This window comes from Clostridium sp. AM28-20LB (assembly GCF_003480665.1).
Taxonomy (GTDB): Bacteria; Bacillota; Clostridia; order Lachnospirales; family Lachnospiraceae; genus Otoolea; species Otoolea fessa.
On record NZ_QUJN01000005.1, the window covers coordinates 115,344 to 220,722 of the forward strand.

The 105,379-nt window shown below is 46.6% G+C and carries 78 protein-coding genes, 3 pseudogenes and 1 other annotated feature; of the genes and pseudogenes, 32 read left to right on the forward strand and 49 right to left on the reverse strand.

The genetic code is table 11. From position 1 onward, the window contains the following. Positions 1 to 471 precede the first annotated feature (471 nt). The 21 genes from DW739_RS11110 to DW739_RS11210 all read left to right on the forward strand — a co-directional run bounded on the left by DW739_RS11110 (position 472) and on the right by DW739_RS11210 (position 25,986). Positions 472 to 1,425, forward strand: coding sequence for a hypothetical protein (locus DW739_RS11110; protein ID WP_118743071.1), 954 nt, complete (start codon positions 472 to 474; stop codon positions 1,423 to 1,425). 116 nt (positions 1,426 to 1,541) lie between these two features. Further along, entirely contained in the window at positions 1,542 to 1,829 is a 288-nt protein-coding gene (locus DW739_RS11115; RefSeq protein ID WP_243098996.1) for a hypothetical protein, read from the forward strand. Positions 1,830 to 1,849: 20 nt separating this feature from the next. Beyond that, positions 1,850 to 2,032 carry a DUF4250 domain-containing protein gene (locus DW739_RS11120; RefSeq protein WP_022360303.1) on the forward strand — a complete coding sequence of 61 codons (183 nt, stop codon included), beginning with the start codon at positions 1,850 to 1,852 and terminating at the stop codon, positions 2,030 to 2,032. Next, positions 2,004 to 2,447 (forward strand): type II secretion system protein, encoded by a 444-nt coding sequence (locus DW739_RS11125; RefSeq protein WP_182427983.1) that lies wholly within the window; start codon positions 2,004 to 2,006, stop codon positions 2,445 to 2,447. Before DW739_RS11120 ends, DW739_RS11125 begins: the two co-directional genes overlap by 29 nt. A gap of 296 nt (positions 2,448 to 2,743) precedes the next feature. Next, complete coding sequence (locus DW739_RS11130) at positions 2,744 to 3,487, forward strand: lysophospholipid acyltransferase family protein (protein WP_118538551.1); 744 nt, start codon at positions 2,744 to 2,746, stop codon at positions 3,485 to 3,487. A gap of 3 nt (positions 3,488 to 3,490) precedes the next feature. Then, entirely contained in the window at positions 3,491 to 4,615 is a 1,125-nt protein-coding gene (locus DW739_RS11135) for a bifunctional chorismate mutase/prephenate dehydratase (protein ID WP_118652026.1), read from the forward strand. Between the two features lie 106 nt (positions 4,616 to 4,721). Further along, positions 4,722 to 6,020 (forward strand): ATP-binding protein, encoded by a 1,299-nt coding sequence (locus tag DW739_RS11140; protein WP_182427984.1) that lies wholly within the window; start codon positions 4,722 to 4,724, stop codon positions 6,018 to 6,020. 1 nt (position 6,021) lies between these two features. Next, entirely contained in the window at positions 6,022 to 7,587 is a 1,566-nt protein-coding gene (locus tag DW739_RS11145) for an HD domain-containing protein (protein WP_118743072.1), read from the forward strand. 2 nt (positions 7,588 to 7,589) lie between these two features. Beyond that, positions 7,590 to 9,719 carry an RNA degradosome polyphosphate kinase gene (locus DW739_RS11150; RefSeq protein WP_118652024.1) on the forward strand — a complete coding sequence of 710 codons (2,130 nt, stop codon included), beginning with the start codon at positions 7,590 to 7,592 and terminating at the stop codon, positions 9,717 to 9,719. A 158-nt stretch (positions 9,720 to 9,877) separates the two neighbouring features. Further along, a complete protein-coding gene (locus DW739_RS11155) occupies positions 9,878 to 10,582 on the forward strand; it encodes a response regulator transcription factor (RefSeq protein WP_118492379.1) in 705 nt (234 codons plus the stop codon). Next, a complete protein-coding gene (locus DW739_RS11160) occupies positions 10,572 to 11,711 on the forward strand; it encodes a HAMP domain-containing sensor histidine kinase (protein ID WP_333490916.1) in 1,140 nt (379 codons plus the stop codon). The genes DW739_RS11155 and DW739_RS11160 overlap by 11 nt, the downstream gene beginning before the upstream one ends. 195 nt (positions 11,712 to 11,906) lie before the next feature. Further along, positions 11,907 to 14,363: a hypothetical protein gene (locus DW739_RS11165; RefSeq protein ID WP_118652020.1), complete on the forward strand. Its 2,457-nt coding sequence runs from the start codon at positions 11,907 to 11,909 to the stop codon at positions 14,361 to 14,363. After that, entirely contained in the window at positions 14,363 to 15,325 is a 963-nt protein-coding gene (locus DW739_RS11170) for an ABC transporter ATP-binding protein (protein WP_118570288.1), read from the forward strand. The genes DW739_RS11165 and DW739_RS11170 overlap by 1 nt, the downstream gene beginning before the upstream one ends. A gap of 7 nt (positions 15,326 to 15,332) precedes the next feature. After that, positions 15,333 to 16,226, forward strand: a complete 894-nt coding sequence (locus tag DW739_RS11175; RefSeq protein ID WP_243023767.1) for an ABC transporter permease subunit — start codon at positions 15,333 to 15,335, stop codon at positions 16,224 to 16,226. 55 nt (positions 16,227 to 16,281) lie between these two features. Next, positions 16,282 to 17,592: an SPFH domain-containing protein gene (locus DW739_RS11180; RefSeq protein ID WP_118481937.1), complete on the forward strand. Its 1,311-nt coding sequence runs from the start codon at positions 16,282 to 16,284 to the stop codon at positions 17,590 to 17,592. Positions 17,593 to 17,597: 5 nt separating this feature from the next. Continuing rightward, positions 17,598 to 18,683: an ATP-binding protein gene (locus DW739_RS11185; RefSeq protein WP_107001436.1), complete on the forward strand. Its 1,086-nt coding sequence runs from the start codon at positions 17,598 to 17,600 to the stop codon at positions 18,681 to 18,683. Further along, positions 18,680 to 19,561, forward strand: coding sequence for a TPM domain-containing protein (locus DW739_RS11190; protein WP_118743073.1), 882 nt, complete (start codon positions 18,680 to 18,682; stop codon positions 19,559 to 19,561). Before DW739_RS11185 ends, DW739_RS11190 begins: the two co-directional genes overlap by 4 nt. Before the next feature lie 37 nt (positions 19,562 to 19,598). Continuing rightward, a complete protein-coding gene (locus tag DW739_RS11195) occupies positions 19,599 to 21,110 on the forward strand; it encodes an SEL1-like repeat protein (protein WP_243023768.1) in 1,512 nt (503 codons plus the stop codon). Positions 21,111 to 21,298: 188 nt separating this feature from the next. After that, on the forward strand, positions 21,299 to 22,783 hold the full coding sequence (thrC, locus tag DW739_RS11200) for a threonine synthase (RefSeq protein WP_118472626.1): 1,485 nt from the start codon (positions 21,299 to 21,301) through the stop codon (positions 22,781 to 22,783). A 118-nt stretch (positions 22,784 to 22,901) separates the two neighbouring features. Next, positions 22,902 to 23,765, forward strand: a complete 864-nt coding sequence (gene fba, locus DW739_RS11205) for a class II fructose-1,6-bisphosphate aldolase (protein WP_022360285.1) — start codon at positions 22,902 to 22,904, stop codon at positions 23,763 to 23,765. 103 nt (positions 23,766 to 23,868) lie between these two features. Next, positions 23,869 to 25,986, forward strand: coding sequence for a glutamine synthetase III (locus DW739_RS11210; RefSeq protein ID WP_118472619.1), 2,118 nt, complete (start codon positions 23,869 to 23,871; stop codon positions 25,984 to 25,986). Positions 25,987 to 26,099: 113 nt separating this feature from the next. Here DW739_RS11210 and DW739_RS11215 read toward each other — a convergent pair whose 3' ends face one another. Both DW739_RS11215 and DW739_RS11220 read right to left on the reverse strand, forming a co-directional pair. Then, entirely contained in the window at positions 26,100 to 27,470 is a 1,371-nt protein-coding gene (locus tag DW739_RS11215) for an N-acetylmuramoyl-L-alanine amidase family protein (RefSeq protein ID WP_118743074.1), read from the reverse strand. A 324-nt stretch (positions 27,471 to 27,794) separates the two neighbouring features. Beyond that, positions 27,795 to 29,582, reverse strand: coding sequence for a phosphotransferase (locus tag DW739_RS11220; RefSeq protein WP_107001440.1), 1,788 nt, complete (start codon positions 29,580 to 29,582; stop codon positions 27,795 to 27,797). Positions 29,583 to 30,211: 629 nt separating this feature from the next. On the opposite strand from DW739_RS11220, the gene DW739_RS11225 reads away from it, so the two are divergent. Then, positions 30,212 to 31,810 (forward strand): glucan-binding protein, encoded by a 1,599-nt coding sequence (locus DW739_RS11225; protein WP_118472622.1) that lies wholly within the window; start codon positions 30,212 to 30,214, stop codon positions 31,808 to 31,810. A gap of 361 nt (positions 31,811 to 32,171) precedes the next feature. Further along, positions 32,172 to 33,743 (forward strand): AAA family ATPase, encoded by a 1,572-nt coding sequence (locus DW739_RS11230; protein ID WP_107001442.1) that lies wholly within the window; start codon positions 32,172 to 32,174, stop codon positions 33,741 to 33,743. A 203-nt stretch (positions 33,744 to 33,946) separates the two neighbouring features. On the opposite strand, the gene DW739_RS11235 is transcribed toward DW739_RS11230, so the two are convergent. Together DW739_RS11235 and DW739_RS11240 are read right to left on the reverse strand one after the other, a co-directional pair. Further along, a complete protein-coding gene (locus DW739_RS11235) occupies positions 33,947 to 35,623 on the reverse strand; it encodes an AAA family ATPase (RefSeq protein ID WP_107001443.1) in 1,677 nt (558 codons plus the stop codon). 228 nt (positions 35,624 to 35,851) lie between these two features. Next, on the reverse strand, positions 35,852 to 37,399 hold the full coding sequence (locus DW739_RS11240) for a glucan-binding protein (protein WP_107001444.1): 1,548 nt from the start codon (positions 37,397 to 37,399) through the stop codon (positions 35,852 to 35,854). Between the two features lie 106 nt (positions 37,400 to 37,505). Here DW739_RS11240 and DW739_RS11245 point away from each other — a divergent pair, with 106 nt between their 5' ends. Then, complete coding sequence (locus tag DW739_RS11245; protein ID WP_243023769.1) at positions 37,506 to 38,972, forward strand: RNA-binding domain-containing protein; 1,467 nt, start codon at positions 37,506 to 37,508, stop codon at positions 38,970 to 38,972. A gap of 75 nt (positions 38,973 to 39,047) precedes the next feature. Further along, a pseudogene (locus DW739_RS15365) lies at positions 39,048 to 39,262 on the forward strand (type II toxin-antitoxin system YafQ family toxin); the annotation flags it as partial. A gap of 231 nt (positions 39,263 to 39,493) precedes the next feature. Here the strand turns inward: DW739_RS15365 and DW739_RS11255 are convergent. Both DW739_RS11255 and DW739_RS11260 read right to left on the reverse strand, forming a co-directional pair. Beyond that, positions 39,494 to 39,781 carry a hypothetical protein gene (locus tag DW739_RS11255; protein ID WP_107001445.1) on the reverse strand — a complete coding sequence of 96 codons (288 nt, stop codon included), beginning with the start codon at positions 39,779 to 39,781 and terminating at the stop codon, positions 39,494 to 39,496. Positions 39,782 to 39,883: 102 nt separating this feature from the next. Then, complete coding sequence (locus DW739_RS11260) at positions 39,884 to 40,204, reverse strand: AAA family ATPase (protein ID WP_107001446.1); 321 nt, start codon at positions 40,202 to 40,204, stop codon at positions 39,884 to 39,886. A gap of 245 nt (positions 40,205 to 40,449) precedes the next feature. On the opposite strand from DW739_RS11260, the pseudogene DW739_RS11265 reads away from it, so the two are divergent. After that, a pseudogene (locus tag DW739_RS11265) lies at positions 40,450 to 40,919 on the forward strand (glucan-binding protein); the annotation flags it as partial. A gap of 66 nt (positions 40,920 to 40,985) precedes the next feature. On the opposite strand, the pseudogene DW739_RS11270 reads toward DW739_RS11265, so the two are convergent. From DW739_RS11270 to DW739_RS11350, 16 genes and pseudogenes are all read right to left on the reverse strand, one after another. Continuing rightward, a pseudogene (locus tag DW739_RS11270) lies at positions 40,986 to 41,951 on the reverse strand (IS110 family transposase); the annotation flags it as partial. A 194-nt stretch (positions 41,952 to 42,145) separates the two neighbouring features. Then, positions 42,146 to 43,108, reverse strand: coding sequence for an acyltransferase family protein (locus DW739_RS11275; protein WP_118743075.1), 963 nt, complete (start codon positions 43,106 to 43,108; stop codon positions 42,146 to 42,148). Positions 43,109 to 43,133: 25 nt separating this feature from the next. Then, positions 43,134 to 45,782, reverse strand: a complete 2,649-nt coding sequence (locus tag DW739_RS11280) for a polysaccharide pyruvyl transferase family protein (RefSeq protein WP_118743076.1) — start codon at positions 45,780 to 45,782, stop codon at positions 43,134 to 43,136. A 30-nt stretch (positions 45,783 to 45,812) separates the two neighbouring features. Then, the gene (locus DW739_RS11285; protein ID WP_118539143.1) at positions 45,813 to 46,787 is read right to left on the reverse strand and encodes a glycosyltransferase family 2 protein; all 975 of its coding nucleotides are present in this window, start codon (positions 46,785 to 46,787) and stop codon (positions 45,813 to 45,815) included. Between the two features lies 1 nt (position 46,788). Then, complete coding sequence (locus DW739_RS11290) at positions 46,789 to 47,799, reverse strand: glycosyltransferase family A protein (protein WP_118539141.1); 1,011 nt, start codon at positions 47,797 to 47,799, stop codon at positions 46,789 to 46,791. Further along, on the reverse strand, positions 47,796 to 49,637 hold the full coding sequence (locus tag DW739_RS11295; RefSeq protein WP_118743077.1) for a DUF4422 domain-containing protein: 1,842 nt from the start codon (positions 49,635 to 49,637) through the stop codon (positions 47,796 to 47,798). The genes DW739_RS11290 and DW739_RS11295 overlap by 4 nt, the downstream gene beginning before the upstream one ends. Before the next feature lie 26 nt (positions 49,638 to 49,663). Continuing rightward, the gene (locus DW739_RS11300) at positions 49,664 to 50,401 is read right to left on the reverse strand and encodes an ABC transporter ATP-binding protein (protein WP_333490955.1); all 738 of its coding nucleotides are present in this window, start codon (positions 50,399 to 50,401) and stop codon (positions 49,664 to 49,666) included. A 30-nt stretch (positions 50,402 to 50,431) separates the two neighbouring features. Further along, the gene (locus tag DW739_RS11305; protein ID WP_107001635.1) at positions 50,432 to 51,220 is read right to left on the reverse strand and encodes an ABC transporter permease; all 789 of its coding nucleotides are present in this window, start codon (positions 51,218 to 51,220) and stop codon (positions 50,432 to 50,434) included. Positions 51,221 to 51,222: 2 nt separating this feature from the next. Next, a complete protein-coding gene (locus DW739_RS11310) occupies positions 51,223 to 52,383 on the reverse strand; it encodes a glycosyltransferase family 2 protein (RefSeq protein WP_118743078.1) in 1,161 nt (386 codons plus the stop codon). Continuing rightward, entirely contained in the window at positions 52,346 to 53,716 is a 1,371-nt protein-coding gene (locus DW739_RS11315; protein ID WP_107001637.1) for an exopolysaccharide biosynthesis polyprenyl glycosylphosphotransferase, read from the reverse strand. The genes DW739_RS11310 and DW739_RS11315 overlap by 38 nt, the downstream gene beginning before the upstream one ends. A 100-nt stretch (positions 53,717 to 53,816) precedes the next feature. Beyond that, entirely contained in the window at positions 53,817 to 54,812 is a 996-nt protein-coding gene (locus DW739_RS11320; protein WP_182427985.1) for a glycosyltransferase, read from the reverse strand. Further along, positions 54,787 to 55,482 (reverse strand): transcription termination/antitermination NusG family protein, encoded by a 696-nt coding sequence (locus tag DW739_RS11325; RefSeq protein ID WP_117795021.1) that lies wholly within the window; start codon positions 55,480 to 55,482, stop codon positions 54,787 to 54,789. Before DW739_RS11325 ends, DW739_RS11320 begins: the two co-directional genes overlap by 26 nt. A gap of 712 nt (positions 55,483 to 56,194) precedes the next feature. Next, positions 56,195 to 58,606, reverse strand: a complete 2,412-nt coding sequence (gene leuS, locus DW739_RS11335; protein ID WP_022360162.1) for a leucine--tRNA ligase — start codon at positions 58,604 to 58,606, stop codon at positions 56,195 to 56,197. A 195-nt stretch (positions 58,607 to 58,801) separates the two neighbouring features. Further along, positions 58,802 to 59,040 (reverse strand) — a binding site (T-box leader). 128 nt (positions 59,041 to 59,168) lie between these two features. Further along, positions 59,169 to 59,381 (reverse strand): ferrous iron transport protein A, encoded by a 213-nt coding sequence (locus DW739_RS11340; RefSeq protein ID WP_022360163.1) that lies wholly within the window; start codon positions 59,379 to 59,381, stop codon positions 59,169 to 59,171. 233 nt (positions 59,382 to 59,614) lie between these two features. After that, on the reverse strand, positions 59,615 to 60,673 hold the full coding sequence (locus tag DW739_RS11345; protein ID WP_118472426.1) for an MBL fold metallo-hydrolase: 1,059 nt from the start codon (positions 60,671 to 60,673) through the stop codon (positions 59,615 to 59,617). Positions 60,674 to 60,703: 30 nt separating this feature from the next. Further along, positions 60,704 to 62,059, reverse strand: coding sequence for an MATE family efflux transporter (locus DW739_RS11350; RefSeq protein WP_107001641.1), 1,356 nt, complete (start codon positions 62,057 to 62,059; stop codon positions 60,704 to 60,706). 393 nt (positions 62,060 to 62,452) lie between these two features. Between DW739_RS11350 and DW739_RS11355 the strand changes: the two genes are divergently transcribed. Next, positions 62,453 to 63,772 carry an acetyl-CoA hydrolase/transferase C-terminal domain-containing protein gene (locus tag DW739_RS11355; RefSeq protein ID WP_118743080.1) on the forward strand — a complete coding sequence of 440 codons (1,320 nt, stop codon included), beginning with the start codon at positions 62,453 to 62,455 and terminating at the stop codon, positions 63,770 to 63,772. A 158-nt stretch (positions 63,773 to 63,930) separates the two neighbouring features. On the opposite strand, the gene DW739_RS11360 is transcribed toward DW739_RS11355, so the two are convergent. From DW739_RS11360 to DW739_RS11370, 3 genes are all read right to left on the reverse strand, one after another. Continuing rightward, a complete protein-coding gene (locus DW739_RS11360; RefSeq protein WP_118743081.1) occupies positions 63,931 to 64,452 on the reverse strand; it encodes a hypothetical protein in 522 nt (173 codons plus the stop codon). Beyond that, positions 64,449 to 65,576 carry a hypothetical protein gene (locus DW739_RS11365; protein WP_118743082.1) on the reverse strand — a complete coding sequence of 376 codons (1,128 nt, stop codon included), beginning with the start codon at positions 65,574 to 65,576 and terminating at the stop codon, positions 64,449 to 64,451. The genes DW739_RS11360 and DW739_RS11365 overlap by 4 nt, the downstream gene beginning before the upstream one ends. Before the next feature lie 380 nt (positions 65,577 to 65,956). Continuing rightward, entirely contained in the window at positions 65,957 to 68,047 is a 2,091-nt protein-coding gene (locus tag DW739_RS11370; protein WP_118467340.1) for an elongation factor G, read from the reverse strand. A 334-nt stretch (positions 68,048 to 68,381) separates the two neighbouring features. Between DW739_RS11370 and DW739_RS11375 the strand changes: the two genes are divergently transcribed. Together DW739_RS11375 and aroA are read left to right on the forward strand one after the other, a co-directional pair. Further along, positions 68,382 to 69,488 (forward strand): prephenate dehydrogenase, encoded by a 1,107-nt coding sequence (locus DW739_RS11375; protein ID WP_118472423.1) that lies wholly within the window; start codon positions 68,382 to 68,384, stop codon positions 69,486 to 69,488. 66 nt (positions 69,489 to 69,554) lie between these two features. Next, positions 69,555 to 70,832, forward strand: a complete 1,278-nt coding sequence (aroA, locus tag DW739_RS11380) for a 3-phosphoshikimate 1-carboxyvinyltransferase (RefSeq protein ID WP_118472496.1) — start codon at positions 69,555 to 69,557, stop codon at positions 70,830 to 70,832. Positions 70,833 to 70,906: 74 nt separating this feature from the next. On the opposite strand, the gene DW739_RS11385 is transcribed toward aroA, so the two are convergent. The 22 genes from DW739_RS11385 to DW739_RS14955 all read right to left on the reverse strand — a co-directional run bounded on the left by DW739_RS11385 (position 70,907) and on the right by DW739_RS14955 (position 99,312). After that, positions 70,907 to 72,367 carry a penicillin-binding transpeptidase domain-containing protein gene (locus DW739_RS11385; protein WP_118472422.1) on the reverse strand — a complete coding sequence of 487 codons (1,461 nt, stop codon included), beginning with the start codon at positions 72,365 to 72,367 and terminating at the stop codon, positions 70,907 to 70,909. Then, complete coding sequence (locus tag DW739_RS11390; protein ID WP_117795001.1) at positions 72,351 to 73,691, reverse strand: FtsW/RodA/SpoVE family cell cycle protein; 1,341 nt, start codon at positions 73,689 to 73,691, stop codon at positions 72,351 to 72,353. The genes DW739_RS11385 and DW739_RS11390 overlap by 17 nt, the downstream gene beginning before the upstream one ends. 47 nt (positions 73,692 to 73,738) lie before the next feature. Continuing rightward, complete coding sequence (locus DW739_RS11395) at positions 73,739 to 76,123, reverse strand: DUF3656 domain-containing protein (protein ID WP_118743083.1); 2,385 nt, start codon at positions 76,121 to 76,123, stop codon at positions 73,739 to 73,741. Between the two features lie 13 nt (positions 76,124 to 76,136). Further along, a complete protein-coding gene (locus DW739_RS14950; protein ID WP_182427986.1) occupies positions 76,137 to 77,357 on the reverse strand; it encodes a cell division protein ZapA in 1,221 nt (406 codons plus the stop codon). A gap of 88 nt (positions 77,358 to 77,445) precedes the next feature. Next, positions 77,446 to 78,468: a Holliday junction branch migration DNA helicase RuvB gene (gene ruvB, locus DW739_RS11405; protein WP_118743084.1), complete on the reverse strand. Its 1,023-nt coding sequence runs from the start codon at positions 78,466 to 78,468 to the stop codon at positions 77,446 to 77,448. A gap of 158 nt (positions 78,469 to 78,626) precedes the next feature. Then, the gene (gene ruvA, locus DW739_RS11410) at positions 78,627 to 79,250 is read right to left on the reverse strand and encodes a Holliday junction branch migration protein RuvA (protein WP_118743085.1); all 624 of its coding nucleotides are present in this window, start codon (positions 79,248 to 79,250) and stop codon (positions 78,627 to 78,629) included. A gap of 255 nt (positions 79,251 to 79,505) precedes the next feature. Then, on the reverse strand, positions 79,506 to 81,032 hold the full coding sequence (locus DW739_RS11415; RefSeq protein WP_118743086.1) for an FGGY-family carbohydrate kinase: 1,527 nt from the start codon (positions 81,030 to 81,032) through the stop codon (positions 79,506 to 79,508). Between the two features lie 3 nt (positions 81,033 to 81,035). Further along, positions 81,036 to 81,857: a BtpA/SgcQ family protein gene (locus tag DW739_RS11420; RefSeq protein WP_118743087.1), complete on the reverse strand. Its 822-nt coding sequence runs from the start codon at positions 81,855 to 81,857 to the stop codon at positions 81,036 to 81,038. A gap of 14 nt (positions 81,858 to 81,871) precedes the next feature. Then, positions 81,872 to 82,708, reverse strand: a complete 837-nt coding sequence (locus DW739_RS11425) for a sugar phosphate isomerase/epimerase family protein (RefSeq protein WP_107001654.1) — start codon at positions 82,706 to 82,708, stop codon at positions 81,872 to 81,874. A 29-nt stretch (positions 82,709 to 82,737) separates the two neighbouring features. Beyond that, positions 82,738 to 83,574 carry a sugar phosphate isomerase/epimerase family protein gene (locus tag DW739_RS11430; RefSeq protein ID WP_022360182.1) on the reverse strand — a complete coding sequence of 279 codons (837 nt, stop codon included), beginning with the start codon at positions 83,572 to 83,574 and terminating at the stop codon, positions 82,738 to 82,740. Positions 83,575 to 83,682: 108 nt separating this feature from the next. Next, positions 83,683 to 85,050 carry a sodium:glutamate symporter gene (locus DW739_RS11435; RefSeq protein ID WP_107001656.1) on the reverse strand — a complete coding sequence of 456 codons (1,368 nt, stop codon included), beginning with the start codon at positions 85,048 to 85,050 and terminating at the stop codon, positions 83,683 to 83,685. Positions 85,051 to 85,081: 31 nt separating this feature from the next. Next, positions 85,082 to 85,492 carry a hypothetical protein gene (locus DW739_RS11440; RefSeq protein ID WP_022360184.1) on the reverse strand — a complete coding sequence of 137 codons (411 nt, stop codon included), beginning with the start codon at positions 85,490 to 85,492 and terminating at the stop codon, positions 85,082 to 85,084. Positions 85,493 to 85,882: 390 nt separating this feature from the next. Then, entirely contained in the window at positions 85,883 to 86,860 is a 978-nt protein-coding gene (locus DW739_RS11445) for an SIS domain-containing protein (RefSeq protein WP_118523858.1), read from the reverse strand. Positions 86,861 to 86,899: 39 nt separating this feature from the next. Further along, positions 86,900 to 87,757, reverse strand: coding sequence for a fructoselysine 6-kinase (locus tag DW739_RS11450; protein ID WP_107001658.1), 858 nt, complete (start codon positions 87,755 to 87,757; stop codon positions 86,900 to 86,902). Between the two features lie 259 nt (positions 87,758 to 88,016). Then, the gene (locus tag DW739_RS11455; protein ID WP_347560727.1) at positions 88,017 to 88,778 is read right to left on the reverse strand and encodes a GntR family transcriptional regulator; all 762 of its coding nucleotides are present in this window, start codon (positions 88,776 to 88,778) and stop codon (positions 88,017 to 88,019) included. A 379-nt stretch (positions 88,779 to 89,157) separates the two neighbouring features. Continuing rightward, positions 89,158 to 90,465: an AMP-binding protein gene (locus tag DW739_RS11460; protein ID WP_118685119.1), complete on the reverse strand. Its 1,308-nt coding sequence runs from the start codon at positions 90,463 to 90,465 to the stop codon at positions 89,158 to 89,160. Between the two features lie 104 nt (positions 90,466 to 90,569). Continuing rightward, positions 90,570 to 91,715 carry an acetyl-CoA C-acyltransferase gene (locus tag DW739_RS11465; RefSeq protein WP_107001661.1) on the reverse strand — a complete coding sequence of 382 codons (1,146 nt, stop codon included), beginning with the start codon at positions 91,713 to 91,715 and terminating at the stop codon, positions 90,570 to 90,572. 135 nt (positions 91,716 to 91,850) lie between these two features. Next, positions 91,851 to 92,420, reverse strand: coding sequence for a biotin transporter BioY (locus tag DW739_RS11470; RefSeq protein WP_022360190.1), 570 nt, complete (start codon positions 92,418 to 92,420; stop codon positions 91,851 to 91,853). A gap of 182 nt (positions 92,421 to 92,602) precedes the next feature. Continuing rightward, positions 92,603 to 93,244 (reverse strand): hypothetical protein, encoded by a 642-nt coding sequence (locus tag DW739_RS11475; RefSeq protein ID WP_118696022.1) that lies wholly within the window; start codon positions 93,242 to 93,244, stop codon positions 92,603 to 92,605. 84 nt (positions 93,245 to 93,328) lie between these two features. After that, a complete protein-coding gene (locus tag DW739_RS11480) occupies positions 93,329 to 94,465 on the reverse strand; it encodes an FAD:protein FMN transferase (RefSeq protein WP_243023770.1) in 1,137 nt (378 codons plus the stop codon). 3 nt (positions 94,466 to 94,468) lie between these two features. Beyond that, positions 94,469 to 98,911: a hemoblobin-interacting domain-containing protein gene (locus DW739_RS11485; RefSeq protein ID WP_118743090.1), complete on the reverse strand. Its 4,443-nt coding sequence runs from the start codon at positions 98,909 to 98,911 to the stop codon at positions 94,469 to 94,471. Positions 98,912 to 99,156: 245 nt separating this feature from the next. Then, complete coding sequence (locus DW739_RS14955; RefSeq protein ID WP_182427987.1) at positions 99,157 to 99,312, reverse strand: hypothetical protein; 156 nt, start codon at positions 99,310 to 99,312, stop codon at positions 99,157 to 99,159. A 53-nt stretch (positions 99,313 to 99,365) separates the two neighbouring features. Between DW739_RS14955 and DW739_RS11490 the strand changes: the two genes are divergently transcribed. After that, positions 99,366 to 100,781: a spore germination protein gene (locus DW739_RS11490; RefSeq protein WP_022360194.1), complete on the forward strand. Its 1,416-nt coding sequence runs from the start codon at positions 99,366 to 99,368 to the stop codon at positions 100,779 to 100,781. 97 nt (positions 100,782 to 100,878) lie between these two features. Here the strand turns inward: DW739_RS11490 and DW739_RS11495 are convergent, their stop codons facing one another. Beyond that, the gene (locus DW739_RS11495) at positions 100,879 to 102,381 is read right to left on the reverse strand and encodes a PLP-dependent aminotransferase family protein (protein WP_118638040.1); all 1,503 of its coding nucleotides are present in this window, start codon (positions 102,379 to 102,381) and stop codon (positions 100,879 to 100,881) included. A gap of 408 nt (positions 102,382 to 102,789) precedes the next feature. Here DW739_RS11495 and DW739_RS11500 point away from each other — a divergent pair, with 408 nt between their 5' ends. Both DW739_RS11500 and DW739_RS11505 read left to right on the forward strand, forming a co-directional pair. Continuing rightward, positions 102,790 to 103,986 carry an ATP-binding protein gene (locus DW739_RS11500; protein ID WP_118743091.1) on the forward strand — a complete coding sequence of 399 codons (1,197 nt, stop codon included), beginning with the start codon at positions 102,790 to 102,792 and terminating at the stop codon, positions 103,984 to 103,986. Position 103,987: 1 nt separating this feature from the next. Next, positions 103,988 to 104,284, forward strand: a complete 297-nt coding sequence (locus DW739_RS11505) for an RloB domain-containing protein (RefSeq protein WP_107001666.1) — start codon at positions 103,988 to 103,990, stop codon at positions 104,282 to 104,284. Positions 104,285 to 104,776: 492 nt separating this feature from the next. Here DW739_RS11505 and DW739_RS11515 read toward each other — a convergent pair. Beyond that, on the reverse strand, positions 104,777 to 105,379 hold a 603-nt coding region (locus tag DW739_RS11515), incomplete at its 5' end, for an IS200/IS605 family accessory protein TnpB-related protein (protein WP_243023771.1).

Below are 105,379 nucleotides of genomic sequence, written 5' to 3' on the forward strand. Positions count from 1 at the left end.
GATGCAGTTCAAAGTCCGGTTCCGGACGGCATTCGATGATTCTGCCCGCAGGGAGGGCATCTGTGATTCACAGAAATATCCGGGTATTTATGAAATTTCATAATGCATTTTTTGTTTCAGGGGAAACTGCGTCCTATGAAACAAAAAAACAGTCATATGATTTCGTGATGCTGAATATAAGTATCATATCGGCATTTAGAAAACATGGCATCTTATATCTTGAATGATATTTGTGTGTGATGCGGTATTTTATGCTGATTTAAACTCAGCACAGAAAATTTCAGGTTACGGTTCATTTAATGCGAAGCCACGGCAAATTCCGTTACGGGGCACGTATGCGTGAACAATAACAATTTTAGAAAGGATGGAGAAGGTTGAGAGAGGAGTACGGAAATTTAGAACGTGCTTACGAAAGAATGCGGTTCGGCTGGCAGGAGACATTTGCCGGGGAATGGCAGAAAGGGAGAATGTATGGGGAAAAGAGAAGACAGAAGATATGGCGGGAGGCTGGCAGTGCTGACATTTGTGCTGCTGTGCCTGCAGGGCACCGGCGGACAGGCTTACGCACAGGAAGATAAGGCGGGAGAACGGCGGATCCGTTATTCTTCTTCCTATTTGAAAGAGGCTGAGATACCAGAAGCGCCGGAAGAATATCTGGAAGAGGGGGAAATTACCTACCGGCTTGTGGGGACAGAGATAGAGGCGGTGCCGGTGCGCGGCAGAACGCGGGAGGTTTCGGGGGAGATGGTCTATCCATCCGTGACGCGGGAACAGGAGATCCCGGCGAGAGCGCCGATGGAGGTGGAGGATCGGGAGAGCCGGAAGACCGTATCGGTTATGCTGGATCTGAAAAGAACCTCTTATGAGAACGAACACTGGCAAGATGGATTTGAGATTTCGGTCGTATTTCACGAATACGGGGCGGACACATACCGGCTGGGTGGAACTGTCGTGATGCATGATGAAAAAGTACCGCCGTTGGAGGCGTGCAGGGAAGAACTGATTGCAAGTGCAGGGCTATCGGAGGATGAGGTGCAGATTGAGTCGGCAAGCTGGGAGGGAGATGCTTATCAGGATGAGGCTGGCATCTGGTGCCGCAATGCGGCGGTACAGGCAAAACGCCGCGTATGGGACTGCCGGGCAGTGTACGGGGGGACGGTCAGACTTCCGGCATATGAGCGTTACCGGAGGCGGATGGAGTATGAAAAAGCGGAACCGGAGGTGGAAGAGATGACAGAAATAGAAGCGGATCCGGGAACTCTGGTGGAAACAGAGACTGCGCCGGTGGAAAACCTCCCGCTTCCGTTCTGGAGACGGTGGATTCACTACGGACTGACGATCAGTATAAGTCTGCTGCTGCTTTTACTGGCATGGCTTGGATTTCGGCAGCTGCGGCGGATGGCGCGTGAAAAAAATGAACGGTAGGTTATGTGGGCGCAGTTGATAAAAGGAAAAAAGTGCCGTATACTAGAAAACTGGTAAGCTGGCGGTTATGGTTCATGTAAAAAAAAATTTTGAAATCAGAGGCACGGCGTGAGGATATGCCGGCAGCCAGAATCGGGGATCAGACCAGAAAGAAGAGGGAAAACGGCGTGACAAGAGATGTTGTATTTAAAATGGAACGTCCGGGACTGGTAGAAGTCGGACAGACAGTAGAGGTGACGGAGTCGGTGACGCCGTTTAATGTCAATTATATGATTGAACCGGCGGTGGCGATGTCGGGGCTTTTTAAGCTGAATGACCGGATTCCCGCCGATCACGGCGTGGTAAAGGCGATCGAGGAAAATGACCGCGGTTACTATGTGACGGTTACGTTTGAGTATGAATAAAAGGACAGAAAGGGAAAAAGATGGCAGGAAAAATACCGAACGATCCGATTATGTGCCTGAGCTTTGTGAACACACAGCTCAGAGATTTTTACCCGGATTTAGATGAATTATGCAGTGCGTTTGATACAGAACGGTCGGAGCTTGAGAAGAAGCTGCAGGCGGTGGGATATACCTATGACAGAGAAAAGAACCAGTTCCGCTAGGGCACGGTCAGGCTTTACGCTGGCAGAACTGCTGATCGTGACCGGGATTGTGTCGATTCTCGTTGCAGTTTCGATCCCGATCATGTCCGGACAGGTACAGAAAGCGAAGGAAGTGCGGGCGAAAGCCGAGGCGAGGATTCTATGCATGGCGCTCTGGATGTACCTACATGATTTGGATGAGCAGGACATTCATCCGGAAAGCTGGGAGCTGATGATGGATCTGGGTGGTTCTTTCCGGGATCTGGGAGAAAATCCGCTGGAAAACTATCTGGATGGAGAGATTTCTGAGGATGTGTCTATCTACAGCGTGTATTACAGTGATACACTGGAAAGCTATGAGGGAATCTTGTGCGAGATAGGTGGAATCGAGGTGGAAGCGCTGATCAGCGGAAAGACGGAGATTGTGAATCCATAAAAAATAGAGAGGCAGGTTACTGTTCACAGGTAGGCACTTTTGGAACCGAAAGTGCCGTAAGAAAACGTGGTGGCAGCAGGAATTTGCCGTATTTAAATGCGAAGCCACGGCAAATTCCGATACTGGGCACGTATGCGTGAACAGTAACAGAGGCAGGATGTCTTACAAGGAAAGTCTTGTAAAACCCTGCTTCTTTCTATATAATGAGACAGTAAAGCTGTCTGTCTGGAAATGAAAATAGCAGGATAAAAACCAGACGGTTTCGGACAGATACAAGAGAAAAGAGAGGTATCAGTATGTTTCGCGCGATAAAGATAGTAGGAACGATCGTCAGTTTCCTTGTTGGTTCCATCGGCACATTGCACCGTATGGATAAACAGGGACAGGTAGATCCGGTCGCAGTGGAGGAAGAAAGCACCCAGATGGTGCGTAATATTTTTGAAAAACTGCTCAAAATGGCAGGTGTGACGGTAGAGGTGCGCGGATATGAAAATATTCCGCAGGATCGCCCGGTGCTCTATGTGGGAAACCACCGGAGCTATTTTGATATCCTGGTTGGCTATACGACGGTTCCGGGACTGATGGGATTTGTGGCAAAGAAAGAGATGGAGAAGATTCCGCTCTTGTCAAAATGGATGCTCAATGTCAACTGTCTGTTTTTAGATCGGAATAATATAAAAGAAGGTTTAAAAACGATTCTGGCGGGGATCGAGAAGGTGCGCCGCGGCGTTTCTGTCTGGATTTTTCCGGAGGGAACCCGCAATAAAAATGAACAGCTTTCAGATCTACTTCCATTTAAAGAGGGAAGCTTGAAGATTGCAGAGAAATCTGGCTGTCCGGTTGTTCCAGTGGCGATCAAGGGAACAGCGGAGGTCTTTGAGAAGCATATTCCGCTTATTTGTCCAAGCCATGTCGTGATTGAGTTCGGCGAGCCGTTTATCGTGAAAGAGCTGGATCCGGAGAACCGGAAGTTTGTCGGCGCATATACGAGAGAAAAGATCGCAGGGATGCTTTCAGAGATGGAAAAGGAGAACAACTAAGAGATGGATTTGCTGGAGATAAGAGGGCGTCTGGACCAGATTGACACCCAGATAGAAAAGTTATTTGAGGAGAGAATGCGCCTTTGCAGCGAGGTGGCAGAGTATAAGATCGCGACCGGAAAGGCGGTTTACGATGCCGAGCGTGAGAAACAGAAGATCGAGTCAGTTCAGGCGATGGCAGAGGGCGAGTTTAACAAGCAGGCGGTTGCCGAGCTGTTTTTGCAGATGATGACGCTGAGCCGCCGGTATCAGTATCAGACGATCGCAGGGCGCGTCGGCGGTCCGGATCTGGGCTTTCATAAGGTGGAGAAGCTTGAAACCGCCGGAAAACGCGTGGTGTTCCAGGGATTAGAGGGCGCTTACGGTCATGCGGCGGCGCTGCAGTTCTTTGGAAAAGACGCGGATATCCATCATGTACGCCGGTTTGAGGATATGATGGTGGAGATTCAGGAGGGAAAAGCCGATTTTGCGGTGCTTCCGATTGAAAATTCTTCCGCCGGTGCCGTGACGGACAACTATGATCTGCTTTTAAAATACGACAATGTGATCGTGGCGGAGACATTTCTGCCGGTACATCACTACCTGCTTGGCACACCGGACGCGGAACTTTCCGATGTGAAGCGTGTTTTTGCCCATCCGCAGGCGTTGATGCAGAGCAGCGACTTCTTAAACCAGCACGACTGGCAGCAGCTCAGCATGGAAAATAATGCTGTGGCGGCACAGAAGGTACGCGATGAGAAAGATCCGTCACTGGCGGCAGTCGCAGGTGAGGTGGCAGGTGAGATTTACAGGCTCAAAAAGCTGGCAGGTCCGATCAACAACTGTCCGGACAATACGACCCGTTTCCTGATTCTGGCGAAGGATCGCGTCTATCAGGCGGGTGCAGAGAAAATCAGCCTCTGTTTCGAGCTGCCGCACCGCAGCGGTACGCTGTACAGTATGCTCGGCAATTTTATTTTCAATGATGTCAATATGCGGATGATCGAGTCCCGTCCGATCCCGGAGGAGAGTTGGCAGTACCGCTTCTTCGTGGACATCGAGGGAAACCTGGAGGATGCCGGTGTGCAGAATGCACTGTACGGAATCATGCGCGAAGCGAAAAATGTAAAAATATTAGGAAATTACTAGACTCTTTAGCTTAGGACAAGACAGAATGGGTTGCTGTCCACGGGCAGGCATTTTTGAGACTGAAAGTACTGTAAAAAAATGTGATGGTAACCGGAAAGGCAGAATAATGGAAGAAAAAAGAAAAAATACGATGATTTTATACCGCAACCTGCGGTATCAGCAGTTATTTGACGATATGTGCAGCCTCTTAAAACCAGAGGAAGGCGAGGCACGCCCGGATGCATATGCATGCGCGAGTCAGCTCATCGATCTGGCAGTGACCTATGGATTCCGCGGAAACCTGTGGCATTGTTTCCTGGCGTTCTGCATGGCAAACAATGAAAATGCCTACAGCACATCCTGCGAGATCATCGGACCGGTCGGCGGCAGCTTAAGCGAGCTTGCCCGTCACGATTTTGCACAGGTCAGAGAGCTTTTTTCCCTGGATATTGCCCGTCTGGACGAGGCTGAGAACGGCATCTGGTCGGAGATGAAGCATTACGAAAATGCGCTGGAAAACAGCAAGGCGTTCAACCACCGCATCCGCGACCGGATCGTTGAATTATCGGTTTCCCTGGAGAATGCGGAGAGTGATCAGGAATTTCAGGATATCGTGACCGAATTTTATAAAGAATTTGGTGTCGGCAAGTTTGGTCTTAACAAAGCATTCCATATTATCATGGATGACGAGGCAAAGCAGGTCGATATCGAGCCGATCACGCGCGTGGAACATATCGAGCTGAGCGATCTGGTCGGCTATGAGCTGCAGAAAGCCAAGCTGATTGAGAATACCGAGGCATTTATCGAGGGGCGCGCGGCAAACAACTGCCTGCTTTTCGGTGACAGCGGTACTGGTAAATCATCCAGTATCAAGGCGATCTTAAATCAGTATTATGACCGCGGACTCCGCATGATCGAGGTGTACAAGCACCAGTTTCGCGGACTGTCAGATGTCCTGGAGCAGATCAAAGACCGCAACTACAAATTTATCATTTATATGGACGATCTTTCCTTTGAGGAATATGAGCTGGAATATAAATATCTGAAAGCAATCATTGAAGGCGGTCTCGGCATCAAGCCGCAGAATGTCCTGATCTATGCGACATCGAACCGCCGTCACTTAATCCGCGAGAAATTCAGCGATAAGCGCGAGCTGGACGACGATCTGCACTCCAACGATACGGTGCAGGAAAAACTGTCCCTGGTTGCGCGTTTTGGCGTCACGATCTACTACGGCTCACCGGACAAGAAAGAGTTCCAGAACATCGTCCGCGTACTGGCAGATAAATACCACATCCATATGCCGGAGGCAGATCTGCTTCTGGAAGCCAACAAGTGGGAGTTAAGCCACGGCGGGCTGTCCGGACGTACTGCCACCCAGTTTATTGCAAACTTACGCAGCAAGCTGAAAGGAGAGATCAAGTAATATGACCGTTAAAACCTTTGCCGCTATTGATGTGGGTTCCTTCGAACTGGAGCTGGGAATTTTCGAGATTTCTGCTTCCGCCGGAATCCGCGAGATTGATCATGTGCGCCATGCGCTGGCGCTTGGCAAAGACACGTACAATGACGGACGTTTGAGCCACGAGATCGTGGAGGAAATGTGCGAGGTCCTGAATAAGTTCCGGGAAGTGATGAAAACATACCGGGTATCGGATTACCGGGCATTTGCGAGCAGTGCGCTTCGGGAGGCGCGGAACAGCCAGATGGTACTGGACCGGATTCTGGTGCGTACCGGACTCCGGGTCCGCACGATGAACAACTCGGAGCTGCGTTTTAAGAGTTATAAAGCTGTTGCAGCCAGGGAGGAAGAATTCCAGCGCACCGTGAAAAATGGCGCGGCGCTGATGGATGTCGGATTCGGAAGCACCCAGATCTCCCTCTTTGATGAGGAGGTACTGGTATCGACGCAGAACCTTCTGCTCGGCGTGCTGCGCTTAAGTGAAATGTCAGCACACTGGCGCGTCGATTACCGGAAGATCCCGGCGATCATCGATGAGCTGGTAGAAAATGAATTATACACATTTCGGAAGATATTTTTAAAAGAGCATCAGATTGAGACGCTGATTGCGACCGGCGAGACAATGAACTATATGATCAGCCGAGGCATGCATGAAAAAGGCGGGGCGCGGTTCACGGCAAAGGAATTTGGCGTGTTCTGCGAGAAGCTGATTGGAATGTCCTCGGAGGAGATTCAGGAGCGCTATGAGCTGCCGCAGGATTACGCAGAAGTGCTGATTCCAAGTGCGATTCTCTACCGGAAGATATTAGACATGACGGGTGCTTCCTATATCTGGGCACCGGGGACGACACTCTGCGATGGTATCGCAGCAGAGTACGCACAGGAAAACCGTCTGGTCCGCTTCCATCATGATTTTGAGGCAGATATTCTCTCAACGGCGCGCCAGATGGCGAAGCGCTACCGCTGCCACGGCGCACATGTGCGCGAGGTAGAGCGGTCGGCGGAGATGATCTTTGATGCAACGAAAAAATACCATGGTCTGGGAGCGCGGGAACGCCTGCTTTTAAAGATCGCAGCGACCCTGCATGACTGCGGCAAGTTTGTCAGCATCACGCGCGGCTCGGAAAGCTCGTACCAGATCATCATGGATACGGAGATCATCGGAATTTCCCATCTGGAGCGCGAGGTTGTAGCCAATATCGTGCGCTACAACATTCAGGAATATGCCTACGATGAGGTCATCCTGGAGTCGGATCTGTCCCAGTATGCGGGGCTTGGAACCTCCCGGAGAGAGCTGACGATCCTGATTGCGAAGCTGACGGCAATTTTGCGTCTGGCCAATTCGATGGACCGCAGCCACCGCCAGAAGCTGAGCGACAGCCACATCGCTGTGCGGAACGGCAGTCTGGTGATTACGACGGACTGTCCGGAGAGTATCGTGCTGGAGCAGTATTCATTTGACCAGAAGGCAGATTTCTTTGAGGAAGTCTTTGGAATACGGCCTGTACTCAGGCAGAAAAGAGGGGTATAAGGATGTCGGATGCAGTGTTGAAATACGGAGAACCTGAAAATTATGTAAACCGTGAACTGAGCTGGCTGGAATTTAACTACCGGATTCTGGGTGAGGCGCGCGATAAGACGACCCCACTGTTTGAACGCCTGAAATTTTTAAGCATCACGGCGTCGAACCTGGATGAGTTTTTCATGGTCCGCGTGGCATCCCTCAAGGACATGGTTCACGCCAATTATACGAAGCGGGATATTGCGGGTATGACGGCACAGGAACAGCTGGATGCGATTGATGGAAAAACGCATGAGCTGGTCGAGAATCAGTACCGGACCTACAACCGGATGCTCCTGCCGCTCTTAAAACAGCACGGTCTGCGCGTGGTCACCGAGCATGAGAAGCTTACGAAGGAAGAAGCGGTGTACGTTGATCGGTATTTTGAGGAATCGGTCTATCCGGTCCTCACGCCGATGGCGGTTGATTCCTCACGCCCGTTCCCGCTTATTCACAATAAATCGTTAAATATCGCCGCGCTGGTCCGCAAGAAAAAGGGAGACGGCGAGCTGGAATTTGCGATGGTCTGCGTGCCGGGCGGGCTTCCACGCGTGGTGGAGCTGCCGTGCCAGGAGGGCAAATCTATCATTTATCTGGAAGAAGTCATCGAGCGGAACATCGACAAATTGTTCTTAAATTATGATATTATCAGCTGCCATCCGTTCCGTGTCATGCGAAATGCCGATCTGAGCATCGACGAGGATGAGGCGGAGGATCTGCTCAAGGAGATCGAGCAGAAGCTCAAGAAACGCCAGTGGGGCGAGGTTATTCGCCTGGATATCGAGAAAAAGGCGGACAAGCGCCTCTTAGACATCCTCAAAAAGGAGCTGCACGTTGGCGGGCACGCGATCTATGAGATTGACGGGCCGCTTGATCTGACCGTCCTCATGAAGGTGTTCGGTCTGCCGGGCTTTGATGAATTTAAGACACCGCCGTACACGCCGCAGCCGGTTCCGGCGCTGATGAATGGGGATGATATTTTTGCCAATATCCGCAAAGGCGATATATTGCTGACCCACCCGTTTGAGACTTTTGAGCCGGTCGTCAATTTTATCAAGAAAGCTGCCCGCGACCCGGAGGTGCTGGCGATCAAGCAGACACTCTACCGTGTCAGCGGCAACTCCCCGATTATCGCGGCGCTCGCCGAAGCGGCGGACAATGGAAAACAGGTGTCGGTCTTGGTTGAGCTGAAAGCCCGTTTTGACGAGGAAAACAATATTCTCTGGGCGAAGATGCTGGAAAAAGCCGGCTGCCACGTTATCTACGGTCTGCTGGGGCTGAAAACACACAGTAAGATCACGCTGGTAGTGCGCCGCGAGGAAGAGGGCATCCGCCGCTACGTCCATCTGGGAACTGGAAATTACAACGATTCGACGGCAAAACTTTACACCGACTGCGGTCTTTTAACCTGTGATCCGCTGATCGGTGAGGATGCGACTGCAGTCTTTAACATGCTGTCGGGTTATTCGGAGCCGCTTGGCTGGAACAAGCTGTCGCTGGCGCCGCTGTGGCTGCGCGGACGTTTTCTGCGCCTGATCCAGCGGGAAACGCGCAACGCCCGCGAAGGTATTCCAGCGCGGATCGTGGCAAAGATGAACTCCCTGTGCGACCGTGAGATCATTGAGAGTCTTTACGAGGCGTCCAATGCGGGGGTAAAAATACAGCTCATCGTCCGCGGCATCTGCTGTCTGCGCGCCGGGATTCCGGGATTAAGCGAGAATATAACGGTCTGCTCGATCGTTGGAAATTTCCTTGAGCACAGCCGTATTTTCTACTTCGAGAACGACGGTGAACCGCAGATTTTCATGGGAAGTGCCGACTGGATGCCGCGAAACCTCGACCGTCGTGTGGAGATTCTCTTCCCGGTTGAGGATGAGAAGCTGAAAGCACGCATCTGTCACATCTTAGAGGTACAGCTTGCCGACAATGTCAAGGCGCAGTACCTGAGACCGGATGGAACCTACGCTAAACGCAACCGCCGCGGCAAAGAGCCGGTCTGCGCGCAGGATACCTTCTGTGCGGAGGCAGTGCAGGCGGCGAAGGAAGCTGGAAAAAAGCAGGACCCGGCGGCGATGAGGGTGTTTATTCCGCTGGAACAATAAAGAAATTGCAGTTCGCAGATAAGCAAAATTCTCCAAAAATGTAATAAATTTTTAAAGCATAAATCCTCCCCATATGGTAAACTGGAAACAGGTATATTCGTCTGGTATTTCGCATAGAGATACCGGGAACCTGCATTACATATGAGGGAGGTTTTTTTATGTCTGAAATACACGTTCTGGTGGTGGATGATGAGAAAGAGATTGCCGATCTGGTGGAGATTTATCTGGTCAGTGATGGTTATAAAGTATATAAAGCATCCAATGCGTTAGAGGGATTGGAGATTCTGGAGAAGGAGACGATTCATCTGGTGCTTCTCGATATCATGATGCCGGGGATGGATGGTCTGGAGATGTGCCGCAAGATCCGGGAGACGAACAATATCCCGATCATCATGCTGAGCGCGCGCTCAGCGGATCTGGATAAGATTCTGGGACTGGGAACCGGCGCGGATGATTACGTGACGAAACCATTTAACCCGCTGGAGCTGACGGCGCGCGTCAAATCACAGCTTCGCCGCTATACGCAGTTAAATCCGCAGAGCGGTGCAGGAAATCAGGTTAAAAATGAGATCTCGATCAAAGGACTCACGATCAACAAAGATAATCATAAAGTGATGGTGTACGGCGAGGAGATCAAGCTGACGCCGATCGAATTTGACATTCTGTATCTGCTGGCATCCAATCCGGGGCGGGTCTTCAGCACCGATGAAATCTTTGAGAAGGTGTGGAATGAGAAAGTCTACGAGGCAAATAACACGGTTATGGTACATATCAGACGGCTTCGCGGCAAGATGAAGGAGGACACCCGACAGAACAAGATCATTACAACGGTCTGGGGGGTAGGATACAAAATTGAAAAATAAAAAAGATATGAGTCGCCGATTCCGGACACGGATGGTCATGAACATCGTTTACAGCACCGTGGTGGCATGCCTGGTGGAGGTGTTTCTGATTGCCAATGTTTCGATGATCAGCAGCTATCTGCGGGAGACGCGGTACCGGGATTCTTTTTTCCTGCGCCTGACGGAGACAGAGACACTGATGGCATTTGTCTATCTTCTGTCGGGCATCGCGATCTTCTCAGTCACTTTTTTTGCCCTTCAGGAGCGGTCCATGCGCTATATCAGCCGGATCTCGTCCGCGATTCAGAATATTTCCGAGGGCGATTTGAATACGACGATCGAGGTGCGGGGCGATGACGAGTTTACGGCGATGGCGGTTAATTTAAATAAGATGGTCGGGGATATCCGGAATCTGATGGACAAGGAGCGCGAGGCGGAGCGCACGAAGAACGAGCTGATTACCAATGTGGCACACGATCTGCGGACACCGCTGACCTCGATCATCGGCTATCTTGAACTTCTGTCCGGCAAGGTGGAGATTCCTGCAGAAATGCAGAAAAAATATATTGATATTGCCTATGCAAAATCGAAACGTCTGGAAAAACTGATCGAAGATTTGTTTGGTTTTACCAAAATGAATTATGGAAAAGTGGCAATGCACGTGTCGAAGGTGGACATCGTCAAACTGCTCAGCCAGCTGTTGGAGGAATTTTATCCGAGCTTCAAGGACAAAAACCTCTCCTACGAGCTGCAGAGCAATGTCCCGGGCAAGGTTATCACGGCAGACGGAAATCTTCTGGCGCGCCTCTTTGACAACCTGATCAATAACGCGATCAAATACGGTGCAGACGGAAAACGGGTGCTGGTGCAGATTCATGCGGAGGAAGAGGTCGTGACTGTCTCGGTGACGAACTACGGTTACGTGATTCCGGCGGACGAGCTGCCTCTTTTATTTAATAAATTCTACCGCGTGGAACAGTCGCGATCGACCAACACGGGCGGCACAGGGTTAGGTCTGGCGATCGCCAAAAATATCGTCGATATGCACGGCGGCACGATTCAGGTGACGAGCGATCTGAATGGAACGGTGTTTACGGTGCGCCTGCGGACGAATTTTGACATCAACAGGGAAAATTTCCAGATGCCGTAAAGGCGAGTGTGGGAAAGAATCTAATAGACATTTTAATGGATTTTTGGTTACTGTTCACAGGTAGGCACTTTTGGAACCGAAAGTGCCGTAAGAAAACATGGTGGCAGCAGGAATTTGCCGTATTTAATGCGAAGCCACGGCAAATTCCGTTACTGGGCACGTATGCGTGAACAGTTACAGATAGGGAGAGAAAGGATGCAGAAAAAGAGGGGAATACAGTTCTTTTTTGCGATATTGATCGGATGGATGGCACTATTCTGCCTTCCTGCAGGGTACGCATATGCCTCACAGAAGGAAGCAGATGCGCCGCTGTCGATGGATGTTTCCTATGGATTTGACAATACGGCAAAGAGTGACCGTTACCTTCGGGTAACGGTCCTTCTGAATAATGATACAGCGCCGTTTGAGGGAACGCTGGAGTTTCTGACCGCGCAGTCCAGTCTGGAGGCGTACCAGTATTCCTATCCGTTATCGTTGGCAGCGGGGGAGAAGTTTGAACAAGAATATTATATCCCGCTGGGTGTGCGGGCGGATCAGATGTTTGTATCGGTACAGGATGTAAACGGGAAAACGGTCATCCGGAAACGTCTGAAACTTGGTTCTGAGGAGGACGTTGCGGAGAGTTATATCGGAATTTTGACGGATACGCCGGAGGCACTTTCTTATTTAGACGGCGCGGGCATCCGATATGGGACGCTTCGGACGCGGGCGGTTTTTCTGGATGCCGAGCAGGCACCGGATGACCGGCTGGGTTACGATCCGCTGGATCTGGTAATTGTGTCTGGATTTGACCTGGATTCGCTCAGCGATGTCCAGTATGAGGCGCTGCGGCGCTGGGTGGAAGACGGCGGTACGATCCTCTTTGGCGGCGGTGTGGATTGTGCGAGAAATTATGGCAGGTTTGCAGAGAAGGTGCTGGAGCCGCCGTATCTGGATGCGGTAACCGTTCCGGTCAGTCTGGGCGGGGAGACGGCACCGGGCGAGCAGACGGGGGAGATCCAGGCAGAATGCGTCGATGTGAACCTGAAGAACGGCAGCACTCTGCTGGCGGGGGAAGTGTTCCCGCTGTTATCCCATACGAACTGCAAACGGGGGCGGATCGTGGCAGCTGCCTTTTCGATGGATGCGATCAGCGATTTGTGTCTGACCAATCCATCCTCATTTGAAAAGCTGTATACGCTGGTGCTGGGAAGTGATACCGTGGACGAGCTGGCACAGGAGGATTACTACGGTTATTCGGGCTCGTATTTCAGCGTACAGGGGCTGGTCAACACCGGCAATGCGGGGCGGCTTCCGAAGGTTGCGGCGTACACGGCGATCGTGGTGGTCTACCTGCTTTTGATTGGTCCGGGCATCTATTTCTACTTAAAAAAGCGGGGAATTTACCGGTATTATCTGCCGGCGGTGACACTGGGGGCGTTTTTGTTTACCGGCATTATTTATGCGCTGGGCGTAAAGACACGCTTCCGGGAGCCGTTTGTGACGTATGCGTCGATTCTGGATACCTCGGGAGAAGAGGCGGAAGAAGCCACTTATATGAACATCCGAAGCCCTTATAACAAGCCGTATTCAGTGAGCTTAAAGCCGGGCTATGAGGTGCGCCCGATGACGCGCAGTTACTATTACGATGCGGTTTCGGCGGTGCGCTTTACCGGTGAGGAAGAGTATCATACAAACTTTGTTTATCAGCCGGAACGGGTCGAAATTAAAATGCGGGATACGGTCGCATTTTCACCGAATCTGTTTACCCTGCGTCGTGAGCTGGAGAAAACGGACGCGATGGGCGTTCAGGGAAATATTTCCTATTTTGACGGCGTGGTGTCGGGAACGGTAAAAAACTGTTTTGAGGAACCGCTGGAGAATGCGGCTCTGCTCATCAATGGGAAAGCGGTGCTGCTGGGAAGATTAGAGCCTGGGCAGACGGTTTCTCTGGATGGAAAGGAGAGCTGCGATTATCCGGTCAGCTATTCGTATGCGGCAGCACAGATGGTGACCGGGGCGGATCAGTATGAGAAAGCGGAGATTGAGGATCCGGACTATTTAAAGGCGCAGGAGCGGACGAGACTTTTGAGCTTTTATCTGGATTCCGGCGCGGGGCGCAATCCGTCTGAGGCGTGCCTGGTGGCATTTTCAACCCGGAAGCTCCAGGGAGAGGAAGATTTTCTGGCGGATGCGAGGACACTTCGGGAAGGATTTTGCATGGTGACCGAGTCAATCCCGCTGAACCGTGAAAAAGACGGAAAACTTTACCGTTCGGCGCTTGAGGAAGATCCAACGGTGCTCGCCGGAAATTATGAGGCGGCGTACAACACAATGTATAGCGGGGAAACAGCGGAGGCTGCGACGGTCGAATATTCGCTGGGAAGTGACCTTGTCATTGAAAAGCTTACGTTTGAGACTCTGTCACCGCGATTTTCGGAAAATCCGCTCTATCCGTATATGTCATCCTTCTCCGGAAGCATGTATTTCTATAACTATGAGACCGGGCGTAATGACCGGATCGAGCTGAAATCAGAGTATTCGGCAAAGGAGCTTTCGCCGTACCTGTCTCCGTCGAACACATTGACCGTCAAATATGTGCCGGAACAGACGGGAGAGTATGGCTGGGAAAGCCAGCTTCCAAGAATCTATGTCGTAGGGAGGAGAGAGTGATGCTGACGATTAAAAACCTCAGAAAACGATATGGCAATTTTCAAGCGCTGGATGGGCTGAATCTGGAGGTCGCGGACGGGGAACTCTTTGGATTCGTGGGTCCCAATGGGGCAGGCAAGACGACGACGCTCAAGATTCTTGCGGGACTCCTCGTTCCCGATGAGGGCGAGGTGGAGATCGGCGGACTGGATGTTTACTCAGACGGAAAAGAACTCCGGCGGCGGATCGGCTATGTGCCGGATTTCTTCGGAGTATATGATAACCTGAAAGTATCGGAATATATGGAATTTTTTGCATCCTGCTACGGAATTACGGGGCTGCAGGCGCGGACGCGCTGCCATACGCTTCTGGAACAGGTGCGGCTGGAAGATAAAGAGGACTTTTTCGTGGACGGGCTTTCGAGAGGTATGAAGCAGCGCCTCTGTCTGTCGCGGGCGCTCATCCACGATCCGGATCTTCTGATCCTGGATGAACCGGCTTCCGGGCTGGATCCGCGCACCCGGGTGGAGTATACGGCGATTCTGAAAGAACTGCGCGATCAGGGAAAAACGCTGCTCGTCAGCTCCCATATTTTATCGGAATTGTCAGAGCTTTGTACCTCGATCGGCATCATTGAGCAGGGAAGAACGGTTCTGCAGGGCAGCATGGATCAGATTTTTGCGCGGATCAACTCGTCCAATCCGCTTCTGATCTCGATTTTCAGCCAGAAAGAAAAGGCGCTTGCGATCCTGAAAAGCCATCCTTGCGTGCAGACGATCGCGGTGCAGGGGGATGAGATCAAGCTGGGCTTTTTGGGGGATCGGCAGGATGAGGCGCTGCTTTTGCAGCAGCTTATCGATGCGGATGTGATGGTCAGCAGCTTTATGCGCGAGAAGGGAAGCCTGGAATCACTGTTTATGCAGATCACAGGACATGAAGAAGAGAGGGCGGTGCTGAAACATGAGATGGAATCCGGTATTTAGGAGGGAAATGACAGTTGGAAGCCGCAGCATCCGCATGATGGCGATTCTGTTTGTTTTTAACAGTATTCTGGCGGCGGTGGCGCTGTTTAATATGTATTCGGTGGCGGAGCAGGTCAGGACGACGGCGGAGATCCAGTATTCGCAGTTTCTGGATCTCTACACGTTCGTCTCCTCGATCGAATTTATCATGCTGCTTTTCATCATGCCGGCGCTGACTGCCAGCAGTATCAGCGGCGAGCGGGAACGCCAGACGCTGGAACTGATGCTGACGACCACGATGGAGCCGCGTGACATGGTGCTTGGAAAACTGGCGTCCTCGCTGGTGACGATGCTGGTGCTGGCGGTCTCGGCGCTTCCGGTACAGGCGCTCGTATTTGTCTACGGGGGCGTTACGCTGCAGGACATCGGGATGCTGTTCCTGTGCCACGGCGTTGTGGCAATTTTAACGGGCAGTATCGGGATCTTTTATTCATCGGTGCTGCGCCGCTCGACGGTATCGACCGTCTGCTCCTATGTGACGGTGGTGGCGCTGACGGCGGGAACGATGGCGGTCAATCTGTTTGCATACCGGATGGCGCTCCGGGCGGCAGATTCGTATGCATCTAATCTCAATGCATCGGAAATGGCAAGTTCCGGCATTTTACGCTATCTCTTTCTTTTCAATCCGGCTGTCTCGTTTTATAATGTAATTAACGGACAGGCGGGAAGCGGCGACATGAGAAAATGGTTCGAGCCACTGTTTGGCGTATTTCCAGACAATGCGATCACAGCACACTGGACGGCGTACAGCCTGATTTTGCAGTGTATGCTGGCGATGGTGCTGATCGCGGCAGCAGTCTGGGCGATCACGCCGGGAAAATGGAATCGGCATGGGAAAAATAAAGGGAATAATAACCGATAGATAGAAAAAGCAGAAAAACAGAGAAACTATGAATTTGGAGAAGGAGGCAGTGAGTATGGGAATTATCAGAGCAGCGGCACACGCGGTCGGCGGCGGGCTGGCAGATCAGTGGCTGGAAGTGATTGAACCGGAAAATATGGGGGAACAGACCGTATTTTCAGCGGGTGTGCAGACACGCCGCGGGGAGAACCGGAAGAGAACACCGGAAACGGTGTCCAATGGTTCTGTGATCCATGTGTACCCGAATCAGTTTATGATGTTGGTGGACGGCGGTAAGGTCGTTGATTATACAGCGGAAGAGGGTTATTATACAGTGCAGAATTCATCCCTGCCGTCTCTGTTTAACGGACAGTTCGGCGATGCACTGAAAGAATCCTTCAACCGTGTGCGTTATGGCGGACAGACGCCGTATGCACAGAAGGTCTACTATATTAATCTCCAGGAGATCAAGGGAATCAAGTTCGGCACACGGACGCCGATCAACTATTTTGATTTATTCTATAATTCCGAGCTGTTTCTGCGCGCACATGGAACTTACTCCATCAAGATTACGGATCCACTGAAATTTTATGCGGAGGCTATTCCGAAAAATCAGGATCAGGTGGAGATTGATTCCATCAATGAGCAGTATTTAGCGGAGTTTCTGGAAGCGCTGCAGACCTCGATCAACCAGATGTCGGCGGATGGCGTGCGGATTTCCTTTGTAGCCTCCAAAGGCAGGGAACTGGGACGCTATATGGCGGAGACGCTGGATGAGGAGTGGAACCGTCTGCGTGGCATGGAGATCCAGTCAGTCGGTATCGCCAGCATTTCCTATGATGAAGAATCGCAGAAACTCATCAATATGCGGAATCAGGGCGCGATGCTCGGCGACCCGTCGGTGCGCGAGGGGTATGTGCAGGGCGCGATGGCACGCGGCTTTGAGGCAGCCGGTTCCAACGGAAGCGGTGCGATGGCAGGCTTCATGGGAATGGGCGCCGGCATGAACTTCGGCGGCGGATTTATGGGCGCCGCATCGGCGTCCAACCTGCAGCAGATGCAGATGCAGCAGGCGGCGCGGCAGGGATATGCGGCACCGCAGGGCGGCTATGCGCCGGGGCAGGCGAATGGAGCGCCGCAGGGTGGTTATGCACAGCAGCCGGGAGCACCACAGGGCGGCTATGCACAACCGGCAGGACAGAACGCAGCGCCGCAGGGCAGTGCGGCAGCCCCGGCAGAATCCTGGACTTGTGAGTGCGGCAATGTCAACCACGGAAAGTTCTGCTCCGAGTGCGGCAAGCCAAGACCAGCCGGTCCGTGGACCTGCAGCTGCGGAACGGTCAATACAGGTAAGTTTTGTTCCGAATGCGGAAAACCGAGGTCATAGGGCGTATGGAGATACAATCATATAAGTGTCCAAACTGCGGCGGCGGACTGGTGTTTGATCCGAAGACGCAGAAATTTAAATGTGAATACTGCCTCTCAGCGTTTACGGAAGAGACGTTGAAAGAGATGGAAGAGGCAGCCAGAAAGTCAGAGGAAGCTTCGAAGCCGGGGGGAATGCCGGAAGCGGAAAAGATAGAGAGCCAGAAGCAGGCGGAGTCTAAGATGGTTCTCTATACCTGCCCGAGCTGCGGCGCGGAGATCGTGGCACAGGAGACGACAGCGTCCACGTACTGCTGTTACTGTCACAATCCGGTGGTTCTTTCGGGAAGTCTGGACGGTAAATACCGCCCGGACGGTCTGATTCCGTTTGAGATCGACAAGAAAAAGGCAAAAGAAATCTTTAAAAACTGGATTCAGAAGAAAAAGTATGTGCCGGATGATTTCTACTCGCCGCGTCAGATGGAGTATCTGGAAGGAATTTATTATCCATATTGGATGTATAGCTGCCAGGTATCCGGTGAGATGCAGGCGGAGGCGCTGCGGAAACGCGTGACGGTGGCGGGGGAGATCGAGTATATCGAGACGAGCCGTTACCATCTGGAGAAAAAGGCGGAGCTTCCCATCAAGGATGTGGCGCGCAACGCGTTAAAGCAGGCGGACCGCAGCCTTGCCGAGACCGTGCTTCCGTTTGATATGAAGAAGCTGCGCCCGTTTCAGGCAGGCTATTTTCTGGGATTTAGGGCGGAGCGGCGCGACCGGGAAAAGGAAGAATTTGCACAGGAGATTGAGCAGGAGATCAAGCAGTATACGAGAGAATCCCTGCAAAATAGCGTCTCCGGCTACGATCATGTGGATATCCGGAACCACCGGGAGACCATCACGGGGGAAAAATGGAACTATGCCATGCTTCCGGTGTGGATGATGACCTACCCGGATCCGAAGAACGGGCAGATGTACTATTTTGCGATGAATGGGGAAAATGGAAAGGTCTGCGGCGTCCTGCCGGTTGATTCGAAAAAACTGGTGCGCCTGTTTTTGACGATTTTCATTCCTGTGTTTGTACTTTTGCTGCTGGGAGGATACCTGATATGATAGAGAATCAAAATGCGGGAGTCACACAGAAAAAGAAGAAATATGGACGGCTGAAAGATTTTATATGCTTCTTTGTTGCAGCATTTATTTCATTTTCACAGGTCAGCCCTATATGGGCGGCGGAAGGCACGCGCGTCTTCGACGAGGCGGGGCTGTTCAGCGCGGAAGAAGTGCAGGAGCTGGAGACACGGATCGATGAGGTGCGTGACTCACAGGATGCCGATCTGGCGGTACTGACAGTCGAGGACGCACAGGGAGAATCGGCGGAAAGCTATGCCGATGATTTTTACGACAGCCACGGACTGGGCGTCGGGGACGATGCGAGTGGTATTCTGCTTTCGATCGATATGGACAACCGGGAGATATACGTTTCTACCACCGGGTATGCGATGAAAGTGCTGACGGATGCGCGGGTAGAGAAGGTGCTGGATGCGGCATATGACAGCGTGGCGGATGGAAACTATGCGGAAGGCGCGTTGGGGGCGATCGACAGCATCGAAAATTATCTGGAGATGGGCGTTCCGGCGGGACAGTATACGCAGGTGCGCGAGGAGAAAAAACATTCCCTGGAATGGTATGAGGCGCTGTTTGCGGCGGTCGCGGCAGCGATCGTGGCGGCACTCCCGTGCTTTTCGGTGATGCGCCAGTATAAGATGCAGAAAGAACACCGCCAGTCGCTGGGTTTCCATATGGCATACCGGGCGGACAGTGCGCTGCATTTTGTCCAAAATGAGGAGCAGTTTGTAAACCGGTCGGTAGTGACCAGACGGATTCCGAAAAATCCGGGTCCGGGCGCTTCGGGCGGTTCGGCTGGAAGGACGACCATACATCAGGGCAGCAGCGGAAGGATGCACGGCGGCGGAGGCAGAAAGTTTTAATTGATACAATTTCGTGTGGAAGGCGGATGAATGATATATGACAATCCTGATGACAGGCTTATGTGAGAAAGGTGCAGACCAGATCTGGAAACAGTGTAACGATGCGATGTACGCCCAGGGAGTTACCTGGCTGGAAGAGGCGGCATATGCGGGCGATGCGGAAGCATGGTTCTTTTTAGGACACTGTTACAGCTGGGGGGACGGGGCTGTCGGGTTCAATGAGAAAAAAGCGTATGAATGTTACCTGCGGGGGGCTTCGGCGGGAAGTGCCCGGGCAGTGTTAGGAGCGCTGCGCGCCGGTCAGTATGACGAACAGATGAAGCGGTCGGCACGTTATTCCATCGAGGAAAGTTACCGTCAGGTGCGGGATGCCGCTGAGATGGGCGATGTCTATGCCGCGTGGCAGATGGGCGAGGCAGTTGAGTGGGAAGATCTGGCCGATTATATGCCGCAGACTGAGAGCGCCCGTGAGCAGTGCCTCTTCTGGTACGAACGGGCGGCGGACGGCGGCATTATCCCGGCGATGGTTAAGATGGGAAAATGCTGCCAGAATGGTACATACCGGGAAAAAGATGAAAAAGAGGCACTTCGCTGGGCGAATCAGTGCGCCGCCAGCGGGGAGGTCTGGGGACTCTTCCAGATGGGGGAACATTATCGCCAGGAAGAAGACTGGGAAGCTGCATTCCAATATGACTATGCGGCGGCAAAGCAGGGGTCTTCCCGCGCCATGCTGTATCTGGGGCAGATGTACTTAAACGGACAGGGCACAGAGCGCGATATCCAGGCGGCCGTCCAGGCGCTGGAAGGAGCCGCGGCGCGGAACGAGGCGGAGAGCTTTGAAGAACTTGGAAATCTGTTCTATCAGGATGAACTGGTGGAGCGCGATGATGAAAAAGCGTTTTACTGGTATGGAAAAGCATATGCGGCAGGCATCAAAGAGGCGGCGCTTCCGTTAGCCCGCCTGTATCTGCGCCCGTCCGACGAGCAGGACACCGTCCGGGCAGAAAAACTTCTGCGGGAGGCAGCTGGGATCGAGACGGACGGACAGGCAAGTCTGGCGCTTGGAAATATCTATCGGGATGGTCTGAACGGCGAGATTGATATGAAGCAGGCGGTTTCCTGGTACGAAAAAGGCGCTTCGCAGGGAAATCCAGAGTGCATGGAGATTCTTGGATGCCTGTATTTCCAGGGCGAAGAGGGAGTAGACCGCGATTATGCAAAAGCATTTGAGTGGCTGAACCGGTGCGAAGAAGCCGGAAGCCTGCAGTCTGCATCCAAGTTAGGCTATCTCTATATGAAAGGAGAAGGCTGCACCGCCGATGAAAATAAGGCGAAGGAGCTTTTTGAGCGGGCGGCACAGACGGAATGTGACGGATATGCACTCTATGAGCTTGGATTTATCTACGAACGGAAAAATGAATCCCCGGAAGATCTCGAGCGGGCGGCACAGTGCTACCAGAAGGCGATCGAGATGGGAAATGAGAGTGCTTCACGGCGGTTTTCCCATTTTAAGAAGGGATTGTTTGGGCGCTGGAAGATCACGTATTAAGGGGGAATTTTTCTTGCGCTGTGCCATAAAGTATGATAGAATTTTTAACTAAAGTGAGCAGGGGGTCCCGTAACTTTGCGGGAGAACTGCAAAACCACACAGAACACTTACATGGCAGAAAGTTTGACTCCGGCATCCTTTGCAAAGATGGGGACGATGGGGAAAGATAAAAAGAGAGGATGAAAATCATGGCAATCAATTACAGCAGTACCCGTGGCGGTGAAAACAACGTAACGGCTTCGATGGCGATCTTAAAGGGACTGGCAGCAGACGGCGGCCTGTTCATGCCGGATCATATCCCGGTGTTAGATTGCAGCCTGGAAGAATTATCCCATAAAACATATCAGGAAGTAGCTTATGCAGTTATGAAGCAGTTTCTGACTGATTTCACAGAGGAAGAGCTGAAAACCTGTATCGAGCGCGCTTACGACAGTAAGTTTGATACGGAAGAGATTGCGCCGCTTGTCAAAGCAGACGGAGCATATTATCTGGAGCTGTTCCACGGAAGCACGATTGCCTTCAAGGATATGGCGCTCTCGATCCTGCCGCATCTGATGACCGTATCGGCGAAGAAGAACCATGCGGAGAATACGATCGTGATCCTGACCGCAACCTCCGGCGATACCGGAAAAGCAGCGATGGCTGGTTTTGCAGACGTTGAGGGAACCAGAATTATCGTATTTTACCCGAAGGACGGCGTCAGCCGTGTGCAGGAGCTGCAGATGCTGACCCAGAAGGGCGCGAACACAAGCGTTGTCGGTATTTCCGGAAACTTTGATGATGCACAGAGCGGTGTCAAGAAAATCTTTGGTGACAAAGAATTTGCCAAAGAATTAGCAGGCAGAGGCTATCAGCTCTCTTCCGCAAACTCCATCAACATCGGTCGTCTCGTACCACAGGTTGTGTACTATGTATATGCGTATGCAAAGCTGCTTGAAAACGGCGAGATCGAGAACGGTGAGAAGATCAATGTAACCGTTCCGACCGGAAACTTCGGCAATATCTTAGCTGCTTATTTTGCAAAACAGATGGGTGTGCCGATCGACAAGCTGATCTGCGCGTCCAATGACAATAAAGTTCTGTACGACTTCTTTAAGACAGGCGTATATGACAAGAACCGTCCATTCATCCTGACCTCTTCTCCGTCGATGGATATTCTGATTTCCAGCAACCTGGAACGTCTGATTTATCTCTCCACCGGCTGCGATGCGGAGGAGACCAAGAAACGCATGGAAGAGCTTTCGAAAGATGGCAAATATTCGGTTACCGACGAGATGCGTGCGCGTATGGCAGATTTTGTCGGCGGTTATGCTGATCAGGCGGCAAATGCAGCCGAGATCAAGCGTCTCTATGATGAGACCGGTTATATGATCGATACGCATACCGGCGTTGCATCCTGCGTATACCATAACTATGTGAAGGAGACAGGCGATACCAAGAAGACAGTTATCGCATCGACGGCAAGCCCATATAAATTCTCCCGCAGCGTCATGGAGGCAATCTTCGGCAGCGAAGAAGGCAAGGGCGAGTTCGAGCTTATCGACGAGATGGAGAAAGCATCCGGCGTGAAGATCCCGCAGGCGATCGAGGAGATCCGCAAGGCAGAGATCCGTCACAACCGCCAGTGCAAGCCGGAGGAGATGGAGAAGACCGTTTCGGAGATTTTACAGTAAAAGTTACAAAATATTAAAATAATTGCCTGTTATTTTTTTGACAGGCTAGGCAAATACTGAATTATGGTATATAATAGACTCTGGTTAGATCAAAAAGAGACAACGAGGAGGTTTGTATATGTTAGTTAGTGCGAAGGAAATGCTTCAGAAGGCAAGAGATGGCAAATATGCGGTTGGTCAGTTCAACATCAACAATCTTGAATGGACCAAAGCGATTTTACTGACGGCACAGGAGCAGAACTCACCGGTTATCTTAGGCGTTTCAGAGGGCGCAGGCAAGTATATGACTGGCTTTAAGACAGTATCTGCGATGGTAAAAGCGATGATCGAAGAGCTGAACATCACGGTTCCGGTTGCGCTGCATCTGGATCACGGCACCTACGAGGGCTGCTACAAATGTATCGATGCTGGGTTTTCTTCCATCATGTTTGACGGCTCCCATTATCCGATCGCCGAGAACGTAGAGAAAACCAAAGAATTAGTCAAAGTCTGCGCGGAGAAAGGTATTTCCCTGGAGGCTGAGGTTGGTTCCATCGGCGGCGAGGAAGACGGCGTGATCGGCATGGGCGAATGTGCAGATCCGAACGAGTGTAAGGCGATTGCAGACCTCGGAGTTGATATGCTGGCAGCAGGTATCGGCAATATCCACGGCAAATATCCGGCAAACTGGCCAGGCTTAAGCTTTGAGACGCTGGCAGCCGTAAAAGAAAAAGTAGGCGATATGCCGCTGGTTCTTCACGGTGGTACCGGTATTCCGGAAGATATGATCAAGAAAGCCATTTCTTTAGGTGTAGCGAAGATTAATGTAAATACTGAGTGCCAGCTGGCATTTGCAGAGGCAACCCGCCAGTATATCGAGGCTGGTAAGGATCAGCAGGGCAAAGGATTTGACCCGCGTAAACTTCTTGCACCTGGTTTTGAGGCGATCAAAGAGACGGTTAAGACAAAGATGGAACTGTTTGGTTCTATCGGAAAAGCCTGATGAATAAGTAAGGTTCATGACCGGACTGCAGGGATGTACATTTCGCAACGCGGATATACATACCGGCGGTCCGGTCTGTTTTCATATTAATGTGAGGGATTGAATGAGCGAGATTATCAATGTACCGGAAATTTTCGGAAAAAATGTGTTTAATGACAAGGCGATGCAGGAACGCCTTCCGAAAAGTGTTTACAAAAAACTGAAGAAAACCATTGAAGACGGAGCTGAGCTGGATCCGTCCATCGCAGATGTTGTCGCACACGCGATGAAAGACTGGGCGATCGAGCGCGGTGCGACGCATTATTCCCATTGGTTCCAGCCGCTGACCGGCATTACGGCAGAAAAGCATGATGCGTTTATCTCCGTACCGGATTCCAACGGACGCGTTATCATGGAGTTTTCCGGTAAAGAGCTGATTAAGGGCGAGCCGGATGCATCCTCGTTTCCGTCGGGCGGACTTCGTTCCACCTTTGAGGCACGCGGCTATACAACCTGGGATTGTACTTCCCCGGCATTCCTGCGGGAAGATACGCTGGGCGTGACACTCTACATACCGACTGCATTCTGTTCGTACCGCGGCGAAGCACTGGATAAGAAGACACCGCTGCTGCGTTCCATGCAGGCAATCAACGAGCAGGCACTCCGGATTCTCCGCCTGTTTGGAAATACGACTTCCCACCGGGTGATTCCGTATGTGGGACCGGAGCAGGAGTATTTTCTGGTTGATAAGAACAAATATTTACAGAGAAAAGACCTGATCTACACCGGTCGTACCCTGTTTGGCGCGATGCCGCCGAAAGGGCAGGAGATGGATGATCACTATTTTGGAAGCATCCGTCCGAGAGTCGGTGCATTCATGAAAGAGTTAAATGAGACACTGTGGCGTCTGGGTGTCAGTGCAAAGACACAGCACAACGAAGTTGCACCAGCACAGCATGAATTAGCGCCAACCTATTGTCAGGTCAATCTGGCAGTCGATCACAACCAGATGGTCATGGAGGCGATGAAGCGTGTCGCAGGACATCACGGTCTGACCTGTCTGCTGCATGAGAAACCATTTGACGGAATCAATGGTTCCGGTAAGCACAACAACTGGTCCCTGACGAGCGACGACGGCATCAACATGATGAATCCGGGCGAGACGCCGCACGAAAATGTACAGTTCCTTCTGGTTCTGGCGTGCATCATGAAAGCAGTTGACAGACACGCGGATCTGCTGCGCGAGTCCACCGCGATTCCGGGCAACGATCATCGTCTGGGTGCGGCAGAGGCGCCGCCAGCGATCATCTCTATTTTCCTGGGCGAGCAGCTGGAGGATGTTATCGATCAGCTGTGCAGCACGGGCGAAGCCGCACATTCTAAGAAGGGCGAGGTACTTCAGACGGGAGTAGCGACACTTCCGGATTTCGTCAAGGATGCAACCGACCGCAACCGTACTTCACCGTTTGCGTTTACCGGTAACAAATTCGAGTTCCGTATGGTTGGTTCTTCGGATTCTGTTTCATCCCCGAACGTCGTGCTCAACACGATCGTGGCAGAAGCGTTTAAAGAGGCTGCGGACGAATTGGAAAACAGCGATGATTTTGACAGCGCAGTCCATGATATCATCAAGCGTTTGTTTGCAGAGCACCGCCGTATCATTTTCAGCGGAAATGGTTATTCTGAGGAATGGGTTAAAGAGGCAGAGCGCCGTGGACTCCCGAACCTGAAAGCGGGTATCGATTCTGTCGAGGCAATCCGGACCGAGAAAGCGATCAAGCTCTTTGAAGAATTTGGCGTGTACACCCGGACCGAGCTGGAATCCCGTGCCGAGATCGAGTATGAGGCATATTCCAAGACTGTTAACATCGAGGCGAAGACGATGATCGACATGGCAGGCAAGCAGATCATCCCGGCGGTTGTCAAATATACGACTCAGCTTGCTTCCTCCCTGACAGCCGTCCGGACTGCCTGTGAGGAGGCCGATGTCAGTGTCCAGAAAGAACTGCTTTTAGAGACCTCTGATAAACTTTCAGAGATGAAGGTGGCATTGGCGGCACTCAAAGATATCCTGGCAAAGGCATCTGCGATTAAGGATAACAAAGAAAAAGCATTCGCCTATCTGCATGAGGTATGCCCGGCGATGGCAGCTCTCCGTAAACCGGCAGACGAGCTGGAAATGCTGGTAGATAAAGAGTTATGGCCGTTCCCGAGTTATGGGGATTTGGTGTTTGAGGTGTAGGCAGCTTTTAGAAGGTATGATTTTAATTAAAAAGATTTTGACCATCGATATAGGCTATGAATCGTTGGTCAAAATCTTTTTTTAACAACACTTATATATTTTGCAAATACGGTTTATTTCCGCCCAGGACCCTGCGTCTGCCCCTCCTGAATCGTATCGCCCTGATTGGAGGTAAATCCGTTAATCCGTTTATCGGATGAATTTGACGAAGAGCCTGACGAGCTGGAGCTTGATGTCGTCGGTGCGGTGTAAGTCGTGCCGTTGCTGTAGATGCGGCTTGGTACATTGCCGGTATCGCTGGTGGAACTGCTGTTTGTCTGGTTATTCGAAGAGCCTGACGAACTGGAAGTCCCGCCCGGCGTGGAAGTGGAACTGCTGTAGCCGCTTCCAGGAATCGGAACGGTTGTGCCCGACGAAGAACCATTTGACGAGCTGGAGCTGTTGGAACTTCCCGGTGCAGTAAAACTGGTCGAATGATCGGAACTATTCGAATTGTTGGTGTTACCTGAACTGGAGGTCCCTGAATTGGAATTGTTCGAAGCCGTTCCGCTTGGCCCCGAAGTGCTGCTTGAAGAAGAACTGCCAGACGAAGTCCCTGTTCCCTGTGAAGCACTTGGGTCAAAATAGCTGTCGCTCATGCCGGAGAGACTGGACGGTGGATTCTGGCACGCACCGCTCTTGGCAAAGGTGTATTTCACCGAATCAATCGTCAGGGTTGTGTTCGAAGCCATTTTACCGTTCTCATCCAGATAATAGTAGGTGCCGGATACCTTAATCCAGCCTTTCTGGCGGTGTCCGTACTCATTGAAATAGTACCAGGTGCCGTCGATCTGCTTCCAGCCGCGGCTCATATTGCCGTCTGTCTTGTCCATGTAGTAGGTGTTTCCGTTGCTGTCATTGAGCCAACCGGTCAGCATCTTGCCCTCATGGAGATAGTAGTATTCATTTTTGATGAGCTGCCAACCGGTCAGCAGTTTTCCATTTTCGTCGAGATAATACCAGGTGCTGTTTACCTTCTGCCAGCCAGTCCGCATCGCCCCGTCCGTGCCGAAATAGTACCAGGTGCCGTTGTCCATCTTCTGCCAGTTGGTAAACATCCGTCCATCCTCACCCAGGTAATACCAGACCGTATCAAGCTGGAGCCAGCCCTTCTGCATCACACCATACTGGTTAAAATAGTACCAGTAGTTGTTGATTTTCTGCCATTTGGTCATCATCTCGCCGCTCTGGTTGAAATAATACCAGGCGGAAGTGGATGAATCCTGACGCCATCCGGTCACCATCTTGCCGGTCGAATCATCCATATAATAATATTTCTCTCCGATATGTACCCATCCGGTATGCTTCTGACCGTCGTCGGTCATGTAGTACCAGTAGTTTCCGTCCTTCAGCCATCCGGCCGCACGGCTCTGGGAAGAAGGAAGCAGCCCCATGGCACCGATCAGGCAGGCAAGCCCAAGCAGTTTTGCATATCTTTTCCGCATCGCGTATCCCCCTTGCAATGTGATTTATCGTTATTTATGATTACAGTAGAAATTAATATCAAAGATGTTGGGGTCAAAAGGCATTTTGACCCCTCTGATACCAGATTGCTCCGCACTATATGCTCCCGCAATCTTCAAAAACATTCGTAATTCGCTCATTTTTCTTTGAAAAATGGCTACCTACTCATGTTTTTGGCGGGTTCCAAGGTCAAAAATTCTCCTGCAAGCAAGCTTGCGTCGAACTTCTGACCTTTTGACCCTGGTATCATATCAAATTACTTTATAAGTATAACATAGATAAATGTAAAATACCTAACGGAAATATTACAATTTTAACAAGTCCTCGGAAACAATTTTTCGATAATAATTTTTCGCATACCGGTACATCACGATCGTGTAATCGCCAAATTCGCGTCCTTCCATACTCTTGAAGACCGCCCAGAGCGCCCACAGGAAACCGCCGAGCGCCGCATAGGCATACGTGACAAAGCGTTCTTCGTCTGATGGGGCGTGCTGGAGGTATTCTTCCAGAAGGTGGTCAAGCTCTTCCTGTGAATAATATGAATAAATACTGCACATCGCAATATCAATGAGCGGATCGCACATGCCTGCATACTCCCAGTCGATCAGACGCAGGGAGTCGTCCGGCAGAAACAGGAAATTGTCCGCAACTGAGTCAATATGGGAGAGGCAGCAAGGACGTTCCAGTGTATCCAGCCGATCCATCAGTTCATTCATCCGGGCGCGGACCGCCGGGTAGTCCTCGAACAGCATTTCCTCATGTCCGCGGCAGATCTTCTCATAAAAATCAATCCGTTCCCGGATGCGGAACGTGTGCGGAACCGTCACGCCGGAATGATGCAGCTTCCGCAGCATCTCCATGCAGGCGGCCATCTCCTGCGGGTTCTTTGCATCCGCATTCCGAGCGCCCTCATAATACTGGGCGATCTTGTAGCCGGTTTTTCCGTCAAAATACAAAATATGTTCGGTAATGCCAAGCGGTGTGACCGCCTTGTAAACAGCCTCCTCCTCTTTTCGGTTAATCAGAAATTCTGTTCCCGGACCCGGAATGCGGCAGATATAATGTTTTCCATCCAGTTCAAACAGGAACGACTGGTTTGTCATACCAGATTTGAGACAGCGGATGTTGTGTATCGCTTCCTCTTTTACATTGAAAACGTGTGCGACCAGCTGCATGGCGGCATTGTCCGAATGATTCTGATATTTCGGATCAAACAGGCGCAGTTCTTCCAGGTTTTCAAACTCATAGACCTGATCCGCCGGCTGGCAGTTCATCGAAAAATCCAGTTCTTTGATATGATCGACGACAACCTGTTCCCAGTACCATTGTTCTGTGCCAGGCTGATGATAGGCTTCCTCAATGAGCGGAATCAGCTGGTTGGAAAAATCACGCGAGAGGAACGCAGGTCCATACATGACCCAGGAATCATGCCCACCGACCTGCACCGATGTGATGCGTCCCTTTTTATTAGAAGAAAGACACCACTCAGACGTTTCACCGTCCATGTAAACGGAAGAGTACCACGCGCCGCACTCATACTTATGGTACATATTATTTCGAATCCAGTTGTCCGAGACAAGCAGATACATATTGCGGCCGCGGAACAGCTCGCGGGCATGGTAGATCGTAGCCAGATTATTTTTGGTGGCGTACTCCGGGTTATAGAGGAGTTTGACCTGATATTTGTCGATCAGATATTCAAACTTTTCCTTTAAATAACCGACGATAATTGTGATATCCGTGATCCCCGCTTCATGGAGCTGCTTGATCTGGCGCTCAATCATCCGCTCGCCAAACACTTCCAGAAGCCCCTTCGGCGTCTCAAACGTCAGCGGCACAAACCGGGAGCCAAACCCGGCGGCGGTAATGACGGCGCCATCCACTTTAAATTGTTCCAGATACTTAAGCCCCTGTTCGGTCAGCAGATATTTCCCCGTATCCATATCTGTCATGAGGAATGCCTCCTCCAGACAGTCCCCAAGCAATTTATTCACAGTCCCCAGGGAAAGATTCAAAATCGAAGCAAGCTCCCGCTGGGTCACATCCGGATTCTCATAGAAACTCCGGCAGATCAGTCCATAGCGATCCATATAAAACCTCCTGAATTATTAAATTCTTTTATTTTTCTCTTATATATTCACGTATTTCGTCATCATTATAGATGGATAAGAGTGAAAATAGGTTCTAGTTGTTGCATGTTCAAAAAATAAAATCAAAAGTGATATATGAACATTATAGCATAAACACAGAGAAAGTAAACGGAAAAAGCAATGCTGCGGGGGGAGAATAAAGACTGTTACTGGGCACGTATGCGTGAACAGTGACGAAAGGCTTGATAAGGTGGTCTGTGGGAAATAAGAAACGTAAAAAATACTGGAAATACAGGCATTTTAGCGGTTAAAACAGGATTGTACAAATATAAATACAATTACGAAACTATAAAGAATTTTCGTAAAAAATCCGTAAGAAAATGCACAGATAAATGTTATGGTATTTTGGAAAAACGTGTATTATAATGTGGATGTATCGGAGAAAGGCAGTACTTCACAGGGAAGAGAAACATAGGAAATACAGACAATATTCCACTTCAAAATAAAAAGTTGGAAATTCTGTAAAAAAACTATTGATAATTTTCCATATCCGAAGTATAATGACCTGGTAATGCAGTTAGGATTTCGAGAAAAATATTTCAAAAAGTAAAAAGGAGAGTGCATTAATTATGAGAAAGCAGACTAAATTAGTTGCAGTACTTTCTGCAGCAGCTTTACTCGCTATGGGTGCTTCCATGACTTCTTTCGCAGCTGGTTGGGAGAAAGATGACGCTGGAGTTTGGCACTACTATGACAGCGATGATGAGATGGTAACCGATGAGTGGAAGAAAGATGGCGGTAAATGGTTCCATCTTGACGAAGATGGTGAGATGGAGACAGATACATGGGTAGATGATGACTACTATGTAGCTGAAGATGGTCATATGCTGACCAACGAGTGGAAAAAGACCATGGCTGATGAGGATGAAGATGATCCGGAAGACGGCGGCGAGCATTGGTACTACTTCAACAACAAAGGTAAAAAAGTTACCGATACAGATAAGAAGATCAATGGCAAGACCTACTACTTCAACGAAGATGGTGAGATGCAGTATGGCTGGCACGAGGAAGACGGCAACGCATACTACTTAGGTACTGAGGACGAAGGTTGGAGAGCTGAGTCTCAGTGGCTGTGGCTTGAGAAATCCGGTAACAATGAGAACGATCTGGATGATGATGATGATCTGGAAGTAGTTCTTGATTGTTCTGAAGATGACAACTGTGATGATGAGGGTTGGTACTGGTTCCAGTCTTCTGGTAAAGCATATCATGACACAGGCAAGAAGAAAATCAACGGCAAATACTATATGTTCAACGAGCACGGTCAGATGCTGTACGAGTGGATTGATGGTAAGGCTGTTGAACAGGGTTCCAACGCACAGCTTGATGGTAACCTTGCTAAGGGCGAATTAGCTACAACCAGCGTAATGAGATACTACAACGAAGTTGAAGATGGTTCCAGAGGTAACGGCTGGTATCAGATCGACGGCGCTGAGGATCTGGATGCTGATGGTGATACAGACTGGTACTACATCGATGACGGTGAAGTTAAATACGCTGATGGCGGTTCCAAAGACTTCGCTACTTACGATGATGACGGAGCTGTATACGTTCAGAGAATCAAAATTGAAGGTAAATACTTCTCCTTCAACGAAAAAGGTCAGATGCAGGATGGCTTACAGTACTGCCAGGCTGACGGCGGATTCTACTACTTCGATGCCAACGGCTATCAGAAGACTGGCCGCGTAACATCTGTAGAGAACGACGATGATGATTACACATTCTACTTCAACACCAAGAATGGTAAGAATGGTCTTGGCTACAATGGTCTGAAAGATGATTATCTGTACTTCAACGGTAAGAGACTGGATGCAGATGATGACTACAGACTGTACTACTATGATGGAGATATCTATCTGACCAATACCAAGGGTAAAGTTCAGAAGACCTCCAAGAAGTATGACATCGAGAACAAGGGCATCGCTGAGGATGATGTAAAAGTAGAGATCAGCGGCAAGAAAGTTGTATCCGTTACTTTAGCTAGCGGTAAGACAATCAAAGCTGAGGATCTGATTGCTGATGCAGAGGCTCAGTTTGGTAAAGATGTTGTTACAGAGGATCAGATCGTATCTGTACCGTTCATCCAGCTGTATGATGACGATATTTATACCTACACAAATCTGGCTGGTACTAAGGCTGTTGAAGGTTGGTTAGGATTAAACAAATAATTAATCTGAATTTTATTCGATTAGTCATTTGACCTAGGATAATTGAGAAGCGGTATTTCAGGATATTTTCTGGAATGCCGCTTCTTTTTTAGTAAAAAGAGCTCCGATACCTCGAAGTGTTTCGAGATGGCGGAGTTTTTTATGTGGTCGCAATGTAAATGAAGCCTGTCTGTATGACTGCATTTGCCCTCTGTCAGTTAAAGAATAGAATATGCAAAACTCTCTGCAGTACTATCATTTTGAGTTTAAGCATATCTTCCAAGTCTTGTTTCACTGATTCTTTCATGATATGATAATAAAAACAACAAATTATCATGATGTGTGATAAACGTGCAGTTTTATTAAAAAGAGAGGGAGCCATATGGGTATATATTTAAATCCCGGAAACGCAGCTTTTTCAGAAGCGGTGCATTCTCAGATCTATGTAGATAAAACAGAGCTGATTTCTTATACCAACAGTGTGCTGGCAACAAACCAGAAAAATATCTGCGTCAGCCGCCCAAGGAGATTTGGAAAATCCATTACAGCCAATATGCTGGCTGCTTATTATAGTAAGGGATGTCAGTCTGATACTTTATTTAAAGACCGAAAAATCAGCTGTTCAAAAGATTATAAAAAATATTTAAACACTTACACAACTATATTTTTAAATATCCAGGAATTTTTAAGTCGAAGCTCTAATGTAGAAGAATTGATTCAGCGGATCCGGCGTTCACTCATGAGAGAAATTCGCCGTGAATATCCAACGATTGATTTTTATGATGAATTAGATCTGACGGAAAATATGAAGGAAATTTATGCTGAAACAAATGAGCCATTTATTATAATCATTGATGAATGGGATTGTATTTTTAGGGAATACGCAGAAGATAAAGCGGCTCAGGAACGATATCTGGATTTTCTTCGTGATTTTCTAAAGGATAAGGCACATATACATCTGGCATATATGACAGGAATATTGCCAATAAAAAAATACGGTACCCATTCTGCGCTCAATATGTTTGATGAATTCTCGATGGCAAATCCAGGTGTTCTGGCGCAATATGTCGGTTTCACAGAAAATGAGGTGCGCTGCCTCTGCTCAGATTATCAAATGGATTTGGCAGAAATCAAAGAATGGTATGATGGATATCGCTTTGAAAAAGCCTCTTCTATTTACAGTCCGCGTTCGGTTGTGGCTGCTATGACTTCTGGTATCTGCGATTCTTATTGGAACCAGACCGAAACATTTGAGGCACTGCGCGGATATATTGACATGAATTTTGATGGGCTGAAAGACGACGTTCTCAGCATGATGGCCGGAGAAATGGTACCGGTCAATACAGGCAGTTTCAGCAATGATATGACGACATTTCACAGCGAGGATGATGTCCTGACTTTGCTGATTCATCTGGGATATCTTGGATACGATTTCAGCCATAAATCAGTTTTTATTCCGAATAATGAAATCCGTGGAGAGTTTGTAAATGCGGTTTCGGTTTCTCAATGGGGAGAGGTCTCGAAAGCATTAAAAAACTCAGCTGATTTACTTAATGCTATCTGGAGAAAAGATGAAGAAAAAGTAGCTGTCTATATGGAACAGGCTCATTTTGAAACATCCCATTTACAGTATAATAATGAAAATGCACTGAGTTATACTGTATCACTGGCACTCTACGCTGCCAGAAACTTTTATCAGGTTTATCGTGAATTTCCATCGGGATCTGGATTTGCAGATATAGTTTATTTACCGCGAAAAGAATTTCCGGATAAGCCAGCTTTGATTGTCGAACTAAAATGGAACAAATCGGCCGAAGGCGCAATTCACCAGATATTAAAAAAACAATATTTCCAGAATCTGGAAGATTATTCAGGAAATATGCTGCTGGTTGGAATCAATTATGATTTAAAGACGCGAAAACATGAATGTAAAATTTTAGAATTTAAAAAATGAAAAGCAAGTTATTTGTCACGGCGGCAGTAAAAAGAGATGTTGATTGAGAAATCCTCTTTTTGCGGCCGATGTGATTTGACATCCAATTCAAATCTGAATCATTAAGCTGATAGCTTGATATAAGAGGACTCCGTCACTTCAGAGAAGTCTGAGGTGGCGGAGTCCTCTTTTTGTCAAGGTCGAACGTTGTACCGTTTACTAATTCAATCTTTCAAATATACCAGGCAGCGTTTCTTAAAAAAAGCAATTCCATAACACAAAATTTTATCATAGGAATCCTCAAATTCTTTTGCATACATTTTTTCATCGATCTGGGCAAGTGCTTTTTGGCAGGATTGTTTCATCTGGTCAAGCGTGCTGGAATATTTCACTTCAAAAAGGGCCAATTGTCCATTTTCAGAGTCGTAGACAATCACATCGCTTCGTCCTTCTCCATGCTCTTTATTCGACTCCACCACATAACCGGCACCAGTAAAAATACCTGCCAGAAATGCATGGTAAAAGTCTTCTCGGTAATCATGATAACTGATGGTTTTTCTTAAAAGTTTATTCATCTCATCCGTCATCCTGTCGCTGTTTCCATCCCATACCGCATGAAATAATTCTGTGCGGTTCCAATGCTTCGTTGATTCGTTAAACCATTTTATAATTGTTGACTCAAAAATATCTTTGATTTCCCTATTCGGAATCATCAACGCGGTTGTTCCATCTGGAATAGTTTCTTGAATATCCATCTCTCGAACGCGCGTCAGATAACCGGTTAAATATAAAATACTCCATAAGTTATCCTCGGAAGAATGAAGATAATCATAGGTTAAATTTTCTTCAATCTTTTGGAAAATATATCCGCCGGACAATAATTTTTCCAATTTCATTGTGATACTGCTTCCAGCATAATCAATGAAAGAGCGAATAATTGCATTATCGCTTGTATTCTTCCAATAACTCTCAGGCTTCATGGAAAGATTATGCTGAAGATCCCGAAGATAATTCATCACATCCCACGGGCAATATACATCAAAGCATCCGAAATGATAACCGTCATACCAGGCTTTAATTTCATCCGAATATTCGGCAGTATTGGATTCCTTTAAAATCTGATTTACATCGTTTTGTGTAAAGCCAAAATATTCATTTAATCGAGAATCTGTGATGGTATCCGAAACAAAATTATTGGTTCCAGTGAAGATACTTTCTTTAGCAATTTTCAAGCATCCTGTCACAACCGCAAAGCAGAGGCTGGAATTATCTTTTAATGAGGTACTCATCATTGCTTTCATGATTTCCAGCATTTCCTGATAATACCCATTGCTGCTTGCTTTCGCAACGGGAACATCGTATTCATCCAACAAAAGAATAACTGTCTTCCCATAATAAGCCTGCATCATTTTCATCAAAATCAGGATAGAACCCTTTACATCTGTTGCAGATGCAGTCTGATTTTTTAGTCGTTTAAAAATCTCTTTATATGCATCGCTGACGGCATCGCTTTGCTCCAAATAAGAGTATTCGATGCATATCTGGGATATGACAAATTTCAGCATATCAAAAGCACTGTCAAATGTAATCCCATCTACATCCTTAAAGGTAATAAAAAGAGTCGGACGCTGATTCATCCATGTTTGACAAATAGCTGATTCATGACTGATTTCCAAATCTTGAAATAACGAATGGTTATCATGTCGAATATCGAAAAAATGTTCCAGCATACTCATAGCCAGCGTCTTTCCAAATCGTCTGGGGCGAGTAATCAGCGTGACGTTTGCTGTGCTTTTCTTTAATAATTCCGAAATGAGTCCCGTTTTATCCACATAGTAATATCCATTTTCACGTATCTGAGAAAAATCCGAGACGCCAACCGGAATATTAAGATTCGTCATAGAATCATCGCTCCTTTCGAAAAATCAGGCTGTTTTTATTATCATATCATGAAAGGCTGGGGGAAACAAGGTGGAGAAAGAGATTGAACAGATAGAAAAAGTCCCCTGGGAATCACCCTAACAAAAAAGGGTTGTTACACCATATAAGTGCACAACCCTTTTCATTTTATTCAGATCTGCCACACGTTTGTGTAACAGCTCTTCTTTAAATGTTATTTGAGATATAGATTATTTATTAGCTACAGCGTTCTGTGCTGCCTCGTAAGCATCTGTATTCTCGTAGTGTGTAACGCCCAGTGCATCCTGATAAATTGCATTGTCGAACAGCTCAATCTTCGGTAATGTAGCGGCGTTCTTATAGGTGCCCTCAGAACCATCTTTAGTAGAAGAGGCAATCTCGTATGTGTTTCTGAACGTAAACTTAACGTCATCACCAAAATTTTCTACATCATACTCTTTAGAAGTAGATTTCTGAAGTTTACCTTTGTTGTTTACCAGATAGTATTTCTCGCCTACAACATAGATTCTGTAATCATCATCTGCTTCCAGTCTCTTGCCATTCCAGTAAAGGTAACCGGATTTCTCACCTGTATAACCCTGACCATTCTTACCATTCTTGGTCTCGAAGTAGTAGGTGTAGTTATCATCCTCTTCTTCAACATTAGCAATCTTGCCGGTCTTCATATAACCATCATTGTCGAAGTAGTAGAATTTCTTATCGATCATCTGTAAACCAGTCTGCATCTGACCAATTTCATTGAAGCAGAAGTTCTTGCCATTGATCTTGATCTTCTTGGTATATACTTTAGCACCGTCATCAGTTAAGTCAGTATTGTTCTTCTCACCGTCATCAGCTTTCTTAGCCTTACCGTCTTTGAAGTAATACCAATCGGTATCATCGCCTGCCTTAAGTGCATCAGCACCATCGATCTGATACCAGCCATCAGCTCTCCAGCCCTCTTCAACTACGTTCATGTAACGTACTTCAGAAGCGGTAGCTTCGATGGAATCGCTATCCAGTTTTGCATTGGAAGCCACGTTTGCTTTAACACCATTGATCCACTCATACAGCATCTGACCATGATTGTTGAAGTAGTAGTATTTACCGTTGATCTTTTTCTGCTTAGCGTCTTTGTACATCTTACCGTCGCTACCGAACCAGTACCAACCTTCTTCATCACACGGATCATCATCATCCTGAGAATCATGGCTTACGGCATCTGCTGCATCTTTCTCATCATCATCTTCGGAATCCGGAGCAGCTAACCACAGCCAAGAAGAGTTGGTTCTAGCACCGTCATCCTCTTCGCCTAAGTAGTATACGTTGTTGTTAGAATCAGCATACCAACCATACTGCATTTTTCCATCTTCATCGAAGAAGTAAGTCTTGCCATTGATCTTTTTATCATCAGAAGTGGTCTTTTTACCCTTGCTGCCGAAGTAGTACCAGCTTTCGCCATCCTCGTCCGGATCATCCTGATCGTCATCGGACACGGTCTTCTTCCACTCGTTAGTCAGCATATGACCATCTTCAGCTACATAGTAGTCATCGTCTACCCAAGAATCTGTCAGCATGTTGCCGTCATCATCCAGATAGAACCACTTACCACCGTCTTTTTTCCACTCGCCTGTTACCATCTCATCGTCGCTGTCATAGTAGTGCCAAACACCAGCGTCATCTTTCTCCCAACCAGCTGCGAAAGAAGTCATGGAAGCACCCATAGCGAGTAAAGCTGCTGCAGAAAGTACTGCAACTAATTTAGTCTGCTTTCTCATAATTAATGCACTCTCCTTTTTACTTTTTGAAATATTTTTCTCGAAATCCTAACTGCATTACCAGGTCATTATACTTCGGATATAGAAAAGTATCGGGAGGTGGGATTTGTCGATTTTTCGTTTCTTTTTTTCGTTGACTTTTCTTTCTTTCCCAAATACAATAGAAGAAAGAAAGAAAGAAAGAAAGAAAGAAAGAAAGAAAGAAAGAAAGAAAGAAAGAAAGAAAGAAAGAAAGGTGAATAGTATGCTTTCGTTTGAGAATCAAGAGGTGGAATTTAAGCAAGAATATGTACCTGAGATTCGAAAAGAAGTAATTGCCTTTGCAAATGCTTCTGGAGGTACTATTTTGATTGGTGTTAGAAAAGATGGAGCAATTATTGGCGTAGATGATCCAGATGCAATCATGCTTCAGGTTGCAGGTTCTTTAAAAGATTCTATCGCACCTGATATTATGCCTTTTGTCAATATAAAAACTGTGGAAATTGACGGAAAAACGGTCGTTGAAATTAATATTGCAACAGGAACGAATCGTCCATATTATATTCGGGAAAAAGGTCTAAAGCCCAGTGGTGTATATGTTCGAAAAGGAAGTTCTTCACAACCCATGACAGATGAGGGCATCCGGGAAATGATCATTCAAAGCGGCAGATGTTCCTATGAAACAAGCCGAAGCATGAATCAGGATTTGACATTTGAGTATTTTGAAAATGAGATGCACAAACGAAAAATTGCGTTTGGAAGATCACAGATGCAAACATTAAAACTGATAGGTGATGATCATTTATACACAAATCTTGCATTGCTATTATCGGATCAATGTGAAGTAACAACAAAAGTGGCTCTTTTTCAAGGAACAGATAAAGCGGTTTTCAGAGATAGAAAGGAATTTTCTGGTTCTATTTTAAAACAATTGGAAGACGTTTATCAGTTTATTGATTTAAACAATAAAACGCAAGCCAGTTTTTCGGGTTTAATCCGTATTGATAAAAAAGATTACCCAGAAGAGGCAATCAGAGAATCTCTTTTAAATAGTATTGTTCATCGAGATTATTCGTTTAGCGGAAGTAATCTTATAAATATTTATGACGATCGTATAGAAATTGTCTCATTGGGAGGATTGGTTTCCGGACTGGAATTAAATTCTATTTTTCTGGGTGTATCGCAGCCAAGGAATCCTAATTTAGCAGCTATTTTTTATCGCATGATGTTAATAGAAAGTTATGGTACAGGAATTGGAAAAATTCAACGAGCCTATGGAGATAACGAAAAAAAGCCTTTTTTTGAAACAGCAAAAGGTGTTTTCCGTGTTACACTTCCAAATAGAAACGAAGGAATACAAAAGCTGTCAAAACCAAGGAAACGTCTGGTAGCAGTTTACCGACAGCCGCTATCTTCTGAAAAAGCTGAAATTCTCTCATATGTAGCAGAGCATAAAAAAATAACAAGAAAAGAAACCGAAGCGCTTTTAAATATAGGTACAACAAAAGCGTATAGGATCTTAAAGGAATTATCCAGTGCCGGAAAATTGCATATAAATGGTTCTGGAAAAAATGTTTATTATACAGGAGAGTAAGCGATTAGCTAAATCAGAACTTAAACGTGCAAACTGGAAGCTCGGATTCCGATTCAGCTTTGCTGACCTGAAAAGATGAAAGAAACCAAATATACCGTTAAATACACGACCGGTTTCAAAAAAGACTACAAACGAGCCATAAAGCGTGGCATGAAGATCGAGCTGCTGGAGCAGGTCGTAGCATTGCTGGCAATGGGCGAGCCGCTGCCGGATAAGAACCGCGACCATGACCTGTCCGGCGATTGGGCAGGTCATCGGGAATGTCATATTCTCCCGACTGGCTGCTTGTGGATGGTGTTTGTCAGCGTGTCAAAATTCTCATACTTGTCAATCAAGGCTATAAATTTCTCTGCTGATTTCTGGCTCTGCTCGTAGCCGGTAACAGCCTTTTCCAGTTCCGCGATCTCAATCTCAAGTTCGTCTTGAAACAAAAATGCTCTAAGTGATTTCTTCACTAACCATGACAAATATCATGATTAAGAAGTCACTTAGAGCATATATCACTTCTTGTTTATCTGTCTTTATTTTTCTTTTGGCTGCACGCAGCGGCTGAATCCCCGCTCGCTTACATAAAGTACGGCTGCGGCCGGAATTGCTGTTACGCAGACAACCAGCAGGTTAAAAATCCATTTAAAATTGGTAATGAAGTGCAGGCTCTGCGGAACTGTGATTTTATCATATAAAAATGCCAGAATCTGTGGATCTCTGGTTAAAGTAAATGCTAAAAATGCCACTCCGATTCCCAGCACAATCGCCATGCCAAAAAGGATTCCCCAGACACTCCAGGTTGTTTTTGTATTAGCTGTCATACTCGATTGCCTCCTTAAAATTGATGGCTTTAGTGTAACGCAAAGATGTGTTCCTTTTGTGAAGAATACATAAAATTTCTGGTTATCTTTGTAAAAAGTATTTTATATACAAAAAGCAGCATACAGAGGCACGATTTTCTTGTTTTCATCAAATACAATTAATGTTGTTTCGCGGACAATCGTCTGACTGGATATATGAGAAAGAATCGGAACCAAGTATTCAGGACTAATGTCTTCATCAAATGTCTGCTTAAGCTTTGGATTTGTATCAAAATTAAAGTAAACAGTATTTTCGTAATGGGTACGTCCAAATTCGAGAACAGAATAGGTTTTGCCTACCTGTCTGGCCCCCTGCAATATCAATGGTTTGCGATGTTTACTGTTTTTCCAGTATTCTAAAAATATTGTAATTTTTCGATACATGAAAACACCTCCCGATACTTTTCCATATCCGAAGTATAATGACCTGGTAATGCAGTTAGGATTTCGAGAAAAATATTTCAAAAAGTAAAAAGGAGAGTGCATTAATTATGAGAAAGCAGACTAAATTAGTTGCAGTACTTTCTGCAGCAGCTTTACTCGCTATGGGTGCTTCCATGACTTCTTTCGCAGCTGGTTGGCAGAAAGATGACGCTGGTGTTTGGCACTACTATGATAGCGATGATGAGATGGTAACAGGCGAGTGGAAAAAAGATGGCGGTAAATGGTTCCACCTCGATGATGAGGGAGATATGGAGACCAACACATGGGTAGACGATGACTACTATGTAGGCGAAGATGGCGCTATGCTGACAAACGCTTGGAAGTATACTATGTCTGATGATGATCAGGATGATCCGGATTCCGATGGTAAGCATTGGTACTATTTCAACAACAAGGGTAAAAAAGTTGCTGATCAGGATAAGAAGATCAATGGTAAGACATACCTTTTCAACGAAGATGGTGAGATGCTGTATGGTTGGCAGGATTGGCAAGGAGCTATTTACTACTTCGGTGAAGAGATGGATGGCGCAAGAACAGAGAATAAGTGGCTGTGGCTTGAGAAATCCGGTATGTTAGATACTGATGAGGATGTACAGAAAACAGTTCCTGGTTGCAGTGAAAATGACATCTGTGATGACGAAGGTTGGTACTGGTTCAATGCTTCCGGTAAGATGTACAAAGACGCCGCTAAGAAGAAAATCAACGGAAATCCTGCAAGTTTCTGCAGTTCCTTCGGATTGTTGAAGCGGCTGATATCACCTACTTCTGCAAGGAATCCTGACACTGTCCTGATTCCCACACCTTTGATCTCTAACAGCTTTTCAGCCATCGGAATCTTTCTTATCAGTTCTTCAATTAGAACCATAACTTCCTGTAGACGCGTATTTCTGGATTCATAGTCCTCCAGAAGCATTCGAATTTCCATTCTTGCAGACACCGCACCTTCTTTGCTTCCAACGCTGTGCTCAGCAGCTTCTATCAGGGTCTTCGCCCTCGCCTTTCCAACTGCTCTTAACTTCTCATCACGCCAGATTTGGTTCACTCCATCGATACCTAACGTCAGGATATCTTCAGGGAGTGGTGCTGCTTTAAGGATTAGCATTCCGCTCTTGGCATCCGGCTTTCCGTATACCGTCTTATATTCAGGAAAATATATATTGAACCAACGACTGATTCTGTTTTGAATTCTTGTAAGTTCCGCCTGTAACTGGAATCTTATGTTTGATGCTGTTCTAAGATCAGCATAAACACCATCCGGCAGATATGGGATCATGTAACGTCCCTCCCTAACTAATCCTGCTATAACTTTCGGATCCTTACGGTCGTTTTTAGTCGGATTATTGTCGTCGAGTTCTTTTGATTTTTTCACATGGTGAGGATTTACAAGCACCGGTTTCATTTCATTATCCTGTAGAAACTTTCCAAGATTGAACCAGTAATGCCCGGTCGGTTCCATACCTGGAATCACCTTATCCTTCTCATGTCTTTCTTTGAGGTCCAGGATCCATTCCTTAAATGTCACAAATCCAGCCTCTGTGTTGCTAAACTTAAATGGCTTCTTCGAATACTCGATTCCTCTGTAATCAAAAGCTCTGGCATAGTGCATTTCACTTCCGACATCAATTCCGAGTACCAAAGTTTTTTCTGTAATAGCTTCAATTTTTGCGTTCTGTGTGTTAGACTTCATTGTAGATACCTCTCTGTATAATAAGATTTTTACTAACCTGCCAGTCAGTAGTCTTATTGTACTCTGAGGTATTTTCAATTTTCAACGCCTACGCTTTTTATTATACAGGAGCTCCTTTTATGGCAGAAAATATTTTCTGCATATTTTGTTTTTTTGCATTAATTTAACAACAATCCCCACCGTTAAGAAAAGTATTATTCCACCAAATAATCTATATACAAAGTTTTCATAATACTTTTTTTCGTGAGGTATAAAAACAAATCTATAAAATACCAATGCATTAAATAAACACCAAAAGTCGATCCATTATAAAAAGAAATTATCTTTTTATAAAAATATTTTCGTTTTTCAATAAATGATTTTATAAGCAAAAATATTGCAATTGAATACACAATACACGGAACGTTCATATAACCTTTAAACATTCCATTAATATATCCATCTCTATATGATAAATACCAGGTTCCAAAAATATGTATAATCAGCCCAGCAAAACCTGCTCCATAAATACAATATCTCCATCTTTTTTCTATAGCCACATTATCAATTAAATATCCACACAACGCGTAAAAAATATACTGATCACCAAAATAATTTTTCAAAGCTCCATTATATGTAATCTTTCCAGGAAATACACTCGACATAAAAGGAATCCAATAATTAAACATAAAAGATGTCACAATAATATAAAAAAAACATTTTATCCTTTTTTCTTTCGGTATTAATGATATTACAGGAATAACTAAATAAAGTGAAAAAAGTCCAATAAAAAACCAATATATTGATACATATTTTGTGTTTATTATACCATCTATTATTGCAACAACAGAAGATGTATCTTGCTCCATTCTTTTAAATATCGCAAAATACAAAGTAGCAATCATGCTCCACAAAACAAAAGGAATTAAAGATTTTTGTATTCTTTTTTTGAGAAACACTCTTGTTCCATATTTTTCTCTGTAATCAATTGTAGTAACACCAGTAATCATAAAAAACACTGGAACAGCAAAGTAAAAAATACACTCAATAAAATTGGCAGAAATCCAGTATGATTCATAACTAAATTTCCAAAATGCATTATTAGTATGAAGAATAACCACAGACAAACAAGAGATAACATTTAAAACATCAATATAATATTTATATTTTTCTTTCATCTCATCATTTTCAATAAGTTCACACTTATTTATTCCTCCTTCTACATATTATTTTCTTCATAATTATTCTCGGAAAAAATGTAATCATCTTCCCAATTTTATAACTCCACGAAGATTCAATCTCATATTGTTCTATTCTTTTTAAATATTCTTGCTGTTTCTCTTCTAAGTACTTTATATATGAATTCAATCCATCCAATCGAAGCCTATGATCTTCTAGTTGCTCCCACTGTTTTTTGTTTGTTTCCATCAAATTTTCTTCTAAGCGTTTTATATATGAATCCAATCCATCCAATCGCAATCTATGATCTTCTAATTGCTCCCATTGTTTTTGATCCGTCACCATTAAATCATTGTCCACATGTCCTATCAGCCAATCGATCCTTCCGTTTAAACTGTCATACTCAAACTTCCTACGTTTTTTTTGCATTTTCTCTAATCGATCGCTATAAGTACATGCCATATCATAATCTGAAACTTCGCGTTTTGGAATCGGATTCTCTATTGCATTTTTTAACCAGCTTATGCACCGTTCTTTCTCTTTTTCAAGTAAAACATTTACATTTTCATAAGAAATCTCTTTATTTTTTAGCAAAAGTACTTCTAGTTTCTCTTCTGAATCTATAATCCGCTCTTCTAAATGCAATAATTTTAATAACGAATAGAAACGACTGGCTCCTCTGTCTTTATTTATATATACCGCAAATGGTTTATTAAAAATAATTGCAAAGCAAACTCCATGGAATGAATCCGTCATTACAAATTCACAATTTTTTATATGCGCCAGCAACTCTTCATTTCCTAAATTGCTTAATGTTGGTATATTCCACATCCATTTTAATGTATCTTCCTCGTTCCATACATCTGAAGCTGCATAACTTTTTAAATTTAATATTTTTTCAGCCAAATGCATCAACTTTTCTTTCTCATCATTCGGATCAAGAATATATCCAAAAATAGACGGATTCTTATTTAATCTTTCTTTTCCTTTTTCAAGCAAATCCTCCCAGCTCTTTTTATCACATAAAAAGACCGGATCCAAAACCCACTCAGCTGATACACCAAATTCCTCTTTTGCTAATTTTATCCCTGTTTTTTCTCTCACAGAAAAACAATCAAACTTTTGCAAAAAATAAGAAAGTCTTTCTTTCTGTTCCTGACTTCCAGAAAAATGGTCTTTTGCAAATGAGGCTGCATAAGCAATTTTTCTTTTATTATTATTTACCCATTCTAAGTCTGCATACCCATCCAGAAGCTGAAACATTTCTCCAGTAAATAATTGATCCGAACCCACAATGAAAGTGTCACAATAATTATTAAATTCTCTTTGTCCAGGATATCCATTCTTCGCAGGTAAAATAGCATATTCCGGATATGGTATTTCTTTATATCTACAATATTTGTACGTCGGATCCCATTCACTTCCTTTCGGTTGCGATAACATAACTGGAAAATATCCCATATTAACCAATGTCCTGTAAAGTGCATAATAAGTCAATGCACCTCCACAGTTTATATTCATCCAAGGACCCACGATTCCTATTTGGTATTTATGTGCAAGCGCACATTTGACAGCATTAATAAAATCGCCTTTCTTATATAGATGCTCAAAATATCTTCTACTAATATTTCCTTTTATTTCATCATGAATTCGGTTATCAACAAGCCATTCAACCGGTGTTTCACGATACAAAGAAATATTTTTTAATATTTTTTCAAACAATTGATAACCTTTTAAACTATTAATGATAACTGCACTGGTTCCACCATCATCATCGAGCATCGCATCTCGTTCTCGTATTCCCCAATAATCTCCTAACGTAATATCAGACACATGTGGTAATTCTGCAAACTGACACTCATAGCAACAATTTCTTAATATCAATTCACTGTGAAATCCTTGCTCATACTCATTCAGTTCATATTTTTCCATTATTCTTGTATTATCTTTATAATTCAAGAACATATTCCTAGAACTATTTCTCCACCCTTTTTCTTTCGTTCTAAATTCTACTGATTCAACTTCTTTTTTTTGAGAAGCATCAATATAATCCCGAAGCATTTGATATGATGGAACTCCATGGCACAACGTGTCTATTATAAAAACTCCTTCACCCTCATCTTTATCTAACACATTTTTCAAAGCCGCAGCCTGGCAGGGTGTGCCACTAAATAACACCAACCTATTCTCTGCTCTTAGTTTTTTAACTTGTCTATAAACTTTTCCTATATCGCTTTGAACATACTTAGATTTTCTCAATCGTCCTAATTCTTTTATACTTTCTATTTCTATATGGGATACTTTACAATCATCTCCCATCGCTGCTCCAACAACAGCACCACCACATCTTAAAATTTCCTCCGCAAAAAGAGTAAATGCACCTCCTGAAGAACTCTTTTTTCTTACTTCATCATTTGCTTGTACAGCATAGCATTTAAGAATCTTATCTTCTTTCTCCGGTAAGTTCAGTACCGGACAAGCTTTTCTGCACATATCACATTGGATGCATAATGTATTATTAATGAATGGACTTACAAAACCGAGTTCACCAGGTATCATCTCAATTGCCCCAACAGGACATACGTTATCACATGCCGCACATCCTGTACAAAACTTATCAGAATCTTCTATTTCTTTTAATAAAAAATTTTCCTCGTTTTTATATTCAACCATAGTTCACTCTCTTTCTAATACTATCCGCTTTTACAACCATCCTAAAAGCAAAAAATACAGCCATGCTAAATTGTACTTAAAATTAGGCAATTCTCCCATTTTTATTCTCTTGCTTAACTTCCATAACCTTCTTTTTGTTTTTTTAAATCTCTCAATATCATCTTTTCGATATGGATACATATTTCGCAAATCAGTAAAATTAAAACCAAAATAAAACTTTAAAGCACCTCTATATGCCTTTTCATTCTTTCCTCGCAGTTTGTCCAATATAATATCATATGCATCATATGCATTAAATTGACGTTTCTCCCATTTTTCAGGACTTTGTGTTAAACTGGACGGAAGGTACCGGTATTCATATAACACATCCGGTATCAAGATAATTCGATCCATTTTTTCAAGCACTTCAATAATCCACAATTTGTCTTCGTATGTATAAACTCTATCTGTAAATTTTACAATGTTTCCATATTCTCTTCTTATTTTTTCTGCATTCCATATTTTATTCCATGGATACCCTCCACCACACAAAAAATTATCCGATGCTATTTGAAATGCCATTTCAGAAGCATCCAATGTTATATCCTTATTTGTCACTTGATGATCCGTTATTTCTCCTTCGGCTGTAAAATCTTTCCATCCAAACACAATACAATCAGCTTCCGACTTTTGTATTTTTTTTAAGGCTATTTCCCATGCATTTGAAACTAATCTATCATCCGAATCAATAAATGTTAAATATTTTCCTTGAACTTGAGCTAATCCAGTATTTCTTGCCGCACTAACTCCTGAGTTTTTTTGATGAATTACTTTTACCCGTTCATCTCTCAGCCTATATTCATCACATATCTCTCCGCAATTATCTGGTGATCCATCTTCTACCAAAATTAATTCAAAATCTTTTAAAGTCTGTCCCAGTACACTTTCAATCGAACTTCTTAAAAAGGGTTCTGGTGTCTTATATATTGGCATAATAGCACTAATAAGGGGTTGATTTTCTTTCATCTTAATTTGTCAACTTTCCATCTTTTGTGAATCGATTATCCTTTTTCTTTTTATACGACGCTAAAATTGAATATCCCCAAAAATGTGTCTTTCTCAAAATATCCAATTCTTTAAAATGAATTTGATTGTAATAAAACGGTGCTTTTTCTTTTAACATAAGATCATATTTAATCAAATTATTTTTATGTTCTTTACTAACCGATATGTAAAACATAATTAAATATTGCCAAAAGCATGTTCCTAATAATAATTTGTCATAAATTTTCTTAATCTCCGGCCGTGAAACATTCTTCTGTAAATAATCCAACGAAACCTCTATTACTTTATACTGTTCCATATAATGTTTCTCAAAACCACTAAGGCTCATACTCTGTCCCACAGCTGCACGGCGATAGTAATAAATTGGTTTATCAAAAAATGATATCGAATCAGCCTGATTACATGCTTTCAAAACAAATTCTGTATCTGTGTAAAAGCAATGTTCTGTTACTTTTACTCCTCCTTTTTGAAGTAATTTTGTTTTTATTGAAAGACTGTGCATAAATGGAGCAAATTCAGGAATATCTTTTATCAGATATTTTTTCAATAAGTCACAACCAGGATTACAATCTTCTGTTGTAATAATTTTTCCCGTCTCACTATCATATGTAATATATGGAGAAATAACTAAATCACTAGGCTCACTTTTTAAATATTGGATAAATTTATTTAAAGCTTCTGGCTCATAATAATCATCACCATCTAATTGTTTAAAATACACTCCTCTTGCTTCTTTGATACCACTATTTACAGTAGAACCCCATCCCCCGTTTTTCTTCTTTATTAATCGAAAAGTATCCGGATACAATTCTTGATATTCTTGTGCAATAGCTGTCGTATGATCACCCGAACCATCATCTACAATCATAATATCCAATTCATCCAATACTGTAGATTTTAAAAAAGGATCTAAACATTCTTTTAACGTAGATTCAACATTATAAGCTGCAATTGATATCGATAATACTTTCATTTACGACCTCCACTTTTTTTCAAATACCACAACGTATACCCAATCCCATGATCTCTGACGCACTGGATACCTCCCAGAATTTTTCTGCTCCACTTCCGCTTTTCTTCTTTTTCCTGAATCGAAGCAAGCGTCATATCTCTAAGAAGTGTTTCATAATACGGTGTGCGTCTGGCATACTGCCAAAATACACTTCCAAAATCCATCTCTGGATGCTTCCATGGTTTTTCTGAGCCTGCATAATGAATGATTTTCGGATGTTTTCTGGCTTCCAGATACATTTCATTTAACCATGCCGGCGCTTTTGTTATAATCTGCTCTTTTCGTATTCCGGCATAATCGACCATCATGTTCCAGGACATATCTATATAGCGGACTCTGCCCTCGCAGAGTTTGTTCAAGATATCCTGATCCAAGAGCTGAAATTTCCTGGATGCTGCATATTGAAGCTTTTTCTCTACCGTATAGGTTGCCCGAAACGTTTCCAGGTTTATTAGCAACGTTCCGGCCTGAAAATACTGATAAGGATGTTTTAATTGCAGCACCTGATCCATGTATGCTTTTTTATTTGGCTCATAACCGTTATAGAGCCCGGCTGTATCTGCATCGTAACACGCTCCCAGCAGATAGCCGTCAATTGATTCGTTATACAATTTTGCAACATCGTCCAGTACAACCATGTCCGAATCAAGATACAAAATTTTTTTATAATCTGGCAGCAACTCCGGAAGAACCAGTCTGAAATAGGTTTCTATACTAAAATGCCCTCTGATATAAAAAGAACATCCCTGTATATACGGCGTCGGATTGAGATAGCGGATTTTAAAATTACCTTTATCCCCTATTATGAGTGAAAGAATTTTTTTACTTTTTTCCGATATATCTTGTGTCAGTACAAGGATGTCATAATTATTTTTCTGCTCCGCCTGTTCGCAAATACTTTGCAGGAGGACTGCCATATATGGAACAAATTTTTCGTTGCAGGCAGCTGCGATTGCAATATTATTTTTCTCGAACGCTGGAGATACATTTCCCTGCAAGGCAGGCTCTGTATGAAACAGGATAACTGTTTGTAAACTTTTTATTTTTATTTGTCGGGTTCTCTTAAGATGCAGATAGTAAAGCGTCAAAAGGCGTTCTCCCAGATGCCCTGGTGTTCTTCGGCCTTCTATGGAATAATCGTGCAGATTGGAGCGTTTTTCAAATTCTGACAAGATATCAAACAGCCACTCCATATATTCATGAAATAACTCCTTTTTCATGATATACATATTGCAAAAACAAGTATATTTTCCGTTCAGATATTCTTTCAGATCTTGTACATATTCCGGATGTTTTTCCTGTACAATCGAAACGATGCAGTCCAGGTCTTCTATATGAAGAGAATCCCCGTATTGATACTGTTCATAGACATTCGTCGCCTTTCCAGGCATGGATGCTACGTTTTTCTCTTCTGATATGATCAAATCATAGGAAGTAACCACTTTCTCTATCTGTTTATCCGAGAGCCCATATTTTTCTTTTATTGCATCAGAGAATGTATCTTCCCGCACATTTCCCCAACGATCTTCCCGATATTTTTGTTCTGAAAAACTTAAGTATCTGCGATAATGAAAAAATCCGTAATAGTCTGCCTCCAGATTTTTCCAGGCCCAGTACTGCGCTGTCAATTCACAATACATTGGATTTTTCGCAGATATCTGATCCCCTGTATCATCTGAAAGCATTTGTTCAAATCGTCTTGCTGATCCAGATGCCCCCACCTGGATTGGAATCAAAATTTTACTGTCCAGCAGGGCCGTATCTTTATGACACGCTATGAGAATTTTTATATTACTCATTGAATTTTTCTCTATTCCTCTTATCTTTATGCCAAACTGTCCATGTATTGTTTCGCTATCTCATCCACATTTCCTGCGCCTTTCACTATGCCTTTTTGAAGCCACAGCGCATGATCACAAATCTTTTGAACCGATTCAATCGAATGTGAAACATAAAGCAGCGTTGTTCCTGCTGCCCGCATCTCATTCATCCGTTTCTCGCACTTTTTCTGAAATGCATAATCTCCAACCGAAAGGACTTCATCACAAATCAAAATATCCGGCTTCACAATCGTAGCGATTGCAAATCCAAGTCTCGCCGCCATACCGGAAGAATAGTTCTTAATCGGCATATCCAGAAAATCCCGCAGTTCTGCAAACTCAACAATTTCATCGAAATGCTGTTCCATAAATTTCTTATCATGACCCAATACAGCACCGTTCAGAAATATATTCTCTCTGGCTGTCAGATCCCCATCAAATCCAGCTCCCAGCTCAATCAGCGGTGCGATGCTTCCGTTGACAGTGATTTTCCCTTTATACGGTTTCAGAATCCCGCAAATTGCTTTTAAAAGGGTCGATTTTCCAGAACCATTGACTCCAATGATTCCCCAGGCTTCTCCTTTTTTTACTTCAAACGAAACATCGTTCAGCGCCAGAAACTCTTTAAACATCAGCTCATGCTTTACAAGTTTGATAAAATATTCCTTCAAATTATCGATTTTTTCCGACGCCATATTAAAGCGAATTACTACATGTTCCGCTTTTACAGCACAGTTATTCATATCCATATAGGTTTCTCCTATTTCAAGCAGTTAAATATACAGTATAAAACGATCCTGATTTTTCATAAAACACAGGGTTCCGACAATCAAAACGCCCAAGGCAACCAGACTCCCCTGCAGTATCATCCCCCATTCCGGCAGCTGCTGCATCAATACAACCGTTCTAAACTGGGTGATATACGAATAAAGAGGATTAAATGTCATAATCCCCCACCGTATTCCTTCCGGAAGCTGATTGATCGGATAAAAAATAGGTGTCAGATACATCCATCCCGTCATAAAAGCTGCATATATATACTGAACATCTCTGAAAAACACGGTTGCCTGCGACAAAAACAAACCAATTCCTGTACTAAATACATATACCTGTAAAATAATGACCGGAATAAAAAGCATATACCAATTTAAAGGAACTCTGCATACAAGCAGGACAATCAGCATAGCTCCCAATGAAAACAGCATATTCACACAGGAACTCGTGACTTTAGAAAGTGTAAAAATATATTTAGGCACATATGTCTTTTTCAGCAGTGATGCATTGCCTGTGATAGACCACATTGCCTGATTGGTTGATTCTGATACGAAATTAAATACAGTCTGACCAATAATCAGATAAACCGGATAATCCTGAATATCAAAGCGGAACATATTGGAAAAAACAATTACCATAATCATCATGATCATTAAGGGATTTAAAATACTCCACAAATACCCCAAAAAACTTCTTCGATATTTCAGTTTGACATCTCGTTCAACTAATTGCTGCAAAAGATTTCTATAGCTATATAATCCATTTAATCTTTGTCCCAATCGACCCATTTTTAAAAGCTCCTATTCATCTTACTAAGCGCCCACACCGCCGCCCGATACAGCCCATACCGGCTTACCCGCAGCAGCTTCACCGCCTTATTTCGGTTCGCATGGTAAATCTCCGGATAGTCCCGAAGTAATTCATCTTCAAACTGCATCAATGCATGCTTTACTTCCTTGCCTGCCGGAAGGCTCAGAAGTATCTTCACTCTCCCAGCTGCCACCCTGGCAATTCCATTTTCAAGATACTGTAGCTTTTCCTGACTGCATGGAAGCTTCTTTCCGTCTTTTCCGGTAAGTGTTCCACCCTGATACAGCCGATAAAATGACAGCAGGGATTCCATCACCCGGTCATAATTTTCCTTATTCCTGATCATCTTCTCCGGGCTGACACTCTGTCCTTCCCGGCCGATCCGGTACTGATAGACAAAGTCCGGGATAAAGGATACGGTCTTGACCCACGGAATCGGATACAGGATGTATTCGGCATCAACGTAATAGCAGTGTTCATCGATGGAAAGCGGCATCTTCCGCAGGATCTCTGTTTTCCATGTGATTCCATGCATTTTCATGTAAATCTGGTCTGCGATTCCATCGAATTCATAGGAAATCCCATATTTCACCCCTGAAAATGGTTCCGGAATTTCTGCTTTTTTCGGAAAGGAGCTTTCCTCTCCGCTTCCGTTGTCAAATCGCCAGTAGAAACCGCTGACCAGCACATCATCCCGACAGTTTTTCAGCGCAGCAATCAGATGATCCAATGCCTCCGGATCCACCCAGTCATCGGCATCGACTACTTTCATATATCGCCCCAATGCATTCTGGATGCCGCAGTTGATCCCAGATCCATGACCGCCATTTTCTTTATGAATGACACGGACAACGGTCGGATAGCGCTCCGCATATTGATCAGCAATCGCACCGGTTTGATCCCTTGATCCATCGTCTATAATCAATATTTCCATGTATTCGGACCAATCCATACCTGGTTGAAAATCAGGCATTCTTGCTGATACGGTTTGAATGTTTGATTCCGTTTCATTTCCTGTCCAGCTCTGATTTTTCTTTTTCAAATCCCGGTCTCTGCACCCTGCGCACAGTGAATCCAGGGTATATGTGATATATTTTTCTGCGTTATACGCCGGGATGACGACTGTCAGAAGCTTTTCCATTGTCTGCGACTCCTTCCGTACTCTCTTTGAGCATCATGATCTTCGGTGTCATCAGGATGAGCTTCAGGTCAAGAAGCAGAGAGTAATTTCGTATGTAAGTCAAATCCAGTTTCAGTTTGTCATAGGACGTTGTATTGTATTTTCCATAGACCTGCGCATATCCGGTCAGTCCGGCTTTCATCTTTAAGCGGTAGCAGAATTCCGGGATTTCTTTCTCGATCTCCGCCGCCAGCTCCGGGCGTTCCGGACGCGGTCCTACGATCGACATTTCACCTTTCCAGATATTGAAAAGCTGCGGCAGCTCGTCCAGGCGAGTTCTCCGAAGAAAATGTCCCACCGGCAGGATCCGATCATCGTGTTCCGCTGCCAGTCTCGCCCCGGTTTTTGCCTCCGCGTTCTGGATCATCGTCCGAAATTTGCAGATCTGAAATTCTTTTCCGCCCTCTGTGAGACGGGTCTGCTTGTAAAAGACCGGACCGCGGTCGGTCAGGTAGATCGACAGCGCCACCAGAAGAAAGAATGGAGATAATACCACGATTCCGATGCTCGAACAGATGAAATCCATCGCCCGCTTAATAAATCGCTGAAGATCCGATATGCCATCATTTCTCGATAATAGCAGAGGACTGTCAAAGATATCTAATTCCTGGGAAGTCCGGATCAGAATGTCCGATAATTTCGGCACCGTGTAGGTCCGGATATCCTGCTCAAAACATTTCTTTAAAAGCGCATTTCGATCCTTCGCCGGAATATCTCCGATAATCAGGGCATCATATTTTTTCGCCTCTTCGAGAATGGCTTTTATGCCGACGCCGATATGAATCGCCGTTTCCAGATAATACTTGTCCTCTCTGGAATGAATCTTTTCCATCAGGTGAAAGGCCGGACGGTCTCCGCATACCAAAAGCATCCTTCTTGGCGGAAACAGAATCCTGTATATCTGCTGAAACAGGAACGTCCAGATCAGTGCAATCAAAAGCTGGACAACCGTCATCCCAAGCAGTATCCGGGGATCATGAAATTTTTTATCTAACAGAGAAATCTGAATATACGTAATCAGATTTAAAAGTCCGATCGAAAGGATCTGAGAACAGAGCAGATTTCCTTTTTTCAGGTATCCGATCCGGAATCCCCCGTAAGTCAGCAGGAAAAATAGTAATAGTCCCGCATACAGGGCGATCATCAGCCAGTTTCCTCTTCTCCAGAACGGAAATTCGATCATTTTGTTGAAATATCCGTTCCAGACATATCCATAAGCGCCAACTTCTGCCCCCATCAGGAGCAGCGCACCTATCAGACGGAACAGTCGTTTGAATGGTTCATATTGTCTCAAAATAGTTCCTCTTCTTTTTGTTTTTATTCAGGCCGAACTCCCCAGAACCCAACATGTAATTCTATTCCAGGTAATCTGCCTGTTTCTTTTTATAGGAACACTAAGCATCCTCTGAAAGCGTTCCTCTCAATTTTTTCTGATAGAGTATTCCACGCACGGATGCCGGAATCAGACTTGCAGTAACGCGGATCGCGCAGTTTCGCAGATACTCTCTTCTATTTAAAAATCCACTTTTAAAAAACGTTTTCTGCAGATTCAGAGCGGCCCTGGCATAGGACAGACCGCCGCGGCGTTTGATCATCCCATTATCCGTCCTCGCATACACCAGAATATCCGGAAGATTTTCTGCTTTATATCCTGCCTGCAAAAGGCGGACCCACAATTCATAGTCCTCCGCCCCCGGAACCGGATGATAGTTTCCCACCGCCAGCACAGCTGAACGCCGCATCATGACGGCCATATGGTTCATCGGATTGCGCTTTCTGGCAAACGTTAAAATTTCTTTATATTGGCAGGGAAGTGACCGAATTCCAGTGATTCTGCCCGGCGGAAACAATTTTCCATTCATCCCACTTCCAATTTCACCTCTATCTGGCGCATTTAGGTTATCTACATTTTCCTGTTCTGGCACTTCTGCTGCGGCAAATTCTGCAATTTTTCCGCTCAGAAGTCCGAGTTTCCCCTGTTCTGCTTTCTTTCCCAGCAATTTGCCCGCTGCTTCTTCTGCATATCGTTTCAGCTGCTTTTCACAGCGATCCGGACAGGCAATATCATCACTGTCCATGCGGGCGATCCATTCATTTCGGCACGCTTCTACACCTGCTGCCAGCGCCCGTGCGATTCCGCCGCATACAGGAAGGCGAAGCACCTGCAGAACTCCCGGCCATTCCCGGTCAATCGTCTGGATCGTTTCATCCAACACTGGTGTCAACGGTCCATCGCATACCAGGACAAATTCATCTGGAGGAATCGTCTGATTCATCATGCTGGCTGCCGCCTGATAGAAATACGCTGGATTTTCTTTGTGATATACCGGCATCAGAACCGAATATTTCATACACTCATACTCATTATTCTGCTGCCAGCTTTGTTCCATCGTTCTCCGCTCCATGTAATCTTGTTATCTTTTTTGATGGGTTCTTTCCAGAGACCGATACCCGGCTAAAATCGTTTTCCTGGAAATCTCCTGAAAGATTTTTAGGGTTCAGGGGTCCTTTCTTTGGGAAAACTGCCTCCGGATCATCTTCCATCCGGATTGCCAGCTCTACCTGTCGTGCTTCGTTCAGCAGTTCTGCCTGAATCGTCACGATTCGTTTCCGCAGCCGCTTCCGGATGATCTTTGGCAGCATCTCACCAAGCACTCCTTCCGCCCATTCGATCTCCCCCGCGTCATTTGCCCGCACCAGAAACCGCCGGACGGTGTGAGAAGAATCCTCCCGAAGAAGTTCTTTCAGAAATTTCTCTTCCTCTTTTTTTAAGGGGACTGCCGTTCCATATGGATGCGCTTCCGAACCAGCATTCAGAAATCGAACCAGCCCCGCCAGACATTTCACTCCGTCTTCCAAAACCGGCTCATCCGCCGTGTCCACAAACACATAGCCCGGAAACATGACTTCCGTATCTACATAGTAGACACCGCCCATCCGCCAGGTCCGTTCTTTGGACAACACAAAACAAGGCTTTTCAGCCTTATCCCGATAAAAATGATTCAGTTTTTCTGCCGCTTCTGCCTCGCGTCCCACAGGTGTCTGCACCACGTACCACATACAGGCGTTCTCCCTTTCATGTTTGCGATTTTCGCAGAATATCTAGTTCTGCGAAAATCTTCAATCATTATACGATACTTTCAAGGTTAATTCAATAGAAGTTTCTCCCAAGAATCTCTTATGAAATTATTAAGTCATCATTTCTGAACAAAAATTTCTGAAATTCTCATATAATATTTCCCTTTGCTTTTGAAGTTTTTGTCAATACGGCATTTGGGTTCTGCATATAAAACCTTTTATTTTCGCAGAACTAGATATTCTGCGAAATTTTTTATTCTGATTTTTCTAGCTACAAGCTATTATGTTGCATTTATGATATAAAATTTATCTTTTGAATTGGTAGACTTTTTAGACAATTTTATTGAACGATAGCACTCCACACCTTCGCTTCCTCCCAGAAGCTTCATGTGGAATGTTTCGTATAGACAGCAAAAAAGCATTCCAAATGAGTTTTTCCTCATCAAGAATGCTTTTTGCATTCAGGGCTGATTGAAATGCCGAATTGTCCGGGTTGACAAACATTCCCATATTCACCTATCCCTTCTGAAATCACATAATTTTATTTTATCATTTAGGAAATCAAATAGCAGGCACGCGAAAAAGGAGCGGGCAAAAAACAGCGACCACACAGTTTTTCTCCCCTGTATGGCCGCTGACCTTATCTGCACAGAAAAGTCACAGATTCTTCTGCTTCTTCCCATGCCGTTTTTATTTATTTCATAACAATATTCACAATCCGTCCCGGAACGTAAATTTCTTTTACGATATTTCCAGTCAGCTTGTCCTTGATAGCCTCTTTACCAGCGGCGATGGCATCTTCTTTGGAGATGTCTGCCGGTACGGTAATGGTCGCGCGGACTCTGCCGTTGATCTGAACGGCTACCTCTTTCTCGTCATCCTTCATCTTCTCCGCATCACACTCCGGCCAGGAAGCGTGGAATACGCTGTCGGTTCCGCCGAGCTCCTGCCACAGCTCCTCGCCCAGATGCGGTGCGAACGGTGCCAGAAGGATGGTAAAGGTCTTGAGGGTTTCTTTGTCGATGCCGCCCTCTTTCTTTGCCAGATCGATGAGCTTGTTGTTGTACTCCATGAAACCGGAGATAACGGTATTCAGGCTGAACTGCTCGAAACGCTGCTCAATGTCGAATACCAGTTTGTGGCGCAGTTTAACCATTTCCTTAGTTTCTTTGATATCTTTGTCCTTGCTGGTCATAACCAGGTTGTAGAAACGGTTCAGGAAACGGGATACGCCCTCGATACCGCGGTCATCCCACTCTGCATCCAGTTCCGGCGGTCCTACGAAAAGCTCATAGAGACGCAGGGAATCGCAGCCGTAGTCGCGTACCAGATCGTCCGGGGATACGACATTTCCTTTCGACTTACTCATTTTGATACCATTCTTACCAGTGATCATACCCTGGTTGAACAGCTTCTTGAACGGCTCGTCGAAGTCAATAACACCGATATCGCACAGGAACTTGGTGTAGAAACGGGAATACAGCAGATGCAGTACTGCATGTTCAACACCGCCGATGTACATATCAACCGGCAGATATTTGTCTGCTTTCTCACGGGATACCAGTTCTTTATCGTTCTTGTTATCTACATAGCGCAGGAAGTACCAGGAAGATCCCGCCCACTGCGGCATGGTGTTTGTCTCACGTTTTGCCGGAGCGCCGCAGCACGGGCAGGTGGTGTTGACCCACTCGTCGATGGCTGCCAGCGGGGATTCGCCGGTACCAGTCGGCTGATAGCTTTCTACCTCCGGAAGTTTTAACGGAAGCTGATCCTCCGGAACCGGTACATTGCCGCACTTCGGGCAGTGTACGATCGGGATCGGCTCGCCCCAGTAACGCTGACGGGAGAATACCCAGTCACGCAGCTTATAATTGACTCTCTTGTGACCGATACCTCTCTTCTCAATCATTTCCGGCGCTTCTTTTTTCAGTACGGAAGATTCCATACCATTCCACTCGCCAGAGTTGATCATCGTGCCGGATGCCTCGGTATACGCCTCAGTCATGTTCTCGATCTCTTTGCCATCTTTTGCGATAACCTGGATGATCGGGATATTAAATTTCTTTGCAAACTCGAAGTCACGGTCATCGTGTGCCGGTACGCACATGATAGCGCCTGTACCGTAGTCAGCTAATACATAATCAGACAGCCAGATCGGAACCTTCGCACCGTTGATCGGGTTGATTGCATAAGTTCCGGTAAATACGCCGGTCTTTTCCTTATCCTGCAGACGGTCTACGTTGGAACGCATGGAGGAATCGAAAATGTATTTCTCAACTGCCTCGCGGGTCTCATCGGTTGCCAGGCTCTTTGCCATCGCGTGCTCCGGAGCCAGTACCATGAAAGTTGCACCGTACAGGGTGTCCGGGCGGGTGGTGTAAACGGTGATCTTCTCATCGCGTCCCTCTACGCCGAAATCAACCTCTGCACCGTAAGATTTACCGATCCAGTCAGTCTGCATCTTTTTAACCTTCTCCGGCCAGTCCAGTTTGTCCAGATCATTTAAGAGGCGGTCTGCGTACGCGGTAATCTTGAGCATCCACTGACGCAGGTTTTTCTTGGTAACCGGGGTACCGCAGCGCTCACAGCAGCCGTTGACAACTTCCTCGTTTGCCAGACCTGTCTTACAGGACGGGCACCAGTTGATCGGGAATTCTTTCTCGTATGCCAGGCCTTTTTTGAACATCTGGACGAAGATCCACTGGGTCCATTTGTAGAATGCCGGATCTGTGGTATTTACTTCCATATCCCAGTCATAGATGGCTGCGATCTCGTTGATCTGACGTTTAATATTTTTAATGTTGGACTCGGTCGAGATAGCCGGGTGTACGCCCATCTTGATCGCGTAGTTCTCTGCCGGCAGACCAAATGCGTCCCAGCCCATCGGATGGATCACGTATTTGCCGCGCAGCAGCTGATAACGGCTCCATACATCTGAAATAACGTAGCCTCTCCAGTGACCAACGTGCAGACCACTTCCGGACGGATATGGGAACATATCCAGGCAGTAATATTTTTCTTTCTTTCCATCGTTTACATTGATGGGATGTTTTTCCCAGTTCTCGCGCCATTTTTTCTCAATGGCGGTATGATTGTACTGTGACATCTTTGTTCCTCCTGTTTTCTGCTTAACCCACGCTGATTTTTTGCTATTTCCTGTCAAAATCCGGCTCCAGTCTCTAAAATGATGATTCATTATTGCAATCGACTGATCCGTTGGCAGTTGCATAACATCCAACCCTTGCGGACATTCTTTCAATCCGGTAACGTCAAAAACGCCCTGCGTCTCTACATTACCTGTATAGAGACGCAGGGCGAAAATTCCAACTGCGCGGTACCACTCTATTTCACACGGAATCCGTGTGCTCCTCATCGTCCTGTAACGGCGGATGACCGGCTCTGTCTACTCGGGTATTCAAAAACACTTCTTTCAACAGGCTGCTCCCGGACCAGTTCGGCGGCTTCCTTCCGCTGCCTCACACCATCCGGCAGCTCTCTGTAGAAATTTCGCGGCTTACTACTTCCGTTCATTGCATTTGTGCTATCTGGTAGAATAGCATAAATGGGAAGAAATGTCAAGTAACGTGACCTTCTCAAACTTGCACGTGACAGATTCGACGTTCTTTCAATACATGACATTTTCGACAATCTTTCAATCACCGTCAAACCTACACCTGAATCCGCTCTGCCACTTCATCGCCCAGTGCCAGCCGAACCTTTCCATTTCCGATGATCAGACCATCCAGCACACGTCCAAGGACCCGGATACGGCTTCCTTCTTTGATTCCATAGCGCTCCAAAAAGTTCATCACATCCGCATTTCCAAACATCCACTTGATTTCACAGGACTCTCCCGCCTGCACCTTTGCCAACGACTGCATACAACGACCTCCTGACTGATATTCCGCTTTCTGTAACTGTTCAGTACCTTCACAGTCACGCGCAAAAATCCATTAAAAATTGCCTACGGCAATGGGATTTTTGTCTGCTGGTCCATGTTTTCGTACGGTCAGCGCAGTAAATGCGCAGACCTACTGAACAGTTACTGCTTTCTTTACTATTATTATATGCAGTCAGACTATTGTTAGTCAATAGTAATAATTGTTAGTTAATTCTAACAGTATTTAGCCGTTACCGTGAACCATCTCCACACTTCTCCGTCCATCTCCCGGCGGATTCTGCCGCGCAGGCGGAGGTAGTCCAGATGCGCCATGCACTCGCCCACCGCAAACCACTTCTGGGACGGTGGAAATTCTTCCCAGCTGGCGGCACGGATCTTCCAGCGCATCTTTCCAGCCGTCTCATATGCCGTCATACCCGGATGTTCGGCAAGCAGCGCCTCCGTCTCCGCCAGACGCCGCTCATGGTGTGCCAGCAGCGCCTCGATGCGCGCTGCATAATCGCCCGTCTTCCGGTGTCCCGGCAAGGCAAGGCGGACCGGATATTTTCTGGCGAGGCGCAGGCTATCGAGATAATCACCTAATGAATCCTCCGATTCCAGCCAGGAAGTAATATTCGGCGATATATCAAACAGGATATGATCGCCCGTGAACATGATGCCCTGTTTCTTTGCCCAGAACATCGCATTGCCCGGCGTATGCCCCGGCACGGAGATCATTTCCAGCGTGTAATCTCCTACCGTGTATTTCCAGCCTGCCTCAATCGGAACAAAACGGTCATCAACCTGATCCAGCTTATAGCGGACTGCCGGATTGAGCGCCTGCGTTTTCTTCATTTCATCCTCCGGAAATCCCCCGGCACGGAATTGCTCCGCCAGCCGAAGCGGACGCTCTGGTGTAAAACCGTCCTTTAAGATTGCCAGATCGGTTCCGCTGATATAGATGTGGCTGTCCGTCCCTGCCGCCTCCCTGGCAAGTCCTGTGTGATCCGAGTGCAGGTGTGTCAGAAGAATATCCAGCCGCTCCGGACTGCTGCCAAGTGCCCGAAGCCCGGCAAACAGCGCCTCCCGGCATTCCTCGCGCCGAAATCCGGTGTCAATCAGAAGGTCGCGCCCGTTTTCTTTCCCCTTGATCAGGTAACTGTTGAGTTCCCGCAAAGGATTCTGCGGCAATTCCACACCGATCCGCCAGATTCCATCTGCCACCTGTTCTACAAGGGCTTCCCCCTTCTCTATGTTCTTTGTGATTTCTTCTCTTTTATTTTCTTTAAGCATATTTTTCCTTATTGAATCTATTGAATCTTCTCAGCCTTCTGCTTTCTCTTCTCTATGATCCATCGTCCGGAACAGATGTGTGCAAATCAAAATCGCCACCACAATCGACAGATAATCCGCCGCCGGCTGTGCATAGATAACTCCATCCAGGCCAAACATCGCATTCAGCACGAAAATCAGCGGAATAAAAATCAGTCCCTGGCGGCAGATCGTAAGAATCAGCGACGGAAGCGCTTTTCCCATTCCCTGGATCGTATTGATGCAGAGGAATAAGATACCAAGGAGTGGCGCAGAAAGCTGGAGCGCAACCACCATCTGAATACCATACTGGACAACTTCCGCATCATTAATAAACATCTGAATCATTGTCTTTCTTGCGACAATCATAATCAATGTCAGAATCGTTCCCATAATAACCGATACAAGTCCTGTAAATTTGAATACCGACATCAGGCGTTTCTTGTTGCGCGCTCCATAATTATAACCGATCAGCGGCTGGATTCCCACGCAGAGACCAATCTGCAGCAGGACAACAAGCATATTGGATTTCATCGCAACCCCCATCGCCGCTACCGGTGTGTCACCGTAACCGACCAGCGCCTGGTTCAGGATAATATTGGCAAAGCTCATCAGGATGTTATTTAAGGATGCCGGAATACCGATCCCTGCCACGCCGGAAGCGATTCCATCTCCCATCTTAAAATCACGGAAATGAATCGACAGTGTCGATTTTCCCCGTAGATAATAAGCAATATAGTAAAGACAGGCCGCAATATTGCCGATGATCGTCGCAAGCGCTGCACCGGTCACTCCCCAGCCAAGCACCAGGATCATGATCGGATCCAAAATAATATTTACTACGGTACCTATCAGGTTTCCGACCATCGATTCTCTCGATGCGCCTTCTCCCCGCAGAATATTCGCAAATGCAGTTGAAAACATAATAAACGGCGCGCCGATTGCAATAATCGCCAGGTACTGTCTCGCAAAACCGATCGTATTTACACTGGCACCGATGAGATGCAGAATGGTTTCCATTCCAAGTACAGACAGGATAGCCACTATGACGCCCAGCCCCAGGGATCCATAGCAGCAGAATGAACTGATATGACATGCCCGATCTTTATGGCGTTCTCCCAGTGCTCTCGATATCGCTGAGCTGCCGCCGATACCGAACAGATGGCCTAATGCCATAAAAATCATAAAGACCGGCGTTGCCAGCGAAACTGCCGCCACCTGCAGCGGATCCTTCGTCTGACCGATGAAAAATGTATCCGCCATGTTATAGATAACAACCACCAGCATGGAAATCATGGTCGGAACCGCCATGGTTGCGACCGCCTTCGGTACGGGTGTTTTTTCAAATAAATCCGTATTTGTTTTCATTTGTCGTAACTCCTCTCTTTCTATATTTGTTGTATTCTTTACAGTCACATTCTCGCGCCGAGCGCGGTCGCTTGCGACATGTTTCTGCTTCGCGCAAGTGCACATCATTGGCACGTTAGTGCCTTTTTGTGTAATAGGGGATTCCAAGGAATTTCCTATTACATAAAAATACAGGCACTTCTGCCTGCTGTGTAAAAGATCAACTCTTATTTATAAACACTTAATTTTATCATAAACACCTATTTTGTCAACTATTTCCGTATTAAACTTATCTTAAAACCCAGCTTAAAAATTGTCTTTTGGAATTGTCTTTGGAAGTTGCAAAAAAGCGCTTTCTGGGATATGATGGAAACTAGAAAATTATGAATTTCATACCGATGGAGGATTTTTACTATGTCTAACAATTACGCAGGCAAATTTGTAAGTGCTGAGACCGCCGTCAAGGCCGTTCAACCGGGCGACTGGGTGGATTATGGCTTTGGTGCTGGATTTCCGGAGCTTCTCGACCGTGCGCTGGCAGCACGCAGGGATGAGCTGACCGATGTCAAGATCCGCGGCGGTTTAGTCATCCACCCGCGCATCGAGGTTGTCGAAAGCGACCCGGAGCAGAAAGCATTCAGCTACTACAGCTGGCACATCGGCGATTATGAGCGCAAGCTGCAGACCCGTGGGCTCTGCAAGTTTATGCCGATGATGCTGCGTTCCCTGCCGGAAATGTACCGCCACCACATTCGCGTGGATGTTGCCTTTGTACCGGTTTCCAGACCGGATGCGGACGGCTACTGCGGACTGGGTATTTCCAACTATGCATGGCGCACCATCTTTGAGAATGCGCGCACCGTCATCTTCGAGATCAATGAGCGCCTCCCGCGCTTACATGGCGTCGATGGTTCCCACCGTGTCCACCTCTCAGAGGCAGATTTCATCGTCGAGGGCGAGCATGAGCCGCTTCCGATCCGCACCTACCGCGATCCGAGCGCCGTTGATATTGAAATTGCCAAACGTGTCGTTGAGGAGATCCCGGACGGCGCTGTCCTTTCCCTGGGCGTCGGCGGCGTTCCGTTTACCGTTGCCAATATGCTGGCACAGTCCGACAAAACCGACCTCGGCTGCCACACCGGCACCATCAGCGATGCTTTTTTAGCCCTCTATAAGGCTGGCAAGCTGACCAACACGAAGAAGGAAATTGACAACGGTTATTCTACCTGGAACCTTGCCATGGGCTCTCAGGAATTATATGACTGGCTGGATAATGAGCCGCAGCTCTTCCATCCGGCTGACGTCGATTACGTCCACTCCCCGTACCGCATCGGTGAGATGAAAAATGTCATCAGTATCAACGGTGGTGTCGAGCTGGATCTGATGGGACAGGAAAATGCCGAGTCTGCCGGCACCCGACAGCTCTCCGGTATCGGCGGACAGATGGATTTCCTGGAGGGCGCATTCCGCTCCGAGGGAGGCAAGGGCTTTATCTGCCTTGCTTCCACCCACAAGAAAAAAGATGGCTCCTTAAAATCCAACATCGTACCGTTCATTCCGGGCGGCAGCACCGTATCTGCACCGCGTACTATGATTCAGTACGTGGCGACCGAATACGGTATCGCAAAACTGACCGGGCTTACCTTAAAAGAACGAGCGGATGCCATGATCGCCATCGCACACCCGGATTTCCGTGATGAGCTGCGCCGGTATGCGGAGGAGAATTTTAAATAAAAATTGGAAAGATACATCGGAACCGAAACATCAACATTCCATGTTATCTTTGATTATTTGAAAACCAGAATTTTCAACATAGAAAAGCCGTAACCTTATACTTTCGCTCATGAGTTTAATCCCATGGGCGAGTATATCTGGTTACGGCTTTTTATTTTTTATGCCTCTTTCTTCGCCCCTATAACAACCACAACCACCATAAACCGGCAGACCAGAATAATCATAGACGCAAAGAGCTGCCACAGCGCGATATGCAGAATCAGGCTGACTGCGTACCCACACAGTGCTGCTCCCATTACCATAGCATATCCACAGCACAGTTCGGAGTGATACGAATGTCTGGGCGAACCTGCGGTGTAGCTTTCCATCAGTCCATAGAGCACCACATATTCCAGCATACACGGAATCAGCGACCAGATGGTTCCGTCCGGATGCCTCCAGAACATGGACAGGAAGCTAGAAAAAGCAGTCACCAGCACAAGCGCCGCCCCTGCTGCCCGGTACACTCTCATCTCTTTTACATCCATCTGGAAAAATCCAGCCTGCCGCTCTTTCTGGAGTATCCCGATATATAAAATCAGGAACCCGATGCAGGGCGGCAGCAGCATCACATGGAACAGATTAATATGAATCGAAGCAAGAATCAGACCGGCTAAAATCTTATGATCTCCCGTTTTCACTTAAATGCCTCCTCTTTCAGCAGATATTTCCACACATCAATAAAGCGAAGCTCCCTTCTCTTCCTGTATTCATTTTCAAATGAAAGAACCTGCTCCCCGCCATCTTTGCCGATATATGAAAGCACTGCAACTCCTGAATGAAATACCTGCGGCGACTGGTCTTCCTCTTTGCCAATCCAATGGCTCTGGAACGTCAGCACATCACCCGTTTTTACTGTCAGCCGTTTCGGATCTTCCCCTTCTTTTTGGGCTGGGATAGGCTCTCCATTTAAGGTCATCGAAAAATTTTCCATCTCCCCGGCTGACGCAATGCAGCCTTTTACTTCGATGGTTCCATCTTTCTGAACGGTGTAAACCTGTGTGGCCGTTCCATCTGAATTGGCGCTGGAACTTGGATTTTCCAGGGCGCTCCCGCCCTCCGGATTTGCAATCAGTACCAGATTACCAATTTTTACGTCCGCTGTGTTTCCATCTGAATAGAGCACCTGCGCCCGCGTCAGGATTCTCCACTGACGGATCCCGTTATGCTGCGGATCTTCAATCGAAAGCGTAGCATCCAGGCGATGAAGCGCATACTGTCCCGCTGACTGGACTGTCTCCCGCATTTCCTGCATTTGAAGTTCAGGCAACTCTGAAAAACGAATTTCTCTCACACAGATCTCATCCGTCACATCCGTCAGATAGGCAAAATTTACCTGTGTATACCATACATCCGAAGTTTCATCTGTCTCATCCACACTTTCTTCCCCCAGTGCATACAAGGACACTGTATTCTCCAATCCCATATCCGCATTCAGGTCTTTCACACCTTCGTCTAAAACTCCAACTTTCACATCGGAATCGGTACTTTCTTCAAGCGCCTCACTTGACACAGATGAAACGATTCCATCCTCCGAAGTTTCTACTCCGTCCAGCCCACAGCCCAGATAAGCCGACTGGCTGTAGTGCAGAAACAGCGGTTCTTTCAGCCGGAACGTATACTGGGCGATCAGACCCGCCAGCAGACAAATAAGCGCCAGCACCAGCCAGATACGCACGATCATCCGCTCCGGGTGTTTCCGAACTGTTTTTGCCTGTTCTTTTACTTCCATGAGTTCCCCGCTTTTCTCATTTTTCTCTATCATAAAAAGGCCACCCACCTGTCTGTATAAGTTGTTCTCTTTGCAACATTATACCTTTTTACAGGTGGGTAGTCTTTTCTATTTTCTTACAATTTGTAGCCTTCTTTTTGAAAATTGCAAAAGAACGCAATTCGTAGCAATTTGGCATCCGCATTCACTGCCTTAACCTCTCGCCTGACCCATCGATAACATTCGCAGCGCTTTGTTCAATTCAAGCACAGCCTATAACCATATCGATCCGAAAGGTCTTCCAGAAAGAGAAAGCCGCCGCTGACAGCCTTGATGAATCAGTATCGATCCACTCAGCCGCCTGCGGCGGTTTTCTGCTTATTTATATAAGAATATCATATTTTTGACCGAAACGGTAAGCACTTCATCTGCCATTATTCAGCTTCTGCCGCTCTCGCCTCCACTTCTCTCTTCTGTACATCGCCCGGAGCCTGCTCGTAGCGGCTGAACTCATAGGAGAATTCACCGATACCGCCGGTCATGGAACGAAGATCGGTGTTATAACCAAACAGCTCGGACATCGGGATATCTGCCTCGATGATCTGTTTGCCGTGATGGTTGGAGTTCATACCGAGAACACGACCTCTTCTGCGGTTCAGATCGCCCATAACGTCGCCGGTAAATTTATCCGGAACGGTTACTTTCAGAGATGCGATCGGCTCAAGGAGAACTGGATTCGCTTCCATGAACGCTTTCTTGAATGCCAGCGTCGCTGCCATCTTGAATGCCATCTCGGAGGAGTCAACCGGATGATAGGAACCATCTAACAGGGTTGCTTTCACACCGACAACCGGATATCCAGCCAACGGACCCTTCTGTACGCATTCCTGAATACCTTTCTCAACTGCCGGGAAGTAGTTCTTTGGAACGGCACCGCCAAATACCTTCTCTTCAAATACATATGGTGTCTCCAGATCGCCGGACGGCTCGAAGGACATCTTAACATCGCCGTACTGTCCATGTCCACCGGACTGTTTCTTATATTTGCCCTGTGCTTCTACTTTCTTGCGAAGTGTCTCGCGGAATGCAAATTTCGGTTTGCTGAGCACAATGTCTACTTTATATCTTGCCTGCAACTTGCTGACAACAACTTCGAGCTGCTGCTCGCCGATGCCGTAAAGTAAGGTCTGACGGTTCTCGGTATCGCTGACGCTTCTGAGTGTCAGATCTTCGTCCATCATCTTCGCCAGTGCACTGGAGATCTTGTCCTCATCGCCTTTGGTCTTAGCTGCGTATGCCATGTAGGTATACGGGGTAGAAATCTTCGGTTTGTGGTATACAATCGGAGCCGTGCGGACTGCGATGGTATCGCCGGTCTGAGTAACGTTTAATTTGGCAACCGCGCCGATATCGCCCGCCTTTAATTCCGGAACCTCGATGACATCCTTGCCGCGGAGAACATATACTTTCTGAACTTTCTCTTCAGCATCTTTGTTTACATTGTAGATAACGGTATCTGGTTTTAAGGTACCGGTACAAATCTTCATCAGGGAGTATTTGCCGATGAACGGGTCAACCACAGTCTTGAAAACACGTGCCGATAGGGATACATCGTCATTATATTTAGCGGTAAAGCGCTCTGCGGTCGATACATCGACACCGACACACTCGAACTTGTCCGGTGACGGGAAGTATTTATCGATCGCCTGCAACAAATATGCGAAGCCCTGTGCATTGACACCGGAACCCATCATAACCGGAACGATGTTGCCCTCACTTACGTGCTCACGCAGCGCCTGTGCGATCTCTTCCTGTGTAAATTCTTCACCGGAGAAATAGCGCTCCATATATTCTTCACTCGTCTCTGCCACTGCCTCGATCAGCGCATCACGGATGATGCCGAGGTTCTTCTTGGTGTACTCCGGAATCTCGCATTTCTCATATTCGCTTAAATGGGTGAAACGGCGGCCTTCCATCTTTACCGCATTGACAAAGCCGACAAATTTTTCATTTTCACGGATCGGCACCTGGAACGGCGCGATCTTACGGCCAAACTGTTTCTCCAGTTTTAAGATCAGCTCACGGAAGCTTGCCTGATCGTCATCCATGTTGGTAACGAAGAACAGGCGCGGCAGGTTGTACTCTTCACAGAGTTCCCATGCCTTCTCGGTTCCGACTTCGATGCCAGCCTTGCAGTTTACAACGATGATTGCTGCATCTGCTACACTGATAGCTTCCTCTACTTCTCCCACAAAATCAAAATAGCCAGGGGTATCTAACAGGTTAATCTTGATCGGTCCATCTTCTCCCTGATACTCCAACGGAATCAGCGTGGTGGAGATAGAGAACTGTCTCTTGATTTCTTCTTTATCATAATCGCTGATGGTGGTTCCTTCCGGAACTTTTCCCATTCTCTTGGTAGTACCTGTTACCAGTGCCAGCGCCTCTGCTACCGTTGTCTTGCCGGCACCGCCGTGCCCCAGTAACACTACATTGCGGATTTGTTTTGTCCCATACACGTTCATAGTTAAGTCCTCCCGTCTATTTATTTTGATGTTTTTTTCTTGTATTTTAACCTCTGTTCATATTGTACAAGAAAATAGAGAAAATTTCAAGCAAAACAACACCTTTATACAAAATTTATTCGTTTTATTTTGAAAAGCATTGAAAATGCGACAATTTCCCTGTTCAAAGGCGGTGAAATCAATCGCATTTTCGCAAATTTAGTAATAAACAGATGTAAAAAAATTCTTTTTCACTTCAACGCGTAAAATCGTTGACAAGTGACTTGTTCTATTCTACAATAATTTCTAGTTTCATTTTTTTACTATACTACTTATGAAAGAGAGCGTAATTGCTATGAATACACCGATTAATCATCTTACCGCCGGTTTCATCGGACTCGGTCTGATCGGCGGCTCTATCGCCAGAGGTTTGAAACGCAGCGCCCCGGATATTCAGATCATGGCTTATATGCGGACCCGCGAAAAATTGGAACAGGCACATGCAGACGGCATTGTTGACCTGATTCTGGACGGCGTGGACGAGCATTTAAGCGAGTGCGACATCATTTTCCTGTGCACACCAGTTGAATTTAATGAATCCTATCTGCGCCAGATCCGCCCGTTCTTAAAGGAAAGCGCGGTTGTGACTGACGTCGGAAGCACCAAGACCAGCATTCATGAGACCGTTGCCGCGCTTGGCATGGAAAGCTGCTTCGTCGGCGGACACCCGATGGCTGGCTCGGAAAAGACCGGCTACGAGAGTTCAACCGACCATTTGCTGGAAAATGCATACTATATCATTACCCCGACACCGCACACCCCAGCTTCCCACACTGACCGTATGGTGAATGTGGCAAAGGCGATCGGTGCGCTGCCCCTGGTGCTGGATTACCATCGTCATGATTTCATTGTCGCGGCGATCAGCCATCTGCCGCACCTCATCGCCTCCAGCCTGGTCAACCTGGTACACGACTGCGACAGCGAGGATCAGATGATGAAACGGCTGGCTGCCGGAGGTTTCAAGGATATCACCCGTATTGCCTCCTCTTCTCCGGTCATGTGGGAACAGATCTGCATGACGAACACAGGCAATATCACTGAGGTGCTGGATCGCTACATTGATTCCCTGACGACATTGCGGGAAGAACTGTCCGACCACCAGTCTAGAGCCATCTACCAGCTGTTTGAGTCCTCCCGCGACTACCGGAATTCGTTTGCAGAAATTCCAAAAGGATCGATACAGCCGGAATATGCCTTCTCCGCCGACGTGGTGGACGAGCCAGGTGCTATCTCCATCATTTCCTCGATCCTCTCCGGTAAAGGAATCAGTATCAAAAATATCGGCATCAGCCACAACCGTGAGCATGGCGAGGGCGCGCTGCGGATCAGCTTCTACGACAAGGCTTCGATGGAAGCGGCGTGGGCGCGTTTGAAGAAATACAATTACACGCTGTTCGCGTAGACTGCAATGTATGTTTCAAACTTAACTTTCAACATTAATGTTTAGGCAGGTACAACTATGAACTCAATGAAATTTACCCATACATCTTCTCTCCGGGGCGAACTGACCGTTCCGGGAGACAAGTCCATCTCCCACCGCAGCGTCATGTTCGGCGCTCTTGCGGACGGACTGACCGAAATCCACGGCTTCCTGCAGGGCGCAGACTGTCTCTCCACGATCTCCTGTTTTTCCAAAATGGGAATCTCGATCGAAAATCAGGGCGAGACCGTTCTCGTCCACGGACGTGGGCTGCACGGGCTGACTGCCCCAGACTCCGTTTTAGACTGCGGCAACAGCGGAACCACAACGCGCCTGATCTCCGGCATTCTCTCGGCCCAGAAATTTGACACAACACTGACCGGCGACGCTTCCATCCAGAAACGTCCGATGAAGCGCATCATCGATCCTCTCTCCCAGATGGGCGCAAAGATCGAGAGTGTCAATGGAAATGGCTGCGCGCCGCTCCATATCACCGGCTCACCGCTGCACGGCATCCATTATAATTCTCCGGTTGCCTCCGCCCAGGTCAAATCCTCGATTCTGCTGGCAGGTCTGTATGCCGACGGAGAAACCCGTGTGACCGAACCGTACATTTCCCGCGATCACAGTGAACGGATGCTGTCCGCATTCGGCGCAGACATCCACACAGAAGGAACCACCGCGATTTTACAGCCGGCAAAACAGCTCTATGGACAGAAAATTCTGGTTCCGGGCGATATCTCCTCCGCTGCCTTTTTTATCGCAGCCGGACTCATCGTACCGGATTCAGAAATCTTAATTAAAAATGTCGGTATCAACCCGACCCGCGACGGCATCCTGCGCGTCTGCAAGGCGATGAACGCGGACGTCGAACTTCTCAATGTAAACACCGCCTCCGGCGAACCGACCGCCGACCTGCTCGTCCGCTCCGGTAAGCTGACTGGAACCGCGATCGAGGGTGCGATCATCCCGACTCTCATCGACGAGCTTCCGGTGATCGCTGCGATGGCGTGCTATGCCGAGGGAACCACCGTCATACGCGATGCCGCGGAACTGAAGATAAAAGAGTCAAACCGCATTGCTGTCATGGTAGAGAATTTAACTGCTATGGGCGCGGATGTGACCGAGACCGAGGATGGCATGATCATCCACGGCGGCAAGCCGCTGCACGGTGCTGTGATCGACAGCAAGAAGGATCACCGCATCGCCATGACCTTCGCCGTTGCCGCACTCGGCGCTTCCGGCGAGACCGAAATTCTGGATGCAGACTGCGTGAACATCTCCTATCCGGGATTCTATGGGGATCTGGAACGGTTGTGTAAATAAAATGTGACTATGCATATTTGAGACAAAAAGGGCAGGAAAAGCTTCAAATCGCTTTCCTGCCCTTTTCTTTTGTCCTACTGCCCATATTTCGCAAAATACCGATCCAGCACCTGTCTTGCGATCGGCGCAGCGACCGCACCGCCGGAACCGGACTCTTCTGCCAGCACGCAGATCGCCACCTTCGGCTTGTCTGCCGGAGCGAAACCGACAAACCAGGAATGTGTCTCCTTACCTGTCTCAAACTCGGCGGAACCGGTTTTTCCGGCCACCGTATAGGATGTCCCCCGCATCGCGGAACCCGTACCAATCTCGACCACCTGGCTCATGAGATGCGTCAGAAACTGTGCGTCATTCGCAGACATCAGGGTTCCATAGGCGGACGGAAGGAACTTCTTGACCGTCTGACCACCCACATTTTCAACATGATCGATCATATATGGCTTCATCAGCGTGCCGCCGTTGGCGATCGCCGATACAATCATCAGGTTATGCAGCGGCGTAATCTGGGTTTTTCCCTGTCCGATCGCGGTCTGAAGCTTTTCCCAGTCATCCGAACTGCCGTCGAGCGAAAATGTGCTCTGGTTGTACGGAAGTGTGTACGGAAGCTCCGAATTAAAGAGCATCTGATTTGCCAGCGCCCGGAATTTTTCTGAATTAATCTGCATTCCAATCTCCGCAAACGCACCGTTGCAGGAATTGGCAAATGCCTGAATCAGGTTCTGCGCCCCGTGTGCCGTCCCGTGGTAACATTTAATCGTATAATCGCCATTCTGGTAAGAGCCATTACAATTATACACATAGTCCTGCCAGGTATTCGGGTTCTCTTTCATATATTCCAGCACCGTCAGCATCTTGAACGTCGATCCCGGCGGATATAAGCCCTGCGTCGCGCGGTTGACTAACTGCGCCTTCGTATTGTCCGGCGATATCAACTCTGCCCAGCGCTCATCGACGAGATTCGCATTGAAATTCGGCTGGGAAACCATCGTTAAAATCTTTCCCGTATCCGGTTCCATGACGATCACCGCACCCCGGTGTTTTCCGATCGCGTCGGATGCCGTCTGCTGCAGATCCACATCGAGCGTCGTAATCACATTGTCGCCCAGATTTTTCTTCCCCTGAAATTCATTGATCGTTTTCTCAATCAGATTCACATGGGAGGAAAGCAGGTAGAAATTCGCCAGCGACTCCAGACCTGTTTTTCCATTTTTGCCAGAATATCCGACCGAATGGACAAACAGATAATCATACGGATAATAGCGTTTCTCGCTTCCGTCACTTGCAACGTTCGTCTGCGCCAGCACCGTTTTATCATTGCTCATAATCGAACCGCGGGTCACCCGGTCTGAGAGGAGATCGAGTCTCGCATTATAAGAGCTGCCGATCACATTTTCACTCTTAAACTGGATAAACCAGCCAAAATAAACGGCCATCGCGATAAAGAGCGCCGCAATCCCATAGGTCAGCCACAGAATATGACGGTTTGAACGCGCTCTCGCATTTTCAGTTCTTTCCATTTCATCCTTCTGCCTCATCAAACTGCTGCTCCTCCTCTTCTTCCTCATTCCGTTTCAGGACATATAGTCCCTGTATCACGCCAAACAGGATAAATGTGCTGAGAATCGAACTGCCTCCGTAGCTGACAAGTGGCAGCGTCACACCGGTGGACGGGATAAACTTGGTCACGCCGCCGATCGTCAGGAACACCTGCACCACATACTCAATTCCCAGACCAAACGCGATCAGCTTGTAAAATAATGCCTGCATCCGGGTCGCAATCAGCATGAACTGCATGAAGCAGCCCAGACAGATCAGGAGAATACAGAGCGCATAGATGCCGCCCAACTCCTCCGAGATCGCCGCAAAAATGAAGTCCTTCTCGACAACCGGTATCTTCTTCGGCATCCCCTGGTAAAGTCCCATGCCAAACCAGCCGCCTGTGCCGATCGCAAAGAGCGCCTGCGTAACCTGATATCCTTTTCCTGCGATGTCACTCCACGGATCCTGCCATGCTTCCACGCGGACACGCACATGCGAAAACAGCTTATACGCCAGCATCGCAGCCGCACAGCCGCTTCCAAGACCGCCTGCCAGATACAGCCAGTTGGAGGTTGCAATAAACAGCATCAGGACATAGGCGAGGAAAAAAATCAGCGCACTTCCCAGATCCTTGGATAACACCAGAATCAACACGTGCGCCGCCGCCACGCCGGTCGTGATCGCCACATTTTTAAACTCCGTTGAGCGGTAAAACATCGTCGCCACGAAGAATACAAAGCTGATCTTAACAAACTCGGACGGCTGGAACGAAAACCCGCCGATACTGATCGAAAGCTGCGCGCCGAAGCTGGTATTGCCGATCACACAGACAACCAGCAGCAGCGCCAGACCTATCAGGCCGTACACCCACGGTATCTTAGCGAGCTGCCAGGTTCTATCTATCACATATGGTATAATCATTGTGATAACCGCCGCAACTGCCATGATGATAAACTGGCGGACCGCCTTGTCCATCGAGATGCGCGTCAGCATGATAAAACTGGTGCACAGAAGCATACACGTGTTGTTCAGCAACAGTCTCGACGCATTCCGGTAAAACAGCCGGTATAAGAGCTGGTACAGGACAAAAAAGACAAGCTGCGCGCCGAAAAACAGCACAACTGCCTCATCCTCGGTTTGTAGATAAATGATCGTACCCGACAGAAGAAATATCAAAAACAGCGGTACATTCTGCAGACGACAGAGCCGGAGTTTCGACTCGTCATCCGGCAGTGAAAAAAAGCGGAAATTATAATATGTATAAATCAGTATCAGCAATATCATCAGATACCTGGACATCGTTGTCACAAGATTTATCATGGTGATCCTCCTTTTCATGTGTACCCGGAAGATTCCCGGTACACACGCTACTCTACGCCCCTCTTAAAATGACCTCTTGTAAATTCGCCCTCCAGCTCCACCGGTTCCTGATGGAGGAAGGTCTTCACGTAGGCATCCAGCAGTTCCCCGGTCTGTGCCGCACTCTCCGACGTAAATGCCAGACGCAGCACCTCCGGCTGCAGGCGGTCTATCTGCTTTTTATCCTTCAAAAGCGACAGGGGGCTGGAATTGTAGATCGTATTGCAGCAGAAACGGCACTGGTTCCTTACCGGAAATACCTTCTTTTTGCGATCCCGCAGATACAGATATTCCGGACATTTACTGCATCCTTCCACTGTTTTCCGGATGCACTGGGCGGTTACCATGACCGGGATCGAACCATATACGAGAAGTTCCCGTTCCCGGCTGTCGCGCGCCTCCAACTCCCGGCTGTTGAGCTCGACCGGAAGGGTAAAACGCATTGAAAGCTCCGGCGCCATCTCCCGCACAAAATCCTCCGCCCGGTGATTCATCGTATAAATACCATAATCCATCACAAGCGGGATGGAAATCTTCCACTCGCGCACCAGTTCCAGCTCTTCCCATGCCCGGATGACAAGACCGTCAAATCCCGCCGATTCCAGCCTGGAACGATGTGTTTCAAAATATTCCTTTGCCCGATCGCGGAAAATATGCGGCATTACCAAAAGGCACTGCTTGTCTGCCTCATGGCAGCGCGATACCCATTCGTTCCACTGTTCGGCGCCAAATTCAGCACTATCCAGATAGATCGCACCGACTTCCGGTACGGATAACGCCACTTTTAACTGTGCCGGGTGTTCGACCGAAACATGGATGTGGTACAGAGCTGTTTTATTCCCTTTTTTATTCTCAAACAGCATTTTCTGGCTCTGTACAGGTAAACCTGCTGTGAGTTCAACGTCCTGAGCCGGGCTGGTTTTTTCTGATTCCGAACCTGTCTGGTTATTTTCTTCCAGATTCTTTTCTTCCGGATTTTGCCACCCTTTTCCTGTCCCGCACGCCCTATTTTCCGGTATCTCCCGGCGGTATGGACGCAGTATCTCCTCGGTCAGCTGCTCAAACGCAGAGCGGCGGAGTTCATTTAACTCCTGCACCGGCACAAAGGGGCTGCCGCCTGTCTCCACTTCCAGATTTTCAAAATAATACGGCGTATTTCCCGTTTTTCCGAGCTGTTTCTCAATCCGTTCCTTGCTCATCGGCTGTTTCACTGCCGTCTGGACAACTGCTCCGATTCCGCCTGCCATCCGGCTTTCTCCCGTCAGCGGATCTTCGTATTGAAGCGTCAGCTGCAGCGGTTCGCCTTCACAGACACGCGCAACCCCCTGAACCGGTTCTTTCACCTCTGCTTCCACATACGTTTTGTCCAGATACTGGTAAAGTTCCCGGTTTTCCTGGCGGAATGCCGGTTTCTCATGGCAGACCACCATATCGCGTCCATTGTGCTCGGTATAATAGCCTAACGTCTGACCACCGCGGTCAAACAGATCCAGCAGCTCCTTCCGGTCTTTCGGGTCAACCCGGTAACCTCTTCTGCCATTCTTTAAATATAAATCTACATATTTCCGGTACAGGCGCACCACGCCTGCCGTATAGCGCGGACTCTTCATGCGCCCCTCGATTTTCAAGGAATAAACGCCTGCTTCCAGAATATCCGGCAAAATATCCAGCGTACAAAGATCCTTGAGACTGAGCACATACTTGGAATCGCCCGGATTTAACACGCCATTTTCTTTCTTTTGTTTTTTGTTTTCATTCGGGTTGTTCTCATCCAGCCGCCGAAGGACATCAAACGGAAGCCGGCAGGTCTGAGCGCATCGTCCCCGGTTGCCGCTTCTGCCGCCGATCAGGCTGCTGAACAGGCATTGTCCCGAATAACAGTAACAGAGAGCCCCGTGAACAAAGCTCTCTATCTCCACGCCCGTCTCCTGATAAATGCGGCGTATCTCTTCCAATGAAAGTTCACGCGCTGTGACGATGCGGACCGCGCCCATTCTCGTCATAAGCGCCGCGCCCTCCGGTCCGGTAATCGTCATCTGTGTGCTCGCATGAACCGGCAAATCTGGAAAATGCTCCCGGATATAAGAAAATACCCCCATGTCCTGCACGATCACGGCATCCAGTCCCGCCTGGTAATACGGAAGCAGATAGTCGTATAAGTCATCCATCTCGTCTTCCTTTACCAGCGTATTGACCGTCATATAAAGCTGGCGCCCATGAAGATGCACGTAGTTGATCGCTTCCAGCATTCCCATTTCATCCGGATTTTCCGCATATGCCCTGGCTCCGAAACGGCTGCCGCCCATATAGACTGCGTCCGCCCCCGCAGCAACCGCTGCTTTCATGCTATCGAAGGAACCCGCCGGTGCCAGAATTTCCACCTTTTTTTTCATATCATTTCACCCATTATAACCGCAGAATTGCATCTTTCAGTTCCACCGTTCCCTGTCTCTTGGGAAATGGCTTCCGCTTCATATATGCCTCCACCTGTGCCTGACGGACAGCTGCCAGTTCCTCACGTGCTGCCCCTGCCTCCTGGAGGCTCTCTTCCAGATCTTTCTTTATCGTCTGTTTTTCCTGCTCCAGCTGGCTCAGCTGCTCTTTTACACTTTGTTTTTCCTGTTCCGTCTGCATCAGACGTGCTTTCAGCTGCGATTTTTCCGTCTGCACAGCTGTCGCCGCCTGTCTTGCTTCTTCAAGCTGTTGTTTGAGAATCTCCAGCTTGTCCTGCAAAGAAGCGATTTCACTCTGGGATGACTCGACCGCCAGACGCTGATCTTCTGCCTCCTGTTTCCAAACCTCTGCTTCTCCACGGAAATCGTTTGCTTCCTTCTTTGCATCCGCAATCTGTTCCAATGCCTCTTTCTTTGCAGCTTCTGCCTGCTCCCGGGCTGTCTGCTCCGCCCTGGCAGCGCGATCCTGTGCTGCTTTTTCCGCGGATTCCACGCGATCCTGTACCTCTCTCTTCGCACGTTCAATCTGCTCCTGCGCTTCTTTTCTTGCAGACTCAACCTGTTCCTGTGCTGTTTTCTTCACAGCCTCGATCTGCCCCTGCGCTTCTTTTCTTGCAGACTCAACCTGTTCCTGTGCTGTTTTCTTCACAGCCTCGATCTGCCCCTGCGCTTCTTTTCTTGCAGACTCAACCTGTTCCTGTGCTGTTTTCTTCACAGCCTCGATCTGCTCCTGCGCTTCTTTTTTCACACGCTCGATCTGTACCTGTACCTCATTTTTAGCAGCTTCCGCCTGCTCAGCTGCCTCTTTTGCCGCCTTCTTTGCCGTCTCCAGTTCTTCCTCGCTGACGGTGCGCTCATTGCGGAGACTCTCGAGTTTCATCTGGGTGCTGACCATCTCATGTTTCAGACGGTATGTCTCTTTTTCCATGCTCTCTTTGTCAGATGCAAGTGCCTTCGCACTCTCTTTTTCTTTAAAATAATCATCCGCCAGATTCAGATAAGTCATAATACTCTGGTAGTCTTCCGGCATTTTTAAAAATCCCGGCTGCGCCTTGAGCTGGAAAATCTTCCCATTCAGATACGTGGCAATCTGCTGTACATATCCTTCCGTCTCACTGCCGCCCAGGCTATACACTTTTCCATCAATTAATACATCTATATACTGTTTTGCCATCGCATTCTCTTCTTTCTATCTATAATAAATATGGTTCGACGTTGTCACGTCACCCACACAGAAATACCACCTTCAAATCAATCAAATATCAAATCTCAGAAATACCGTTTTTTGCTTGATTCCAGGCATACCCGAGATGCCGATACGCTGCTTCGGTCGCCATCCGCCCACGCGGAGTCCGGTTGAGCAGACCGTTCATCAGAAGATACGGTTCATACACATCTTCCAGTGTCCCAGCATCCTCGCCCAGCGCTGCCGCCAGCGTCTCCAGTCCGACCGGACCGCCGGAAAACTTGTCGATAATCATATGTAAGATCGTACGGTCGTTGTTGTCAAGTCCCAGCTTGTCCACATCAAGGATATCCAGTGCAAAATCCGCGACTTCTTTCGTAATCACGCCGTTGTACTTGACCTGTGCAAAGTCCCTCACACGTTTTAACAGGCGGTTTGCCAGACGCGGTGTTCCTCTCGAACGTCTCGCAATCTCATAGGCGCCCGTCTTATCAATCTCCACATTCAGAACTCCCGCCGTCCGCAGGACAATCGTCTGCAGCTCTTCAGGCGTATAAAAATCCATCTTCTGCACGATGCCGAAGCGGTCGCGCAGCGGCGCCGTCAGAAGCCCCGCGCGTGTCGTCGCGCCTACCAGCGTAAATTTCGGCAGATCCAGACGAATCGAGCGCGCCGTCGAATCTTTTCCCAACATGATATCGATCGCATAGTCCTCCATCGCCGGATAAAGCACCTCTTCCACCTGGCGGTTTAAGCGGTGAATCTCATCCACAAAGAGGACGTCTCCCTCCTGGAGCCCGTTGAGAATCGCCGCAATCTCCCCTGGTTTCTCGATTGCCGGACCGGAAGTAACCTTCATACGGGTTCCCATCTCATTGGCGATAATGCCGCTGAGTGTCGTCTTTCCCAATCCCGGCGGTCCATAGAAAAGAACATGGTCAAGCGCCTCGCCGCGGGATTTCGCCGCATGGATAAATACCTTTAACGTCGATTTGATCCGCTCCTGACCGATATATTCGTCTAAGGTCTGCGGGCGGAGACTTCCCTCAATCCGCTTATCCTCCTCCGTCACCTCGGTTGTAATCGTCCTTCTGCTCATACTTGTTTCCTGTCTTTCCTGTTTTTCTCTCTCATTCAATTAAGCCATGACAGTTCCATTTTCTCATATCTGCCACACATTCCAAATTTTCATCTGACGCACAAGCACCACTATTTTTTATGATCCTGCAATTTCGAATGTCCGACACATAGGTTGTTTTACAAAAACGCCAGATATTTCAGCGATGCCTTCAATACCGCCTCGGAATCCATCTCTTCCGTCACATTGGCGCTCTTGACCGCCTTCACCGCCTCGGCATTCGTATATCCCAGCGCCACCAGCGCCTCCACGGCTTCCTTCGCCGCATTGCCTGAAAGCCCGTTTCCCGTAGCCGGCGAAACCGCCGCACTGCCATCTAACAGCGGTGTCAGCAGATCCTCTGCCTGTACTTTATCCTTCAAATCGAGAATGATCCGCTGTGCCGTCTTTGCCCCAACGCCCGGTGCACGGGAGATCGCCTTCGCATCCCCAGTCATAACCGCAAGACGCAGATCCTCCGGACGCAGCGCCGACAAGATGCCAAGTGCCCCCTTCGGACCAATGCCGTTGACCCCCAGAAGCTGGCGGAACATCTCCAGATCCGAACGGCTTAAAAAGCCGTACAGGCTCATATCATCCTCCCGCACCTGCAGGTGCGTATATATCTTTACCTCTTCCCCGAGCGGCGGTAAAACTTCCAGCACCGACATCGGGACAAAAATCCCGATCCCCATCATGCCGGACTCGACCACGATACGGTCCTTTGCTTTCTCCGCCAGGATGCCTTTTACATACGAAATCACGGTAAATTCCTTTCTTTTCTCACTGGTTCAAGATCTGGTTCAAACAAAAAAAGAACGCTTCAAAATGCCTCCAAATCTTCTTTTCAGTATACCATAGCACAGTTTTCATTGCAAGGAAAGTGCGGAATTTCGAACATATATTCTGCCCGGTTGATTGAATTTCATTTTTACACATTATCGGGAACCTATAAATGAAAAAGCTTTTCAATTGTAATATCAATGATTACAGTCAAAAAGCCTTTCCATATCTTTTATTTACTTGTTATGCTTAGATAAACTATGTAATATTTCCTGATTACACCTATATAATTCATCAAATAGCTTTCTAAATGGCTTGTATAACTCATGCCTCTCTAAATCCGGCTTATAAATACATTTCTTTTGGATTACTTGGCGCAAATCTGAAAAACCTTGGTAGAATCCGACTCCAATCGCTGCCATCAGTGCATCTCCATAAGCTGCCCCTATGTCTTCCTTTGGTGTTTCCAACGATACCCCTGCTATATCCGCCACCATCTGCATCCAAACTGCGTTTTTCGTTCCTCCCCCCGCCGCTGCAATCCGGTTTACAGGCAAACCATTTTCACGGAATATGTCAATATGCTGTGCAACTGAATACCCAATTCCTTCCAGTGCCGAGCGATACAAATGTCTTTTTGTATGGCTCAATGAAAGTCCCACAATCATTCCTCTTGCGTCTGGATCATTCAGCGGTGTCCTTTCTCCCGCAAAGTAGGGTAAAGTTATCAAACCATCCGATCCGGGTGCAATCTCAGAAATTCCTTTCATCATTTCTTCATATGCATTCAATCCTGCTGTTTTTTCCTTTTCCAAGCATTCAGAAAATAACTGTTCCAAATACCATTTTTGAAGTGTGCCTCCATTATTAGTTCCTGCTGCTACACTATAAGTTTCTGGAATTAAAAATGGATTTCCGCGCACTCGCTCATCCTGAATCAGCCGATCTGCACAACAATAGAAAAATAAGGACGATCCAAACTGTACCATCAGATCGCCTGGTGCAAGTACTCCTACACTGATTGCCTCAGCTGCTGAATCTCCAGTTCCAGTAATAACTGGCGTTCCTTCTTTGAGTCCTGTCTCCTTAGCTGCCTGCTTTGTTACCGTTCCACAAATATGGGTAACCGGCATTCCTTCTGCCAACTGCTCCGGCATACAAATCGGTTTACACATTTCTTTATGGATGCCCCCATCCGGATAATACAGCGGACGAAATGAAGCCATCCCCAAAAATGTATCTATTACATATTTTCCAGTTAGTTTAAATGTTAGATAAGAAGAACCTGTCAAAAACTTGTGTGTGCGTCTATATACCTCTGGTTCATGATTTTTTATCCATAAAATTTTAGCAGATACATCTCCACTGCAAATTGGACGTCCAAATAGTTTTTTTACTTTTTCTGTGCCATAATACTGTGAGAGGTACTCCATCTCTTCCACGCAACGTGCATCAATACCATATAAAATTGCTTTTCGTAAAGGATGGCCGTCCTTATCAACCGGAAGGCAATCTGCTCCCAATGTGCTTCCCCCTACACAAGCAATTTTTTCCGGTTCTACACCACTCTGCTTTAAGAGAATTTTTGACAAAATGCAAAAATCATTCCACCATACCTTATCCGCGTCCTGCTCATAATAACCAGGTTCTGGATTTTCCATTCCGTGATGAGTAACTGCCCGACTTACCACCTTTCCAGACTCATCTGTTAGAACTCCTTTACTTGAATATGTACCAACATCAATTCCTAAAAAATAATGCAACGTCTATACGCCTTCTTTCATTGTACAGCGATATGCCTTAACCACATCCATAAACTCCATGACTCTCTGTTTTTCAACAAAGTTCTCAAATTTACCATCTTTCTTAAAAGCAGTCCCTACACAAGCGCCATCACATTCATTAAGTTTTTCAACCACATTTTCCTTCGTACACCCTGTATTACAGAAAACAGGAACAAATCCAGAAACTGCCTTGACCCTGCGTACCAAACTTGAATCCGTTTCCTGACCAGCACTACTTCCAGAAACACACAGACCATCTGGAAAGCAATGAAAAATCATGGATTTTGTTATTTTTTCCAGACTTCTCTCTGCTAGATATACATCCGACTCTGGATTTACCTTATATAGCAATTTCATTTTATCTAGTCCAAGTGCTTTTTTTCTACGCAAGACTTCTGGAATATTCGTATCTGTAATTCCATTTTCACCTATATAGGCACCCGTAAATGTACTTCTTACAAAATCTGCCTCGACTGCTGCTGCCAAATCGATCGTCGCCAATGGATTAGAAACAATATTGACACCAAATGGAACTTTTATCTCTTTTTTTAATTCTCCCACAATCCGTCCCATCGCTGCCACAGTTACGTAGGAAACCTTTTTTTCATACGGAAGGCTGAATTCATTGGCAATCAAAATTCCATCTACTCCTCCCTCCTGGAGCGCCTGAAGCTCTCTGGCTGCATTTTTAATTACCTCTCCCATCGTTGCATCTTTTTCATACAGAGGATCCCCCGGCAGCGCCCGCAAATGCAACAGTGCAATGATCGGTTTTTTTACATGAAATAATTCATCTGTCCACATATTCTTTCTCTCCTCTATTCCATGTACATTCTCAAATTCTGCACATTTCTTTTGTCATAACGAAATGGATCCAGGTAATACGCCGGTGCTGTCAGTTCCTGCGTAAAATATCCCTCATATCCATTTTTTACCATGTCCTCTAAATCTTTTCTTAAGTTTCTCTTCCCTTCACCCCAGATGTAATGCCCATAGGGATCACAATCCTGAAAATGTGAATGTACAATGTTTTCCTTTCCAAAAACATCAAACCACTGCTGAATCGTTTCACCAGAAACCGACATTGCTGTCAAATCAATCATAACTTTAAAGCGCGGATGATCGACTAAATCAAATAACTGTTTCATTTGCCGCAAACTATACCCAATTCTTGATTCCTGCGGCCGTAAAGACTCTGCCACAATTGTCACGCCATTTTCCTCTGCGACCTCACAAAGTCTCTGATGCATCTCAGCTGCCCGTTTCAATCCATCCTCCTCCGCTTCATCCCAGTAACCCCATCCGGAATTTGCTTCTATCTTCTCTGCCCCCAGCGCAGCCCCCAGACGTATCCCATTTGCAAAAAATCCAAATGTTTTTTCTCTCAGTTCTGGTTCTTTTACACCAAATTGGTAACCAAACCGGCAATTCTGTGGTGTAAATACCGGACACTTCAAACCGTGTTCCTGTAATTTTTTACGGACTGGCTCTGGATCCTGATATTCCTTTGGATCCAGCCAAAGTCCTTGATGTCCTCCCAGCAATTCTACATTTTTGATTCCCAGTTCCTGCATACAATCCAGGAAATAATCCAACGTATATTGGCAATAATGAAGATTCAATACCGAAAGTTTATCAAAATCAACTATTTTCATTTTCGCTTCCTCCTCATACAATTACTCCATTAATCCATTATAAACGGTTCCAATTCACGCATATTCTGCCGATCGGCTGCAGCCGGATCCTCCAGGTAGCGTGCATCATTCAGTGCCAGGCTTAGCAATCCTTTATATTTGTACTGATCCAGACAAATCAATTGATCCTCTAACGGTCTCAAACCATCTCCCCATGCAAGGCATCCCTGCGGACGTCCATCCACAAAACGGATATGGTATATTTTGTCTCCAAATGCTTCAAACCAGTCTTTCATCGACTCTCCTGCCACTCCAGCACTCGTCAAATTCAGGGCAGCCTGTATCTGCGGCTCATTAACCGACTCCAAAAGTTTTTTTAGTTCTGGAAGCATATTAATAACCGTTGCGTCTTCTGGCCGTACTGTTTCCACTGCAAGAATAACCCCCTCTTCCGCAGCAGTTTTTGAAAGCCGACGCAAGGTTTGAACCGCACGTTCAAAAATACGTCTCGGATCTTCATTTCTTGCACCGCCGCAGCAATTGAGTACCATCACTTTCGCACCAGCTTCTGCCGCTGCACGGATTCCATTTTCAAAATATCCGATTGAATGCTTTCTTGCCGTCTCGTCATGACAGCAAAGTGCATAATTATAAATCGTACACTCCGGTGAAAAAGCTCCGATTGTCAATCCATAATCTGCTGCATTCTTTTTTAATTCAGCCGCATCCTCAAACCCATAATCATCTAGCAGGAAATGCGGTCTTGCACACCAAAACTCTATATTTTTTATTCCGAGAGCCTGCTGCGTTTTAAAGAAATAATCCAAAGTTCTGTATTTATAGTGCATATTCATTCCTGCAATCTGTTCCCGCCTTATCTTTATCATCCAGTTGTTCCTCCTCTCTATACACAAAGGCACTGCAAAAAACTTCGCTCTATCAGATTTCACAGTGCCCGCTTATTTATAGATTATATTTACATCTTTTGTCTTTCCCTAAGACTCACTTTCATCCCATGCTTTACCTGGATGTTTATGCCACCATTTGAATACAACCGGGACAATGCAAAGCGCTGCCAGGTAAATCAAAATTGGTGTTACAGCTGCAATCCAGTTTCCCTGAACACAGGCAACCGGAACTGCCGCTAATGCAAAAATTTCAATAATTGACTCAATCGGTGTTACAATTGCTGCATCATCCAGTGTACAGCTCTTGTTCTCCGGATCTACAATTCTTAAAAGCGCCATGCCGATTGCTGTTACACCGGTCGAGTAACCATATACATAGATGCCTCTCTCAAACCACTCCTGTTTTAAGAGTCTCGGCGCAATCACTGTAAAGTGGAATACAACCCAGACAATTCCAAATAACATCAGCAGGCCAAACGGAACTGCGTACTCAATAACAACCGGAATCTTAATTGATGCCACACCGAAAAATACAAGGAAATCAGTTGCACAGCTTCCCATACGGGAAATGATGCGGTTATCTACATATTTATCGGCTTTTATTCCTTTTAATACAAAATGAAATACAATTGCTACCAGGAAGCCGACAGAGAAGCTCGGAACGCCAAGTCCGGTTGCTCCCTGAATTACATTTGTTAAAAGATATCCAATACCGGTTGGAATCAGAATCAGAAGAAGATGCCATGCCAGCGGATCAATTGCCATCGGTGAAACGGTTTCTTCGCCTAATACCGGGCGTTTTCCTTCTTCAATGAGTCCCGTGCGCATATCGTTAGGAAGCTGGCTGAAATCTTTTACAAACTTGGTATAGTTTCTTTTTGTTCCAAGTTTGATCAAAATAATTCCACCAAAAATACCGGTTAAAATACCCACCGTTGCACTTGTCATCGCCAGATCCGTTGCATCTTCCCATCCAAGTGTGCCGAGTGTCGCGCCAAGTGCTGCTGCTGTACCATGACCTCCCTGAAAGCCTGCAGGAATCAACATTCCAAATGCCGGATTTAAATCAGGAGCAACTATTTTCAGGACTACCATTGCAAAAATAATCGGCATTGCATACTGAAACGCCCAGCCAATATTGCGGAAGCAGTAGTAGCTGCCAATCCGATCAAAATTTGTTTTCCAGCCACCAGCTGAAAAATTAAAGCCCCTCAGCCCAATTGATACAAATACTGCAATAATCAGCAGACCTGCATAAGAACCAAACTGTGAAGAAAAACTGATAATTCCAAAACCATTCTGTCCTAACGCAAGCCCGATAAATCCAGCCAGCAGACTGACCGGAACAAACAGGCTCTGCAGAATCTTGATTTTTTCCCTCAGCATTTTCGCCACAAACAGGAAAATACCTGCCCACATGAAATCCACCAACATGGAATACGCATTAAACTCCATCTTTTGTCCTCCTCATTTCTTTTTTATGATGCTACTGCAATGCTTTTTTTGCTTTTTCCCTAACCATACTCAATTCCACTTCTGTCATATCACAGTATTCGCTGTTTTCTGTTGTCGTCCCCGCATCCTGCACATATATCAGCTTTGTATCCTTCTGTGTGATCGTATTAAACCATGTTCCCTGCAAAACATTGTAAACTTTATTTGGCTCCATCGGAATTACATCAATCTTAAATGCATCATTCTCGCGGGACGCCGTCAAAAGAACTGCTTTTCCCTGAACCAGAATAAACTGCTCATCGGTTGCGTGATGCACTTCCAGATACTGAATCTTCTCAATATCATTATTAGGCTTCCAGTTTTTAATACATACGACCCATTTTTTATTGTCATATACACACTGAATACCTTCCCCTTCATACTCAAACACATCTGCTTTCATGACATTTCCTCCTACCTTCTTTTCAAATTCTTCTTGTTCCTGCAGGTTTCAAGCGAATTTTTTCATATCATGTCATTATAATACATCATATATCATTATATTGTCAATGCTAATTTGTCATTTTACATATTTTTTTTAGGGGGTCAGCCTCTCTTCCTATCATATTTTTATTACGTTTTCTTTTTCATCACACACATCCATATCAATTTTCACAATTTTTTTCACTTGTCTGTTATCTTTTTCAGCAATTCTTTGATGCCAAACGTTCTGATTTTTTACTTACACTATGCTCACTCTAAATTAACTTGTCCGTATGGACAAAACAGCGAAGTCTGCTCCATACGGTCAGGCCTCGCTGTCTGTCTAAGAAAATATTTAATTGGAGGATCTTTAGTATTCCACTTTCCACATATAACGTCTTTCATCCATAGAATGACCACGCACTTCCGCCATCTGGGAAACATAGTATCTCTCAATCGGAATCATAACAACCGGATTAAAGAATTCTACGACGCTCTTATCGATTTTACCGCCATTTAATTTTTCAAAATCAATTACAATATAATTTTCCGCATAAGTGCGCAGGAATTTTAAGCAGCGTTCATCCAATGCGCGGGTTCTTCCCTCACTCATCAGAAGGATCATCGGAAGCTTCTTATCCGTTGTTTCAAATGGACCATGGAAGTACTCACCCGTATGCAGGCACACAGCATGCTTCCACTGCATCTCCATGAAATGACAGCAGCACATGGAATATGCAACTCCATAGTTTGAACCAGATGCCAGCACGTAAAATACAGGTTCATCTTTATATTTTTCTGCCCAGGCTTTTGCATCCGCCAAAACATTTTTCTTGCCTTCTTCTATAATTTCATCAATGTAACGGTATGCTTCCATCGCCTTGTCATAATTCTCCCAGTTTTCAAACTGTTTTAACAGCTCAAAACCAATCCGAAGGGAGTTCGCCTGGTTAGAATCACTATATACCTGATCATCTCCATTTGAATATGTCACAATATACTGTCCAACTTTTGCCATACCTGTCTGCATATTTCCTGTCATAGCGATTGTCACTGCACCTGCAGCATTGGCTGTTTTTACTGCCTCCACGGTCTCAGGCGTTGCCTTTAATGAACAAATAACTGCGACGCACCGCTCATCCAGTTCTTTTGGTGTTGCATGAACAAATTCATTGCTGGTATATGTAGTAGCGCTAAAAGTTTTTGCCTCACTCTGAAGAAGGTACAGCCCTGGGAAAATAGCTGCCTTAGATCCGCCGCAAGCTACAAAATACACATGCTTTAATCCACCCAGTTTGTCCATCTTTTCTTTGATCTCTGCTACAATTTCTTTTACTGATTTTTCCATCTTTCTGATCTCCTTTTCTTTTTTTGTATCAATTATTTGTCAAAATGACTTTCCATGTCCAAAAGCCCCCTGAACCATACAGGTTTTCGAAGAAAACTCTGCCCCTGCTTCCAGTGCTTTCCTTATCTCTTTTTCATAAATGCTTTCTTTCATCTGTATGCCATACTTTTTCCGGCTCTCCAGAAACGAAAGCAGAAATGCCGTTGCAAATGAATCCCCTGCTCCCAGCGTATCTACTGCTTCAACCAGATGCGGCGGCTGCTCATAAAACTGCGTTCCATCAAATAGAACTGCTCCATAGCTTCCTCTTGTTGCAATTACCATTGGGCATCCAGCACGAAACATTTTCTTACAAATTTCTTCCGCATCCTCTCTCGAAACGGAACCACATGAAAGAAACGCATACGTAATATACGGAGCAACCTTTTTTACTCGTTCTTCATCGACCCACTGACCCGAAAAATCATACGATACAGAGATTCCCTGTTCTGCCAGTTTAGGAAGCTGTTCATCAAAATAGCTATTATTGGTCGTGTGCACATGATCAAATGTTTTAATATACTCCAGATCTTCCACGTCCAGATTTAACGGATTTTCTTTTAATACGCCGCCTTTGTTGCTTCCGAGAAAGACACGGTCTCCGTCTACCAGCGTAACCCTCGCATAACCATTTTCTCCTTCATACTGACGGCACCGACTGTGTTCTACCTGCAGCTCATCGAGTGTTGCTATCACATGTTCTGCAACCTCATCCCGCCCGAACACTCCCATATAAGCTGACTCTGCCCCCAGCATCCCTGCATAAACCGCAAAGTTTGCAGCCTGACCTCCCGGAAACATAAGCCTGAGATGTTCATATTTGTCGCACACATTGTCCCCAATTCCAATGACCCGCATTTTTTCATCTCCTTTGGATTGATTATATATCATTATATAATGTTATGATATCATATTATACTTATGTATGTATTTTGTCAAGTGATTTCTGCATTTTTTTACATCACTTTTTTCTAGGTACTGTTCACGCATACGTGCCCGGTAATGGAATTTCTATCATCTCCGTTTCCATGTTCCTGATAAAAAGAAAAGGCTGACTCCTGTTAGCGCAAATTTTTCTTGCTTCCTAACCTGAATCAGCCTTTTCTTTTCAATTAATTTACTCGATTCCTATTGTAGATTCACAGACATAAAATGAGCATTTTTCTCCATTAAACACCTGATGCCCTACATAAATGGGTTCCTTCTCAGCCGTATATGCCACACTTTTGATAAAAAGCATCGAAGTTCCTTTCGCCATCTGCAAAAGCTCTGCTTCCGCTGCTGTCGCCTTGCAAAGTTCAATCCATTTTTCTGAAATTGCCACTGCTGTATGAGAGTGTTCCTTCAAAAATGTAAACAATGAATTGTCATCAAATCGTTCTTCCAGAAGAAATGCATATTTAAGTGGAAAATAGTTACGCTCAATCGCCATCGGCATACCATCCGCATAGCGGACTCTGGATATATAGATAACCTGGCTGCCTTTTTCCACATTCAAAAGCCGGGCTATCTTTTCACTCGCCAGTTCCAGCCTGTTTTCAAGCATACGTCCTCCGGCCTTCATTCCCATATGAGCACACATTTCCGAAAAACTCTGCAATTTTTTCATATCTTTAGTTACTTTGCGCTGGCAGACAAATGTTCCTTTTCCCTGTTTTTTTTCTACAAGTCCTTTTTCCACCAATTCGCTGACTGCTTTTCGAACTGTAATAATACTGACTCCAAACGATTTTGCCATTTCACCTTCCGTTTGCAGCTTTTCTCCTGGTTTATATTCACCATCACTTATTTTTTGTTCAATTTTTTCTTTTAATTGGACATACAGCGGCACTGCGGCACTACTATTTAACATTTTCTTTCTCCCTGTTCCTAATAACATGAATGATATAACTCTTTATATAACAATATAAACTATATCTAAATAAAAAGCAATCCTACATTGATGCCAATGGAAAATCTACTTCCAGGACTATTCGAAAACTTGGCACCTTAAAAGAATTGCTGGTTGAACACGATCCTACAAGAGATGACGTTATGGCTTGGGCAAAAGAACAGGCCCGGATTGAAACAGACTATGAATTTATCACAAAACGAAAAAGCACCGCCGGAAAAGCTATATAGAATAAGCCTTTCTGCGGTGTTTTTCCAAACATTACTGTCAAAGACGGGAATATACCACCCTTTTCCAATTTTGTCAACGTCACTTTTGTCATTTTGCACAATAAGCAATTTTCTTTTTTGACAAGAAAAAGCATTTTTCACAGTTCTTTTTTACGAATCTTTCCACTTTCAGTCTTTGGAAACTCCTTTAGAAAGACAAATTCGCGTGGAATCTCATAATCTGCCAGTCTTTCTGCCAAAAATTCCCGAATTGCCATATTGATACAACCACTTTTTTCGCTGTCACTTCCGGCAATTTCTTCCCTTTCAGCTTCTTTCTCCCACACAATCCACACTTTCAGATAATCGCGCCCATGCTCATGGACTGCCTTCACTGCCGTCTCTGCCACTCCCGGAAATGTCCGCACCGCCTCTTCGATCCGGAGGGATGACACTTTTCTCCCATTTATGTTGCAGATATCATCATCCCGCCCATCAAAATAGAAGAGTCCCTCTGCATCTGTGTGACCGCAATCCCCAATCACCGCGTCATTTCCAATTCCAAGGATTCCATACCGCGTTTTTACATGAAAATGGTCGTTTTCAATCCAGACATCCACCTCTGGAAATGCACGGCCAACCAGCGTCGTATCTTCTTTCATCTCACTTCCATGGATATAGGTAATATAGTTCAGCTCGCTGGCGCCATAATACAATGTAATCTCCGCTTCGGGAAATGCCTTTTTAAACTGCACTGCCTCCGCACCGCCCATACTCTGGGAGCCGCTGACAAAAGAAATAATCCGATAATTGACCGCCTGTTCCCGCTCATAGATACGCCGCAGCGCCCGCAGCTTGACAGGAATCAGATAGACGCAGGTCGCCTGTTCTGCCTCGATCATCCGCTTCCAGAGGCGCGGATCAAAGGAATCCGCCGCAACGACGCTTCCGCCGGACGCAAGCTGCGCCATATAAAGGTTCAGGTTGCCCGTAAACGCCAGGCTTCCCTGCATAAACGTAATGCTTCCCTCTCCCATTTTGAAAATTTTATTCTGAAGCTTAAAAAAATCGTGCCAGCTTTCAAAGGAGCGGAACAATACTTTCTGACGACCGGAGGTTCCCGACGTCATCACACCCATATATGCCCCTTCCGGAGGTGTCACGTCACGCAATTCATCGGAAATTTTTACATCGGACGGTGCAATTACCGGAACCGTATTTCCGTCTCCATATGCCAGAAACTGAATAAGCTGATGCGCGATCGTCGGTTCCTGGATCCAGTGGATGTGACGTTTTCCCTGTTTTTCTTCTATCTCTTTCGGATGTTTCCTTACACGTTCTGCCGCCTCGATGAGCTCCCCGAACGTATAGCGCTCTTTCTCCGTGATCAGGGCTTCCCACTCTGGCGGGTATGCCCGGAGCGCATCCAGATATGTATTTATACGTTGTGTCTGTATTTCTTTCATGATTAATTCCTGTCTTTTACTTATTTTTATGTAGAACTTTTTACCAATTTGAGCTTTTAAATTTACCACATTTACTTTTTATATCATTCAAGCACTGTCTTCATCTACTTCATTACTTTCTCCACCAGAATACTGCTTCCGATCCCTCCGGCGGCTGCCACGCAGCACATTCCCAAATGCCCATTTTTATGTTCCAGTGCTTTCATCAGATGCAGCAGAATCATTGCGCCGGAGACTCCATATGGATGCCCATAGGCAAGTGCCCCGCCCCAGATATTATAACGGTCTTCAATCCCCGGAAATGCACGTTCAAATAGAACATCAATAACGGCAAACGCTTCATTGACCTCAAAAGCATCGATCTCCTGATAAGAATGCCCCGTTTTTGCAAGTATCGCCTTAGCAGCGCTGACGGCTGATTTTGGGCTCATCATCGGATCATCCCCGATCGCTGTACCAAACCGGAAACGGCATTCTGCTTTCCGTCCCTGTTCCCGCAAAAACCGTTCCGAACAAAGTACCACAAATGCCGCGCCATCGTGCATCAGGCACGCATTTGCCGCCGTGATTTTCGTGCCATTTGGAAGCAGATACGGCAGGCGGTCGATCAGACGCTGGCTCATTGTCGGACGGATTCCCTCATCCCGGCTGCTACCGTCGATGGAAACCGTTATATCCTCCAATATTCCCTCTTTGCGCGCCTGCGCCGCCCTCTTATGGCTCCGGAGCACCCAGGTGTCCATCTCTTCCTTAGAGACATTTTCCCGGATCGCAGTCTCCTCCGCGCCCTCTAACATAACCTGCTCACCGCGCTTTCCCGGCACAAACTGTGCAACCGTATACACCTTTCCACCGTCATACTCCGGATGGTTCGGGGACATCATGCGGTACGGCTGTACCGAAGAACTCTCCATTCCCCCGGCAATGACCAGATCCGCCATCCCGCTCTCAATCTTGGCTGCGGCCGCGCTGATCGCCTCCAGCGCCGACCCGCACTGCAGATCCAAAGTAACCGCCGGAATCCGCTCTGGAAACCCTGCCGAAAGTGCCGCCAGACGCGTGATATTGCCGCCTCCCCCGACCGCATTTCCTCCTATTATATAGTCGATCGCATCGGTTGGAAGCTCAAATCGCGAAACCACCTCCCGCAGCACCTCCGCCCCCAGCTTTTCCGCCGGGATATGACGGTACATTCCATCTTTCACCCCGATGTAACTGCGCAAACCGCCCAGAATATATACGTGATTCATACTTTTCTCCTGTTTTTCTTCTATTCCTAATTAAAATTAAAGGGATGCGGCAACGGACTCCTCATGCCTCCTGGCTGCATTTCTGCACTAAAAGGCTGATTCTGTTCACTACCACATCCCATCTTTATTTTCTATCTAATTTCCAAATAAGCCCGTCCGCTTCAGCGCCTTTCCAAGTGCTACCGCTGCCACACACTTAACGATGTCCAGCGGAATAAACGGAATTATCGACTGCACGATAACTGCACCCCACGGCTGTCCGGTCACGTGTTTCATCCAGCCTGCACCGAATGCGTAAATCACCGGAATACCAACTACAATCAGGAACGCTGTCTGGAATGCAACATTTTTCCATTTCCGGCAGAACAGGGAAATCAGGAACGCTACAACCAGAAATCCGATATAGTAACCGCCGCTCGGTCCAAGCAGTTTTCCCGGTCCTGCGCTTCCGCCGCTGAATACCGGCACGCCGCATAAGCCTAACAGCAGCCAGCTCGCCATAACTAAAATGGTATCCTGTGGTGCAATCAGCAGACCGATCAGGTTGACAATCATCGTCTGCGCTGTGATCTTTGCATCCGAAAACGGAAGCGGAATCGCAATATACGAAGACACACTGATAAGAGCCAGCATCATCGCCAAAAGTGTAAGCCGCTTCGCGCTCCATGCGCCGTGTACGTTCACTGCACTTGTCTCTGAACTCATTATATATACCTCCTCAGTGATAAAATTCTAATCCGTGTAATGCATTTTCCTATGAATCACACACAGAGAATCTTTGCTAGAAAAGAGTATATCGGAATTTCAGCAGATTGTCAACCTTGTTTTTATAAATGGTTTACATATGCACCCATAGCTCCTCTGCACCCACTTTATCATCGGCATCCCTATTTTTCTGTAATCGAAAGAATTTCCTTTCCCTCTTGCTTCGTTCTCAGATACACCGCGTTTCTTCCCTCCTGCCCCGAATCCGACAGATATACCTCCTCATCAGGACGAAGTGGGGCAAGAAAACGTACTTCCAGAGCGGTCTGTCCCTTCATCCAGCCCTTCTTCCACAGACGAAGCAGGCAGGCATTCATAACAAGAAACCCCGGCAGAACTGCCGCTTCTCCCTGATGGATCGGATTGGTATCTGCCGCCTCCCGGAGATATTCTTCCATCTGGCTGCGGCTAAATGCCAGCGTATCATCATCCTCACTGCCCAGTTCCGTAATTGTTTTCATGAGCGGCATTTTCTCTTTTTCCGGGACAAGGACGCTCTGGCGCGGTTTTACCAGCAGCACTTCCATCTCCTCATTTTCCCGTTCCTTTTCCTCCTCCGCTGCCGCTATGCGGACCCGGATTGCCGAGCGGCCTTTTTTGATGATTTCTGGAGTTAATTTGGTATGGCAAAACTCATTCTCCCCCTGTTTGGGCTGCCAGTCCAGATGAAGTGTAGTTGTGCCTATCATCCATCCCTCGTATCCTTCCAATGTGGAGAGAGCGCGCTCAAAGCAAAGAAGCTTCTTTTTCAATCTATCATTCACGGTATTTTCGACCTCTTCGTTATAAATTGTAAATCTGACTCGCATGCACTTTTCTCTGCTCATTATACTAGATCTGTTCCAGAATCACAATATCCGAATCTCCCGCGTCTCCCCCTGATCCACCGGAATAAATCGGTCTTTTAAGCCCGGCGTCAGCCAGATCGTGCCGCTCTCGTCAACCAGGACTGCCTCATAGTCCTGATGCGCCGCCCAATGTGCTGCTGCCTTTTCCCGTCCCATGACAAACAGGGCGGTCGAAAGCCCATCGCAGCGCAGTCCGCACGGTCCGATGATTGTCACAGAAATCAGCCCGCTATGCGCCGGCGTCCCAGTGGACGGATCCATGATATGCCAGTAAATTGTTCCGTCATCATCCGTGAAATAGCGCTCATAGCCGCCGGAGGTAATGACCGCCTCATCCTGCACCCTGACTCCGCCCAGATAGCCGTCGCTCTCCGGATCCTTGATACCGACATACCATTTCTCGCCATCCGGTTTTGTTCCGATCGTCTGGATATTGCCTCCAAGACTGAACAGTGCGCTCGTCACGCCATCCTCCTTCATAGTCTTTACCACCTCATCTCCGGTAAATCCTTTTCCGACACCGCCTAGATCCACCATCATTCCTGGCTCGATCGATGCCGTATCTGCTTCTAAACCGACCAGACGATAATCGACCGATTTAAGCAGGCTTTCCCGCTCGCTCTCACTGGGGACCCGGTAATTTCCCGTTGTAAATCCCCAGCTTTGCACAACCGGATAAATCGAAATATCGAGCGCACCATCTGTTTCCGCTCCCAGCGCCAGCGCCTCCTGCATCAGATAACGCGTATCATCGGAAAGTTCCGCTGTTTTCTCCTGGTTCAGATGAAAAATATCGCTGTTTTCCTGCGTTGTCGAAAACTCCCCTTCCAGCTCTTCCACCCGCCGTTTCACTTTTTCCTGCAAATTTGCACTTCCGCCGTAGGCGTCAAACTGCATCACAGTATCCATCGCAAACACTGTCCAATTCTGCCCTTCTCCCGGATTCTGGTTCGAATTTGAGGGATTTTTCTCTAAATTTTCTTTTTTTTCTACTGCTGCCACATTTTCTGCCGTCTCTTCCGTAGACGCAGATAAACGAGGACGGTCATTCTGGACCGTCCCCGTTTGATCCGGCTGCGATGAAGCACCGCAGCCACACAGCAGCAGGGTTAATAAAATCCACCACTTCTGTTTCAATTTTTACTCCTTTAAATACAACTGCTCTTCTTCAGAAACAGACTCTTCTTTCTCAGAAGCATCGCCTTTACCTCCGTCGGATTCTTCCTTATCAGAAGTATCATCTTTTACGTCACCGGTCTCATCCTTCTTGGAATCATTGTCCTTAGATTCATCCGTTTCATTCTTCTTGGAATCGTCACCAGTTTCGCCGGATTCATCTTTCGAATCATCCTTGTCAGCATCGCCTTTATCTGAAGTTTCGTCTTTCTTCTCGTCCGAATCCTCTTTCTTGTCCTCGTCTACTTCCGGTGCCTTGTTCGCATCGTCTGTCTCGTTCTTCTTATCGCCATCCGGTACATCTGCCTTGTTTTCGTCATTCGTCTTCGGCTCTGCCGGTGTTTGCTCCGGTGTGGTTACTCCCTCGGTTGGGGTGGTGACGATCTCGCTTGGGAGGACTTCATCGGCAAGAAGCGTTCTGGATTCCTTGATTAATTTCCAGTTTTTATCAAGTTTGCACTCAATCGTTCCGTTATTCGTAGTGTAGATAAGAATTTCATTATCCTCTTCTTCACTCAGTCCGGACGCTGAAACCTTTAAACAATCATAATTCTCATTGCTATGAGATGTATCCGTTGCATGCGGTGCAAACTCACCACTTCCAAGGAAGGAGGAAACGGATGCCTTGCTATACGCTGTTCCATTCACCTCAACCGAATTAATCTCCTTTAAGAAGGTTTTTAACTTTTCCTCCTCAACTCCATTGAAACGAATCAGTAAATATTTTCCCGTCCAATTACTCTCTTTTACAACACTGGAAACCTCAATTTCTGTATCCGCTTTCTGGCTCTCAACTGTAACCGTGATCGACTGATTCTTGTAACCTTTTGCTTCGATCACAACCTCATTCAGACCACTATCCAGTGCGCTTGTCCGAATTGTCAATGTTGTACCATTTACTTCAAATCCAAGCGCAACATCTTTCTCCGCATCATTGCCAGTTACTTTTACAGACTTAATTGCTTTCAGATACTCTTCATCACCAGTCAGAACCAGCGGTTTTCCCTCATCAACCGTAGTGCTGCCTGTCAGTTCCGGTGCTGGAAGCAGTTTCTCTTCGTCACCCGCTAACTTCATATCCTTTGTAACTGTAAAGGTAAGCTCTTCGTATCCTTCTGCCTGGATCGTTACATCGGTGCTTTCTTCGGTGCTGAAACCGTCTAAAGTGAAATCGATGCAATCAAAATCCTGTACATTGTTATATGGATCATCTGCATCTGTCATCTTCCATGTAGGGTTATACGAACTAAGGCTGTAAGCTTTCGTATACTCTTTATTTCCAACCTTCACGGACGTAATCTTAGCCAGGTAATCTTTTACACTCGTTCCCTTTGAAGCCTTAAAAGAAGCACGTCCAAAATCTGGATCAAATGACCAACTGGCTTTATGTTTGCTGAACTCCACTACTTCTGGAGCTGCCATCTCTTCCTTAATTTCTTCCTCTTCCTTCTCAACCACAAATTCACATCTCAGCGCCTCCGTGTAATAATTCGAACGAAGAGTCAGCTTATAGCTTCCCGGCTGAACCTGATGGAGAATCAGCTTCTTGCCATCCCCGGATACTTCATAGTAAACCTCGTTGCTGCTGGACACGCCTTTCTTGTAGATATTTCTCTCAACAGCATCCTCCTCATCGGAAAGCAGAGTAACAGATTTCAGGTTCTTCAGGAAATCTCCCTCGCTGCCCTCAACGGTAAATTCAGCATCTGCAAAGTAGTATGTTTTCTTTCCATCTACTGTCTTCTTTGCTGAAAATGCATTTTTAGCATCCGCATAATCAACCTTCAGCGCCAGATCACTCTCCAGCACCTTATCGTATGTAAATACAATACTCTGGCTCTTATATCCCGTTGCATCAACAGTCAGCTTGTACTCCTCACCAGCCTTGAATACATCCGCATTAATGGTAATGGTGCTCGCTTCTTTATCGATGGAATATTTGGTCTTGCTGAGTGCCTGCCAGTTTCCGTTGACAACGATACTCTGAACCGCTTCGATATACTCTGTATCCTCTGTCCGCAGGACTACCGGCTCGCCCTCTTTGTTCTGTACAACTGTAATCGCCGGTGCATCCTGACGGGAGAAGTTTCCATTGTACTGGATATCGCCGAGCAGACCATCTTCAAGAACCTCTTTTGCCGTTGCCGGATGGTTCGGATCCAGTGCTCCATTTTCACGGTAATCTGCAAATGGGAGCATTCTGTTCTCTTCGTATTTCTGATTCTCGCTCTTATTTATGTAGTCTGTCCATCTGAAGAAATCATCATCTCCAGTATCAAAGACTGCATCCGGAATCGCATTGTGCCACCACTCCATCACTGCCTTGGACGCATCATTTTCCATCTTGGTCTGTTCAAGGAGATGTGCATTTACAAGCAGATCTGAATCAAAAATCAGGTTTGCAGAGATTGCAGAGCTTCCTGAGCTGCTGCCGCTGGAGCTTCCGCTTCCGCCGGAACCGGTCAATGCGGTGCTGATACCGTCGAATCCGTATGACGCCATTTTCTGACCATTGGTCTGTTCCTTCTCTTTTACCGGCTCTGCGCCCGTTTTCACCTTGAAGCTCTTGGAGAATGACTGGAAACCATTTGCATATACAGTGATCTTGTAATCGCCCTTGTATGGCAGATGGTCTGTATTATCATTGTGCAGAACAAATAAATCCTGACTGTAGAGATACCAGTCATCGATCATCTTAAGGTCGCTTACTGTTCCGCTCGGATCTTCCAGTGTCACACGCTCGATCGGTGTCTCAATTCCGTATACCAGATCGCTGACTGCAAAATGGAGGTTCTTTCCGGACTGTGGTGTTTCCTTAAGCTCCAGCGTCGGTACTGTCTCATTGACGACATGAATCGGAACGAGCGCGGAACCGCCCGCCGACGATACAACCCGCACATAATAACGTCCATTATTGAAGAAATTGCTCTGTCCTGTCTGGATGGTCAGCTGTCCAACGCATCCCTGTCCGTGCGCTACATTCTTTTCACTGTCAAATGCGAGACCCGGATTGATTGTGTTCTTCTGCTCATTATATTCAACCAGTTCCAGCTTGCGGATGCCGTCAAACCACTTTTTTTCTTCGTCTGTATTATAGTTAAACAGAATGGTAACGGCTGCTTTTCCATTTTTTGGAAGAACCGCATCCGGCGAATAGCTCGGATGAGTCTGTTTTTCCTCATTCAAGTTATACGTAGTCTTTTTCGGAGAAATGCGGGCATTTCCGTTTTCATCGTAATTGGTCAGATAATAGTCCCAGTAAGCAACTGACTCATGCGTCAGAATCTTCTCAGGCAGATAGCCGTCGTTTTCCTCATATACAGCATCTTCCTGGCTCTCATTGCTCAGAACCACCGTCTCTTCCTTTGCCGCATCTTCTTTGCTGCTGACGGTTACTTTGCCCGGTGTGCCAAGAAGCGCCAGTTTTGCCATACGTCCGTCATCTGTGATCGGAGTTAAAAGATTGGTTACATCTTTTCCATCGACCTTAACGACCGTATTGCCTGCATTGTATCCCTCATCAAATGCGATCGGAAGCCACCAGCCCAGGGAATTTACTTCGGTAAGCTTTGTCTTCGTCTCATCTACCAGCGAAACCATCTGCGGCTTGTCTGGATTTTCAGTGTTTCCGTTATCTCCGGCATTTCCGCCATTCTGATTTCCGTCATTCCCGGAATTACCGTTATTTCCAGAATTACTGTTATTTCCGGAATTACTGTTATTTCCAGAATTACTGTTGCTTCCAGAGCCCCCCGAATGGCTGCCGCCGGAACTGCCGGAATTCCCCGAACCGCCTCCTGATACGCTGCTTCCGTTGCCGTCTGCTGCCGGGCTGCTCGCGTAACCTCTATCCGCACGGGTCTGGACCTCTCCATTTTCATTGACCCACTGTCCATCCGCATTGACGCTGTAACCGTCCGGCGTCCGGCCTTCGGTGTGCATCTGACCAAAGTTTTCTGCACTCAAGTTATCAAAATAATAGCATTTTCCATCAATCCACTGCCATCCTGTCACGGTCATACCTTCCGTTCCATCGGATGCAGTGCTGAAGAAATACCATTTTCCTGCATTGTCCTTCCACCAGCCGCGGCGCATCTGTCCTTCCACGCCATCGGCAGTTGTGTTCATATAGTACCGCTGTCCATCGACTGTGATCCATCCAGTCATCATCCGTCCGGTCTGCGGATCCAGATAATACCAGCCGCTCTCGGTCTTGACCCATCCAGTCTTAAGCGTTCCGTCCGTTCCCTGATATTTCCAGTCCTGTCCTTCCTGAATCCAGGCACCGGTCTGTACTCCGGACTCCGATGCCGGTCCGGTTGAAGCATAAGCAGTACCTGCCTGCGCCGCCGCTAACACGGTCACCGCCGCCAGAATTGCCTGCCGGGATCTTCCCTTACCTTTCATACATATTCCTCCATATAATCTTTTGTAATATCTTACTCTCCGCACCAGATTAGGCATCCCTAACTCAGGTGACCGAGGAGGTTAGTATAAACTAATCTAATAAAATCTGTCAATTATTTAAATCTATTTAAAAATGAGAATTTTTATCTATTTTTTAATTGAATTTTATTCTCAATAAAGCATTGGTTTTTTAGTTGCTAAAACTAACATGCAAATTTCTTTTTCCATTCAGCACATGTTAAGTCTCATTTTGCAGCGATTTTTTCCGCCTTTTTCCCTGATATTGCCTCGCTTGCCATGAATTTTAAAAAAACATATTTTGAGATTTTTTTTCTGTTTGCTTCATTTCGTATATTTTTATCCTTTTCGCACATACTCCATCTGTAAACATTTTGTTCCATTCCAGTCCCTTCGCGGTCACTGATATTGGCTTCTCTGATAGGAGATTTACACGATGCAGATTTCTTCATCCATTGAAAATAACCGGACTTTTTTTCAAAAAAAGCTCCGACCGGACATCAGTTTTGATGTCGTAGATCGGAACCTGATGATCGGCGGGCGCGATGCCTGCCTCTACTGTATTGATGGTTTTACCAAGGACGATACGCTTTTAAAAGTACTGCAGGCGATGAGCAGCATTGAAACCGCCCAGATGCCTGACAATGCAAACGATTTTGCCGCCCTCTACCTCGCCTACGGCGAAATCGGGCTGGAAACGGATTCGGACGCGCTGATTATCCAGCTTCTCTCCGGTGTTCCTTTTCTTCTGATCGACGGGTATGCACAGGCACTCACAATAGACTGCCGCACCTATCCCGCCCGCGGAGTCAGCGAACCTGAAAAGGATAAGGTATTGCGCGGCTCGCGCGATGGTTTTGTCGAAACGCTTGTGTTCAATACAGCTCTGATCCGGCGGCGCATCCGCGATCCGAAGCTGCGGATGGAAATCATGAATATTGGGGAAAGCTCGCACACCGATATCGCCATCTGCTACATGGAAAACCGGGTGGACACCGAACTTTTAAACCGCATCCGCACCCGGATTCAAAAAGTGCATGTCGATGCCCTCTCGATGAACCAGGAAAGCCTTGCCGAATGTATTTATCCGCACAAATGGTTCAATCCGTTCCCAAAATTTCGTTTTTCAGAGCGTCCGGATACCTCCGCTGCCTCGATTCTGGAAGGAAATATCATCATTCTGGTGGACAATTCGCCATCCGCAATGATTCTGCCATCCTCTGTTTTCGATATCATCGAGGAAGCCGACGACTACTATTTTCCACCGCTGACCGGCACCTATCTGCGCCTGTCGCGGACGGTCATCTTTTTCCTGACCTTATTTCTGACACCGCTGTGGCTGCTTTTTATGCAGAATCCCGGCTGGATCCCGGAATGGCTCGCTTTTATCCGTGTCACCGACGAGATCCATGTGGCGCTGATCTATCAGCTCCTGATCCTGGAATTTGCCATCGATGGTCTGCGGCTCGCGGCAGTCAACACCCCCAGCATGCTGACGACACCGCTCAGTGTCATCGCCGGTATCGTGCTTGGAGAATACTCGGTCAAATCCGGCTGGTTCAACAGCGAGACGATGCTCTATATGGCGTTCGTCACGATCGCCAACTACTCGATGACGAGCTTCGAACTCGGCTACGCACTCAAATTCATGCGCGTCCTGCTCCTGATTCTGACCTTTTTCCTCAATCTCTGGGGCTTCATCGCCGGAACACTCATTGCCGTCGGCTGCCTTGTCTTTAACCGGACAATCGCCGGAAAAAGTTATATTTACCCGCTAATTCCATTTCACTGGAGTGAATTAAAAAAACGGCTGCTCCGGAACCGGCTGCCGCATGAGGAGAAAAACGGATAAGAATGTCGCATAAAATGTCCGCATACCCACAACTGCCCGGATGGTTCCGGGTACTGGCTGTGGTTTATGCGGACATTTTAACTTCTATATCTATCTTCTATTTTTCTTTCTTATACACTACCTCTTTCAGCACCTCCAGCGCCTCCTCATACCGCTCTGCCCCCATCGAGGCACACGACAACAGGAGCTTCGGATATCCCTCTTGAAAATGATGCTCCTGTTTTTCCAAAAGACTCCCGACCGACTCCACCGGGCGGACGGCGACGCCTGCCTGTGCCGCACGCCCGGCAATTTCCGCCGATGTAAGCGGGCTGTCAAGCTCCATGAGAACCAGAAAACCGGCATCGCCCAGATGCGTTCGCGCTTTTTCTCCAAAAATGCGCCGCACCGCATCACACAGACACTTTGCCTTTGCCGCGTACAATTTCTTGGACTTTCGGATCTGGCTTTCCAGATGTCCGTCCCGGATAAACTGGCATAGGGCAATCTGCTCTGCCTTGGACGCCGTCTGGTTATAAAAACGCCCCCGCTCCTGATACCGTTTCAGCAGATCCGGCGGCAGGACCATGTAGCTCATGCGGATCGATGGCAGAAGCAGCCTTGAAAATGTCCCCAGATACACGACGCCCCGCCCGCCGGAAAGCCCCTGCAGGGACGGTGTCGGGCGGTTATAATAGCGGAACTCACTGTTGTAATCGTCCTCAATAATCAGCATATCCTCGCGCGCCGCATCCTTTAAAAGCTTCATCCGGTCGCCCACCGGCATGACCTCGCCCCAGACTGTCATCTGCGATGGGGTCAGATAGCAAACACTTTTCCCTGTATGTCTCATCGCCTCTGACATCTGTTCGGATAACCCTGTTTTCATCTCTCTTGCACATACATCTGGCTTTTCTATTCCGCACAAATCCTTTTTTGAGGACTCAATCCTCCTATCATTATTTTCCCAATACTCTCTTATATCCCCGGTCCGAAACCCATAATCCTCAAAAATCTGGCGTCCCTGCCGGAACGACGGATTAAAAAACCATGCGCTGTCCCGCTCCCGCAGCATCGGGCACAAAATATGCAAGAGACTCTGCACACCCGCCCCTACTACGATACTGTCCGGCGTACAGATCACATTGCGGTGGCGCCCCAGATACGCGCAGAGTGCCTCCCGGAATTCCCGCTCTCCCTGCGGTTCGCCGTAAGAAAGCAGCCGTTCATCCTGGCGCAAGGCGCTCTTGACATAGCGCCGCCATAAATCAAACTGGAAGCTCTCCCGATCCACATTCGAAGACGCAAAATCATACCGGATTTCCGGGCGTTCCTCCTGACGCGGCACACCGTGCTCTATTTCCTCCCGGTTTGCAGCCGCCAGCACCGCATCCGTTACATAAAACCCACTCTGCGGACGCGAAATGATATAGCCATCCGCCGCCAGCAGCATATACGCCGTCTCCACCGTCGTCCGCGAAAGCTGCAGCTGCAGGGAACATTTGCGGATCGACGGCAGCTTCGCTCCCGGCTTCATCTGCCCGGACACGATCAATTCTTTGTAATATTCATATACTCTCAGATACCGGCTCTGTCCCGGTTCGCTTAAATTCAGTTCCATCGTATTTCCTCTATCTATTTATGTAAACGGCGATGCACCGCATCGATCACCCGCATCATCCCATATCCCAGACAACCGCCCCTCTTTCCGTCTTCACAATATTTTTCATCTCCACCACTTGTACCCCTTATACCCAACTGCCTTCCTCAATTATACCGTTTTCTCCTGCTTATAGGCAATCCCCAAAATTGAGTACTGTTACTGTTTACGCATACGTGCCCAGTAACGGAAATTCCGAGGAAGAAATCAAAGAGCCGCTTCTTCCTAAGAAAGAAGAGATCCCCGCATATCCTCTCCACACGGCTGTTCTATTAAATCCTCTATACAGATTTTTATTTTTCATTTGCGTTGATTTTTCACAAAAATGTGGATATAATATATTATAACAAGGATTTAGGAGGTTGTTTTATGCTGATTCAATTTAGTGTAGAGAACTTTCTCTCTATCAAAGATAATGTCGTGTTATCCCTGCTTGCCAGTAAGGATAACGAACATCCAGAGCACCTGATTGTGGACGGAAACAAAAAGCATTTGAAGTCTGCTGTGATTTACGGCGCCAATGCTTCTGGAAAGTCCAATGTCTTGAATGCGTTTTGGTTCATGGTAAATTATGTGCTGACTTCGCATAACCAGCAGCTCCACAAAACCATTGATCGTTCGCCTTTCAAGTTTGACCGGGAAACACCCTCTCGCCCCAGCAGCTTCGAGGTCATCTTCACCACAAATGGCATCCGCTATGCGTATGGCTTTTCTGTAACAGACAAAGCTGTTATCGAAGAATATCTGTATTACTATCCCAATGGCAGGCAGGCGCTCATTTTTGAGCGAAAAGACACAAAAGATTTTCGCTTTACCGTTGATGTCGATGAACAAAACACTCTCAAGGATCGCACTTCGGCCAACAAGCTCTATCTGTCTGTCGCATCAAACTGGAGCTATTCCAAAGTGATTCCAGTTCTGGAATGGTTTGCTTCCTGCCAGATCATCACGAAACATTCTGTTGCAGACGCCTACGGCCTTGAAGCAGAACAACTCAAAGAGGATGACTACCGGCATGTGATCGCCTCTATGCTGCGTGTTGCAGATTTTGGCATACAATCCCTTCAGATGCGTGATGCAGAATCCGCTCCTTCTCAGCGTAATGATATCTTTACCAATATTGAGGCCATTCACACGGTACAGGATACAGAGGGAAATACTTCTTCCTACGCGCTGAACATGGCAGAGGAATCTGATGGCACCAACAGTTATTTCAAACTGATCGGTGTTGTAAAAAAGGTGCTGGATGAAGGAACCCTTCTTGTCGCTGACGAGATGGACGCTCATCTGCATCCTCTTCTGACAAAGCATCTGGTCTCGCTTTTTAACAGTGTGGAGTTCAATCCAAATGGAGCCCAGTTGATTTTCACATCACACAACACCAATCTTCTTGACCTGGATGTACTGAGGAGAGATCAGATTTGGTTTACCGAAAAAGACGAGCAAACAGCGGCTACCGATCTGTTCTCCCTTTACGATTTTTCCATCCGCAAGGATGCTAAGGTGGAGAAGGGCTATCTGATTGGCCGTTATGGTGCGATCCCCTTTATCAAGGGAGGGCTGTAAAATGGCACGTGGAAAAATTGAAAAGCGTGGACAGCGACGCAGAAAAATAAAGCCTGTCACTCTGATTGTAACGGAGGGTTCTCAAACTGAGCCTAAGTATTTTGAACACTACCGCAACCGTCAGACAAACATTGATATTCGTGTGGTAGGAAGCCGCACCAGCGGAGGTGAAACAGATTATCTCAGCCTGATCCGGAAAGCCGTGGAATACCATCTTCAAAATGACAGCAGCAAACCGTTTGGAATTGCTGTCAATCCATTTACCGACATCCATCAGCTGGTGGAATCACTGCTATAATGTTTCAAAGAAACATGGGTGGCACAAAATTGTCTCTACATTGGCACAGTCCTGCCCTTTCGCCGTAAATCCATATCTGTTATACTTGGTACAGTCAAAACTTTGCATAGCAGCCGCTCCGGTTTGGAGCGGCTGTTGTCAATTTCAGTAAAGGTGGTGGGTTCTATTCTATTTCAAAAAGCCCGGAAAGTGCTGAACAACGAGCGGGGCGAGATCAACTATTTCAGTACGATACTGCTGCGTTTATAAAGCTGGAGCAAATAATCTTTTCTGCGACGCTTGACCGCCGACACCAAATATGCCGTAAATCTAAACCATCCCACAGTGAACCTCACATGGCTAAAGTCACGTGCTTCTCAGCCGTTTTAAACGGCAAGACTAAATATCGGCGGATACGCCAGTAACTTAGAATTTGTGCGGATACGCACTTTTCCCATGCCGGATACGGCTGGTTTCCACATTACAGGTAGTCCGCTGTATATCTGCCTGCGTTTATGCCGCTTTTAAGTTGTTTACTTCCACATAAAGCTTTCTTAAATCTGCATAAACACAGGAGGTTCTACGCTTCACTGCAGGTACTTTTGCCTCCAGTGAAGACCTTTCCGTTTCCGGCAAGGGTTTTAAAAGTTCCCGTATAAAATATCTCGCTCCGATATTATAGGATGCTGACAGGTCGCAGTTATACTGTTTTCCGGTCCGGAAGGTACATAGGCTATGGTTCTCCTGGTTTCTTACTACCACTCCGCTTCCGTCACAGGCCAGCCTGCTGGTGTTCCGGGCACTGACCCTGAACACACGAATTCTGTTCCGATGTGCCTGATGTTCACACAGTTTCTGAATATCCCGCTTTCTCCATAAATGAAGCTTTTGCTTCTTTTTTCCGGATATTTTTCCCTGCATTTCCAGATACTCAAACACAATTACATCTACCTGATACTCTGCGGCATATTTCGTGATCTCCGCAGCTATTTTGCGGGACAGCTCCATATTCAGCCTTTTTGCATAATTCCATCGGCGTTGGACCGGTCTGGAGGAATGTTCCCTCTGAAAACGGCGGATTCTGCCAAGCACATGATACAAATGGTCTTTATCACT

Bases quoted from the DNA above. Each gene is read 5' to 3' on its own strand.
- leuS (WP_022360162.1), bottom strand. From the start codon at position 58,606: ATGTCACAGTACAATCATACCGCCATTGAGAAAAAATGGCGCGAGAAC.
- DW739_RS11395 (WP_118743083.1), bottom strand. From the start codon at position 76,123: ATGAAAAAAAAGGTGGAAATTCTGGCACCGGCGGGTTCCTTCGATAGC.
- DW739_RS11260 (WP_107001446.1), bottom strand. From the start codon at position 40,204: ATGTATCGAAAAATTACAATATTTTTAGAATACTGGAAAAACAGTAAA.
- DW739_RS11130 (WP_118538551.1), top strand. From the start codon at position 2,744: ATGTTTCGCGCGATAAAGATAGTAGGAACGATCGTCAGTTTCCTTGTT.
- DW739_RS11505 (WP_107001666.1), top strand. From the start codon at position 103,988: ATGGCACGTGGAAAAATTGAAAAGCGTGGACAGCGACGCAGAAAAATA.
- DW739_RS11255 (WP_107001445.1), bottom strand. From the start codon at position 39,781: ATGACAGCTAATACAAAAACAACCTGGAGTGTCTGGGGAATCCTTTTT.
- DW739_RS11165 (WP_118652020.1), top strand. From the start codon at position 11,907: ATGCAGAAAAAGAGGGGAATACAGTTCTTTTTTGCGATATTGATCGGA.
- DW739_RS11285 (WP_118539143.1), bottom strand. From the start codon at position 46,787: ATGAAAGAAAATCAACCCCTTATTAGTGCTATTATGCCAATATATAAG.
- aroA (WP_118472496.1), top strand. From the start codon at position 69,555: ATGAAATTTACCCATACATCTTCTCTCCGGGGCGAACTGACCGTTCCG.
- DW739_RS11485 (WP_118743090.1), bottom strand. From the start codon at position 98,911: ATGAAAGGTAAGGGAAGATCCCGGCAGGCAATTCTGGCGGCGGTGACC.
- DW739_RS11490 (WP_022360194.1), top strand. From the start codon at position 99,366: ATGCAGATTTCTTCATCCATTGAAAATAACCGGACTTTTTTTCAAAAA.
- DW739_RS11455 (WP_347560727.1), bottom strand. From the start codon at position 88,778: ATGTTATTAGGAACAGGGAGAAAGAAAATGTTAAATAGTAGTGCCGCA.
- DW739_RS11290 (WP_118539141.1), bottom strand. From the start codon at position 47,799: ATGAAAGTATTATCGATATCAATTGCAGCTTATAATGTTGAATCTACG.
- DW739_RS11495 (WP_118638040.1), bottom strand. From the start codon at position 102,381: ATGGAACTGAATTTAAGCGAACCGGGACAGAGCCGGTATCTGAGAGTA.
- DW739_RS11450 (WP_107001658.1), bottom strand. From the start codon at position 87,757: ATGCGGGTCATTGGAATTGGGGACAATGTGTGCGACAAATATGAACAT.
- DW739_RS11280 (WP_118743076.1), bottom strand. From the start codon at position 45,782: ATGGTTGAATATAAAAACGAGGAAAATTTTTTATTAAAAGAAATAGAA.
- DW739_RS11110 (WP_118743071.1), top strand. From the start codon at position 472: ATGGGGAAAAGAGAAGACAGAAGATATGGCGGGAGGCTGGCAGTGCTG.
- fba (WP_022360285.1), top strand. From the start codon at position 22,902: ATGTTAGTTAGTGCGAAGGAAATGCTTCAGAAGGCAAGAGATGGCAAA.
- DW739_RS11440 (WP_022360184.1), bottom strand. From the start codon at position 85,492: ATGAAAGCAGATGTGTTTGAGTATGAAGGGGAAGGTATTCAGTGTGTA.
- DW739_RS11150 (WP_118652024.1), top strand. From the start codon at position 7,590: ATGTCGGATGCAGTGTTGAAATACGGAGAACCTGAAAATTATGTAAAC.
- DW739_RS11180 (WP_118481937.1), top strand. From the start codon at position 16,282: ATGGGAATTATCAGAGCAGCGGCACACGCGGTCGGCGGCGGGCTGGCA.
- DW739_RS14955 (WP_182427987.1), bottom strand. From the start codon at position 99,312: ATGGAACAAAATGTTTACAGATGGAGTATGTGCGAAAAGGATAAAAAT.
- DW739_RS11195 (WP_243023768.1), top strand. From the start codon at position 19,599: ATGACAATCCTGATGACAGGCTTATGTGAGAAAGGTGCAGACCAGATC.
- DW739_RS11275 (WP_118743075.1), bottom strand. From the start codon at position 43,108: ATGAAAGAAAAATATAAATATTATATTGATGTTTTAAATGTTATCTCT.
- DW739_RS11115 (WP_243098996.1), top strand. From the start codon at position 1,542: ATGCCGGCAGCCAGAATCGGGGATCAGACCAGAAAGAAGAGGGAAAAC.
- DW739_RS11310 (WP_118743078.1), bottom strand. From the start codon at position 52,383: ATGGAAAAGCTTCTGACAGTCGTCATCCCGGCGTATAACGCAGAAAAA.
- DW739_RS11140 (WP_182427984.1), top strand. From the start codon at position 4,722: ATGGAAGAAAAAAGAAAAAATACGATGATTTTATACCGCAACCTGCGG.
- DW739_RS11225 (WP_118472622.1), top strand. From the start codon at position 30,212: ATGAGAAAGCAGACTAAATTAGTTGCAGTACTTTCTGCAGCAGCTTTA.
- DW739_RS11295 (WP_118743077.1), bottom strand. From the start codon at position 49,637: ATGAGTAATATAAAAATTCTCATAGCGTGTCATAAAGATACGGCCCTG.
- DW739_RS11320 (WP_182427985.1), bottom strand. From the start codon at position 54,812: ATGGAACAAAGCTGGCAGCAGAATAATGAGTATGAGTGTATGAAATAT.
- DW739_RS11155 (WP_118492379.1), top strand. From the start codon at position 9,878: ATGTCTGAAATACACGTTCTGGTGGTGGATGATGAGAAAGAGATTGCC.
- DW739_RS11470 (WP_022360190.1), bottom strand. From the start codon at position 92,420: ATGAGTTCAGAGACAAGTGCAGTGAACGTACACGGCGCATGGAGCGCG.
- DW739_RS11425 (WP_107001654.1), bottom strand. From the start codon at position 82,708: ATGAAAATAGTTGATTTTGATAAACTTTCGGTATTGAATCTTCATTAT.
- DW739_RS11420 (WP_118743087.1), bottom strand. From the start codon at position 81,857: ATGTGGACAGATGAATTATTTCATGTAAAAAAACCGATCATTGCACTG.
- DW739_RS11390 (WP_117795001.1), bottom strand. From the start codon at position 73,691: ATGATAAATCTTGTGACAACGATGTCCAGGTATCTGATGATATTGCTG.
- thrC (WP_118472626.1), top strand. From the start codon at position 21,299: ATGGCAATCAATTACAGCAGTACCCGTGGCGGTGAAAACAACGTAACG.
- DW739_RS11300 (WP_333490955.1), bottom strand. From the start codon at position 50,401: ATGAATAACTGTGCTGTAAAAGCGGAACATGTAGTAATTCGCTTTAAT.
- DW739_RS11385 (WP_118472422.1), bottom strand. From the start codon at position 72,367: ATGAGGCAGAAGGATGAAATGGAAAGAACTGAAAATGCGAGAGCGCGT.
- DW739_RS11325 (WP_117795021.1), bottom strand. From the start codon at position 55,482: ATGTGGTACGTGGTGCAGACACCTGTGGGACGCGAGGCAGAAGCGGCA.
- DW739_RS11430 (WP_022360182.1), bottom strand. From the start codon at position 83,574: ATGATAAAGATAAGGCGGGAACAGATTGCAGGAATGAATATGCACTAT.
- DW739_RS11365 (WP_118743082.1), bottom strand. From the start codon at position 65,576: ATGATAGAGAAAAATGAGAAAAGCGGGGAACTCATGGAAGTAAAAGAA.
- DW739_RS11350 (WP_107001641.1), bottom strand. From the start codon at position 62,059: ATGAAAACAAATACGGATTTATTTGAAAAAACACCCGTACCGAAGGCG.
- DW739_RS11190 (WP_118743073.1), top strand. From the start codon at position 18,680: ATGATAGAGAATCAAAATGCGGGAGTCACACAGAAAAAGAAGAAATAT.
- DW739_RS11460 (WP_118685119.1), bottom strand. From the start codon at position 90,465: ATGAAAGAAATACAGACACAACGTATAAATACATATCTGGATGCGCTC.
- DW739_RS11240 (WP_107001444.1), bottom strand. From the start codon at position 37,399: ATGAGAAAGCAGACTAAATTAGTTGCAGTACTTTCTGCAGCAGCTTTA.
- DW739_RS11185 (WP_107001436.1), top strand. From the start codon at position 17,598: ATGGAGATACAATCATATAAGTGTCCAAACTGCGGCGGCGGACTGGTG.
- DW739_RS11215 (WP_118743074.1), bottom strand. From the start codon at position 27,470: ATGCGGAAAAGATATGCAAAACTGCTTGGGCTTGCCTGCCTGATCGGT.
- DW739_RS11120 (WP_022360303.1), top strand. From the start codon at position 1,850: ATGGCAGGAAAAATACCGAACGATCCGATTATGTGCCTGAGCTTTGTG.
- DW739_RS11170 (WP_118570288.1), top strand. From the start codon at position 14,363: ATGCTGACGATTAAAAACCTCAGAAAACGATATGGCAATTTTCAAGCG.
- DW739_RS11220 (WP_107001440.1), bottom strand. From the start codon at position 29,582: ATGGATCGCTATGGACTGATCTGCCGGAGTTTCTATGAGAATCCGGAT.
- ruvB (WP_118743084.1), bottom strand. From the start codon at position 78,468: ATGAGCAGAAGGACGATTACAACCGAGGTGACGGAGGAGGATAAGCGG.
- DW739_RS14950 (WP_182427986.1), bottom strand. From the start codon at position 77,357: ATGGCAAAACAGTATATAGATGTATTAATTGATGGAAAAGTGTATAGC.
- DW739_RS11435 (WP_107001656.1), bottom strand. From the start codon at position 85,050: ATGGAGTTTAATGCGTATTCCATGTTGGTGGATTTCATGTGGGCAGGT.
- DW739_RS11340 (WP_022360163.1), bottom strand. From the start codon at position 59,381: ATGCAGTCGTTGGCAAAGGTGCAGGCGGGAGAGTCCTGTGAAATCAAG.
- DW739_RS11305 (WP_107001635.1), bottom strand. From the start codon at position 51,220: ATGGGTCGATTGGGACAAAGATTAAATGGATTATATAGCTATAGAAAT.
- DW739_RS11210 (WP_118472619.1), top strand. From the start codon at position 23,869: ATGAGCGAGATTATCAATGTACCGGAAATTTTCGGAAAAAATGTGTTT.
- DW739_RS11345 (WP_118472426.1), bottom strand. From the start codon at position 60,673: ATGCTTAAAGAAAATAAAAGAGAAGAAATCACAAAGAACATAGAGAAG.
- DW739_RS11500 (WP_118743091.1), top strand. From the start codon at position 102,790: ATGCTGATTCAATTTAGTGTAGAGAACTTTCTCTCTATCAAAGATAAT.
- DW739_RS11125 (WP_182427983.1), top strand. From the start codon at position 2,004: ATGACAGAGAAAAGAACCAGTTCCGCTAGGGCACGGTCAGGCTTTACG.
- DW739_RS11230 (WP_107001442.1), top strand. From the start codon at position 32,172: ATGGGTATATATTTAAATCCCGGAAACGCAGCTTTTTCAGAAGCGGTG.
- DW739_RS11375 (WP_118472423.1), top strand. From the start codon at position 68,382: ATGAATACACCGATTAATCATCTTACCGCCGGTTTCATCGGACTCGGT.
- DW739_RS11465 (WP_107001661.1), bottom strand. From the start codon at position 91,715: ATGAATCACGTATATATTCTGGGCGGTTTGCGCAGTTACATCGGGGTG.
- DW739_RS11370 (WP_118467340.1), bottom strand. From the start codon at position 68,047: ATGAACGTGTATGGGACAAAACAAATCCGCAATGTAGTGTTACTGGGG.
- DW739_RS11175 (WP_243023767.1), top strand. From the start codon at position 15,333: ATGACAGTTGGAAGCCGCAGCATCCGCATGATGGCGATTCTGTTTGTT.
- DW739_RS11145 (WP_118743072.1), top strand. From the start codon at position 6,022: ATGACCGTTAAAACCTTTGCCGCTATTGATGTGGGTTCCTTCGAACTG.
- DW739_RS11355 (WP_118743080.1), top strand. From the start codon at position 62,453: ATGTCTAACAATTACGCAGGCAAATTTGTAAGTGCTGAGACCGCCGTC.
- DW739_RS11235 (WP_107001443.1), bottom strand. From the start codon at position 35,623: ATGACGAATCTTAATATTCCGGTTGGCGTCTCGGATTTTTCTCAGATA.
- DW739_RS11445 (WP_118523858.1), bottom strand. From the start codon at position 86,860: ATGGAAAAATCAGTAAAAGAAATTGTAGCAGAGATCAAAGAAAAGATG.
- DW739_RS11135 (WP_118652026.1), top strand. From the start codon at position 3,491: ATGGATTTGCTGGAGATAAGAGGGCGTCTGGACCAGATTGACACCCAG.